This window comes from Devosia oryzisoli, from assembly GCF_014837245.1.
Taxonomy (GTDB): Bacteria; Pseudomonadota; Alphaproteobacteria; order Rhizobiales; family Devosiaceae; genus Devosia; species Devosia oryzisoli.
In genome coordinates this window covers 1-115,343 of the sequence record NZ_JACYFU010000002.1, presented here as the reverse complement: position 1 = coordinate 115,343, position 115,343 = coordinate 1, and the positions used below count along the sequence as shown (strand labels likewise).

The window sequence follows — 115,343 nt, the reverse complement described above, 5'->3', positions numbered from 1 at the left end:
GCGGCGGATGAAGGTGTTGAGGATCAACCCCACCATCAACACGTCCTCGAAGTTGTAGATGTCTTCGAGCAGGCCCGGCGCATGCGGCCAGCCGCTGTTGCCATCGAGGATCTCACGATCCTTCTTGTTGGAATGGTACCAGACGTTCCATTCGTCGAAGGAGATGTAGATGTCCTTCTTCGAGCGCTTCTTGTGCTTGACCTGCCGGATGGTCGAGGCGACCGTCTCGATGTAGCGGTCGAGCTTGTGGCTGAGGCCCAGATAGTTGGGCGTGTTGTCGTCGCGGTTGGCGAAGTACATGTGGAGCGAAATGTAATCCACATGGTCATAGGTGTGCTCGAGCACGATGCGCTCCCAATCGGGGAAGCTGGGCATGTCCGAGTGGGAAGAGCCACAGACGATCAACTCGAGCGACTTGTCGAACATGCGCATGGCGCGCGCCGTGTTGGCGGCCAGCTTGCCATATTCGTCGGCATCCTTGTGGCCGACCTGCCAGGGGCCGTCCATCTCGTTGCCGAGGCACCAGAGCTTGACGTTCCAGGGCTCCTTGCGGCCGTTCTTGATGCGCAGGTCGGACCAGTACGAGCCACCGGGATGGTTGACGTATTCGAGGAAGTTGCGGGCCTCGTCGACGCCGCGTGATCCCAGGTTCACCGCCAGCATCATCTCGGTGCCGACGCTGGCGCACCAGTCGGCGAACTCGTGGATGCCGACCGCATTGCTTTCCGAGGTGTGCCAGGCCAGGTCGAGCCGGGTGGGGCGCTCCTCGCGCGGCCCGATGCCGTCTTCCCAGTTGTAGGCCGACACGAAATTGCCGCCCGGGTAGCGCACCACCGGAATGTCGAGGTCCTTGACGAGCTTCATCACGTCGCCGCGCATGCCGTTCTCGTCGGCGCTCGGATGGTCGGGCTCGTAGATGCCCTCGTAGATGGCTCGGCCCAGATGCTCGAGAAATGCCCCATAGACACGATCGTCGATTTTCGAGATCGTGTAGTCCTTGTTTGCGATGACGGTAGCCTTCACTCCATCCTCCCCTATACCCGTTTTTCTGATTTATATCAGCTAAGGTGTTCTATAAGAGGAGCGGGGTCGGGTGCAAGGGCAATCTTGCGGGAACAGTCTGCGCCCGCTCAGCGCGCCGTCTGCAGGCGCAGCACGATATCCTGGTCGTAATTGCCGAAGCCGCGCCCGAAGATATTGATGCCGCCCGGGTGCTTGGCCTCCGGCTTCACCGCGATGCGCAGGCGAATGGAGTGGTGGTTGGCCAGGTCAAGATCGCTGAGAGAAACGGGCGAAATCTTCATTCCGTCCACATAGGTCCCATCGGCAGTGACGCGCCAGCTCTTGAGCTGACCGTACTGGCTGCCCTTGAGCTTCCACCAGTGCGGGGTATAGACGCCGCGCTTGTCGCCATAGTCGCCGGCCGACATCCAGGTACCGATCTCGGTGCCGTTGACCGAAAGGGTGATGTCGCTCGGCCAGTCTGCTGAAGTGCCTGGGACTTCGGAGCTGAGTTCGAGCGAAAATTCCATGCTTTCAATAGTGTTCTGCGCGAGTTTGGCGTTGTTCGGGAACTGGTATTCAAGAAATCCGCGCGTGAACCAGATCAACCCAGCCTTCATCCGGTCGGGGTCGAGAAAGGTGTTCGGCACGTCGAGCAGCCCGATGATGCCTTCGGTGGAGCAAAGCCCGCAGGGCGCCGACACCTCGCAGCTGGTGTAGAGCCCCAAGGGCATGGCCACCTTGATGACGTTGTCCCCCAGCGGGGCGATGGCTTCCTTGAACATCACCAGCACCTCGTCAAAGGTGGAGTGGCAAATCTTCTGGTTGCCCTTGCGCGCCTTCTGCGTCTCGGTGCGGATCAGCCCCGCCGTTTCCAAAATTTGGATGTTGGTGGAGACGGTCGATTGCGGCAGGTCCAGCCGCTCGGCCAACTCGTTTCCGTTCAGCGGCCCTTCGGCGTGCAGCGCCTTGAGGATGCGTACGCGGATGGGCGAGGCGAGGCCCTTGAGCACCTCGATGTTTTCTTCGGGGTCAACGACCAGAAAGTTGCGGCTCATGGAAAATCTTGGGCTTTGAAAGACTGCACTTGTGTATCAGGAACAATGAACCAATCAAGCCGATACACTGGTCTTCTTCGCTTTGACGGATGGACTAAAAGGTCGGCAGGGTGAGCCGGGACGGGCGTGCGCGTTTCAGGCCCGTGGCGGTGAGGGCGAGAACCTCGTTGGGCGAGAGGGAGAGCGGTACGCTGGCTGCGGGCGTTTCGAGCGTGCCGGTCATGGTGGTCGCGCTCATTCCGGTCAGGGAGCGGATTTGCCCCTGGCGGTCGGTGGTGACGCGGACGCCGTTGGGCACGCTGAACAGCCACTCGGCGCCCCCGAAGGCGTGGGCCGTCTCGCCATCATTGATCCACTCGAAGCGCTGACCGTCCACGGCGCGGCGATAGCCGGTCGCGTGCGCCTTGTCGCGATGGTCGATCTGGATGGGGACGAGCGCCGTGAACCACAGCGTCTCATCCGCACGCGGCAGGATGCCCGAGAGGCGCTCGACGAAATCGAGAAGGCAAAGGATCGAGGGAGAGTAGACCTCGGTGAAGCCCGCCTCGCCGGTGAAGGGGTTGAGCGTCTGGGCGAACCGGCTGGCGCGAAAGAGTGCCGACAGGATCGGCTGCATCATCCAGGTCAGTTCGACATGGCGTCCGTGCTGCTCGAAGGCATGGGGTGCGCGGATGAGGCTGAGAAAATTCGTCGGGCCGCACCAGGAATTGTAGTCAAAAGCCGGGTCGAAGCGCGGATCGTCGAGCGCCAGCGAGGTGAAGGGGTATTTGGCGAAGAACTTGCCGGTGTTGAGCAGGTAGCGTTCGAGCGCCGTCGCAAAGAACGCCTCGTCGCCAATTTCACAGGCCAGCACGCGCAGGAGAACGTCGGACTGCACGCGCAGGAGCCGTCCATGCGGGTCGCGGTCGTAGAAGAAATGATCTTCGGCATCGAAGCACTGGGCAAAGAGCGCTTCCTCGCTTGCGGCGGCCCTGGCCTGCCAGACGGTGGCGTCCTCGCCCAACTCCCCGGCCATGAGGGCCAGATATTGCCGCTGGCAGGCGACGTTGGCCGTGAGGTCCGGGGCAACCAGCGGCAGGAGCGAATTGTCGGTGCGATAGCGCTTCGGATCATTGCCCGCTGGCGAGTCGGGGATGTGCCAGAAACGGGCGGAAAGATCGTGTCCGGTGTCGTAGGTGCAAAAGGCCTCGACGCCCCCGGTGCCCCGCGTATCACGCCAGCGGGCGAGCCAGGCATCGTTACGGGCCATGGCGTCATAGAGCCGCTTCAGCCAGGCGCGATCCCTGCCGGTGCCGGCATAGTGGGTCCAGACGGAGCGAGCGAGGGGGGTGACGGTCTGGATCTGCGAAAAAGCCGGGCCGTCCTGGGTGAGCTTGTAGGGGAAGAGGCCATCCTCGCGCTGATGCCGGGCGAAGGCGGCAAAGGTGTCGGCGGCGACCTGCGGGACGAAGCGGCTGAGGAGTTCAGCGTTGATCGTGCCGGTGCTTTCGAGTCAGCAGCCGTGGTAGATGCCGCCTTCGTTGAGGATGGGCTGCGCGCCCGCCGTCGGCTTGATGCAGGCCATCAACTCGCGCACGGCGTCGCGGTGCCGCTGTTCCATCGCCGGATCGGCGGCCACGAAGGCAACGCCGCTCTGGGCGAAGGCGGCCAGGGCCTCTCCTGCGGGACCATCGAGGCTGACGCCCTCAGTGGGATCGGCGTCGTGCAGCCTCTCGCGCAGACGCAGAGCCTGTTCGGAAACCTTCGCCGCTGCCGCCATGTTTCCGTCTCCCGCAAGCTCAAGTACTGTTGCTACCATACAAGATTCGGAGCACTGCGCAGGCCGAGTATGGGGTTGTAGCCTGGGTTGTGCGACTAACGCCTAACTTCCCTCGGGTCGCGTGACCTGCTCTGGAAGGGGGTTGGAACGAAAAATAACGACGGGAGAAACCAGATGTCCGACGACAAGGCGCAGAGCCTGAAGGACGCCGCCCTGCATTTCCACGAGTTTCCGCGCCCCGGAAAGCTCGAAGTGGTGGCGACCAAGCCCCTCGCGAACACGCGCGATCTCTCGCTCGCCTATTCGCCGGGGGTGGCCACGCCCTGCGAGGAAATCGCGGCCAATCCGCTCGACGTCTATCGCTATACTTCAAAGGGCAATCTGGTCGCGGTGATTTCGAACGGCACCGCGGTGCTGGGGCTGGGCAATATCGGCGCCCTGGCGTCCAAGCCGGTGATGGAGGGCAAGTCGGTTCTGTTCAAGAAGTTCGCCGGCATCGACTCGATCGACATCGAGGTCAACGAACAGGACCCCAAGCGCTTCATCGAGATCGTCGCGCCGCTCGAGCCGACCTTCGGCGGCATCAACCTTGAAGACATCAAGGCGCCCGAGTGCTTCGAGATCGAGGAGACGCTGCGCGAGCGCATGAACATTCCGGTGTTTCATGACGACCAGCACGGCACCGCCATCATCGTGGCCGCAGCCGTGCTCAACGCCATGCGGCTGGTCGGCAAGGATATCGGCAAGGTCAAGATCTGCACCTCGGGGGCAGGGGCGGCGGCGATCGCCTGCATGAACATGTTGATCGCGGTCGGCGCCAAGCGGGAAAACATCTGGATTGCCGACAGCAAGGGTCTCGTGACCAAGAAGCGCGACAATTCGGTGGACCGCTGGCGCGGCGCCTTTGCGCAGGACACCGACAAGACCGAACTCAGCGAGGTCATGGCCGGCGCCGACATCTATGTCGGGCTCTCCAAGGCCGGGGCGCTCAAGCCCGAAATGATGAAGGAGATGGCGCCCAATCCGCTGATCCTGGCGCTCTCCAACCCCATCCCCGAAATCATGCCCGAACTGGCGAGGGAAACCCGGCCCGATGCGATGGTCTGCACGGGGCGCTCGGACTATCCGAACCAGGTCAACAACGTTCTCTGTTTCCCCTTCCTTTTCCGGGGAGCGCTCGACTGCGGGGCGACCATCATCAACGAGGAGATGAAGGCGGCCGCCGCCCGGGCCATTGCCCAGCTGGCGCATGAGCCGGGGCTGGAAGCGACTGCGCATGGCGTGCCGGCCATCTTCGGGCCGGACTATCTCATTCCCAATCCCTTCGACCAGCGGCTGATCCTGCGCATCGCGCCGGCCGTGGCCAAGGCGGCCATGGACTCGGGCGTGGCGCAGCGGCCGATTGCCGATTTCGATGCCTATCGCGACCAGCTACGGCGATTCGTGTTCCGCTCGGGGCTGGTGATGAAGCCGATGATCGAGCGGGCGCAGAGCGCGGGCAAGAAGATCGCCTTTGCCGATGGCGAGGACGAGCGCGTGCTGCGTGCGGCTCAGGTGATGCTCGAAGATGGCATCGGCAAGCCGCTGCTGATCGGGCGCCCGTCGGTGATTGACTCACGGCTCGAGCGCTTTGGGCTAACCATCCGGCAGGGAAAGGATTTCGAGGTCATCAACCCCGAGGACGATCCGCGCTATCGCGACTATGTGGCGCTGTTTCATTCGCTGGTTGGCCGCAAGGGCGTGACGCCCGACACGGCCCGCACCATCGTGCGCACCAACACCACCGTCATTGGCGCGCTGGCGGTGCGCCGAGGCGAGGCGGATGCGCTGATCTGCGGCCTGCAGGGGCGCTACATCAAGCACGCGCGCGATATTCATTCGATCATCGGGCTGGCGCCGAACGCAAGCCAGCTTTCGGCGCTCTCGATGCTGCTGCTCAATCGCGGCGTGTTTTTCCTCGCCGATACCTACGTCAACATCGACCCGACGGCCGAAGAACTGGTCGCCATCACCCTGCAGGCGCGCGACCATCTCAAGCGCTTCAATATCGACGCCAAGGCGGCGCTGCTGAGCTATTCGAACTTCGGCTCGCGCGAAGGGGCGACGAGCGAGAAAATGCGGCAGGTGTACGAGGCTCTCCAGGCGGTGGCGCCGGACCTGATGGTCGACGGCGAGATGCAGGGGGATCTGGCGCTCAACGAGGGACTGCGCGAGCGCTATATCCCCGACTCGGTCCTGAAGGGCGAAGCGAACCTCCTGATCTTCCCCAATCTGGAAGCGGCAAACCTTTCCATGACGCTGCTCAAGGAGCTCAACAACGGTCTCCATATCGGCCCGATCCTGATGGGGACTCGGCAGCCGGCGCATATCCTGGCCCCCACGGTCACCTCGCGCGGGATCGTCAACATGGCCGCCATCGCTGCGACCGAAGCGGCGGGGTAGGGCGCTAGTTCCCCTCTCCCGGCGGACGTGTTGCCGTCATTGCCGGACGCGTTTCGGCAATCCATCTCGCGGAGCGATGGACCACCGGGACAAGCCCGGTGGTGACGAGAACCTGGAACCGGGAGAGGGCGATCCCGCTGAGGGGGCGGAAGACTTTCGCCTCCATCCGTGCCAGTCTGGGCGCCGCTCCGCACAAAGCCGAATCTCCCATGCCGCACCGTTCCGTTGCCGAAATCACCGACCTTGCCGACCGCGTTCTCGCCAAAGCGGGCGTCCCTGCGGAACACGCGGCGCTGCAGCGCGACCTGCTGCTCGATGCGGAGATGCGCGGCATCGCTTCGCACGGCCTGCTGCGCCTGCCGCGGCTGGTGGAACGCATCGCCAATGGCGTGTGTGATCCGCTGACCAAGGGCGTGCAGGATTGGACCGCGCCGGGGGTGCTGAAGGTCGACGGCCGGCAGGGCCTGGGGCCGGTAGTGGCGCAGGCGGCGCTCGATGCGCTGGCCGAGCGCGCAGCAACGCAGGGCGTGGCCATCGCTGCCATCGCCAATGCCCAGCATATCGGCATGCTCGGCTTCTATGCCGACCGCGTCGCCGAGGCGGGCAAGACGCTGATCGCCTTTTCCACCAGCGAGGCGCTGGTGCATCCCTGGGGCGGCCGTCGGGCGATGATCGGCACCAACCCCATCGCCATCGGCATGCCGACCGGTGATGGCATCTTCATGATGGATACGGCCACCTCGGTGATCTCGATGGGCGAGGTGCACGACCACGCCAATCGCGGCGCGTCGCTGCCGCCGGGCCTCGTGCTCGACGCCGAGGGCAACCCGACGACGGACGCGACCAGGGGCCGGGATGGCGCCATCGCGCCCTTCGGCGGCGCCAAGGGCTATGCACTGGGCCTGGCCTTCGAGCTGCTGCTGACGGCGCTCGCCGGATCGGCCATCGGCCGGGACGTCAAGGGAACGCTGGATTCGACAATGCCGGCGAACAAGGCGGACCTCTTCATCCTCATCGATACCGAATTGGCACCCGTCTCGGCATTTCTGGAGCTGTTGCGCGCCGAGGCGCCGGCCGAGGGGTTTGACGGCGTGCGCATCCCCGGTGAACGCGGTCGCGCGTTAAAGCAAAAGGCGATGGACGAGGGCCTGACGATCGCGGACACCGTCTGGCAGCGACTGCTGGACCTCGCACGCTAGGGCGGCGAGGGTTTCCTCGCACCGGCGTTTGCGCCATGCTCGCAAGCCAAAATCGAAAGGGAGACCAACCATGAGCTTTCGCGCCCTGTTGAGCCAGCGCAGCGATGACGGGACCATCACCTTGAGCGTCGAGACCCTTGAGGACGCCCAGCTGCCGGAAGGGGACGTGACGGTCGACATCGACTGGGCCGGGCTCAACTACAAGGATGGGCTTTGCCTCACGGGGCAGGGAGGCCTTGTGCGCACATTCCCCCATATCGCCGGCATCGACTTTGCGGGCACGGTGCGCGAGAGCAGCGACAGCCGCTACGGCGCCGGCGACAGGGTGGTGCTGACCGGCTGGCGCGTCGGCGAGACGCATTGGGGCGGTTACGCGGAGCGGGCGCGGGTGAAGGCGGACTGGCTGGTGCCGCTGCCGGAGGGAATGTCGACGCGGGACGCCATGGTGATCGGCACGGCGGGACTGACCGCCATGCTCGCCATCGACCGGCTGGAAGCGCTCGGCATTTCGCCACAGAGCGGCGAGGTACTGGTGACCGGTGCGGCCGGTGGCGTGGGGTCTGTCGCCATCGCGCTGCTGGCGAGGCTGGGCTACAGCGCCACCGCCCTCTCCGGGCGGCCTGAACATGCGGACATGCTGCGCGCGCTGGGTGCGCACGCGGTGCTGGAGCGGGGAGAGTTCCTATCGCAACCGGACAAGCCGCTGGAAACGGCAAGCTATGCCGCCGCCATCGACTGCGTCGGCGGCAACGTGTTGGGCAAGCTGTTGCGGCAGATCCGCTATGGTGGGGCCGTCGCGGCGCTGGGCAACGCGGCCGGAATTAGCCTCGACACAAATGTCCTGCCGTTCATCCTGCGCGGCGTGACGCTGGCCGGCATCGACAGTGTCATGCAGCCCTATGCGGCGCGGGTAGCGGCCTGGTCGCGCCTCGCCGAACACTTCGATTTCGCGGCCTATGCCGGAAATGTGGAGGAGGTCGGGCTTGCGGACCTGCCGGATCGGGCGGCGCGGATCTTGAAGGGACAGGTCAAGGGTCGCGTTCTCGTCGACCCGCGGCGCTGACGAACGTGGTATCGCTTTCCCCTTCGACCAGTTCGAGCGGCAGGACGCGATGCACAAGGCCCATCGGATAGTGCTCGGCATAGTCGGGCATGCTGGCCAAAAGCGCTTCGGCGAGCATGACGCCGACGGAGCGCAGGGAGATGCGATAGCTGGTGAGGGTGGGCGAGAGGAAGCGCGAGAGCGATGACTCGCGAAAGCCCACCACCGCCACGTCCCGGCCCGGACGGACGCCCGCCTCGTTGAGCCGCCTGTAAAGGCCGATGGCCATCAGCTCGTAGATCAGCAGCACCGCCGTCGGGCGGTTGTCCATGCTGAGCAATTCATGGCCCGCCTGATAGCCGCCTTCCTCCGAGGAGGCGACGCGCAACACCAGTTCGGGATCGAAGGCGATGCCGTGCCGGGCCAGCGCCTGCTTGTAGCCTTCGAGATAGACGAACCCGAGATTGACGTCGTTGCTCGGGACGGCAACCGCGATCCGCCGATGCCCCGCCGCGACCATCCGGTCGGTGGCCTGGCCGGCGACACCGGCAAAGTCGAGATCGAGCCACGGGTACGTGCCCGGGGTGCTGGAGCGGCCGAGCGCGACAAAGGGAATGCCGGCGCGGTTGAGGAGCTCGATGCGGCTGTCCTTGCGCCGGGTGGCCGAAACGATGAGCCCGTCCACCATGCGCCGCGCCATGATGCGCCGGACATGCTCGGTAGGGTCGTCATCGCGCGGGCAGGGGAGCACCACGAGATCGAGATGGTGCCGGCTCAACACGTCCTGCACGCCGGAGAAGACGCCGAGAAAGAACGTGTCGCCATGGCCGGTCGTGCCGACCTCGCCCTCGTAGATGAAGCCGATGGCGTTGGTGTTGCCCTTGCGCAGGGAGCGGCCGGCCTGGTTGGGCACGTACCCCATGGCGGCGGCGGCCTCCATCACGCGCGCCCGCGTCTCCTGGCTGACGTCGGATTTTCCGTTGAGCGCGCGCGACACCGTGCCGATCGAAATGTTCAGATCCTGCGCCAGACGCTTGATACCCTTCACGCTTTCGCTCCTCCGCGCATGCGGTTTTCCACTCCTCCAGAAACGTTTACGGAGCCCATTGACAGAGCGGAATTGCACCGCTTATCGTCGTAAACGTTTACGGGACCTGCCCGTGCGAGACCGCAGAAGACGGCAAGCATGAGGCAAAGTCCAGAGGGAGGATCATCGTGGTTTTCACGGCAGTGCTCGCCGGTTGCGGCAGCATGTCCAAGGGCTGGCTGACGGCCATCACCGAGCATCCCTTGCTCAAGGGCCGGGTGCGCATGGTGGGCATGGTGGACATCGACCGTGCCACGGCGGAAGCCCGCGCCGCCGAATTCGATCTCGCCGATGCCGTCATCGGCACCGATCTCGACGTGGTTCTAACCGAGACGAAGCCCGATCTCCTGTTCGACGTGGTTATTCCCGCCGCCCGCGCTGGCGTGGTCCAGATCGGCCTCGCCCAAGGCTGTCATGTGCTGAGCGAAAAGCCGATGGCGGGCAATCTGGATGAGGCGCGCCGGCTCATCGCGGCAGCCGAAGCGGCGGGCAGGGTGCACGCCATCATCCAGAACCGGCGCTTCATTCCCGGCGTGCGGCGCATCCGGCGGCTGATCGAAAGCGGCGCGCTGGGCGAGATCACCAGCCTCAACTGCGACTTCTTCATCGGCGCCCATTTCGGCGGCTTCCGGGAGGACATGGACCACGTGCTCCTGCTCGACATGGCCATCCACACGCTCGATGCCGCGCGCTTCATGGCCGGGACGGCGCCGAAGGCCGTCTATTGCCTCGAAACCAATCCGCGCGGCTCGTGGTACCGACACGGGGCGGCGGCGAACGCCATATTCGAGTTCGCGGACGATATCGTCTTCAACTATCGCGGCTCCTGGTGTGCCGAGGGCGCCAATACCAGTTGGGAAAGCGCCTGGCGCATCACCGGCACCAAGGGCACGCTGGTCTGGGACGGCGCCGAGCGCTTCGAGGCGCGCGTGGTCTCGGGAGATACCGGCTTTTTCCGCGACCTGGTGGAGATCGATGTGCCGCCGCCCGCCAACGAGAGCCGGACGCATGGCCACGCCAGCGTCATTGCCGAATTCCTCGATGCACTTGAGGCGGGCCGGGCGCCAGAAACCGCCAGCACCGACAATATCAAGAGCCTGGCCATGGTGTTCGCCGCGATCGAGAGCGCGCGCACCGGCCAGCGCGTCACCATTACTTCGTGAAGGACCTGCCCATGAGCGACCCCGCCAAATCCATCCGCATCGGCACGATGATCCAGGCCACGGCGGGCAAGGCGCCGGAAAACATCGCCGCCATCGCCGACCTGGGCTTTGAAAGTTTCGAGCCCTTCTTCTGGCAGACCACAAACGGGCAGGACCTGGCGGAACTGGGCAAGCGCTGCAAGGACGCCATCGGCGCGCGCGACATCACCATCTCCACTCTCGGCATGTTCGGCAATCCGCTGGAGGACCAGGAGATGGACCGCCAGACCCTGCAGGGCTGGAAGGATTGCATCGACAATGCGCACCATTTCGGCGCCACCTGCGTCGCCGGCTTTACCGGACGCATCCGGAACAAGCCGCTGACCGATAGCCTGCCGCAGTACAGGAACGTCTGGTCGGAGCTGGCCAAGCGCGCCGCCGACAAGGGCGTGAGGATCGCGTTCGAGAACTGTGCCATGGATGGCAACTGGCAGACCGGCGACTGGAACATCGCGCACAATCCCGATGCCTGGGAGCTGATGTTCAACGAGACGCCGGACGACAATATCGGGCTCGAATGGGAGCCCTGCCACCAGATGGTCTATTTCATCGACCCGCTGCCGCAGATCCGCAAATGGGCGCACAAATTCTTCCACGTGCACGGCAAGGACGCCACCATCCGCTGGGAGGTGATCCGCGAGCACGGCATCTTCGGCAAGGAAAAGTTCGTCTTCATGCGCACGCCCGGTTTCGGCGACAGCAACTGGGTCGACATCATCTCCGAACTGCGTCTGGCCGGGTGGAGCGGCTCGATCGACATCGAAGGCTGGCACGATCCGGTCTATCGCGATGCGCTCGAGATGACCGGGCAGGTGCGCGCCCTCGATTACCTCAAGGAGTGCCGCGGTGGTTCCTATGTGGACGTGGGGCGGTGATGGGATCGCGCTTGACGAAAACTGAGAAACCGTTTTATCAAACATGAGAAAAGGGTTTTCCTTTGAGGTACGCTGACGTGGCCAAGGCAGAGCGCATCCGCATCTACGATGTCGCCCGCGTCGCTGGCGTCAGCGTGGCGACGGCCTCCAAGGCTCTCAACGATACCGGGCGCATGACCGAGGCAACCCGGACGCGCGTCAAGCAGACGGCGGCGGCGCTCGGCTTTCGGCCCAACGCCATGGCGCGGGCGCTGACCAAGCATCGTAGCTTTACCGTGGGTCTCCTCACCAACGACACCTATGGCCGCTTCACCCTGCCGGTGATGGCGGGGGTATCCGAAGCCCTGGTCGACCAGGGCGTGTCGGTGTTCCTGTGCGGCATCGAGGACGATGCGGCGCTGGGCAAGGTGCATGTCGACGCCATGCTCGACAAGCAAGTGGACGGCATCATCGCCACCGGCAAGCGCATCGACCGGCGCCTGCCCGTCGATCTCAGCGGCCTGCCCATGCCGGTGGTCTATGCCTTCACCGAAGGCCCCGAGGACGCCATCACCCTGGTCAGCGACGATGCGCAGGGCGCGCGCGAAGCGGTGGAGTGGCTGGTGCAGGCGGGGCGGAAGAACATCGTTCATGTCACGGGGCCGGAGACTTTCGTGTCGGTTGGTGAACGGGCCAGGGCCTTCCGCGCCGTAGTGGGCGAAGCGGGCAGGGTGCTGCACGGCCCGTGGTCGGAAGCCTGGGGGCACGAGGCGGTCGGGCGGCTCTGGAGTGAGGCCGGAGACAAGCCCGACGCGGTCTTTTGCGGCAACGACCAGATCGCCCGCGGCGTGGTCGATGCCCTGCGCGAGCGCGGCATTGTGGTGCCGGATCAAGTCTCGGTCGTCGGGTTCGACAATTGGGAGATCGTGTCGGCCGCAACGCGCCCGCCGCTCACCAGCGTCGACATGAATCTCAAGGAACTCGGCCGCGAGGCCGGACGCCTGATCCTGGAGCTTGCCGAAGGCAAGCCGGTCGAGCCGGGTGTCCGCCAGCTGCCGTGCAAGCTCGTGGTGCGCCAGTCCTGCGGCGGCGTTCGGCGGTCGTCCGATCAGCAGGGAGGCGTGCTCGAGGAAGTCTGAAACCGCCGCCGCAGGTGTTGCGACCACCTGCGACGGCTTGGCGGACCGCAACGGGAAGAGGAAACCCGTCGCGGCCAGGAGAGCGGCCAGGGGCCGCAAAGGGAGGAAAAGCAATGAAATTCTCAAAAGTCAAACTGCTGGCCGGGGTGGCGTTCGCCGCCATGGCGATCGCCGGGCCGAGTGTTGCCCAGGAGCCGGTGACGATCACCGTCTGGTCGATCGATGGCGCCAACCAGGCTGGCCCTTCGGACACCTTCTCGAAAGAGTTCAACGAGCAAAGTACCGACATCAAGGTTGAATATCGGACGCTCAAATTCGACGAAATCGTCAACGAGACGCTGCGCGCCTACGCCACGGGCAGCGCCCCGGACATCGTGAGCCTCGACAACCCCGACTTTGCCCTGTTCAGCTCCCGCGGCGCGTTTCTCGACATCACCGACATGGTCAAGAACAGCGACGTCATAAATGCGGATGCCTATTTCGAGGGACCGTTGAACTCGGTCACCTGGGACGGCAAGCTTTACGGCGTTCCCAAATACACCGACACCATCGGCTTGTTCTACAACAAGGATATGCTTGAGGAGGCCGGCATCGCCGAGCCGCCCCAGACCTGGGAAGAGTTCGAGGCCGCCGCCCGCAAGATGGCCAAGCCCGACCAGGGCATCTACGGCGCGACCCTCTCGGCTCGCGGCAATGAGGAAGGCACGTTCCAGTTCCTGCCGGTGATCCAGATGTCCGGCGGCAGCTACAAGGACGTCAATACCGAGGGCGCGCGCGAGTGGCTCTCCATGGTCAAGGGCATGATCGACGACGGCGTCATGAGCCAGGACGTGCTCTCGCTCGGCCAATTTGACTCCACGGGGACCTTCAACTCCGGCAATGCTGCCATGGCCATCTCCGGCCCCTGGGAGATCGAGCGCATGGTCAAGGATGCGGACTTCGACTGGGGCGTGACCCTGCTGCCGACCTTCAAGGAGGGCGACGAGCGTTCCTCTGCCCTTGGTGGCTTCAACCTCGGCATAATGTCGACGACCAAACACCCGGAAGAAGCTTTCAAGGTTTTGGAGTACTTCGTCAGCCAGGATGACCGGCTCTTTCCCGAATTTGGTTACCTGCCCGCCCGTGGCGACATCGAGCTCCCCGAAACCGGCGTCGAAAAGAAGGATGCTGCCCTGAAGGTGTTCCAGGAGCAGCTGAAGTACGCCAAGCCACGCGGCCCCTCGCCGGTGTGGCAGAAAGTGTCCAAGGCCATCTTCGACGCCGAACAGGCAGCACTTACCGGGCAGATGACGCCCGACGAGGCGCTGAGCCAGGCTCAGAGCACGATCGACAGCGTGGTCCAGGACTGATCCTGACTAAGCTCTCTCCGGCGGTGTGAACCCCGCCGGAGATTTGTTCTTTGCGCGCTCTCACAATCGGGGAAGGGGATCGACCATGCGCCGCATCCTATCGAGCATCACCGACGGCAAGGGGTTCGACATCCTGCTGGTCAGCCTGACGATGATCTTCCTGATCGTGATGGCCGGATTGCCGCTCCTCTACAATGTCCTGATGAGTTTCCAGCAGGTCGACATGTTCAACCTGGGGACATTCTCGCGCCCCTTCATCGGACTGGAAAACTACCAAGACGTCATCAGCCAGCCCGAGTTCGGCCTGGTCATGAAGAACACGGCGATCTTCGTGTTCGGCTCGATTATCGGGCAGTTCTGCTTTGGCTTTGCGCTCGCCATCTTCTTCATGGCGAAGTTCCCCTTCGCCTCCACGATCCGCGGCCTGTTTCTTGTCTCGTGGGTCATGCCCGGTCTCGTCGTTGGGGCCCTCTGGGGCTTTATCCTTGCCGGTGACTATGGCGTGCTCAATGCCATCCTGCAGGCGCTTGGCGTCACCAACGGGACCATGTTCTGGAAATCCGATCCCAATCTGTCGATCTGGGCCGTCACCATCGCCAATATCTGGCTTGGCCTCGCCTTCAACATGATGCTGCTGTCGGTCGGGCTGGCCGGTATTCCCGGCGATCTCTACGAGGCCGCCGAGCTCGACGGCGCCAATGGCTGGCAGCGCTTCTCCACCATTACCCTGCCGATGATGCGGGCGACGATCGGCGCGGTGCTCGCGCTGGGCCTGATCTACACGCTGCAGCAGTTCGACCTGTTCCCGGCCATCACCGAGGGCGGGCCCGCCAACTCCTCCAGTGTCGCCCAGTATTGGGCGTGGCAGTGGTCCTTCAAGCTCTTCGATTTTGCAAAGGGCGCAACGGTGTCCGTCATGATGCTGATCTTCGTTTTGATCGCCTCGATCGTCTATGTCTGGTCCACGCGCCATGAGGTGCGCGGATGAGCCGCGTCCCCGTTCCCAAGCTGCTGTTCGTGCTCGCCATCGCTCTGGCGGCGATCTACCTCTTCCCGCTCTACTGGATGTACGTCACCAGCCTCAAAGGTCAGTCGGAGATCTTCGCCAACCCGCCGACCTTCTGGCCGCGCAATCCCGACCCCTCCATCTACCCCGAGACCTGGGCCCGGCGGAACATGTCCGTGTTCCTGTGGAATTCAGTTGTCATCGGCTCGGGCGTAACCGCGCTCACCGTACTGCTCGGCACCGGTTGCGCCTATGTGCTGGCGCGCTATCGCAGCGTCTGGATCGATATCGGGCTCTTCGCGATCCTGATGCTCCAGGTGCTTCCGGCCTCGGTGATGATCACCCCGCTCTATGTAGGCTTCAACCAGCTCGGATTGCTTAACTACCCGCGAACCGCGGTTATCCTGGCGGCGAGTGCCAAGGCGATCCCATTCTATATCGTGCTGGTGCGCGCCACCTTCATGAACGTGCCGCGCGAACTCGAGGAGGCCGCGCTCGTCGATGGCAACTCCCGCTGGGGGGCATTCTTCTTCATCGTCCTGCCGCTGGCGCGCAACGGCATCCTGGTGCTGGCCATCCTCACCTTCATGCAGGCCTTCGGCGAGTACATCTACTCCAAGTCCATCATCACGACCCAGGCCTATCAACCGGCCAGCGTCGGCTTGTCGGGCTTCCTCGGCCCCAATTCCACCGACTGGAACGGAATCATGGCCTATGCCGCGATCTACGTGACCCCGATCGTCGCGATCTTCGTCATCCTTCAGCGCCGCATCGTTGCCGGCCTCACCTCCGGAGCCCTCAAGTGACAGCGCAAATCGAACTGAGCAATGTCGACAAGCACTATGGCGCCTTCCACGCGCTCAAGAACATCAACCTGACCATCGATAAGGGCAGCTTCGTTGCGCTGGTCGGGCCTTCGGGCTGTGGCAAGTCCACCCTGTTGCGCTCCATCGCCGGGTTGGAGACGATCAGCTCCGGCACGCTCAGCATTGCCGGGCAAACCATGAACAACGTGCCGCCCCGCAAGCGCGACGTTGCCATGGTCTTCCAGAGCTATGCGCTTTACCCGCATATGTCGGTTGAAAAGAACCTCTCCTATTCGCTCCGCCTCAAGGGCACGCCGCGCGCCGAAGCCCGGGCCAGGGCGGAAGAGGTTGCCGCCACCACGGGCCTATCCGACCTCCTCCATCGCTATCCGCGCCAGCTCTCGGGCGGCCAGCGGCAGCGCGTCGCGATGGGCCGCGCCATCATTCGCAACCCCAAGGCCTTCCTCTTCGACGAGCCGCTGTCCAACCTCGACGCGGCGCTGCGCGTGCAGATGCGCAAGGAGATCCGCGGGCTGCACGACCGGCTGGGCGCGACGTCGGTCTATGTGACGCACGACCAGATCGAGGCCATGACCATGGCCGACCATGTGGTGGTGATGCGTGCTGGCGTCATCGAACAGCAGGGCAGCCCGCTCGAGCTCTACGACACGCCGGCAACGCGTTTCGTTGCTGGCTTCATCGGCTCGCCGGCGATGAACTTCGTGCCCGGTACCATCGCAGCCGATGGGCGCTCGGTGCAACTCGATCTTCCAGACACCCAGCCCTTGCCGATGTCGCGGCCGCAGCAGGCGGGGCGCAGGGTGACTGTCGGCTTGCGTCCAGAGCATCTCGAAATCGTCGATCCGGCGCGGGCGCAGTTGAACCTGCCGGTGGCGGCGGTCGAATCTACCGGTTCGCTCACCTATCTCAGCACCGCTGGAGAGCCCGAGGTGACCGTGGTGCTGACCGGCCGGAGCAATATGCGGAGCGGCGACCGGGTCGGGCTCAGCATTGCGCCTGACAAGGTTCACCTGTTCGACGTGGAGACGGAGCGGGCGATCTAGCGGCGGGCGTCAAGCAGGGCCTGCGCGATATCCACGAACCCCAGACCGGCCGGACGCCCGGAAATCCAGCGCGGCTTGTGCGGCAGGTCATTGAGAATCGGCAGGATATTGGCAACGCCGAACGAGTTGCGGATGTAGCCGAACATCGGCGCGTCATTGCGCGAGTCGCCCACGAAGGCGGTGGCCTCGGGCACCTCGCTCTGGTCCATGCCCATGCTCTTGAGCAGGCGGGCGCTCATCGCCTTCTTGTTGTAGTCGCCGATCCAGCTGTTGATGTGGATGGAGCTGATGGCTACCGTTGCTCCGATGGCGCGGATCTTGTCGGCCAGGGCGTCGACCGAGGCGCGCGCACCGCCGGCAATGTCCACCGCCACGTCGGCGAGGCGAAAACCCTGGTCGTGCGCGATGGGGAACTGGCCATCGAGCAGGTCGCGAACCGCCGCCAGATGCACGCGCTGCCGTTCCTTTTGCAGCGCTTCGTCTTCCCAGAACTCGGTTTCGAGCCGGCCATTGCGCCAGCGCATGGCAAAGGCGCCGCTTTCGCCGATCACCGCCGCCACGGGCCAGACGCGCACGATGTGCTCGCACCAGCCGGCCGACCCGCCGGTCACCGGGACGATGGAGATGCCCGCGTCCGCCAGGCTCCACAGTGCCTGATAGGTTTGGGGCAGCAGCCGCCCCTCGGTGGTCAGCGTGTCGTCGATGTCGGTGAACAACATCTCGACCTTTTCGAGGTCGCGGGGCAGGGGGGCTGGGCCATGATAGGTCACGCCGCCACCCCGTCGCACAACACCACATCCGTGCCGGCCTCGTCGAGCGCCCGGCGAACGGCGGGGTCATCGGGCAGGCGATCGGTTACCAGGCACGCGATGCGCGAAAACGGCACCACGCGCACGGAAGCGTCGCGCGTCCACTTGCTGACATCGGCGACGAGGAAATGCGAGCGCGCGTTCTCGAGAAGCGTCGTCGTCATCTGCGCCTCGCTGTGGCTGTAGTCGAGGACGCCCTTTTGCGGATGCAGCGCACCCGCGCCGACCACGGCGTAATTGGCATAGAACTTCTCGAAAAATCGCAAGGCGTCCGACCCCACCACGTCCCGGTCGTTGTGCCGCAACAGGCCACCGCTCACATGCACTTCGACCTGGGGCGCTTCGCTGAGGGTCAGCGCGACGTCGATATTGTTGGTGACGACCCGCAATCCCTGATGCTCCCGCAGCGCTGCAGCGACGAATTGCACGGTGCTGCCGATGCCCATGAAAATGGTGGAGCCGGGCTCGATGGCCGCGGCCACATGGCTTGCGATCCGCTGCTTGGCACCGCTGTTGAGGGTGGCGCGGGCGTTGACGGAGATGTTGCGCCCCTCGACCGGTAGGTCCACACCGCCGTGGAAGCGCCGCGCAAAGCCGAGGTCGCACAGGGCATTGATGTCGCGCCGGATGGTCTGCGTCGTCAGGCCGTACCGCTCCGCAAGATGCTCGATATATTGAGCGCCTTCCGTCTCGATCAGGGCGAGAATGTCGCGTTGCCGGCTCGAGAGCATGTCCTGTCCCGCACCTGTGCTAGCCGAGGAAAAGTTTCGGGTTGTCGGTGATGACGCCGGTCAGCCCTGCGTCCCAGAAGGAAACGAGCTGCACCGGATCGTTGCAGGTCCAGGCGCGCACCTTGGTGCCCTTCTTGGTGGTCTCCTCCAGAAGGCCGATGGAGAGCGCCTTGAAGTGCATATGGATGGTCTTGGCGGGAATGGCGGCCAGCTGAGCCTCCCAATCCTCCGGCGGGCGTCCCCAGAGCATGGCCATTTCGAGATCCGGCTCGAGGGCGTGCATTGCCCTGAGACAGTCCGGATCAAAGCTCGAGATCATGATGTTCGTACCGGCAGCCCGCTTGCCGATAGCGTGCTGCACGGCCTCGACCAGCTGGTCGAGCGATTTGTGGTGCGGGTGCTGCTTGATTTCGACATTGGCGGAAAGGCCGAGCTGCCCGAGCTCGGCGATCACCTCGTCCAGAGTCGGCAGCTTCTCGCCGGCGAACTGGCTGCCGAACCACGACCCGGCGTCCAGCCGATCCACCTCGGCCCGCGTCAGCGCTCCGAGATTGCCGGTTCCCGACGTGGTGCGGTCGACGCTGTCGTCGTGGATGACCACCAGCGTGTCGTCGCCGAGCAGAGCGACGTCGAGCTCCACCCATTTCGCACCCTGTTCGGCCGCCGCGCGAAACGCCGCGAGGGTGTTTTCGGGTGCGATGGCTGAGGCGCCGCGGTGCGCCTGGACCTCGTCCCGGCTGGGGCCGGTGATGTGCGAACTGGTCATGATGAGCTTCTTGCGTGGAAAGGTTGGCCGAGCCAGTAAGTCGGTTCTGTTACGGATTTGCGACAGCGTCGGTGCGCCGGCCTGTCTCTTTGCTGAACGGGTGCATCTGGGCGTGTTCGGCATGCACGGTGACCGCCGCGCCTTCGGCGATGTCGGGACGGCCCGGCACGCTGAGGATGACGGTCTGGCCGTTGCCCAGCATGACGTGGAGGTGACTTTCCCCGCCGATCGGCTCGAGCAGTTCCACGGTGCCGGGCAGCGCCACATGGGCGCCGGCGGGGGCGTCGAGGGTGAGCTCGTCGGGGCGGATGCCGACGATGTCGGTGCCGCGCGGAAGGGGCAGGCTCTGCCCGGCCGAGGCCAGCCCCTCGACGGAAATGAGGTTCATCGGCGGCGAGCCGATGAAGCCGGCCACGAACAGCGTCGCAGGGCGGTCATAGACTTCCACGGGGGTGCCGATCTGCTCGACCAGGCCCCCATTCATCACCACCAGCCGGTCGGCCAGGGTCATGGCTTCGAGCTGGTCGTGCGTCACGTAAAGGCTGGTGGTCTTGAGGCGGCGCTGCAGCTTGCGGATCTCCACCCGCATCTGCACGCGCAGCTTGGCATCGAGGTTGGAAAGCGGCTCATCGAACAGGAACGCAGCCGGTTCGCGCACGATGGCGCGGCCCATGGCGACGCGCTGGCGCTGGCCGCCCGAGAGCTGGCGCGGCTTGCGGTCCAGCATCGGCCCGATTTCGAGGATGTCGGCGGCCTCGCGCACGCGGCGGTCGATCTCCTCGCGCGGCGTGCCGCGGTTCTTGAGGCCATATTCGAGGTTCTGCCGCACGCTCATATGGGGGTAGAGCGCGTAGTTCTGGAACACCATGGCGATATCGCGCTCGGCCGGCTCGGCCCTGACCACGTCGCGGCCGCCGATTTCGATCCGGCCCGAGGTCACCGATTCAAGGCCCGCCACCATGCGCAGGAGGGTGGACTTGCCGCAGCCCGAAGGACCCACCAGGACGATCAGCTCGCCATCGGCCACGGAGAGATTGATGCCTTTGACGGCCGGCACGGGACCATAGTTCTTCTTGAGGTCGACCAGGTTGATGGTGGCCATGGCTTATTTCTCCGTTTCGACCAGGCCTTTGACGAACAGGCGCTGCATGAAGATGACGACGAGGACGGGGGGCAGCATGGCCAGCATGACGGCAGCCATGACGAGGTGCCACTGCGGCTCCCCATCGGCGGTGGCCGCGAGGCGCTTGATGCCCATGACGACGGTGTAATAGCGGCTGTCGGTGGTGACGAGCAGCGGCCAGAGATACTGCACCCAGCCGTAGATGAAGAGGATCACGAACAGGGCGGCGATGTTGGTGCGCGAGAGCGGCAGGAGGATATCGCGGAAGAACTTGAGCGGGCCGGCGCCATCGACGCGGGCGGCCTCCATCAGTTCGTCCGGAATGGTGAGGAAGAACTGGCGGAAGAGGAAGGTGGCCGTCGCCGAGGCGATGAGCGGAAGAGTGAGGCCGACATAGGAATTGAGGAGCCCCAGATCTGCGACCACCTTGAAGGTGGGGATGATGCGGACCTCGACCGGCAGCATCAGCGTGATGAAGATGATCCAGAACGCCAGCAGCCGGAACGGGAACTTGAAGAACACGATCGCATAGGCCGAGAGCAGCGAGATGATGATCTTGCCCACCGCAATGCAGATGGCGATGATCAGCGAGTTGGTCAGCATGATCCAGAGCGGGGGCGCGCCGGCGGTGGAGATGCCCACCGTCAGCATATGCCAGTAGTTTTCGACGAGGTTCGGTCCAGGCAGCAGCGGCACAAGTCCGCTGAGAAACTCTCCGTCGGCATGCGTCGAGGCGACGAAGGCCAGGTACACCGGGAACACGACGATCAGGACGCCGGCGATCAGCACCAGATGGGTGAGGAAGCTCAGGAAGGGGCGGTTTTCGACCATTTGTGTTGCCTCCTCAGTACTGCACGCGCCGCTCGACGAAGCGGAACTGGACGGCTGTAAGGGCGATGACGATCAGCATGAGAACGACGGATTGGGCGGCCGAGGAGCCGATGTTGAGCCCCAGGAACCCATCGGCATAGACCTTGTAGACCAGGATGTTGGTCGCCTGCGCCGGGCCGCCCGAGGTCGTGGCATCGATGATGCCGAAAGTGTCGAACATGGCGTAGTTGATGTTGACGATGAGGAGGAAGAATGTCGTCGGCGACAGCAGCGGGAAAACAATCGTCCAGAACCGCTTGAAGGGACCGGCACCATCGATCGCGGCCGCCTCGGTGAGCGATTGCGGCACCGACTGGAGGCCGGCCACGAAGAACAGGAAGTTGTATGAAATCTGCTTCCAGCTGGCCGCCATGATGACCAGCAGCATGGCATCGGTGCCATCGATGCGATGGTTCCAGTCGATGCCGAGGCCGCGCATGAGATAGGGGGCAATGCCAATGCTGGGGTTGAACATGAACCACCAGAGGATGCCCACCACCACCGGCGCCACCGCATAGGGCCAGACCAGCAGCGTGGTGTAGAGCCGGTTGGTGCGCAGCACGCGGTTGACCGCGACCGCCAGCAACAGCGACAGGCTCATGGACAGGAGCGTGACCGAGATGGCGAAAAGCGCCGTCTTGCCTACGGAATTGAGATAGGTCGCCTCGGAAAACAGGCGCGTATAGTTTTCGAACCAGATGAAGGTGGTCCTGAAGCCGAACGGATCTTCCCGCTCGAAGGAGGACTTCACCGCCTGGGCCGCGGGCCAGATGAAGAAGATCAGCGTCACCGCCAGCTGCGGCGTGAGCAGCAGGTAGGGCAGGAGCTTGTTGGGGAAAATGGTCCGCTTGGTTTGCATGGGCCGAAATCACTCCCGTCGGTCCGAGCTGCAACTGCCGCTGGGCATGTCATGCCAGCGGGGTGGATCGCCCCGGCCGTGCAGCCGGGACGATCCGGGGAGGATCAGCTATTGGCGGCTTCGAAGTCGCGCAGGATCTGATTGCCGCGTTCGACGGCTGCGTCGAGCGCTTCCTTGGCCGTCTTGTTGCCGGCCAGCAGGGCTTCGAATTCCTCGTCGATCACCGTGCGGACCTGCGTCAGGTTACCGAAGCGAACGCCCTTGGAATTGGCTGTCGGCGTGCCACGGGTGATCTGCTTGATGGCGACGTCGGAGCCCGGGTTCTCTTCGTAGTAGCCCTGCTCCTGGCCCAGTTCGTAGGCCGCGTTGGTGACCGGCAGGTAGCCGGTGAACTGATGCCAGCCGGCCTGGACTTCAGGAGAAGACAGGTAGGTGAAGAACTGTGCCACACCCTTGTAGACTTCCGGGTCCTTGCCATTGAGCACCCAGAGCGTCGCGCCGCCGATGATCGAGTTCTTCGGGTCGGTCGTCACGTCGTCATAGTAGGGCAGGGGCGCAAAGCCCACTTCGAAGTCCTTGGCGTTGTTGATGACGCCGGCCCGCGATGCGGAGGAGTTCATGTAGATGGCGCATTCGCCCGAGTAGAACTTCGGCGGAGCGTCGGCGCCGCCCACGGGGCCACCATATTCGAACAGGCCTTCGTCAGCCCACTTCTTGAGGTTTTCCCAGTGCTTGGTCTGCACATCGCCGTTGAAGACGAATTCGGTGCCGAGGCCACCAAAGCCGTTCTCGAGCGTGCCGTAGGGCTGGTCGTGGATCGCCGAGAGGTTCTCGAGCTGCACCCAGCTCACCCAGCCGGTGGTGAAGCCGCACGGAGCCGCGCCCGATTCCATGATCTTGCGGCTCATTTCCTCGAGCTCGGCCCAGGTCTTGGGCGGGGTCTCAGGGTCGAGGCCAGCTTTCTCGAACACGTCCTTGTTGTAGTACATGATCGGGGTGGACGAGTTGAACGGCATCGACAGGATGTTGCCGTCCGTGTCGGAATAGTAGCCCGTCACGGGTGCGAGGAACCCTGACGGATCCCACGGCTCGCCGTTTTCTTCCATCAGCTGATAGACGGGTTTGACGGCGCCCTTGGCGGCCATCATGGTGCCGGTGCCAACTTCGAACACCTGCACGATGGCGGGCTGCTCATTGGCGCGGAAGGCGGCGATGGCGGCTGTCAGCGTCTCGGGATAGCTGCCCTTGTAGGTCGGGACGACCTTGAATTCGGACTGGCTCTCGTTGAAGCCGTTGGCGATTTCCTCGAGCTTCTTGCCGAGCTCGGCATCCATGGCGTGCCACCACGAGATTTCCGTCTGGGCCAGCGCCGGTGTGGCGGCCATGATGACGGCGAGGCCTGCAGACAGGCACAATGCTTTCTTGAACATGCTCACTCCCTTGTTTGCCGGAACCTCCCCGTCCCGGATTTCTCCCAAGTCGTAGCAGCCGTAGGAGCCAATGCAACCAAAAATGTTCATTTGAACATGGCCGCTGGGGAAAACAACGTCGCGCCCGCCTGTACAGGGCCTTGAAAGTTCTACAAAATCGCAGCAACCGGTATGCGAAAGAAAACTTCTCCACACCGTGCACACGTGTGCGATTGCATGTGGAGCGCTCATGTGAACATCATGGGCAAAGCGGGCGGTCGCGCGCCCCGAGCGAGGAAGAGGAATGTACTTCATCATCGTCCAACTGGTGGCTGCCATCGTGCTGCTGCTCTGGGCCGTGCGGATGGTGCGCACAGCGGTTGAGCGGGCCTATGCCGCCCCGCTCAAGCGTATGCTCGCTCATGCCGAAAAGAGTCGCCTCGGGGCCGCCGGCGTCGGCACGGTGATGGCGATCGCCCTGCAGAGTTCCACCGCCGTCGCGGCGCTCGCCTCCAGCTTCGCGGCAGGGGGCCTGATGGCGGGGACAACGGGTCTGGCGCTGATGCTGGGCGCCTATTTCGGCTCCGCCCTCGTCGCCAGCGTGCTGTCCTTCGACCTTTCCCTGTTCACCGCCCCGCTGATCATCGCGGGGGGCCTGCTGTTCCTGCGCGGCAACTCACGGCAGACCAAGCAGCTGGGGCGCATGATTCTGGGCATCGCCTTCGTGCTCCTCTCTCTCGAAATGGTGTCGGAAGCGACTGCGCCGTGGCGCGACAGCGACGTTCTGGCTTCCGTTATTGGGTATCTGCGCGGTGACCTGTGGACGAGCTTCCTCGTGGCGACCGTCATCACCTGGGCAAGCTATTCCTCGGTGGCGAGCGTGCTGGTCATCATCACCTTCGGCACGGCGGGCCTGATTCCCTTCGAGATCGCGGCGGCGTTCGTGCTCGGAGCCAATCTGGGCGGCACGCTGATCGCTTTCGGCATGACCCGGGGGTCCGACGTGCGCGCCCGCCGGATCGCCATCGGCGCACTGGTGTTCCGGGGTGGCGCGGCCATTCTCTGCCTCGTCCTGTTCCAACTGTTCCAGCTGCACCAGCTGGGCTTGCCGGGAACGGTGGGACAGCAGGCGAGCCTGCTCCATATCGTGTTCAACCTTGGCGTGATGATCCTGGGACTGCCCCTGACGCGCCTTGTCGCCAACCTCGCCGATCGCTTCGTGCAGGATGCGCCCGACAGAGGCGACATCAATGTCGCGCGGCTGCGCACGCCCGCGCTTAGCGGCCAGCGCCACCCCAGCGCCGATTCGGCTCTTGCCAGTGCCACGCGCGAATTGTTGCGCATGAGCGAAATGGTTGAGGTGATGCTGCAGCCGGTGATGGAAATCTTCCAGAGCGGCGACAAGGCCGCCATCCGTCGCGTCAAGTCGCTCGAGCCCGAAGTCGACCAGGCCAACCGCGACATCAAGCTCTTTCTCACCAAGCTCGATTACGATGCCATGGATCCCGTCCAGATGCGCCGTGCCGCCGATCTCACCAGCTTTGCGATGGGCCTCGAGCAAGCCGGAGACATCGTCACCCGGCAGCTGCTGCGCATCGCGGACCAGAAGCTCGAACGGCGCCTCGTGTTCTCGCCGCAGGGCTGGCAGGAGCTGACCGATCTGCATGCGCGCGTGCTCTCGAACATGCAATTGGCGCTCAACGTGCTGGTCTCGGAAGATACGGAATCGGCCCGGCAGCTGATCGCGGAAAAGGAAGAGATCGGCGCCCAGGAACGGCGCAGCGTGGACCTGCACTTCCAGCGCCTGCGCACCGGCAATGCCAATAGTTTTGAGACCAGCGACCTGCATCTCGAAGCGATCCACGCCCTGCGGCGCATCAACTCGCTGCTGAGCGGCATCGCCTATTCGATCCTCAGCGACAATGGCGAACTGCGACGCTCGAAGCTGGTCAACGCCGATCGATAGAGCGTAGCCGTAACGAGGCCCGGGATACAACTGCCCTGGGTCACCAGGGCTTCGCGGTGCGACGCGCACAGCGTGCCCCACGACCTCGCCCTTCGACGGGCTCAGGGTGAGGTCGACGGGCTCAGGGTGAGGTCTGCTGGGGCAGTGAGACTGGCCGGATGGTCAGTCCCGCGGGTCCTTGCGCGGCACGTCCTTGAGTTGGTCCATCAGGAAGGCGTGGGTGGCCGGGTTGGCGACGATCAGCGTGCCGGTGCGCTCGTAAACTTCCGGGCCGCGGCCCCACCAGTCGGTGACGATGCCGCCCGCCTCTTCCACCAAGAGAATGCCGGCGGCGGTGTCGACGAACCCGGTCTCCTCGAAGTACCCGGTCAGCCGTCCGCAGGCGACATAGGCGCAGCTATTGGCCGCGCTCCCGACGATGCGCACGGCACCGATCGGCGCGCGGATGGCGTCGAGGCGCTGATAGGCGCCGGGGTAGAGCGAGAGGCCGGGGACGGGCAGGCCCGTGCCGACCATCATCAGACCCACATCGGTGGAGCGGCTGACATGGAGGTGCTCGCCGTTGAGATAGGCGCCTTCGCCCTTGATGGCGGTGAACATCTCGTCGCTGACGGGATTGTAGATGAGCCCGCACAGCGTCTCGCGGCCGCGGCGCAGCGCGATGGTGATGGTGTAGTGGTGGCCGTTGATGAAGTTGGTGGTGCCGTCGATCGGGTCCACGAGGAAGCGATAATCGCGGTTCTCGCCCTCGACGGGGTCGAACTCCTCGCCGGTCAGGCTCCAGCCGGTATAGCGCGAGAGCAGGTGCTTGCGGATCAGCTGCTCGGATTCGCGGTCTGCGTCGGAGACGAAATCGCCCGGGCCCTTGACCCCGATCTCGAGCTCGCGGAAGCGCTTGAAGTGTTCGAGGGTGAGGGCGCCCGCCTGCCGCGCGGCGTCCACCATGTCGTCGAGAATGGCTGAGATGTCTTGGGTCATTGTGCGAGGGCCGCGTAGAGCCCCTCCGGGTCGTCGGTTGTAATCTGGTCGACTTTGAGAGCCAGCAGGCGCTGCACCTGCCCGATGCTCTCCGGCGTCACCTCACGGATCGTCCAGGCATCGATGCGCCGGCCGTCCCTGTGGAAGGGGGCGACAAGGTCGTGGCCTGCGTCTTCGGCAGCCAGCACGATCTGGTAGTTGAGATAGATCAGCTCGGCATCCGGGGCAGTCTTCAGCGCCTCGGTGGCGAAGCGGGCAAAATCGCCGGTACGCTTGAGCTGGTCCAGAGAGTCCCCGTAACAGGGATCATAACCGGTCCGCAGGCCGGGCGTGGCCTTGGCCAGGCGGTCCACCGCCACGGCGTCACCGCCCGACAGGATCATGTTGCGGGCAACCGGCGCGACGCTCCGGGCGAAATGGGCGACTGAGGCCTCGTCGATGCTCGTCGCGTCTTCCTTGAGGTCGAGCTGCAGCAGGGCGTCCGGATGGGCCGGATCGCGGCCAAGAAGCGTGCAGAGATCTTCGAGCAGCATCACCATTTCGGCAAGAGGCTGGCCATCGTTGCCGCGCAGGTGCAACTGCCGCAGCGCGGCAGCAGAGGTCTCCCGCACCGACCCGGCGCCAGTCGTCTCGCGCTCGAGCGAGAAATCATGGAGGACGGCAAAGCCGTCGTCGGCGTGGCGCACCAGATCAACCTCGACGCTGGCGCCCAGGCGCATCGCCTCAAGGACGCGCCCGCCGGTGAATACCGGGTCGGACGCCTTGCGGCGCGCCCGATGCCATTTGAGCCAGGTGCGGTGGCCGTCGCGTTCGATGAACAGGGGGTCGTTCACGTCTGGCTCCGGTAGACTTGCATCTTGTCCCTGAAGGCGGCGATGGCGGTGGGGTTGAGATCAACGCCCTGGCCGGCCTTGAAGAGGTCGGGATGGGAAACCATCGACTTGATGCGCTCCCCATCGGGCAGGTCGAGATCAACGAGGCCATGGGTGCCGTAATCGGTCACGCGATGGACCCGCGCCATGCCCGGTTCGGCCGCGACGAGATCGAGCGATTCCGGGCGGATTGCCAGTATCGCCGGGCCATCGGCAATGGGCAGCGGCACGCGGAGGCTGTCGCGGATGAAGACGCCGTTGGAGACGGTGCCCTCGATCAGGTTCATGGTGCCGATGAAGCCGGCGACAAATGGGGTCTTGGGATCGCGGTAGACCACGTCGGGGCGGTCGATCTGTTCGGTGCGTCCGTCGCGCATGACAACGATGCGGTCGGCCATCGATAAGGCCTCGTCCTGCCCGTGCGTCACGAAGAGCGTCGTGATCTTGAGGCGCTGCTGGATGTCGCGCACCTCCTCGCGCAGGCGTTCGCGCAGGTGCTGGTCGAGGCTGGCGAAGGGCTCGTCGAGGAGGAGGATCTTGGGTTCGAGGACGAGCGAACGGGCCAGGGCCACGCGCTGCTGCTGGCCGCCCGAAAGCTGGTGGGTCAGGCGGTTGCCGTAGCCGGCGAGGCCGACCAGTTCGAGCACGGCCTCCACCTTGCGCTTGATCTCGTCGGCCGGCAGGCGGCGCAGTTTGAGGCCGAAGGCCAGGTTCTTGAAGACGTTCATGTGCGTCCAGAGCGCGTGGCTCTGGAACACCATGCCGGTGGGGCGCTTCTCGGGCGAGAGATGGGTGATTTCCTCGCCATCGATGGTGATGACCCCGCCCGATGGGCGCTCGAAGCCACCCACCATGCGCAGCAGCGTCGACTTGCCCGAGCCCGATGGGCCGAGCAGGCAAACCAGTTCGCCATCGGCGACATCGAGCGAGAACTTGTCGACGGCAACGGTGTTGCCGGCAAACACTTTGGAAACGTCGGTAATCTTGAGAACGGACATGGACTTGGTCTCTAGCCCCCGAAGCCGCGGGCGAAGGCGCCTCCGCCGATCACGCGGCGGGCGAACATCAGGGCGATGAAGGATGGCACCCAGAGCATGACGGATAGGACCGCGCCATACTGGATGACCATCTGGTTGTTGATGAAGCTGATCATGAGCACCGGCATGGTGCGGATCCCCGGGGCGCCGATGAGCCAGGCGCCTTCGGTTTCGTAGAAGGTGCCCACGAAGCTCAGCAGCACGGCGGCAAAGATGGTCGGCGCGGCCTGGGGCAGGGTGATCGACCAGAAGACCCGGAAGGGTCCCGCGCCCACGTCGCGCGCCGCCTCTTCCATGCGCCGGTCGACGCCCTGGAACGCGGCCACCGGAATCCAGATCATGAACATCAGCGTGCCAACGAGCTGGATCAGCACGACGCCCCAGAAGGTGCCGATGAGGTTGAGCTGCAGGAAGATCGCGGCGATGGCGATAAGGAGCCCGAACTTGGGGAAGGCGTGCCCGGCCAGGAACGAGAAGAAGAGGATGTTCCGCCCCGGAAAGCTCATGCGCGCAAAGGCATAGGCCGCCGGAAGGCAAATCACCGCCGAGAGCAGCGTCACTACGGTGCTGAGCTGCAGGCTCAGCGTCAGCGCCGACCACACGTCGGCCCGGCCCAGGGTCTGGTTCCAGAACCGCAGGCCGAATTGCTGCGGCACGACATTGGGGTAGCGCCACACCTCGGTGAAGGCCCAGGTGCCGACAACCAGCAGGGGCAGCACGATGACGATCGTCAGGACGATGGCAAAGCCGATGCCGGTGGCATCGAGGCGCGGCCGGGAAGGGGCAAGTGCAGTCATTGTCACTTCCCCTGGTTGCGCGCGACCGAGCGCACGTAGAACAGGCCGAAGACGATGCAGAACCCGAAGGTGATGACGGCCTGCGTGATCGCCCCGATGGGGTCGTTCACCTCGCGGAAGGTGCGTTGCATGAAGGGGCCCATCATTTCCGGCGAGGCCGGTCCCAAAAGATAGGGGAGGGTGAAGGACGAGAAGATGCCCAGGATCGAGAACGACAACGCGACCAGGATGGAATTGGTGATGCGCGGCAGGATGATGTGCCAGAACACCTGGTAGCGCTTGGCGCCCACGTCGCGCGCCGCCTCGATGGACTGGTTGGACACGCCACCCAGGCCCGAGAGCAGAATGAGAATGGTCAGCGGGATATTGTCCCACACGAGGCCGATGACCGGACCCCACGGCGTGAGGTAGGGTGTGCGGATTTTGGGCAAGCCGACCGAATTGAGCAGGATGTCCGCCATGCCATTCGGCCCCAGGACGCGGATGAACGCGTAGGCCAGGATGATCGAGGGCACGAACATCGGAAAGATCGCCAGCGCCTGCACATAGGCGGGCAGCCGGCCCGCGGAGAACCGCAGGTAGAGCGCGATGGGCAGGCAGATGACGAGAAGGAACAGGGCACACATGCCCGTGGTCCAGAGGGTCACCGCCAGATTGTCGACGCTGTACTGATCCGAAAAGAACTTCACATAGCTGGCGATCGTGAACCCGACATCGCCGTTGGCATCGGCGCGCCAGAGCGTCCGGCCGATGGCATTGATGATGGGCCAGATGATCAGCCAGGCGATCAGAAAGACAGGGATGGCGACAAGCAGGAGGCCAACTGGCCTCCTGCGTTCGCTCGTTTCGAGCAATGGCCTTTGGGCCGTTACGACAGTATCGGTCACGAGTTGCGGTCGACGTTCGGAGCCACGTTGCGATACCAGCCATCGTTGATGGCCGCTTCCCAATCCCCGCTCGGGAAGGTCGGGATGGTCTTGGGCACGATGTCCGCGAACTTTTCCTGCAGTTCGGGGGAGATGTACTCCCAGCTCACGCCCGGGAAGCCACCCAGCTCGGTGAGGATCGCGGTCTGGATTTCCTCGGAGAGGATGAAGTCCGCCAGCTTGAGCGAGGCGTCGCGGTTGGTGCCGGTCTCGATGACGATGGAGCGGGTGAAGCCGCCGGCCAGCGCCAGGTCCTGGAGCTGCACGAGGCCGGTCGTCTCGGGCAGGACGCCCTGGTCGATGGCCTGCAGCACCTGGTCGGACCAGACGGGGGTCATGGTGACGACGCCCTGCGAGAGCAGCTGGATCGACTGGGTGTTGCCCGAAGAGTAGGCACCGTTGTCATAGAGCGAGGGCGCGATGTCCTTGAGGATTTCCCAGGTCTTGCCGAGCGCTTCCTCGCCGAACTCTGGCGTGTAGTTGTCGACGGTGAACTTGGACGGATCAAGGCCATTGGCCTGGTGAATGGCACGGCGCACGAAGTTGCCGCCCGAACCGCCCTTGTCGACGCGGTTGTAGACGAACTGGCCCGGATTGGCCTTGATCCAGGCGACGAGGTCGTCCCAGGTCTTGGGCGCGTCCTTGGGGTCGAGCTTGGTGGTGTCATAGGCGAGCAGCACCTGCGACCCGCGATAGGGCAGGGAATAATCGCTCTCGATGGCGAGCGGGTTGACCTTGTCGTAGTTGGAGAGGCCCGCTTCCTTGATGTTGGTGTAGACGCCGGCTTCGATGGCGCCGGGGGGCAGGAGGGCATTGCCCGATTCGAAGAAGTCGGCCTGCGGATCGGCACCGCTCTGCTTGGCGGCGATGGCCCGCTCGCCGATGGCGATGATGCCGGCGCCGTCACCGGCGTCCACCAGGTTGATGGTGATGCCCGGGTTGGCGGCTTCGAACTTCGGCTTCACGGTGTTGGCCCAGAAGTCGAGAATGTTGCTGTCCGAGCTGGTGTACCAGTCGATGACGCCTTCGGCGGCAAAGGACATGCGGGGCAGGAGGGCCATGCCAGCCACCGTACCCGCAGCAGAGATTATAAAGTCGCGACGTTTCATATCAGTCTCCCATCATGGCGATCCTTGTGGATCACCGCGCTTTTCATGCCGAGTGCGGAGGCGGCGTCGGGTCTTGCGACCGCACGGCGAGCCTTGATCGGCATCGGCTCGCCCGCCTCATGGGCCTCCTCCCTGCGCGACACGGCCGGGAGGACACACCCAATCTTGCTGTCGGGTGGTGTCGCGCCGCTGGTCGCCATCGCTGCAACAAGACAACACCGGTTGACGCTTGCACACAAGTGCATTCGCCAAAAAAATCGTCTGCCTTGTTAGTTTCCGTGCATAACGGTTTGATGACAGTGCCTGTCATGCACGCGTGTGCAAGCGTTTCAGTCGGTTTTTACGCCGGGTCGGACCGAACGCCGCCAGATCGGAATCGGCTCGAACAGCTTGCGATCGCTGCTCGCGCCTTCGGAGTCGTTGAGCAGATCGACCACATGCGTGGCCATCGCTTCGAGCGGCTGTGCAAAGGTGGTCAATTGGTAGGCGCGCCAGTCGGCCTGCTCGATGTCGTCGAACCCGACGACGCACAAATCCTCGGGAATGCGCAGACCAAACTCGTCGCGCGCCACGTCCATGAAGCCGAGCGCGAGCAGATCGGTGACGCAGAAGACGCCATCCGGGCCGTTGGACCGGCCGAACAGCCGGCGCGCCGCATCGGCCCCCGATTCGTAGGTCGTGGGACCGGCCATGGTGACGGTGACGTTGAGGCCCTGCGCCCGGGCGATGTCCACGAAGACGCGTTCGCGCTCGACGAGGCTTGCGGTTTGGGCGTTGGAGGTGACCAGGCCTAGCCGCTTGCAGCCGGCCCGTTGCAGAAGGAAGAGGGCCTCGCGCCCGGCCAGTGAATTGTCGACGGCCAGAGTGCTCGACCCCTTGAGCCGGTCGTCGCGGTTGATCAGCACCACCTGTTGCCCGTTGGCTAGGCACGCCTCGATCAGCGAGGCTGAAGGCGTGCCGGAAAGCACGACCGTGGCGTCGGCGCGATAGTTCAAGGTCTGCCGCAGCGCCTTGGAAACGCTTTCGGTGTCGGTTTCGGTGTTGATCACCATGGTGATCCAGCCCGAGGCCTGCAGCTGGCGGGTCATGATGTCGACCATGCGCGCGCGGATCGGCGTCGTCATGTTGGAGACGACGAGGCACACGATGTTGCTGCGCTCGCGCAGGCCGCGCGCCAGATGGTTGACGTGGTAGCCGAGCGCTCCGGCGGCATCGAGCACCTTGCGGCGGGTTTCCTCCGAAACGCTGGCCCCGTCGGTGAAGGTGCGCGACACGGCCGACCGGGAAACGCCCGCGCGCTCGGCCACCATGCGGGCACTGACGAAACTGCGCGTTTTCACTGCGATCACTCCCAAGGCCCAAGGCGGGGCGCAATCATGTCGCGCCACCCTCGCGCTCATCGTGCCGCCCTGCACTGCGCGGCTCCAGCACGCTTTTACTGGAAGCGCGCCTTGTGGTCGAGATCAGGCAGAGGGGGAGGCGGCTGAGACGATCTGTGCGGGATTGCTTCAGGTCATGTATGAGGAAGGCATGACTGAACGTACTTTGCGCATCCTAGCCTGGCTCACCATCCTCGCACTGGCCTTCGCGACGCTGTCTCCCATCGGGTTGCGGCCGCGCAGCCCGATGCCGGTCGACCTCGAACGATCCGCGGCGTACCTCGTCGTCGGCTTCCTGTTTGCGCTGGGCTATCCGCGCCAAATCTGGGCAGCGGTGGTCATCGTGCTCGTGGCCGTGTTCGGGCTTGAGGGCCTTCAGCACATCCGGCCCGACCGGCATGGAGAGTGGCACGATGCCGTGGTCAAGGCAGCCGGGGCAATGGTGGGCCTCGGTGTCGGCTGGCTGGTCGCGCAGGCGCTTGTACGTCTTGTGCCGCGGCGTCAACCCTGACGCAGTCCTGACGGAGACCCCTCTGCGAGGGGGCGCGATTTGCGGCTGTTTCGTGTCATGCGCCAAGCGCATTTCAGCCTCACGGATGGTCACGTTGACCGCATCTTCCAGGCCCTCTCCACTTACCCGCGCGCCGGCCATGGGTCGGTTTCGCGTCCGGCAAAGGAGATGTAACCCCGGTGAAGGTGCTTTACCTCGTCCACAATCTTGCCGACCCGGCGGTGGCCCGGCGGGTGGCGATGCTGCGCATGGGCGGGGCCGAGGTGGACCTCGTCGGTTTTCGACGCGCCGATGCTTCGCTGCCGGACCTGAAGCTGGCGAACGTGGTGGAGTTGGGCGTGACGCACGACGCCCGGATGCTGCACCGCCTCCTCGCGACGCTGCAGGCCCGCAGCGGCGCGCCGGTGTGGGCCCGCCAGCTGCCGCGACCCGACGTCATCGTCGCCCGCAACCTCGAAATGCTGGCCATCGCCAACCGCCTGCGGACAGTTTGGGACGAGGCGCCGGCGCTGGCCTATGAATGCCTCGACCTGCACCGGCTGATCCTGCGCCAGGACCGCGTGGGCCGCGCCTTGCGCGCCGTCGAGCGGCGCTTGATGGCGCCCGTGCGCCTGCTGCTCACGAGCTCTCCTGCCTTCCTCACCCAGCACTTCGACGCGCAGGACGCGCCGCCCGCACTGCTGGTCGAGAACAAGGTGTTTGCGCCGGGGCATGGGGAGGTGGGGCGCAATCCGGCCCTCGATGGTCATTTCGAGCCGCTGCGGATCGGCTGGTTCGGCGCGCTGCGCTGCGAGAAATCGCTGGTGGCCCTGTCGCGCCTGTCGAGCGCGCTAGGAGGAAAAGTGGAGGTCGAGCTGCGGGGGCGGCCGGCCCTGACGGCTTTCCGCGATTTCCACGCCGGCGTACAGAGCGCACCGCACCTCCATTTCGGCGGCGGCTATCGCTATCCCGATGATCTCCCGGGCCTCTACTCCAGCGTCCATTTCGTCTGGGCGATCGACTTTTTCGAGGAAGGGCAGAATTCGGCCTGGCTCCTGCCCAACCGGCTCTATGAGGGGTGTCTCAACGGCGCCATTCCCGTCGCGCTGGCAGGAACCGAGACGGCCGCATTCATCGAACGGCTGGGCATCGGGATCGTCCTCGAGGACATCGCGCCGCACACCCTGCTCGACGTGTTCGGAAACCTCACAGGCGAGCGCGTGCGCGCCATGGCGGAGGCCGTCGCGGCCATCAATCCGTCCCGCTTCCGCTGCGAGGCCGCCGAATGCGGGGCACTGGCCGGGCGCCTTGGCGCAATTGCGGGAGTGCCCGCGGACCTGGAGGTCGCAGCATGAGCGCGCGTGTCCTGATCGTGGTGCCGACCCTCAATGAAAACAGGCACATCGGCGCCTTGCTGGATCTGCTGCTGGTGGAAGCCGTGGCCCTCGACGCGACGATCGCGGTGGTCGATGGCGGTAGCACGGACGGCACCATCGACACCGTCAAGGCCATTGCGGCCGAGAACCAGCGCGTGGTGTATCTCCATAACCCGCGCCGCATCCAGTCTGCTGCCATCAACCAGGCCGTTGCCCTGCTGGGCGCGGAAGTGGACTACCTGATCCGCATCGATGCGCATGGCAGTTACCCTCCCGATTACTGCCGGACGCTGATGGCCGAGGCCGAAGAGCGGCAGGCAGGGAGCGTCGTCGTGCCGATGAAGACGGTTGGCCTCGCGCTGTTCCAGCGCGCGGTGGCCACGGCGCAGAACTCGCCGGTGGGGACGGGGGGATCAGCGCATCGGACCGGCAAGATGGCCGGCCCCGTCGACCACGGCCACCATGCCCTTATGCGCGTCTCTGCGTTCCGTGCCGTGGGCGGCTATGACGAAACCTTCCGCTTCAACGAGGATGCAGAACTGGACTATCGCCTGCGCCAGGCGGGGAACCTCATCTGGCTCACCGACCGGACGGGCATGACCTATTATCCGCGCGCCACCATGCGCGGCCTGTTCCGGCAATATTTCGGCTATGGCGGGGGCAGGGCCCGCAACATCCTCAAGCATCGCATGCGGCCGCGCCTGCGCCAGATGGTGCCGCTGGCGATCCTGCCCGTGGTGCTGCTGGCGGCCCTCTCGGTCTGGCACTGGGTTTTTCTGCTACCGCTCTTGGCGTGGGGCCTCGGGTGCATCGCGCTCGGTATGCACGCCGCCAGGAAACATTACCCGCAGCACGGCATGCCCATGCGCCTCTCGCCGCTCGTGGGATGGGCGGCCATGATCATGCACTTCGCCTGGTCGTCCGGCTTCTGGCTGCACCTGCTGCAGCAGCCGTTCCGGAGCGGAAGGGCATAAGGACGACATGGCCAGCATCGACATCTGCGTCTGCACCTTTCGACGCCCGTTTCTCGCCGAAACCCTGCGCTCCATCGCACGCCTCGACCGCGGCGGGCACGGCGTGCGCGTGATCGTCGCCGACAATGACGAGCAGCCCTCGGCGCGCAAGCTGGTGGCCGACATCGCGCAGGAGCTTCCGGTCCCGGTGCGGTATGTGCACGCGCCGGCCGCCAATATCTGCATCGCCCGCAACGCCTGCCTCGATGCGGTCGACGCGGACTATGTCGCCTTCGTGGACGATGACGAAGTGGTCTCTGCCGGATGGCTCATGGCCCTGTTGCACACGGCCGGGCCTGATGGTCCCGACGCGGTGCTGGGGCCGGTGCGGGCCAATTACCGGGCCGATGCGCCAGACTGGATGGTGCGGGGAGATTTCCACTCCACCTTTCCGGTCTTCGTCGATGGCACCATACGCACCGGCTATACCTGCAATGTGCTGATCCGCTGGCGCGCCCCGTTCCGCAGCCTGCGCTTCGATCTGCGCCTCGGGCGCACCGGGGGCGAAGACACCGACTTCTTCTACCGCTTGCGCGCCCTGGGGGGCAGCATCGGCTACGCGCCGGGCGCCTGGGTGGACGAGCCGGTTTCTGCCGAGCGCGCCACCATGGCGTGGCTGGTGCGGCGCCGGCTGCGCTTTGGCCAGACACACGGCATGCTGCTCACCGGCTCGCCGCTCAAGAGCTTGCCGGTTGTGGCCGCGAAGGCGGCCTATTGCTGCCTCATGACCGGGCTAACCCTGTTCTCGCCGGTGCAGCGGCGCCGGAACTGGCTGCGCGCCATGCTCCATATGGGCGTGGCGGGGGGCATCCTGCGCATCCGGCAGGCCGAGCACTACGGCCAGACCAACGGCTGAGCCGCAACCCTTCCAACAGAACGGCGGAGCAAATTCATGCTTGAAAAGAATGGTTTTTCCGAAGGGCTGGCGCCGCAGCCTTCGGATATGAAGACCATCGACCTCGACCGCATCTTTTCGCTCCTGCGGCGGCAGGCGCTGGTGCTCGGCCTTTGCGTGGGCGTGATGCTCGTGCTGGCCACGGTCTACCTGACCCTGGCGCCCCGCAGCTACGTCTCCGCCGGACAAATCCTGATCGACCGCAATCTCGAGCAGGTAACCGGAGAGGCCCAGACGCCCACCAGCGCGACGGACCTCGAGGCGCAGGTGCTCAACCAGATCGAGGTGCTCCGCTCGAGCCGCGTCGCTAAGACGGTGGCCGAGGCGGAAAACCTGATGACGGACCAGGATTTCCTCAATCCGCCCCCGTCCTTTTCCCAGCGCGTCAAATCGATCCTCGGGCTTGGCGGAGCGCCTTCGACCGAGCGCAAGCAAGCGTCGCTGGAGGATGTGGTGGGCATGTTGCGCTCGCACGTCCAGGTGGATCGCATGGGCCGCAGCTCGATCATCCGCGTCGGCTACGAAGCGCCCACGCCCGAACTCGCCCAGCGCATCGCCAACGCCTACGGCAAGGCCCTGCTGCAGGACCAGCTCAACGCCGAACTCGAAGCGACCAGTGCCGCGGCCGATTGGCTGCAGCAGCGCCTCGCGGAGATCGGGGAGAGCCAGCGACAGGCCATCCTGGCGATCCAGAACTACCGCGAGGAGACCGGACTGACGGTGGGGCAGGATCGCTCACTGACCAACCAGCGGATCGAAACGCTCTCCACCCAGCTGGCCGAGGCACAGGCAGAGACCGCACGCCTGCGGGCACTTTCATCGCAGTTGCAGAACGTGGTGGCGGCAGGACCGGACGGCGCCTCGACCTATGTGGCGCTGCTCGGCAGCTCCCTGACCGATCCGAGCGAGATCGAGAGCCTGCGCAACCAGGTCGCGACCCTCAACAGCCGCATGGCGCAGATCGAGGCCGCCTATGGGCCGGACCATCCGCAACTGGCTGCGCTGAAAGGCGAGAAATCGGCCCTCGACGGCCACATCTTCGCGCTGCTGCAGAATCTGAACGCGCAGTACCGCACGCAACTCGATATTGCCCAGCAGCAGGAGGCCGCGCTTCGTGCCGACATCGACGCTGAAGGGCGTAGTGCGGGCGATATCAGCCAGGAACAGGTGCGGCTCAACGAATTGCAGCAGCGCTCTGACGCGCTCGGCGCACTCTACAACAGCTACCTCACGCGCTATGAGGAGGCCGTGCAGCGCCAGAGCTTCCCCATTCCCTCCGTGCGGATCGTGACCGACGCCGTGCTGCCGGATAATCCCTCGAGCCCGCGCACGGTCGTGATCCTGGCTGCCGCGATCATAGCGGGCGCCTTTGCGGGCGTTGTGCTTGGTGCGCTGAACGAGATGCGCGACCGCGGCTTCCGCACTGGCACGCAGGTGCGCAAGCAACTGGGGCTCCGCTTCCTCGGCTACGTGCCCAAGCTCCAGATCGATGCCAAGGCCGCGCCGGCCGAACAGCAACGGACGGTGCGGGCCCTGGTCCAGGGCGCGCTCGGGTCCCGCATCGGCCGCCGCTGGGGCGCCCCGTTCATCGAGGTTCTCAAGACGACGCGCATGGTCGCACAACCTATCGCCGACCGGGGCACGGCAGTCCTCGGCATTCTTTCGGTGCTCCCGGGGGAGGGCAAATCCACCTTCGCCCATTCCCTGGCCGAAATGCTGACGGCCAGCGGGGCGCGCGTCCTGCTGATCGACGCCGATAGCGGCGGGGATCGACTGGGGACGGCGTCGCGCATCTTGCCCTCGCAACAGGGCGAGTGGCGGCGCGTGGCCGTGACCGATCATGAAACGGGCCTTGTAACACTGTCGGCCTCCGCGCCCGAAGCAGGCGGCGGGGACCTCTCCAGCCTCACCATGCAAAAGGTGCTGGCCGAGGCCCGCGGGCAGTTTGACCACGTCATCGTCGATTTGCCGCCGCTGGGGCCGGTCATCGACGCTCTGGCCCTGCTGCCCTTCACCGATGGGGCCGTGCTGGTGGCCGAATGGGGCAGGACGCCGCGGCGCCTGCTGCGCTCCGTGCTCGAGCGCGAGCCGGAGCTGGCCGACTACGTGATCGGCGTGGCGCTGAACAAGGTCGATCTCGGGACGCTGCCCCGGTTCACCGATATCGAAGGGCTGGAAAGGTTCGCCTACCGCACCGACAATCGCGCTGCTCCGGCGGTGGAAACGGCGCCCCGCTAAGGGGCGCCGTCGGCTTACTCGGCGGCGATCCGGAGGCCGTCGATCAGCGGTGTGTGCAGCCCCATCTTGGCGAGGGCTGCCAGAAAATCTTCCCCAATGTCCGGGCGATCGAGAGCGTAGGCCACGTTGGCGGCGAGAAAGCCAATCTTGGAGCCGCAATCGAAGCTCTGCCCCTCATACTTCACGCCAGCGAAGGCCTGGCGCTGCATCAGGGTCTGCATGGCGTCGGTGAGCTGGATTTCCCCGCCCGCTCCACGCGGCTGGTCCGCGAGCAGATCGAAGATTTCCGGCTGCAGGATGTAGCGTCCCGAAATGATGAGGTTCGAGGGTGCGTCCTCGGGCTTGGGCTTTTCGACCATGCCGGTGATCGGAAAGCCGCTATCCTTGCCCTCTCCGCGCGCGACGACGCCATATGAGGACACTTCCTTGTAAGGCACCTCTTCGACGGCGATGACATTGCCGCCGGTCTGCTCGTAGGTGTCCATCATCTGCGAGAGCACGCCGCGAGGGCCGTTGAACAGCATGTCCGGGAGCAGCAGCGCGAAGGGTTCGTCGCCGATGATCTCGCGGGCACACCACACGGCGTGGCCAAGGCCCAGGGGCTCCTGCTGGCGTGTGAAGCTGGTGCGGCCGGCAGAGGGGAGGTCGTTGCGCAATTCGGCGAGCGCCGCCAGCTTGCCGCGCGCCTCCAGCGTCGTTTCCAATTCGAACTGGCGGTCGAAGTGATCTTCGATCACGCCCTTGTTGCGGCCGGTCACGAACACGAAGTGGGTGATTCCCGCATCGCGTGCTTCGTCTACGGCGTACTGGATCAGCGGACGATCGACGACCGTCAGCATCTCCTTGGGCACGGCCTTGGTTGCGGGCAGGAAGCGCGTTCCCAACCCGGCGACCGGAAAAACGGCTGTTTTGACGCGTTTTACCACGGCTTTCTCCTTTTGAGCGTAAGACACGGGTGGAATTGGACCACGCGCGGCCGCAGCGGGCCACCCCAAACCCGGGCTTTGTGCCGCATGGCTCGGATGCACATTTGCCGCTGCCTCGCGCTGCCACGCCGCTGCCGCATTTGCCCGGCCGGGCAGGGACCAATGGTCAATACGCAGACGTGATACGACAGCAATTGTGCAGGGTTGTATTTACGCGCCGCCGGTAGTGTCTTTGGCGGGAACTGGTTTGGCCGCCTGCGTAAGGCGCGCCGCGACGTCGAGACGGGGGGAAAGCAACGTGGACAGCAAGCGTTCTGAGGAAACACCTGCGCGCAAACTCCCCCTTGCAGCGCGGGAACGCGGGCCTCTTCCGTGGCCCTGGGGCTTAGTTGCGGTTGGTGTTCTGGCGCTGGGGTGGGTGGGCATTTACCTCCTCTGGAACGGGCTGGTGCTGCTGTTTAACTTATGACACTTGCTTCGGGCCTGATGGCCGCCGACAGCGCGACTTGCCCTCTACTTTCGAAGCATTGCGCAGCTATTTGAGCGCGATGTATCGTTTCAGCTCAGCTTCGCCGCCCAACTGATTTGCGCCGATCGGTTCGACGCAATGGGGTCATTTTGTGATCTCGCCCTGCATGACTGCCATGCAGGAGAGGCGTTGCCACCTATTAACCCTCATGTTTGCCTGACACACGCCGACGACCTCTCGCTCTTGCCGAGGGGGGATAGCTGTAGCGGCGTCTCCGGGCAGAATGCGCGGAGTGCATCTGAAGACTTCAAAAGGCGACACATTGGCATGGGCGCTTGCCGCCCTGCGACGTCTTGTGTGCGCCCTAGGGATGGGCGCTGCCCGTCTTCGACACAGACGAAACTGCGTGAGAGAACACCATGTCGATCATCAACGTCGGACTCGGTTCATCCAACACATCAACCACCATGGGCACCCCGCGCGGCCACTCGACCAAGCGGGCCTTCGATGTGTGTGCCGCCTCGGCCCTGCTGCTGGTGGCGCTGCCCGCCATGTTCTTCATCGCCCTCATCATGTTTTCGACCGACCGGGGGCCGATCCTGTTCGGCCACACCCGGGTGGGCTTGAATGGCCGGCCATTCCGCTGCCTCAAGTTCCGCTCGATGGTGGTGGATTCCCAGGAAGCGCTGCGGCGCCATCTCGAGAAATTCCCCCAGGCCCGCGCCGAGTGGGAGGCCACGCAGAAACTGCGGGAGGACCCGCGGATCACGCGCCTGGGGCGGTTTCTGCGCATCACCAGCCTCGATGAGCTGCCGCAGCTGTTCAACGTCATCCGGGGCGAGATGAGCCTCGTGGGTCCGCGCCCGATCGTCGAGGACGAAGTGCGGCGCTACGCCGACAAGATCGAGCACTACGCCGCCGTGCGGCCCGGCATCACCGGCCTCTGGCAGGTCAGCGGACGCAGCGATGTCGACTACGACCAGCGCGTCCAGCTCGATTGCCGCTATGTCCGCGAATGGTCGTTCGCGGGGGACATCCTGATCCTGCTCAAGACCGTCAAGGTCGTCCTCCTGCGCACCGGCAGCCGATAGGAGACACCCCATGTCGATCCTTTCCATCCGCCCCAAGGCGTTCCGCTCCCGCAACCCCGGCCGGGATGCGGAAACCGATGCGGTTCGAGCCGAGACCATCCGCAACGCCATCATCATGGCCCTGTCCGACGTCCGGCGCGAGCGGGACGGCCTGGTGCAGCGCATGGAGATGCACCACGCGCGCGCGGCCAGCATCCTCGACCATTCCGGTGACTATGGCAGCCGCACCCGCGAGGACGAAACAGCCATCCGTTCTTCCGAGAGCGGTGCCGTCAATGCGCGGCGCCGCCTGTCGGAGCTGGATGCGCAGATCGAAAAGTTCGGTCGCCTCCTGGCTGAACTGGACGGAACGACGGCCGAGGTGCGCGGCCTGACCGGCGCCTGACATGGCCAGCGCCCAGTCCAACACCGACAAGGCGCCCCTGGTCTCGGTGCTGATGGCCAATTTCGAGTCAGCGGACAAGATCGTCCCCGCGCTGCGGTCCGTCCTGCGCCAGACCATGACGGACCTCGAGATCATCGTCAGCGACGATGGCTCGCGGGACCACAGTGTTGCCCATGTCGAGCGCCTGATGGCCCAGGATCATCGCGTTCGTCTTCTCATCAACGGCGCCAATGGCGGTCCGGCGGCGTGCCGCAACCGGGCGCTGGAGGCGGCGCGCGGAGAGTGGGTCGCGGTCGTGGATTCGGACGACATCATCCACCCCGAACGCTTCGAGCGGCTCCTGGCGGCGGCCCGCCGGGGCGGCGCCGATATCGTCGCTGACGACATGATCCTCTTTTACGAGGACGGGACGCCGCCGAGCCTGATGCTGGGGGAGGCGGTCGAGGCTGCGTTCGCGGTCTCGGCGGAGCGCTGGATCCGGGCCGGAAGCGACGGAACCCCCGCGCTGGGCTACCTCAAGCCGCTCATGCGCAGGGACCGCGTGGCTGACACTCGCTACGACGAGGCACTGCGCATCGGCGAGGATTACGATTTCGTGCTGCGCCTGCTGCTCGATGGCGCCCGGATGCTGGTGGTGCCCGAGCCGTTCTATCTCTATCGGCGCCACTCCGGCTCCGTTTCCCACCGCCTCTCGGTGACGCACATGGAGGCGATGGTGGCGCGCCAGCATGCCATGGTCGCCGCGCATGAGCCGCTGACGCCTGCCTTGCGCGCGGCCTTCGATGCGCGGCTGCGGGACCTTAACGCCGGGCTTGCCTATGAACGCCTCGTCGAGGCCGTGAAGGGTCGCCGGCCGGCCAACGCGCTGGCGCTGCTGCTGGCCAATCCGGCGCATGCCGCGCGGCTTTGGACATCGTTCAAGGAGGGGAGGGGGCGGCGCGAACCGGAGCCGCAGCGGGTCGTCTCGCCACTTCTGCTGCTCGGATCGGGCGAAACGCCCGGCGTGACCAATGCGGTGCCGGACTATCTGCCGATGGAAGCGGACTGGACTGCCGCGCCATCGCGCGCCTTCTGGCGCGACCTCGCCGCCCAGCGCGGCATCGGGGCGGTGCGGTGCATGCCGCTCGATCGCGCCGGCTGGTACGCGTCCGGTTTCATTCCCGAAGCCGAAGTGGCGATGCCCGAACTCGCCGGGGCCACACCATGACCGGACGCGGCGCGACGCTGACCGTCAATGTTGCAGCGCTCCTGACGTTCGGGGCCTTCGCGGCGCTGGTGCTCAACGCGATGCTCGGCTCGCTGGCGGCGCTCGCCTTCATCGGCTGCGCTGGCGCCTTGATGGTCAGCAATGTGCCGATGAGCATCGACAGCGTGCGGCGCTGGTGGCCCATCCTGCTGCTGCCGGCCTATTGCCTGCTCAGCGCGCTGTGGTCCTATTATCCCAGCAACTCGCTGCGCTACGGGCTGCAACTGACCTTCACGATGGTCTTTGCCCTGGTGATGGTTGGGCGGGTTTCCGCGGCCACGCTGATGCGCGTGATGTTCATCGTCTATGGCATCGGCGTCGTCGCCAGCATCGGCATGGGCCGCGTCAGCGGGGGAGGTGCCTGGCTTGGCATCTTTGGCAGCAAGAACGCCTTTGGCGCCCATATGGCCGTCTTCATGCTGATTGCTGTGGCCGTGGCGGCCGATCGGGAGTCGCCGCCGCTGCTGCGCCTTTCGGCGCTGGTGGGAGCCGCGATCTCGGGGCCACTTCTCGTGCTGGCGCAGTCGGCCGGTGCCATCATGATGGTCGCGCCGTGCCTTTGCGTACTGCTGCTGGTGCTGCTGAGCAGGCGCTTGCTGGGGACGCACAAGATTTTCCTCCTGGCCCTGCTGGGGATCGCCGTGGCGGCGCTCGCGCTCATCGTCCTCGTGGCTGGCGATACGCTGCTGGCCGAGGTGCTCGAGGAGTCGGGCAAGGACCCGACGCTGACCGGACGCACCGATCTATGGGCGACGGGCCTGAGCTTTATTGCCGAGCGGCCATTGCAGGGGCTGGGATACCGTTCGTTCTGGGTCGTCGGCTTCGCTCCCGCCGAAGAACTCTGGTCGATGTTCGACGTCCCCTCGGGGGCCGGCTTCAACTTCCACAACACCTATATTTCCAACGCTGTCGAGATCGGCCTGATCGGCCTCGCCATGCAGATCGTCCTCATCTATGGCGGCGCGCTCGGCATGGCGGCCCTCACCTTCGTTCGACCCACGGCGCCCAATGCCCTGCTGCTGGCGCTGCAGCTATTGCTGATCCTGCGCAGCTTTATCGAGGTCGAGGTGTTCTACGAGTTCTCCATCCGCTCGATCCTGTGCACCGCCACCGTCGCCTATGCGGCACGCGGGCTGCTGGCGCTTCGGCACCAGCCCGCGCCGCGCCACCATCATTCTCCCGGAGGTTTACTGAGCCATGCCAGACATCCTGCCCGGTCTCGTCCACTTTAGGACCCCGACCTACAAGCGCCCCGCGGCGCTGCGGCGCGCGCTCGGGTCCATGATCGCGCAGAACTGGCCGCATTGGGTCTGCGACGTCTACGATGACGACCCCGATGAGGCCGGCCGCGCGGTCGTGTCCGATTTGGGCGATGTGCGCATCCGCTATGTCGCCAACAAGCCGCAGCTTTTTGCCTCGCGTAACATCGATCACTGCTTCACGGCGGATAACCCGCATGGCGCGGAGTATTTCTGCGTCGTCGAGGACGATAATTTGATCCAGCCCGACTTCGTAACCGCCAATGTCGAGCTCATGCGGCGTCACCAGGTCGAGATTGTGCTGCGCAACCAGGTCATCGAGCACGCCAGCGGCACCGACCGGGCGTGCGTCGGGAACGTGGGTGTTCTCGATGACCTGTTCACCGAGGGCCTGTATGCCCCCGATGAATTCCGGCTCTCCATCCTTGCGGGGATTGGCGTGTCCAATGGCGGCCTGTTCTGGTCCTGTCGCGCGCGCTCGCCGCTCGAAATCCAGTACGCCTGCACGGCGACGCTGCAGGAATATCTGCGCACCTACTCCATCATGGAGCCCATCTACGTGGCCATGGAGCCGCTGGCGATCTGGGCGGAGAACGCCGAGCAGACGACGCGGAACGACGAATTGACTGCCGGTTATCTGCGCCGCGAGCTGGATCTGAAGCGCGCCGTACAGGCTCTGCGCCAGCGGGTGTGGAATGAGGCATCCGAGGAGCAGCGGCGACGCTTTCTGACCGATAGGCGCTTCACCACGCCGGTGCATTTGCGCGTGGTGCACACGGCAAAGGCCCTTATCCCGCAGTCGCTGGCCGGGCACGTGCCGCCGCTCGAGGCGGCGCGGCTGCGCATGCGGGGCGTGCTCATCCGCACCCTGGGGCGCATTACGCCGGACTTCCGCCAGTTCGTGCGCTCGCGAGACCGGTTGCGGCAAAGCATCGGCGCTGCATGACATTGGTCGCAGACACAACCGGGCCCAAGCTCGATCACGTCAGGACCGGGCGGGCATCGGCGGCCCTCAAGGGCACCATCTGGTCCCTCGTCAGCAGCTTCACGCCTGCGGCGGTGGGCTTTCTCGTCTTTCTCGCCACGTCGCGGGCGCTAACGCCGGCCGAGTTCGGCATCGTGGCCTATGCTGCCAGTATCGCCACTATCGGCCTTGCCATTTCCCCGGCCGGGTTCCGGGAGGCGCTGATCCAGCACAAGGCCATTGCGCCGGTCCACCTCGACACGGTGTTCTGGCTCTCCATGGTGTCGGGGCTGGTGATTTACGGCGGCCTCTGCGCCAGTGCGCCATTCGTGGCGGCCCAATCCGGCGAGACGCTGCTGCTCGCCCTCATCCCGTTCATTTCGGCGCGCGTGATTTTCGACATGGCGGCTGCCGTGCCAAACGCGCTGCTTGTGCGCACCATGTCGTTCCGCATGCTGGCGTTCCGCACGTCGCTCGCCTCGCTTGCCGCGGCCGGGATTTGCCTGGGCCTGCTGTGGCTCGGCTTCGGCGTCTGGGCGCTGGCCGCTTCGCAACTGGCGGCATCGGCCGCCACCTGCATCGGGGCCATGGTGGCCTCGGGCTGGCGTCCGTCGCTGCGTTTCGAGCGGGCAGCGCTGTCCGATCTGCGGACCTTTGGCCTTTTTTCCACGGGCACGCACTTCATCACCACCCTCAGCATCGACCAGTTGCTGATCGGCATCACGCTCGGGCCGGCCGGCCTCGGCATCTACAGTTTTGGCCGCCGCATCTTCCAGATCCTGACCGATCTGATGAGCGGCGCGCTCAACCTGGTCTCCTATTCGCTCCTCTCCTCGATGCAGGACGAGAAGGCCAAGCTGCGGCAGGCCTTTTTGTTCGGAACGTTCGCCTCGTCCATCATCGCCTTTCCGGCCTTTACCGGGCTCGCGCTGATCGCGCCCGACTTCGTGCCCTTCGTCTTTGGCGACCACTGGGTCGAGGCGGTGCCGGTGGTGCAGGCCTTCTGTGCGCTGGGGCTGCTGACGGCGGTAGGCGTGCTGCAATCGTCGCTGGTCCGCAGCCAGGGACAGGCCGACATCTGGTTCTACTATCTGCTCGGCAAGCAGGTGATCACGGTGCTCTATGTCTGGCTGTTCAGCGGCTGGGGCGTCGAGGCGCTGACTACCGCCATCGTGGTCCAGAACTATGTCATGTGGCTGCCCACCGTGTTCATGGTGGCCCGGCTGCTGGGCCTCTCCATGGCCGGATACCTCGCCAGCTTCGCGCTGCCAATCTTTGCAACGATGCTGATGCTGGTGGCGGGGACCTTCATCCAGCAGCAACTCGCCGACGCACCCACCATGCTGCGGCTTGGGGCAACAATCGGCGGTTCGGCGCTCGTGTATGGCGCGGCCGTGCTGGTGCTGGGGCGGCGCCGGCTGATGGAAATCGGCCGGCTGGTCCGCCGGCGGGGCGGCTAGGCGGCCTCAGCCGACGAGCGAGGCGTACATCACCAGATAGTCCGCCGCGGCGCGCTGGAGGCTGAGGCGTTCGTTCATGTAGCTCTTGGGATCGTACGTTTCGCGCCGCGCCATGAAGGTGCCGAGCGCCTCGTCGAACCCGGCGATGGCGAAGGTCTCGCCGCACCGCGCGTCGAAATAGGGCACGCTGCTGACCCGCAGATTGGGCGCGTAGCGGCGCAGGTTGGGGTCGACAAGTTCGCCCTCGTCCCAGGCCAGTACGGGAATGCCCGCCGCCATGGCCTCCTGGTAGGCGATGCCCTGCGTTTCGTGTTCGCACACGAAAAGCAGCGCGCGCGCCTCGGCCAGGGAGGCGCGATAATTCTTCTGGATATGGCCGCCATAGCGCAAGACGCGATAGGTGAGCCCCGCCCGATCGAGCGAGGATGTGATGCGGTCAAGCACCGCCGGAACCTGCGTCTCCCGATGCCAGCGGATCTTGTCGTAGATGACGAAGTCGATGGTTTTTTCGCGCGGCGCCCAATTCCAATCCGAAATGTCGACGCCGACGGGAAAGGCGCGCAGCTTATCGCCGCAGGCTTGCCGGTTGAACGCGCAGGCCCAGTCGCAGGGCTGGATCAGGATGCGCATGGTCTCGCGCTGCGCAACTTTGGCAGCTTCTTCCGGCAGGCCGATATCGCCGTGGCCGAAGACGACCGGATTGGGTAGCGGCACGGCCGAGAGAGCGCTGGGATAACCGGCAAGCCCGATGGGGTAGGTGGGCCGCTTGCGGGCCGCCGCGAAGTCGTTGACGCGGACGTCGCACCCGGCGGCCTTGAGGCTCGCCTGGAGCGAGAGGAAGGCGGTGTAAAAGCCCGTGCGCACCTGCTTGCGCCGGGCCGAGCGATAGATGTATCGCGCCGCACGATGCGCCTGCGACTGCAGTGCCCCGGCAAATCCATCCCGCGCCCGCCGCTCATAGCCATCGTAGAACAACAGGACCAGGGGGCCCCGGTCCGTCATCTCGAGTTTCTGGATGGGCAGCGCGGTGAGGTCGTTCATGGGCAGGGCCTCTAGCTGACGGCCACGCGCGAGCGGACGAAGGCGTCCACTGCGGTCATGGCGCGGTCGGTGGCGTCGATGATCCGGCTCTCCTCGCTCAGTTGCGGCTCCATTTGGGAGAGGCGCTGCAGGTGCCGTGCGGCGCGGTGCGCGAAATAGGTGTTCGGCAGCGTGGCGAGCGGCGAAGCGGCCAGGCGGCCGGTCTTGCCACGCATGCCGCCGCGGCCGGTGGCGCGGATATAGGCTTCGAGCACGTTGCTCGGCGCCAGCTCCTGCATCCTGAGATCGATCCCCAAGGCCGAGGACCAGTCGAGCCACTTCATGTGGTGGCCCCAGAAGATGGGCTTGGCGCTGATCCAGGGCGTGCGCAGCGCGTCGGCCACGATGGCGCCGTGCATGGCTTCGGTGATCAGCAGGCGCGCGCCCTTGATCTGCGCCAGGACCGTGTCGTTCGGCTTGGTGGCATCGATGAGCGTGATGCCTGCCAGCCGGCAGACCTCTGCCCAATTGCCCCGCTCCAGGCTCTCGTAATGCGGCATGAAGGCGACCCCGATATTGGGCGCCGGGGCCGGCAGGTTCATGGCCCGGAGCAGGATGGCGCTGTCGCAGATGGCAAGGTCTGGGGAGATATTGAGCGTCTCGGCCGTCTTCGGCCCGCGCACGAAGCGGATGTCCCAGCTGCCGTCATGCACATCGGGCAGGCCCATATAGCCGGCATAGCCCGAGCCCATGACGAACTTGCGCGCATGCGCCGGCATCTGGGTCCCGATGATCGAGCCGATGCCGACGAAGAGTTCGCTCTCGTCCTCATCGAGGAAGCCCTTTGGCAGCAAGGCGGGCCACACGTCGAGGTTCAGCTCGTCACCGAAATTGGGCACCTTGCCCCGGAAGTAAACCAGCTTCATTCACTCGTCTCCGCTCTGCTGACAGACGATGGATTGTTCGAAGGTGCAGGCCTGCCCGAGCGGGGTGAACGCGACCCAGTCGACGTTCATGGCGATCGGCTCCGTCACCGGCGTGAAGGGCCCCATCCATTCGGTGAGGGTGTCGGACCCCCAGAGGCTGAAGAAGATGCGCTGGTCGTGGCTGGGGATCGTGGCCGGGTTGTCCATCGTGCGGGCCAGCTTGCCGTCGATATAGAAGCGCAGCCGGTCCGGCTCCCAGGTGAAGGCATAGGTGATGAAATCGCTGTCGGCGGGGCGGGGAAGCTCCAGTGACTGGCCGCTGCCCACCTTTCCGTCGCCGCTCTTGCCGTTGACGAACGTCGTCGTATCGACGTGGCTCGTGTCCTTGAGCAGCACCTCGAAGTCGATCTCGTCGTGCGGCTGTCCCTGCTGCGGCCCGATATAGGTGAAGAACGCCGCATTGAGGCCGGAGCCTTTCGGCGTCTTGAGGCGCGCCTCGTAGGTGCCGTAACCGTAGGCCTTGCGCGTCTGGATTTCGCCACAGCGATACTGGCGGTCAACCTTCGGCTTGGGCGCAAAGCCGACGCGCAAGGCGCTGTTGGCGACCGTGACCTGATCGGCCGACCAGGTGCAGTTCTGGTGGGCTCCATTGCTCCAGCCGTCCGAAATATACCAGCGAGACTGGTCCAGCCGGTCGAACGTGTCGAAGAAGGCTTCCTGCGCCTGAAGGGGCGAGACGCAGGCGGCGAGGGCGGCAGATGCCAAGAGAAGGGCGCTGTGTTTCACGGAAGTCTTCCTCAGTTTGCCAGTTGCAGGTGCGCGACGACGACATCACCGGCCTGCACAGCTGTGCTGAGGTCGGCCGCCACTTCGTCTTCACCGCGGATGATGGTGTAGGAATAGGTGGGAGCGCTATCGCCGGGGACGGCGGCGCCGGTATAGAGCGCGGCCTCCTGCACCAGTCCGCGTTGCGTGTCGATCTTGAGCTCAAGGGCGCCGATCTGGCCGTCGACCGTCTGGCGCTCGAGGTTGAGATCGGTGATGCGCTGGTCGTTGAGCTGCGCCCGCTCGCGCTCGGCGGCCGCAATGTCCTGCTGCGCCTGCAGGGTGGCCGTTTCGGTGTCGAGCAGCCGCGCCTCAAGATCGGCGACATTGGTCTGGAGTGAGGCGACGCGGGAGGCCAGCGCCAGGCCGTTGTCGGACAGCGTGGTGATCTTGTCGAGCTGTTCGCGCGCCGTCTGCAACTGCGCTTCGGTGTTCTTGCGCTTCTGCTCGAAGGCCTCGATCTGTGACTTGAGAAGAGCCACCTCATCGGACAGCGACGACGCCTGCGCCTCGGCCTGCCGCGTCCGGGCGTTGAGGATGGCGCGTTCGGCTTCGACCAGTTCGGGCGTTTCGGCGTGGCCTTTCAGCTCGGGCGGAATTTCGATGTCTGTGTTGCCGGCAATCTCGGCGTCGAGGCGCGCCCGTCGGATCAGGAGACGGGCGTATTCGTCCTCCGATACGTCGAGGTTTCCGGTGGTGGTCAGCATCTCCCGCTCTGGGCGCGCGCCGGCCTCGGCCCCGCGTCGCTCGCCGCCCGCCAGGGCGATGGCCTTGACGACCGTGAGGCCGGGCGCGAACGGATATTCGCCGGGGGTGCTCACGTCGCCCGACACGTAGATCGGGCCGTACTCGGCGATTTCAATCGACACGATCGGGGCGGCCGGAAGGCCCAGCGTCTGCTTGAGGGCTGCCGCCAAGGCAGCGGACACGTCGGCGCTGGTCTCGCCAGCCGCGGGAAGCGGCCCGACCATGGGGAAGTTCACCATGCCGTCGGCGCCCACGACGTAGTCCCCCCCGAGCGCTGTCCACTCGGTGAACTCGGTTTCCGCGGCCTTCCACTGCACGACCTTGACGGTCAGCTTGTCCGAGACCCCCAGCACGTAAGGCGCCGCCGCCATGCTCGGGACAGAGCAGAGGATGGCGGCGAGAAAAGCCAGGATCGTCAGGACACCCTTGGGCGAGGTGGCCGCGGCACGGAGCATGAGCTCCTCCTTGCTGTTGTTCGTCACGCGAGGATGGTTGAGGCAGAACGTGCCCGCAATGGGGCGGCCGGCTGGGTCGTCAGCGGCATTGGCTGCCCAGGGCGCAGTCAATCCTTTGAAGGCGCTTCGCTTTTGCGGCCGGAAATTGACTTTGCCGGTGAGGTCACGGCTGTCATGCGCGTGGCGGCCAGCTGCGACTTGGACGGCGCGTATCCCAGGGAGTCCAGCCGCCTTTTCTGCTGAGAGGAGAGGGCGGCCCAGACGGCGATGCGATCGTCCTGCGCGAGGGCCCCGAACTCGTCCTGATGCACCGCGCTGCGCGTTTGCACCTCGAAGATCTTGGGATCGATGGCGAGGCCGCTTGCCCCCAGAGCATTGAAGAGGAGGGCCGCCCGCTCCGGCGAAAGCTGGAGATTGCGATCGAAATAGACGGCGATCTCTTCGAGGGCCGGATTGTCCGACAGGGCCTGGACGGTCCGGATCACGTCCTGGCAGGTGCGCTGCTTGAGCCGGGCGGTCAGGCCGTGGAGGTGATTGCGGGCCTCGCGCAGCGCCAGGGCCTCCCCTTCTAGGACGCCTGTGACCTCGTAGCGCCCGACGCAACGCTGGCAAACCCAGAGCCGGGCGGCCTCGCGCATTACCTCGTATGTGTGGCGCTGCTCCCCTTGTCCGCAGAAATCGCAGCTGCTGGAGAAAGAGACGTCGTCCCGGATCTCCCAGGTGTAGGACCACTCGCGCGGATCGCCGACACAATCGCTGAGGGTATAGCGCGGGCGGGAGTGGGGCATGCTGCGGGGACTCACTTCTTGAAAGGCGATTCGATCACGAGGACGTCATCAATCAAGCAAAGCAGGCGACTCGGTGGCGGCGCCGCAACCAGCAGGGCGGGCCCACAGAAACAGCCGGCGAGATAGCCTGCGATGGAGTTCAGGAACCAAGGGCCATACCAGCGACTTCCTGCTCACAAGACGGTGGGGCTGGATTATGGATTTTGGTTGGGGGGCGCTGTCGGACGGCGCCGCAGGTTGGACGTTTTCGGCATGGTCGCCGGATGCGGAGAAAATTGAAATTGAACTCGAGGGTCAGCGAAGAGCTCTCGATCGAACAGACGGCGGATGGTGGCAGCTCCGCTTCGATGCCGAGGCTGGCAGCCGCTACAGGCTGGTGGTGGACGGCAATGTCATGGTCGACCCGGCCAGCCGCCTCCAGGCCGGCGACGTGCACGGGCCGTCCGTCCTCCATGACCATGCCAGCTACCAGTGGACGTCGCCCTGGCACGGGCGCCCCTGGGAAGAAGCGGTCATTTACGAGCTTCACATTGGCACCTTCACGCCGGAAGGCACCTTCGCGGCCGCCGCGGACAAGCTCGGCGAACTGGCGCGGCTAGGCATCACCGCGATCGAAGTGATGCCGGTCGGTCAGTGGTCGGGCGAGCGCGGCTGGGGATACGATGGCGTTCTGCCCTTCGCGCCGCATCCGGCCTATGGCAGCCCTGACGATTTCAAGCGCTTCGTGGAACGGGCCCAGGCGCTGGGCATGATGGTGGTGCTGGACCTCGTGATGAACCATTTCGGGCCCGACGGCGCCTACATCCACGCCGCCTCGCCGCATTTCTTCAACCCCGAGCGGCACACGCCGTGGGGCGCATCGATCGATTTTTCGCAGCCGGCGGTACAGGCCTTCTGGATCCAGTGCGCCTCCATGTGGCTCACGCACTATCGCCTGGACGGCCTACGGCTGGACGCCATTCACGAAGTCTCGGGGCCGGGCGCCGACGAGTTCATCGACCGCTTCTCCCGCACCCTGCGTGCCCTGCCTCTCGGCCGTCCGATCCACCTCATCGCCGAGGACGAACGCAACGAGCCGCAGCAGCGTGAGGCGGGGTACTACGAGGCCAATTGGAACGACGACTTCCATCACGCTATCCACGCGGAACTGACCGGAGAGTCCCACCACTACTATGTCAGCTATTCGGTGAACCCTATCGACGATTTGCGCCTGGCGCTGGAGCGCGGGCAGATCGAGGAGGGGCAGCATCGCGAGGGGCGCAAGAAGGCGCGCGGCAAGCCCAGCGGGCATCTTGAACCCACCGCCTTCGTCAATGCCGTGCAGACGCACGATCAGGTGGGTAACCGGGCCTATGGCGACCGGCTCATCACCATTGCCCCCACCCATGGGGTGGAGGTGGCGTTCGGCCTGCTGCTCGCCGCGCCCTTCATTCCCATGATCTTCATGGGCGAGGAGCGCGGGGAGACCAACCCCTTCCTCTACTTCGCCGACTTCCATGATGAGCTGGGTCGCCTGGTCCGGGAAGGGCGCTCGGCCGAGTTCGAGGAGATCGACAAGCACGGCGAGGAAGTTCCGGACCCGATCGCCCGGGAAACCTTCGAGGCTTCCAAGCTGGGCTGGAAGACGGATGAGAGGGCCAGGCACTGGCTTGACCTCACCCAGCGCTGCCTCCACTTCCGGCACCAGCACATCGTGCCCCTGCTCAAATCGAAGCGCGTCGGGTCGGCACAGGCGCGACAGCTTGGACACAAGGGCATCGAGGTGCAGTGGCATTTCGTCGACGGAACCGTCGACCTCGTGCTGAATTTCGGTGAGGTCGCCCAAGGCGCTCGACATCTCAAGGCGCCACAACTGACCATCAACGATATCGCGCGCGACAATTACGCGCTGGCGATCGAGGTACACCCCAAGTGAAATCGTCACCGCCCGTCGCAACCTATCGAATCCAGCTTCGGGAGGGGGTCAACTTCGCGCATGTCGAACGTCATCTCGATTACCTTGCACATCTGGGCGTGTCGCATCTTTATCTCTCGCCGATCTTCACGGCCGGCCAGGGCTCGACGCACGGCTACGATGTCGTGGACCCCACCGAGATCGAGCCCGGGCTTGGCGGGCGAACCGGCTTCGAGCGGCTGGCTAGGGCAGCGCACGATAAGGGTCTCGGCATCATTCTCGACATCGTGCCGAACCACACCGCGTTCACCCTCGACAATCCCTGGCTGCGCGACGTGCTGCGCGACGGCCGCAGCAGTCCGTTCGCCCGCTATTTCGACATCGACTGGGAGGCCGGGCCGCTGGTGCTGCCGTGGTTGCCGGAGACGTTCGCGACCATGCTGGCGGCGGGCAAGCTCAGGGTCGAGGGCGACGATTTTGTCGCCGGCGACCTGCGTGTGCCCCTGGCTCCAGGTTCAGGGACGGGAGCCCCGGAAGCGGTGCACGAGCGGCAGCACTGGCGGCTGCACCATTGGGAACTGGAACGGGACGGCATCACGCATCGCCGGTTCTTCAACGTGACGAGCCTGATCGGCATGCGTGTCGAAGACCCCGAGGTTTTCGCCGCGACGCACAGCCTGATCTTCGATCTGGTGCGGCAGGGCCTGGTGGACGGGTTGCGGGTCGATCACATCGATGGCCTGGCTGACCCGAAGGCCTATCTCGACCAGCTTGCGGCAGAACTACCCGACACGCCCGTCTGGATCGAAAAGATCCTGGTGGGCGAGGAGACGCTGGCCCAGGGCTGGAAGACCGTCGGCACCACGGGCTACGAGGCGGCCCGCATGATCGCTCGGCTGTTGACCTCGGAAACTGGCATTGGCGAACTCGACCAGGCGTGGCAGGCCTATTGCGGCCCGCAGCCCTCTTTCGAGGTGACGCTGCGCCAGAGCAAGGCGGATGTACTGGGCAACGAACTGTCGGCCGAAGTCCACCAGCTCGTGGGGCTGGCGCGCGCCGCGCTTGCCGGGGACGGGGCAGTGGAACCGGGGCCGGAGGGCCTGCGCGAGGCCATCGTCGTGCTGCTCACCGAAATGAGCCGCTATCGCACCTATATCGACGCGAACGGCGCTGGCCCGGACGATCGGCAGATCATCGACACCATCGTCGGGAACAGCCGGACCGCTGTCCGGTCGCACCGGGTTCTCGAAGCGCTGGCAAGGCACCTGGTCATGCCGCAGACGGCCGATGACAGGCGCCTGGTCGTACGCCTCCAGCAGGTGTCGGGCGCGCTACTCGCCAAGGCGCAGGAGGACACCGCCGGGTTCCGCTGGACCCGGTTTCTTGCCGCCAATGAGGTGGGCGCCGAACCGGCCGAACCGACCGTAACCGACCGCGAGGCCAACGCGTTTCTGGCCGCGCGCACGCCCTGGGACATGACGCTGACCTCGACGCACGACACCAAGCGCTCCGAGGACAGCCGCATGCGCCTCGTGGCCCTCAGCCATCACCCCCGCGCCTTTGCCAGCCTCGTGGCAGCGCATGACCACTTGGCGCCTCCGACGCTGCCGCGGCTCTGGCGGTGGTATGTGATGCAGTCGGTTCTGGCGCTCTGGGGCGAGCCGCCCGACACGCTAACCCAAAGGCTCACGGAGCACCTGCAAAAGGCAATGCGGGAGGCAAAGCTCACCAGCTTCTGGACCAGGCCCGACGAGCCTCTGGAAACAGCGGCCAGCCAGTTCGCTGCAGCGCTGTGCGATGCCTGGGAGGCCTCGCTGCCGGCCGAAGTCACCAAGCTGCTTTCGACCGGCGACGCGCTAGGCCTCGCGCAACAGGCGCTCAAATGTCTGCTGCCCGGGTTCCCCGACATTTATCGCGGTAGCGAAGGCGCCTTCTATGCGCTGACCGATCCCGACAACCGGCTGCCCATCGACTGGACCGCTCTTGGCGGGTTGGCCGCGGGGCAGGGGTTCGGGGCAGAGAAGGCAGAGCTGACACGGGTGCTGCTCGATCTGCGCCGCTCCCACCCCCCCTTCTTCCAGCAGGCGACCGCCAGAATCACGCACGCGGACGGAAGCTGCCGTCTGGAGCGCTCGCATGACGGGCGCACGCTTGTCCTCAGTTTCGGCGAGGACGGGCCACGGTCTGCGAGGCCTCTGTGGGTGTCGAGGGCGCACCCGGTCGTCATTCACTGGATGGAGTAAGTCTGCGTCTCGACGGGTCTTTGCGGCTGGTGCTAGACAACGGGCGGCAGCACGCGAACCTTGCCGTGCTGCTCGGATCGTCCTCCGCGATCTCCCCGGCCAGACCATTCCAACGGATCCGCTTCCATGCGCCTTGAAAAACTCGACCATCTGCTCTCGCGTCTGCGCGCCCGGATCTTTACGCCCATCCCGGCTGAGCTGCCCCTGCGCTTTCGCCGCGGTTTGCCTGGGGAACGCGCCGAGATCGTCGGGCAGGACCCTGCCACCTGGCAGTCTGTCGATCCGGAGCTCGTCTGGGGCGAGCCGGAGAGCTATTTCTGGTTCGCGACCCGCTTCACCCTCCCGGAGGTCGCTGCCGGCCAGCGCGTCTATCTCAAGGTCGATGCCCAGTTCGGCAACACCCGTGGCCGCTCCGACCCGCAATGCCTGGTGCGCGTCAACGGCAGCATTGCCCAGGGCGTCGACGGCAATCACCAGGAACTGCTGCTGACCGAAAAGGGGCGACCGGGAGAGACGTTCGATATCCTCCTCGAAGCCGGCACCATCGAGGACCGCCGCCAGCATGGCATGGCCATGTCGCTGTTGGCGCACCATCCGCTGGTCGAGAAAATCTTCTACGACCTCAGCGTGCCGCTCGCCGTCGCCCGCATGCTGTCCGTTGATGATCCGCGCCGCCATTTCGTGCTTACTCGCATCGACAAGGCGCTGAAGCTGGTCGATTTCCGCCCGGGCAACGAGCAGCGCTTCGAAGCCTCCCTCAAGGCTGCCGAGAGGGTGGCCGACGAAATCTATGCCGTTGAGGATTTCGAGGAAAAGCCGGTCATCACCGTCACCGGTCACACCCATATCGACGTCGCCTGGCTCTGGCGCATCCGCGAGACGCGGCAGAAAATGGCGCGCTCGATGTCCACCGCGCTTGCGCTGATGGAGCAGTATCCCGACTACCGCTTCATGTATAATCAGGGCGTCCTGCTCGATTATCTCTCCAAGGACTATCCCGAGATTTTCGAGCGCCTCAAGACGCAGGTGGAGGCCGGCCGCTTCGAGATCGAGGGTGCGCTCTGGCTCGAGCCGGACGCCAACATCACCAATGGCGAAAGCTTCGTGCGCCATATCCTGCACGGCATCGCCTACCACGAGCAGACCTTCGGCGTGACCCCGCGCATCTTCTGGCTGCCCGACACCTTCGGCTACTCGGCCGCACTGCCCCAGTTGATGAAACTTTCCGACGTCGAGGTGTTCGTCACCCACAAGCTGAGCTGGAACGACACCAACCGCATGCCTAACGAGACCTTCCACTGGCAGGGCATCGATGGCAGCACGGTGGCGGCCTATTACCTCACGACCCAGGACTATGATGCCAGCGGCATCGGCACGACCTACTGCCCGGACCTCAAGCCCACCCACGTCATGGGCACCTGGCGCCGCCATAGCCAGCAGGCGCTGAACAAGGAACTGTTCCTGGTCTATGGCCATGGCGATGGCGGCGGCGGCCCGACGCGCGAAATGCTCGAAAACATCCGCCGCATGGAGCGCGGCATCCCTGGCTGCCCCGCGGTGCGCCACGAGCATATGTGGCCCTTCTTCGAACGCCTGCTCAAGCGCATGGCGGACAGGCCCGACGATTTCCCCACCTGGGTGGGCGAGCTCTACCTCGAATATCACCGCGGCACGCTGACCTCGGTGGCCAAGAACAAGCGCAACAACCGCCTGGCCGAACAGGAACTGCGCGAGCTCGAGGCGCTGGCGGTGCTGGCTCAATATCGGGCCGGAAGCGCGTATCCGGCCGAAGAGCTGCACGCGCTCTGGCGCATCGTGCTGCTCAACCAGTTCCACGACATCCTGCCCGGCTCCTCCATCGGTGCGGTGTTCGACGACAGCGACCGCGACTATGCCGATTTCTTCGCCCGCGCGGTCCGGCTGCGCGCAGAGTTGATGGGCAAGCTGGCGCCGCAGGGCCAGTACGGCCTCTTCAACGTGCTTGGCCGCGCCCGCGACGGGCTGTTGGAAATCGAAGCTGAGAGCGCTCGGCAAGTGACGCTGGACGGGAAGGTCGTCGCCACCCAGACCATTCACCTCGCCGATGGAACGACGCGACAGGCCGCGCCCGTTAAGGAACTCGCGGCCATGGCGGTGACGCCGGTTTCGCTCGAAGCCGGCCCGGCCGCCGAAGGCGTGAGTGAACTCAAGGTAACCCGCGAAAGCCTTGAGAACGATGTTCTTTCCGTGCGTTTCGACGAGGCTGGGCGCATCGCCTCGCTGTTCGACAAACGGCGCGGCCGCGAACTCATCAAGCCGGGCCAGGCGGCAAACCGCTTCCAGGCCTATCGCGACATGCCGGTGGAATACGACGCCTGGGACATCGACGAGAGTTTTGAGGACCAGGTGTGGGAGATCGACGAGCTGGTTTCGGCTGAGGTGGTCGAAACCGGCCCCTATCGCGCCGCGATCCGCTTCGAGTGGCGCTATGAACACTCGACCCTGGTACAGGTCATCGCGCTCGAGGCCGGCAGCGACCAGCTCGACTTCGACACCTTCATCGATTGGCGCGAGCACGACACCTTGGTCAAGACGGCGTTCCCCCTCGATCTTCTCGTGCAGGAGAGCACGGCAGAAATCCAGTTCGGCCACGTGCGGCGCGCCTCCCACCGCAACACCTCGTGGGACCAGGCCCGGTTCGAGACCGTGATGCACCGCTGGGTGGACGTCTCCGAGCCCGATTTCGGTGTCGCGCTGCTCAATGACAGCAAATACGGCTACGATCTGCGCGGCAGCACGCTGCGCCTGACGGTGCTGAAATCCCCCACCTATCCCTGGCCCGAGGCCGATCAGGGCGAACACCGGTTCCGCTATGGCCTCTTGGTCCACCAGGGCCTCACCGCCAGCGACGTGCCGGGCAGGGCGGAGGCCTACAACCTACCGCTGCGGTTGCTGCCGGGCGCAGCCGGCGAGGCTATTGCCGCGCCGCTGTTCCGCCTCGAGGGTGAAGGCATTACGCTCGAAGCCGTCAAGCGCAGCGAAGCGGGCGACGGCACAATTCTGCGGCTCTGGGAGACGCATGGACGGGCAGCGCACGCCGCGCTCCACCTGCCGGACACCGTCCAACAGGCGCAGATCGTCAACCTGCTCGAGCGCAACGGCGTCGAAGTCGCCATCGAGAACGGCGCCGTCCGGCTGGACTTCGCGCCATTCCAGATCGTTACCTTGGAACTCACCTAAGCGGCCTCGCGCCGCCCCTACGCCTGCCAGTGATCCGGGTCGAGCAGACGGTCCTTGGCCCAGGCCTCGATCAGCGCGCCAGCGATGGCGCCGTGGCGCGGCGGCGCGATGGTCTCGTGCTGCCCGGCCAGCAGCTTGAGCACCTCGTCCCGGTCCACCCAGCGCGCGTCGGCCAGCTCGGTGGGATCGATGGTGATTTCCTCGCTGATCGCTTCGCCGTGACACCCGAACATCAGGGACATCGGGAAAGGCCAGGGTTGGCACGCGACATAGCGCACGCGCTCGACCCTGATGCCGCTTTCCTCCAGCACTTCCCGCCGGACCGCGCTTTCCACCGTCTCGCCGGGCTCCACAAAGCCTGCGAGCAATGAATACATGCCCTCGGGCCAGTTCGGGCTGCGGCCCAGCAGCAGCCGGTCCCCATGCGTTATGGCCATGATGACCACGGGGTCGGTGCGCGGAAAATGCTGGGCGGCGCAATTGGGGCACTTGCGCACCCATCCCGAGGTTTCCACCGAAGTGGCGTGACCGCAATTGGCGCAGAACCGGTGGCTTCCATGCCAGCCGAGAAGCGCCCGCGCGGTGGCGATGGTTTCCCCCTGCACCGGGGTAAGGCCTGGCATCAGGCCACGCACTTCGGCAAATCCCGCATCGGGCCAAGCCGGGTGCATCTGCTGGCTCTGGTCCACGAACTGGCCGATGGTCGCGGCATCCTCGTGCGGCGTCCACAGCGCCAGATCGGCGGCAAAAAGCGGCACCCCCTCGGCAAGGCCGACAAACAGCGGGGGCTCCCGAACATCCTTGAGCGCCGGATCGCCGAGCGCGATCAGGGCTGGATGACCGTCCCGGTCGGCGAGGAGCTTCCCGCGCCAGAAGACCAGCGTGCGAGCCGCAGGGTCGATGCGCGTCGTCTCGTCCGCGCGAAGCTGCGCCGCCCGCTCGAGCGCGCCAGAAGTAAAGGAGAAGTTGCGATGCACGATGTCCAACCGATTGCCATGTGCCCGCCTGGGCGGCGAGACCTCAAGTCCTTATCGGCTTCCGGCCGGGCGCTGTCGAGTAGCGGAACCGGGATGAGGGCGCGAACCCTTGGCTGCGCCGTACCTCAGGCGGGTAACCTGCCTTCCGAAGCTCCCGCGCCGCCGCCCTCCGCGTTCCCGATGCTGCCCGTTCCACCCGATGCCTGAACCGAGAGGGTGCCGGCCCGCACGCCGGCGGCGAGGCAGCGTTCGGCCGGGGCGCCGTCGAGCCAGGCATGAAGGAACCCGGCATTGAACGCGTCGCCGGCTCCGGTGGTATCGACCACGTCGACGGGCGCACTGGGCAGGTGCAGCGTCTTGCCGTCGGCGGCGAGCATGGCGCCGTCGCTGCCCAGTTTCAGGGCAACCACCGGGAAATGTCGGGCCAGCTGCTCGAGCGCCGCGCCGGGATGGCTCGATCCGGTCAGCGCTTCCGCCTCCTCCCGATTGGGAAGAAAAATGTCCACTCCGGCCGAGCGGCGGAAGAAATCAGGGTCGCGGATCAGGGCGTCGTCCCAGCTGGGATCAAGCGAAACCGTCAGGCCCTGCCGCTTGGCCGCGGCCACGGCGTCGTCCATCTCATGCAGTGTCGCATATTCGGCAATGTGGAGATGAGCCGCCTCGCTCCAGGCCAGCGCGCGCTCGAAAGTCTCTGGTCGCGCATGGCCGGCGCGGCGCGAGAGGAAGGCGCGGTCGTCTTCGTGGACCATGACTACGGTCAACTGCGGTCCGGCCGTCTCATGGCGGTCGAGGAACCGCAGATCGATACCCAGATCATCGATGGCGTGCTGCAGGCTCCGGGACAGGTCGTCGGTGCCGAAACGGGCGACGAGCGCGGCGGGGCGGCCGAGCGCCGACATGTGGGCAGCGGTGATCAGGGCGCCGCCCCCGGGCGTGAGGGTGAACTCCTGCGCGAACATTTCGCGGCCCAGCTGGGGCATGGCATCGAGCCCGCGAAACACCATGTCGCAATAGACGCGGCCCAGGCTCAATACGGCCCCGCCGCGGATTGGAGAAGAACTCATGCCCGGCCCAAGGCCTTTTCCGTATCTGCATCGAACAGATAGAGCGAACCGGGGCCGGCCTTGATGGAGACCGTGCTGCCCAACGCCGGAACGACTCGGCCCGGCGCGGTCGCGATCACCTGCGTGTCGCCGAGCATGACGTGGACCAGCGTTTCAGCACCGAGCGGCTCGACCGCCTCCACGACCCCCTGGCTGTTGAGGCCGGCCCCGCCGGGCTCCTCCGTCACGACGAGATCGTGCGGGCGGATGCCCACCAGAATTTTTCCTTCATGCGCGGGCAGGGCGAGGCCGGAAAGCTCCGCACCGGAAACAGAGAGTGCCCCGGCACTGGCCGACCCTGCGATGATGTTCATGGACGGGCTGCCGATGAAGCGGGCCGTGAAGACGTCCATGGGGTTTTCATAAAGATCGGTGGGCGTCCCGACCTGGAGAATATGGCCGTCCCGCATGACGACGATCTTGTCGGCCATGGTCATGGCCTCGATCTGGTCGTGCGTCACATAGACGATGGTGGTACCCAGGCGCCGATGCAGGCTCTTTATCTCCATGCGCATCTGGCTGCGCAATTGCGCATCGAGATTGGACAGCGGCTCGTCAAAGAGGAACGCGACCGGGTCCCGGACCATGGCGCGGCCGATGGCGACACGCTGGCGCTGGCCACCCGAAAGGGCTGCCGGTCGACGATCGAGCAGCTGTTCCAGCCCCAGGATTTTGCCGGTTTCGGCAATCCGCTTCTGCTTTTCGACCTTGGACAGCCCCGAGGTGTAGAGGCCGAAACCGATGTTCTGCCCCACGGTCATGTGAGGGTAGATGGCGTAGTTCTGGAACACCATCGCGATGTTGCGCTGCTTGGGTTCGCGCTGGTTCACCACCTGGTCGCCGATCAGCAGCCGGCCGCCGGAGATGTCCTCAAGCCCCGCGATCATGCGCAAGGTGGTCGACTTGCCGCAGCCCGAGGGGCCGACGAAAACCACGAACTCTCCATCCTCTATGCTGAGGTCGATGCCGTGCACGGCGCGGATCTTGCCATAGTCTTTGACAAGCCCCTGCAGTTCGATCCGGGCCATTACGCGGCTCCCTTCAATGCGTCGAAACGCTCTTTGAGCATTTGTGCCGCGTCCCTCTGGCGACGCAGCAGGTCATCGTGTCGCGCGGCGAGCCCGGCGGCGTGCTGCCTGTAGCCGTCGATGGCGGCTGACAGCGGTTCGGGCGCCGGACCGCCGAAGCGGGTTCGTACCGCAACGAAATAGTCGGGTGAGACGATCTCGGCGAATGCCGCCCGGTCCAGCGCGCTGTCCCGGCCGGTCGCCGACCTGAACGCCTCGGTGAACGGGCCGAAGCCGTCGTTCACGAGATCGCCCTCCATGGCCACCACGGCCCTGGCGACAGCCGCTGCGATCTCGTGTCCCTCGCGGAAGGAAAGTCCTTCGCGCCGGACGAGGCTGTCGGCCAGTTCGGTAATGGTGATGCAGGAGCGGCTGATATTGGCGCGCACGCGGTCAGTGTTGATGCGGATTTGTCCCACCAGCGCTGCCAGCAGGTCCAGCACCCTATAGGCACTGGCAAAGGCGCCATACCCCAGCGCCTGCGTCTCGCCTTCGCTGTCGTTCATGTCGGTGAACGGCGTGTTGTGCATCACCGTCAGCATGGCGTGGGCGCGCCCCACGGTCTGGCTGGCCAGATGGCGCAAGTGCTCGATCGGCACCGGATTGCGCTTCTGCGGCATGATCGAGGAAATCTGCACGAGGCTGTTGGGCACATAGATCTGGCCCACCTCGAAGCTGGTCCAGACCTGGAAATCCTGGATCGGCCGCCCGAGATGGAGGAACATCAATTCAATCGCCGAGTAGGTCGCGGTGATGTAGTCCACGCCAGCGATGCAGGAGTAGGAGTTCTCGAGCGGCGCGGCAAAGCCGAGGAGTTCGGCCACGCGGGCGCGGTTGGTCGGAAAGCCGGTCGTGGTGATCGCCGCGGCGCCCATGGGCGACAGATCGACGATGCGATAGGCCTCGAACAGGCGCTCGATGTCGCGGCCGACACACTCGATGATCGCAGCGAGATAATGGCCGAAGGTCGTCGGCTGGGCGGGCTGGCCGTGGGTATAGGCGACGATGAGGGTGGATTTCTCCCGCTCCGCCGCCGCAATCAGCGCCCCGTGGAGCGCCAGGGCCTTCTCGATCAGGACGTTGAGCCGGTCGCGCAGGCCGAGCTTGAACAGCGTGTGGTCAATATCGTTGCGCGAGCGGGCAGTGTGAAGACGTCCGGCCAGATCAGGGCCCAAGCGCTTCTTGAGTTCCCTTTCGATGAGGAAGAAAAAGTCTTCCACCTCACCGGTGTAGACCAGCGCGGAGGGGTCGATTTCGGCGTCGATGCTGTCCAGCGCCCGGGCAATCTCGGCCGCCTGGGTGGCGTCGAGGATGCCGGTTTCCGCCAGCATGACCAGGTGCGCCCGGTCGATGGCCCGGAAGCCCTCGACATGGTGTTGCTTGGCGCCATCGAAAAGCGGCGCCAGGACCGTCTCTTTGTAGGTGGGGTCCGGAAAGACCGAGGTGTCGGAAAGGCGGGGGTCGGACATGTTCAGCCCTTGAGACCGGCAAGCATGACGCCGCGCACGATGAAGCGCTGCAGCACCAGGAAGACGATGAGGGTCGGGATGGTGCCGATGGCAGCCCCCGTCATGATCAGCTCCCACTGGATCGACGCCTCGGCCGAAAAGCTCGAGATGCCCACGGGCAGGGTGTAGAGCTCCTTGGAGGTGGTGACGATCAGCGGCCAGAAGAAGGCGGTCCAGTTGCCGAGGAAGGTGAAGATGGCCAGGGCCGAGATGGCCGGCACCACCATGGGCATGGCGATCTTCCACCAGATGGTGAACTCGTTGAGTCCATCCACGCGCGCCGCCTCGAGGAAGTCGTCCGGCACGCCCTCGAAGAACTGCTTCATCAGGAACGTGCCGAAGGCCGTCATCATGCCCGGAAACATGATGCCCCAATAGGAATTGAGCCAACCGAACTGGCTCGACATCAAGTACCAGGGGATCACCAGCATCTCGGTGGGGATCATCAGTGTCGACAGGATGGCGAGGAAGATGAAGTAGCGCCCGCGGAACCTGAACTTGGCGAGGGTGTAGCCCACCAGGCTGTCGAAGAAGACGTTGGACGCCGTCACCGTCAGCGCGATGAAGGTGGAGTTGAAGAACCACTGCATGAAGCGGCCATCGCCCAGCACCTTGACGTAGTTGTCGAGCGTTGGCGCGGCCGGGATCAGGCGCAGGTCGTAGACCTGGCCCGACGTCTTGAGCGAGGTCGAGAACATGTAGAGCAGCGGCGTGACCATGATGAGCCCGCCGATGAGCAGCAGGGTCCAGGCGATGATGCGGCCGGGGCGGATGTTGCGGCTGTTGGCCGCCAGCTCGGTGGACGAGGGGGTGGTGGCGGTCATTTCTTTTCCCTCAGCACATAGAGCTGGAGCAGGGAGACGATGAGCAGGATGGTGAACAGCACCACCGTCTGCGCTGCCGCATAGCCCATCTGATAGGACGAGAACGCGGTCTGGTAGATCATGAGCACCAGCGGCTTGGTGGAATTGAGCGGACCCCCGGGATCGTTGGTGGTCATGTTGTAGACCTGGTCGAAGATGCGCAGGAACCCGATCGAGGAGAACACCACGAGGAACACGGTGGTCGGCTTGAGCAGCGGTATGGTGATCTTGCGCAGGATCGCCCATTCGCCCAGCCCGTCGATGCGCGCCGCCTCGTAGAAGGTGTTGGGGATGGCGCGCAGGCCCGCCATGAAGATGATGATCTGGAACCCGAGGCCCGCCCAGATGGCGGGCACGAGGACGGAGATGAGCGCCTGATCGACCGACCGCAGGAACGGTTGCTGCGGCAGACCCATCCAGCCGAGGATCCCGTTCAGAACGCCGATGGGCACGGGCTGATAGAACCAGCGCCACACCCAGCCCATGGCAGCGGCGGTGGTGAGGAAGGGCAGGAAGTAGAGCGCCCGAATGAACCCGTGCAGGACCCGCACGCGGTCAAGGTAGAAGGCGATGACGAAGGAGATGAGGAGGCTCACCGGCGTGCCGATGATGAGATAGAGGAAGGTGTTCTGGAACACTTTCCAGAAGATCGGGTCGGCGAACATCTTCTGGTAGTTGCCCAGGCCGATGAACTGGGCGGGCCGCAGCAGGTCCCAGTTGGTCAGCGAGAGCCAGAAGGCCTGAAACGTCGGGTAGAAGCGGATGACCGCGTAAAACACCACCGGCAGGGCCAGGAAGGTCCAGGCCCAGATGACGCGCTTGGTGCCGATGCTGAGCCGGTCCCAAAACCGGTCCGGAGCCGGCAGCGGAGTTGCGTTCGCGGTCGCCATGATTGCTCCTGCGCGTTTCCGGGTCTCGTCGTCACCCGGCACGAGGCGCTGCAGGCGGCCGTCCGGCGAACCGGCGACCGCCTGCAACAGGATTGGACTTACTGGCGGCCGGAGTCGATGATCGCCTGCTCGGCCTTTGCAGCCTGATCCAGCGACTCCTCGACCGACTGGCCTTCGAGCAGGACGCGATTGACCATGTCGATCGCGGTCTGGCGCTGGCCGGCTTCATCGTAGAACTGCGTCGTGTGCGCGTATTCGAGGCCCTTGAGGAACGGCGACAGGATCGGGTCGGCCAGGTTCTCTTCGGTCAGCGCGACGTCGCGGCGGGCCGGAAGTTCGCCCACCACGTCGAGCCAGATCTGCATCGCCTCGGGCGAGGTGATGTAGGTCAGGAACTTCTGGGCAGCCTCGAGTTCTTCACCCTGCGCGGTCGCCCCAATGGCGTTGGCGAAATAGCTCGAATAGTTCGAGCGCATGCCGTTCGCGTCGGCCGGCAGTTCCACGACACCCCATTCGAAGGGGTTGTCCGCAAAGGCGCCGAGGCGGAACGTGCCGTCGATGGTCATCGCGGCCATGCCGGCGCGGAAGGCGGCCTGACCCTCGTCCATGAAGCCGGCGAGGCCGACCTTATGCTCGGTCTGCAAGCCGGTATAGAACTTGAGGGCAGCAGCGCCGGCCTCGTCGTTGTAGGCCACGTTGCCTTCTGCGTCATAGGGCTCGCCGCCGTTCTGGCGCACCAGCACTTCACGCCACCAGTGGTGATCCTGCCCACCCATGTCCAGCGTAATGCCGGCCCTGGTGATATTGCCGCCGCCGTCGCGCTGCGTGGTGGCTTCGGCAGCCGCAAGCAGTTCCTCGAGGTTCTGTGGCGGCTCGATGCCGGCTTCTTCGAAGATGGCCTTGTTGTAGAACAGGGCCAGCGACCGGACGGCCGTGGGCAGACCATAATAGTCATCGCCGCGCTTCATGGCCGAGACGATCGGGAAGAAGTCCTTCTCGATCTCTTCGTGCGGGAAAACGGCCGGATCGAGCGGCTGGATAAGGCCGCCATTCACGAACTGATCGGTCCAGCCGTAAAAGAGCTGCAGCACGTCCGGACCTTGTCCCGCGACCTTGGCCGCGACGACGCGGGTCTGATAGTCGGCATAGGGGAAGGTGGTCTGCTTGACGGTGATGTCCGGATTGGCCTTCTCGAAATTGGCGATCAGCTGGTCCATCGCCTTGACGCGGCTGTCGAACACATATTGCCAGTATTCGATTTCCACCGCCTGGGCGGAGCCCACGGCCAGGAAGCTGACGCCAGCGGCCAGCAAGGCGAGTTTGCCCTTGGTTGTCATTCTCAGTTCCTCCATGCGACCGCCCGGTTTCAGCGATCTCTCCAGCAGCGTAGGACGGTTGACCGCCCTGCTATCCCTCAGCGTCGATGAGAAGCCGGTCGCTTGTCAATAAAATAATCTACTTGAGTTATTGTTACCCCGTCCTATCGTAGGGGGAGGGAAGGGGACGGGTGTGAACGGCCGAGACAATTCCGATCTGCGCCGGCGTGTCGCCATAGGGTCCAACCCTGAGCGCAACCGGGCGCACAACCGCCGCGTGGTGCTCGAGGTCATCCGGACCAGCGGGCAACTCGGGCGCACCGAGATCGCACGTCGGGCCCACATCTCGCCGCAGGCCGTTGCCAATATCGTGGAGGACCTGCTTGCTGAGGGCCTGCTCATCCAACTGGGGCGGCTCCGCTCCGGACGCGGCCAGCCACCTCTGCAGTTTGCGGTCAATCCCGACGGACCGCTCACGGCTGGGGTCGAGATCGCTGCCGACCATGTGGTGACGGCGCTGCTCGATCTTTCGGGCGGGGTGCGGGGGCAGTCGATCGTGCCGCTTACGGACGCCGGGCCGGACGTGGTGCCGGGGCTGGTGGCCGAAGAAGTCTCGCGCCTGCAAAAGGGTCTGGGCACCGACCGCAGCACGCTCTTGGGCATCGGGGTGGTCATGCCTGGCCCGTTCGAGATCGCCGGCATGAGTTCGGTCGGGCCCGCCACCCTGCCGGGCTGGACCGGAACCGATCCCACGGCGCTGTTTTCCGCAGCGACCGGCGAGCACGTCGTCGTCGACAACGATGCCACCGCCGCCATCGTGGGTGAGCGCCTTTACGGGGCAGGGCGGCAGCTGAGCAATTTCTGCTACCTCTATTTTGGCGTCGGACTCGGGCTGGGCGTGATCCAGGATGGCCGGCCCGTGCGCGGCGCGTTCGGCAATGCCGGCGAGATCGGGCATATCGGCCTCGTGCCGCGCCATGGCACAGGCCGCTACGGTCCTGCCGGCGCGCTCGAACGCTTCGTCTCCGTCTTCGCCCTGCGCGAACGCCTTGCCATGGCGGGCACCTACGTCGCCACCGTCGAGGACATCCAGCGGCTGCACGATGCCGGCGACCAAACCCTTCTCGCCTGGATCGAGATGGCAGCCGATTTCCTCGCCCCGACCGTCGCGATGCTGGAGAACATCTTCGACCCCGAAACGGTGGTCTTCGGTGGGGGCCTTCCCGATTCGGTGCTGGAAGCGGTCATCGCCGCCCTCGACCCGTTGCCGGTTTCCGTCGCCACGCGCTCGACCCGTTCGCTGCCGCGCGTCATCCGCGGCCAGACGGGCCAACTGACTGCCGCACTGGGTGCGGCGGCGCTGCCGCTGCTTGACACAGTTTCACCCCATCTCAGCGTGGCTGACGCGACCAGCTGAGCTGCCAGAACCGGACCCCACCATGCTTGCTGATAGAGATCGTCTGCGCCGCCGCGCCGCTGTACCCCACCTGATCCGCCTTCATCGCGCCCTCGGCAGGCTCCGCTCGACCGTGACCGTGATGAACACCGGGGCTCACCCGGATGACGAGCACAACGACATGCTCGCCGTGCTGCGCCACCAGCATGGGGCCCGCATCGTCATTGCCTGTTCGACGCGCGGCGAAGGGGGGCAGAATACTTTGGGACCCGAGCGCCAGGCGGCGCTCGGGGTTCTGCGCTCGCGCGAGATGGAGGAGGCGGCGCGCGTCCTCGACGCCGACATCGCATGGCTGGGCCACGGCCCGGATGACCCGGTGCATGATTTCGGCTTCTCCAAATCCGGAGAAGACACCCTCGCCCGCTGGGGGAGGGCGCTGACCCTAGAGCGGCTGGTGCGCGCTTATCGCCAGTTCCGGCCTGACATCGTCATCCCCACTTTCCTCGACGTCCCCGGCCAGCACGGCCATCACCGCGCCATGACGCAGGCGGCGCAAGGCGCCATCGCGCTGGCCGCTGACCCCGACTACCGCACCGATGATCTCCCGCCCTGGCAGGTCGCCAAGTTCTACCTGCCCGCCTGGTCCGGCGGCGGCGCCACCTATGACGATGAAGTGCCACCCCCGCCCGCCACCACCACCATTGAGGCGATAGGCGTTGACGCCGCCACGGGGCTGAGCTTTGAGCGGCTGGGCGAGGTGTCGCGGGCCAACCACGCCAGCCAGAACATGGGGTTCTGGCGCTATCCGCCCGCGACCACTTGGCCGTTGCATCTCGTCAACGGGGCGCCGGAGCCAGATATCTTCCAAGGCCTTCCGGGACGGCTCGCGGATTTGGGCGGTGCCCCGGCGCTGGCAGAGGCCGACGCCGGCATTGACGAGGCATTGGCCCGCTTCCCCGATGGCGACGCAGTCCGTCGAGCGCTTTTCCGGGCGCGCTCGGCGCTGCAGGACGCAAGTCCGAATGTCGACCCCTGGCACACCCATCGCCTGGCCCGCAAGGTCCGCGAACTCGACGTGGCCATCGGCCTTGCTGCAGGGATCGATGTCGATGTGGCGTTGTCGAGTGATCGCCTAGCCCCCGGCGGCAGCGTCGATCTCGTGGTCGAGGCGGCGTTCGGCAACGCCGATAGCATCAGCGTGGCGGCGCGTACCGGCACCGGACTATCCGCACCGGGGGCGACGAGCATCGCGCCGGGGATAACGCGCATTCCTTTGCAGGCATCGGCGGACGCGGAGGCGACCAACGGCTTCCTGCCCGACTGGCAAAGCCTTGGCGGCAACGGGCTTGTGTCCATTGACGTGATGGCAACGGTCGACGGATCGACGATCCAGTTCTCGCTCGACCCCGAGGAGCCGTTGCAGATCGATCCCCTGCAAAGTGTTTCCGTCGTACCCGAAGCGATCATCGTGCCGCTTGGCCAGACGGAAAGTCATGCAATCAGGGTCAAGGGTGTGGCCGCCCGGCAGCTGCAGATCCCACCCGTGGAGGGTCTGGCCGTCGAGGCTGGAGCAGATGGTCTGGTGGTGACCCCGACCGCCGATCTGCCTCCGGGCCGCCATAGCCTGAAGCTGATGCTGGATGGCGCTCCAGCCCATTCCAGCACGCCGATCGCTTACCCGCACATCGGGCGCACGCGGCTCGTCCGTCCGCAGCAGATCGATGTTCTGGCCCTGGATCTTGCCGTGCCCACAACGCGCGTCGGCTATATAGGCGGCGGTGCGGACCGCGTCGGGCTCTGGCTCGGTCGCATGGGGGTCGCGCTGGAGCACCTCGATGCCGAGGCTCTCGCTGGTGATCTCGCCCATCTCGACACCATTGTCGTCGGTCTCTTCGCCTTCGGCACGCGCCCTGATCTCCAGGCGGCAACGCCGCGGTTGCATGAGTGGGTGGCGAAGGGTGGGCATCTGGTCACGTTCTACCACCGGCCCAGTGACGGCTGGCGGCCCGAGGCGACGCCGCCACGCCGGCTGGTCATCGGCAGCCCCTCGCTGCGCTGGCGGGTGACCGATCCGGCGGCGCCGGTAACGCTGCTGGCGCCGGATCACAAACTGCTCACGGGCCCGAACCGCATCGCCGATGCCGACTTCGCGCAGTGGGACAAGGAGCGCGGGCTCTATTTCGCCTCGAGTTGGGACAAGGCCTATGTGCCCCTGCTCAGCATGAGCGATGCGGGCGAAGCGCCGCTGGTGGGCTCGCTCCTTTCAGCCGAGATCGGACGAGGGCGTCACACGCACACCAGTCTCGTGCTGCACCACCAGATGGACAGGCTGGTGCCCGGGGCGTTCCGGCTGATGGCCAATCTGCTCCAGCCGGCCTGAGACTGTGCAGAGTCGTCAGGCGCTGTAGCGCGCCCGTGCCGTGCTGCGGTCGATCGTGTAGCTGGGGGCGACGCGCGCGGCATCGGCCGGAAGGCTCTGTACGGCCTCCAGGATCAGCTCCACTTCCGCTTCGGACATGGTCCAGCTCAGGTTGAGCCGGGTCCAGCCGGGCTTTTCCACCTCGTTGCCGGAGAGGATGCCATCGCGCATCCGGGCGGAGCGGTCCTCGTCAATGTCCAGCAGGCGGTGGCCGTAGGGGCCGGCACAGGAGCAGCCGCCACGCGCCTGGATGCCATGGAGATCGCTGAGCAGCCGGGTGACGAGCTGCGGATGAACCGTCTCGCCATCCTCGCTGGTGACCGTGAAGGAAAAGATGGGGAGGCGCTTGGCTTCCGGATGGCCGAGCAAGGTTAGCCCCTTGGTGTGCTGCCAGGCGTCGAACCCGCGTCGTGCCAACGCTGCGTTGCGCTGCTGGATCGTTTCGGCTCCCACCGCCGCCTTGACCGCAAACGCCAGGCCGGCCCGGATATCGCCGATGACGTTGGGCGTCCCCGCCTCCTCGCGGGCCACCGGATCGTCGCTGTAGACGACATCCCAGGGAGAGACAAACCGCACGGTGCCACCGCCCGGGGCGCTCGGCTTCTGGCGGCGAATGCACGATTTACGCAGCGCCAGGACGCCCGAGGCGCCGGGACCGCCGACGAATTTGTGCGGCGAGAGGACGATGGCGTCCTTCGCGGCCGCCCCGGTCCCCATGTCGATGCGCACGTATGGAGCGGCACAGGCATAGTCCCACACCGCGAGCGCATCATGCCTCTTGAGGAGCTGCGTGACGCTGTCCGTATCGGTCAGGATGCCGGTGGTGTTGGACGCCGCCGAGAAGGCGCCGATGACCCGCCCGCTGCGCGAACGAAGCGTCGCCTCCAGCCAGTCCAGGTCCGGTCCCCCTTCGGCGGCTTCGGGCACCTCGATGACCTGCGCCCCGCTCTCGCGCCAGGGGAGGATGTTGGAGTGATGCTCATAGGGCCCGATCAGCACCGTGGTATCGGGGCCAACGTCCAGCAGGGCCACGAGCTTGTTGAGCCCCGCGGTGGCGCCGTTACCGGCAAAGATCAGCGCGACATCTTCGCCCGCGCCCATCTCTTGCTTGATCAGCGCGCGCGCCTGGCGCCGCAGGTCGCTCATCACCGCCCCGCAATGGGAGCCCTCGGTGTGGGTGTTCGAATACCAGGGCAGGACGTGCGTCGCGATGAAGGCTTCCACCTGCTGCAGCGGCCGCCCCGACGCCACGAAATCGGCATAGATCATGGGGTGCGGGCCGAACGGGCCAGGGACTGCCTGGCCCTTGCCGATGATGTTGCCTGCAATGGCGGCGAGGAGATCGCCGCCCGCATGTTCGCCCAGCACCTCTGCCAAGACTGCCACGATCGCCATCCGGGATAATGTTGCTCTGTCCGCCACGATGGCGCAAAATGTTTGCGCAATCAATATCCAACTGAGCAATTTCTCCCACGAATGGGGCGTCCTGCAGATTCCCTGCCGTGCAAGTCCCTCAGTTGACGGTAAAGCCGCGCACGAATGGATCGCGATCGTCGAGGAAGATGGTGTTGTATCCGGTGATCCAGGCCTGGCCGGCAATCGAGGGGATGATGGCGTTCAACTCGCCCACCCGGGCCTGGGCTTCCACCTTGCCCTTGAAGAGGCTGCCAATGATGCTTTCGTGGACGAAGGTGTCGCCCACGCCCAGCTTCCCCTTCGCGGCCATCTGGGCAAGGCGGGCGGAGGTGCCGGTGCCGCACGGGGAGCGGTCGATGGCCTTTTCGCCATAGAACACGGCGTTCCGCCCATCGGCAGCAGCGTTTTTGGGAGCACCGGTCCACATGATGTGCCGCAGCCCGTTGATCGTGGGGTATTCGGGATGCTGGAACGTGTACTTCTCGTTGATGAGCTTGCGCGCCAGCGGCGACAATTGCTGGATTTCGAAGGCGCTGAACTGGGCCATGTCTGCAAAGCCCGGCTGCGGTTCGAAGATGGCGTAGAAGTTCCCGCCATAGGCGACATCGAAGCGGAGCGGCCCCACCCCCGGCAGGTCGATCTCGAGATCGGTGGCGTAAAGGAAGGACGGCACGTTGGTGATCTTGACTTCGGTGACGTGACCGGCCTCGTCCATGACGTAGTCCGCCTCGATCACCCCGGCAGGGACCTCGAGCCGCAATTTGTTGGGGACCTTCGGCGTCACCAGCCCTTCCTCGATCATCACCGTGACGGTGCCGATGGTGCCGTGCCCGCACATGGGCAGGCAGCCTGAGGTTTCAATGAACAGGATCGAGGCGTCGACGTCCTCGCGCAGCGCTGGGTAGAGGATGGACCCGCTCATCACGTCATGGCCGCGAGGCTCGAACATCAGCCCCGTGCGGATCCAGTCATATTCCGCCAGGAAGTGCTCCCGCCGGGCGTTCATCGTCTCGCCCTTGAGGTCGGGACCGCCGCCGGCAACGACACGGACCGGATTGCCGCAGGTGTGCGCGTCGATGCAGAAGAAGGATTTCTTGGCCATGATGACAAGCTCTACTGGAAGCGGGAAATGCTGAAGGGGGCCAGCGCTGAGTCGGCCGCGGCCGCGTCGACGAGGCTCGCGACGTGGCGCGCGGTCACGGCGCTTAGGGTCAGCCCCAGATGGCCGTGGCCGAACGCAAAGATGATGCGGTCGTCCTTGGGATGCCGGCCGATGACGGGCAGCGAGTCGGGCGTCGAGGGGCGCCGTCCCATCCATTGCTGCCCGCCTTCGGGGAGGCTCGGGATATAGCGGCGCATCTTGGTGCGCATCGCGCGCGCCCGGTCGAAATTGGGCGGCGTGTCCGGCTTGGCGAGTTCGACGGCGCCGCCCACGCGCAGCCCATCCACCAGGGGCGTGGCGACGAAGCCGTGATCGGCGAAACCCACGGGCATGGGCAAGTTCCAGTCGAGGTCGGTAAAGGTGGTGTTGTAGCCGCGCTCCGTCTCCAGCAGCACTTTCAGCCCCAGGCGGCGCACCAGTTCGCGCGACCACACGCCTGCGGCCACGATGGCCTTGTCGAACATGTCCCGCGGCCCGGCTTCCGTGACGACGGCGATGCCGCCCTCGCTCGGCTCCAGCCGGCTGACGGCGCCATGCTCGATGCGGCCGCGCTGGCGCACATGAGCCTGGTAGTGCCGCAATACGGTCAGGGGGTTCGAGACGGCCCAGTAGCCGGGTTGATAGATCGCGCCAGCAAATTGCCCCTCGATGGCCGGCACCAGGTCTCGCGCCCTGGCGCGATCGACTTTCTCGTAGTCGAAGCCGAGCGCGGCTTTGACCAGCTCGCTTTCCCGCACCGCTCCGGCCAGGCTTTGCGCCGTATCGTGCAGCGCCAGATAGCCGGTCTGGCGCAGATGACCGTGCAAATCCGCCTTGCGGGCGAGGTCCTCGTGATCGGCGAGCGCCGAGCGCATCAGGAACGTCAGCGCCTGTCGCACCTTCTGGCCGTGCGCCGGCGTGGCCGAGGCCAGGAACGCCAGGAGCCATGGCGTGAGGGCCGGCAAATCGCTCCAGCGGATGGTCAGCGGCCCCAGCGGATCGAGCAGCCATTTTGGAACGGCGGTCAGGATGCCGGGGCTGGCGAGCGGGCCGATTTCGGGCAGGGCGATCAGCGAGGCGTTGCCCGACGAGGTCGGCAGGCCGTCCGGGTCGCGATCGAACACGGTGACGTCGTGCCCGGCGTCGATCAGCCAGGTGGCGATGGCCGATCCGACAATGCCTGCCCCGACAATCGCTATTCTGGTCATTTTTCGGCGTCCATTCCTTGCGTGGTCATCAGAGCGCCAGCAGCATTTCGTGCTCGTCGCGGGTGAGCGAGATGCCATTGAGCTGGGCGCGGCGCCGGTTGGCGTAGCGGCGATCGCCGGGCAGGCGCTCCTGCCCAGCCGCCCGCAACTTGGTCAGAAGCTGCTCGACACGGCTCCTGAACGGCGCCGAAGCACCCCGCTCGGGATCAAGAACGATGATGGTCTGGCCGGTTTTCGGCGTCAGCGCGCCCTCATGCTCGCTCCAGTCGACCTCGAACGAAAATTGGCCGCCGGTCAACCCTGCACAGAGAATCTCGACCATGAGGGCGATGGACGAGCCCTTGTGACCGCCGAAGGGCAAGAGGGCGCCGCCATCGAGGACTGCCTGCGGGTCGGTGGTCGGGTTGCCATACCTGTCGAGGCCCGCCCCGGCGGGCAAGGCGTGGCCCTCCCGCGCAGCGATCTGGACGTCGCCATTGGCCAGCGCACTCGAAGCCTGATCAAACACCAGCGGGTCATCGGCCTCTCTGGGCGTGGCGAAGGCGATGGGGTTGGTGCCATAGACCGGTTTCGTCCCGCCATGCGGCACCACGGTCGCCATCGAGTTGACGACGCTGAGGGCAATCAACCCATCGCGGGCGAAGGGCTCCACGTCGGGCCAGAGGGCGCCGAAATGGTGCGAGTTGCGAATGGCAATCGCCGCGATGCCACACGTTTTCGCCTTCTCCAGCAGCAGCGCCCGGCCGGCGGCCAGGGCCGGCTGGGTAAAGCCGTTCCTGGCGTCGACGCGGACCAGCCCCGGCGACACATCGTCCACGCTGGGAACGGCTTTGCCGTCGAGCCAGCCGCTCTTGAGCGTCGAGACAATGGCTGGCAACCGGAAAACGCCGTGGCTCTTCGCTCCGTCCTGTTCGGCAATTGCGTAGTTATGGGCAATGCAGGCGGCGACATCCGCGCTGCAACCATGGCGCAACAGGATCTCTTCGAGCAGGCGCTGGAGCGCGGCAAGACTGAGCGTCACCGTGTCTGTCATTGGCTGATCTTGGGCCAGGTGTCCGAGAGCTTGTACCCCAGCGGCCAGGGGTCGGTCGGGTCGAGCATTTCCTGCCGCGTGCCGGTGATCCAGGCGCGACCGGTGATCGAGGGGATGATGGCCGGCCGGTCGCCAATGGTGGTCACGTCTTCCAGCCGGCAGTGGAATTCCGAGCCGATGATGGAGCGCCCGATGAATTTTTCGCCCTTGGCGAGCATACCCCGGGCATGCAGCACGGCCATGCGGGCCGAGCACCCGGTGCCGGTAGGAGAGCGGTCCAGCTTGCCCGGCTGGATAACGACGGCGTTGCTGCCGGTCTTGACGCCGTCCTCCTCGACCAGCGGCGCCGCGAACTGGCAGAAGGAAATATGGTTCCAGTCCGCATTGGTCGGGTGCACGAAGCCGAGCTGTTCATTGGCCGCCCGCGTGATCCGCACGCCCGCTTCGGCAATGTCCCGCGCTTCGTCGGGGGCTATGGCAAAGCCCGCCGCCTGCGCATCCACGATGACGAAGCTGTCCCCGCCATAGGCAATGTCCACGGTCAGTGTGCCCATGGAGGGCACCTCGAGCGGGACACCCAGCCGGTCGACGAAGGAGGGCACGTTGCGCACGGTTATGGCCTCGGCCTTGCCGCCCGAACAGCGCGCCGTCACCTCCACCAGCCCGCCCGGCGCCTCGAGCACCATGTGGGTCTCGGGCTCCACCATGGGCACGATGCCGGTATCGAGCAGCACCGTGGCCACGCAGATCGAGTTCGACCCCGACATCGGCGGCGTGTCCTCGGGCTCCATGATGATCCAGGCGGCAACGGCGCGCTTGTCCTTGGGCGGGACGAGCAGGTTCACGTGCCGGAAGACGCCACCGCGCGGCTCATTGAGGACGAATTGGCGAAGCTGCTGGTCCCGGGCGATGAAGCGCGATTGCTCCCAGAGCGTGTCGCCCGGCGGCGGCAGAACGCCCCCCACGATGACGTCGCCGACTTCGCCCTCTGCGTGGCAGGAGACGATGTTGATGCTGCGAAGCGAACGCATGGCCTAGCCGATCACCATGGCCGGTTCGCCAAAACTGTCCACCAGCGGCGTCACGCCAAGGCCCGGCCGATCCGTGGTGGTCATGAAGCCCTGCTCGCGGCGCGGGGCGCCCTCGGCCAGCGGCCGGGTGACGTAGGAGTTGAAGTCCGTGGCGGAGAAGCAGAATTCTTCTGGGGTCGAGCGCGCCAGGTGCGCAATGGATGCGGTGACAATGTCGCCGCCCCAGGTGTCCTCGATGGTCATGGGAATGCCGCTGGCGACGCAGACGTCACGCATCAGCCGGGCCTTGGTCAGCCCCCCGACCTTGGAAATCTTGAGGTTGATGTTGTCCATCGCGTCATCGGCAATGGCTCGCAAGAGCGTGTCGATGCCGTCGATGTTCTCGTCCAGGATGAAGGGCCGCGCCGTGCGCCGCCGGATCGAGACGCTCTCGCGATAGCTGGCGCAGGGTTGCTCGATATAGACGTCGAGGTCCTTTACCGCGGCCACCACGCGGGCGGCTTCGTGCTGCGTCCAGCCGGTATTGGCATCGGCGACGAGAATATCGGTCGGCTCGAGTACCTCGCGGCAAGCCCGGATACGGCTGATATCATCATCGGCATTGCCGCCGACCTTGAGCTGGAACTTGGTGTAGCCCTCGGCGCGATATCCGGCGACCTTGCCGGCCATCGTTTCTGGCGCCTCCTGCGAGATGGCGCGATAAAGCGCGACTTTCGGCTGCGCCGCCCCGCCGAGTAAGAGGTGCAGCGGCTGTTCGGTCTTCTTGCCCAGAATGTCCCAGCAGGCGATGTCGAGCGGGGACTTGGCATAGAAGTGCCCGCGCAGGACGGCGTCCATGTGGCGGTTGATGTCTCCCAGATTGGTCGGATCACGCCCCAGTAGTTTTGGTCCAAGCTCCGCAATGCCGGCTCTGACGCCCGCGGGATAGGAGGGCAGATAGGCCGATCCGAGCGGACAGCACTCGGCATAGCCGGTAATGCCTTCGTCCGTCTCGATGGCGACAACCGTCGAGTCGAAGACGTCGACGTAATTGCCGTTGGACCAGGAATAGCGCCCCTCGCGCAGAGGCAGGTCGACCTGCCACACCTTTATCCGGGTAATCTTCATGGGGTGCCGCCTTAATAGGAATACGCGTTTTGCCGGGTTGGACCTCAGGTCCCGAGATAGGCCTGCACGATCGAGGGGTCGTCGCGCAGCCTGGCTGCCTCGCCCTGCATCCGCAGCGATCCGCTTTCGAGGACATAGGCGAAATGCGCCAGCTTGAGGGCGAGGCGGGCGTTCTGCTCGACCAGCAGAATGGTCGTGCCGGCCTCGTTCAGCCGCTTGATGATCTTGAAGGTTTCCAGCACCAGCTTGGGCGCGAGCCCCATCGAGGGTTCATCGAGCAGCAGCAGCTTGGGGCCGTGCATGAGCGCGCGACCGATGGCAAGCATCTGCTGTTCACCGCCCGAGAGCAGCGAGCCATCCTGATGCTGCCGGTTCTTGAGGATCGGGAACAGCCCGAACACCTCGTCCATGCGCTGCCGCCGCAGATTGGCATCGTGCACGGTAAAGGCGCCCAGCTCGAGGTTTTCCCGGACGCTTAGGCCGCGCAAGATGTGGCGCCCTTCCGGAACGTGCACCAGCCCCATGCGCGCAATCTCATGCGCGGGCAGGGTGGTGATGTCCTGGCCGTCGAACGTGACCGATCCGGCGCTGGCTCTGACAAGGCCGGAAATCGTCTTGAGCGTCGTTGTCTTGCCCGCGCCGTTCGCGCCGAGCAGGGTGACGATCTGCCCCCGCTCGACCTCGAGATCAATACCGTTGAGGGCGTTGATCTTTCCGTAGGCGGCGGCGAGGCCTTTCACCTGCAGAATGCTGGAGGAGGGAGCCTTGTCACTCATCAAGGAAAGCCTCCCCGTCGTCGCGCCCGAGATAGGCTTCGATCACCGTGTGGTCGGACTGGATCTGCTTGGGCGTGCCCTCTGCGATGATCTCGCCGTGATCCAGCACGCTGATGTTTTCCGAGATCTGCATGACCAGGCCCATGTCATGCTCGATCAGCAACACCGCAATTCCCATCTCGTCGCGTATGCGGCGGATGAGCTGGACCAGATCGTGCTTTTCCGTGGGGTTGAGGCCCGCCGCCGGCTCGTCCAGCAACAGCAGCTTGGGTTCGGTTGCAAGCGCGCGGGCGATCTCCACACGCCTCTGGTGCCCATAGGCCAGTGTCGTGGCAATGCGCCCCTGTTCGGCCCACACGCCGACGAACTCCAGGTGCTGCCTTGCTCTGGCACGAATTTCTTCTTCTTCCCGCCTTTGCGCGGGCGTCCGCAAAATGGCCGCAAAGGCGCCGGCACTGGTGCGGCAATGGGCTCCGGACATCACGTTTTCCAGCACCGTCATCTCGCGAAAGAGGCGGACGTTCTGGAAGGTGCGGGCGATGCCGGCCTTGGTCACCTGATGCGGCTTGAGCTTGAGCAGTTCGGTTCCATCGAAGCGGATGGAACCCTGCTGCGGCTTGTAGAAGCCGGTGATGGAGTTGAACAGCGAGGTCTTGCCAGCCCCGTTGGGGCCGATCAGGCTGGTGACAGACCGCTCGGCAACATTGAACGAGACCTCGTTGAGCACGGTGTTGCCGGCAAAGGTCAGCGTGACGGCGGAGAGCGAGAGCAGGGCCATTCTATCGCCTCCGCGAGGGCCAGATGCCCTCCGGCCGGAACAGCATGACGAGCAACAGGCCCGCTGCGAACACGAGGAGCCGCAGTTCCCCGACGTCGCGGAGCAGCTCGGGCGCGAGGATGACGATGAACGCGCCAAGAATGACCCCGGGAACCTTGCCCATCCCGCCCAGGATCACCGCCATCAGGATCAGCACCGATTGCTGGAAGGAGAAACTTTCCGGCGAGATCGCCCCCAGGTTGACGGCGAAGAACGCGCCGGCGATGGAGCCATAGATGGCGCCGATCACATAGGCGGCCAGCTTCACCTTGACGCGGTCGATGCCCATCGCCTCGGCGGCATCTTCGTCGTGCCGGACATAGAGCCAGGCGCGGCCGAGGCGACTGTCGGCAAGGCGCAGGGACGCGATGACGGCAAGGATCGCCAGCACGCAGAACACGTAGTAGAAATCGAGCGTGCTCTGCATGCGCCAGCCGAAGATCCATGGCCGCTCGATGCCCGAAATGCCGCTCGCGCCACCGGTGATATCGAGGTTGCGCGCGGAGAAGCGCACGATCTCGCCGAAGCCGAGCGTGACGATAGCCAGATAGTCGGACCGCAGGCGAAGGGTCGGGCTGCCGATGATGACACCAGCGACGGCGGCGGCGAGCACGGCTATGGGCAAGGTCAGCCAGAAATCGAGGCCATAGACGTGATGCACGATGCCGATCGTATAGGCGCCCACGGCAAAGAAGGCCGCATAGCCCAGATCGAGGAGGCCGGCATATCCGACCACAACGTTGAGCCCCAGCGCCAGAACCACGTAGAGCAGGGCGTTGGTGAGGATGACCGTGGCATACGGCCCGAACAGGTAAGGCGCGACCACGAGCAGGATCAGCACGACGGCCAGCGCAGGCCAGCGGAAGCCTGGTCGATCCCAGAGCCCTTGTAGTCGCCCCATCGGCGAATTGATCGGCGAGCGCTCTATCACATCCGCTCCTGTTCTGATCGTCCGAGCAGACCGGTGGGTTTGAACACCAGAACCAGGATCAGGATGGAGAAGGAGAAAACGTCCTTCCAGGCGCTGCCGATGCCGGGAATCTGGGTGCCAAAGGACTCCAGCAACCCAAGGATGAGTCCCCCGAGCATGGCGCCCGGGATGGAGCCGATGCCCCCGATCACGGCCGCGGTGAAGGCCTTGAGGCCGATCAGGAAGCCCATGAAGTACCACAGCGATCCATAATAGGCGCCGGCCATGGTGCCGGCCGCGGCCGCCAGGCCCGAGCCGAGAAAGAAGGTGACGGCGATGACGCGGTTCACGTCGATCCCCATCAGGCGGCACATGTCCTTGTCGATCGAGACGGCGCGCATCGCCCGGCCATACTGGGTCCGGGAGATGAACAGCTCCAGCGACAGCATCAGGACGCCCGCTGTGCCGACGAGAATGAACTGATTGTAGGAGATGAACAAATTGCCCAGATTCACGCCGCCAAAGCCCAGATCGGCGCCGAACGGGACGTAGCGGCCGCCGGTCAGCCCCAGAACCGCGTTCTGCAGCACCAGCGACACCGCCAGCGCCGTGATCAGGATCGACAGCCGGGGCGCCGACAGCATGGGCTGGTAGGCGATCTTCTGGATCAGGACGCCGAGGAAGCCGACGCCGATCATGGCCAGCACCATCGATACCGCGACGCCGGACCAGCCCGATCCTAGCGTCCCTGAAACCAGGGACAGCACGATGAAGCCGGCGAAGCCGCCCACCATGTAGACTTCGCCATGGGCGAAGTTGAGCAACTTAACGACGCCGAAGACCATGGTGTAGCCCAGGGCGACCAGGGCGTAGAACGAGCCGAGCACCAGGCCGTTGACGAGCTGCTGCAAGACTATGTCGGTCAGAGCCATGCTGGTGTGAAATCCTCGAGTAGGGGATGGCGGAGCACCGGGGGCGCTCCGCCGACCGACATTGGCTTACTCGGCCAGCGCCCAGGCGCCGCCCTTGCCTTCGAGGACGATGAAGTTCGAACGGGCCAGCGTGTTCTCTTCGGTGAAGGAGATGTCGCCGGCCAGGCCATCGGTGAAATTGGCCTTCTTGAGCGCTTCGACGATGGCTGCCGCATCCGTGGAGCCCGCCTCTTCGATGGCGGCGGCCAGGAGCTTGGTGCCGTCATAGGTCAGCGGCGCATAGGGCCCGGGCGCATTGCCGAACTTGGCCGTGTAGCTGTCGACGAAGCTCTTGGCGTTCGGCAGGAACTCGGCGGTGGGGTTCGAGAACGCGATGACGCCTTCGGCGGCCGAGCCGGCAATGTTGAAGAGCTCGGGGGAGTTCGAGCCGTCGCCCACGGCGATCAGGCCCTGATACCCGGCCTGGCGCAGCTGGCGGATCAGCAGGCCGCCATCGGCGTAGTAGGCGGTCCAGAACACCGCATCCGGATTGGCCGAGCGGATGGCGGTGACGACGGCAGAATAGTCCTGCTCGCCCTTGTTCACCGTTTCGGTGGTGGCGACCGTCTTGCCGCTTTCTTCCCAGCGCTGCTTCGTCAGGTTCGCCAGGTCCTGCGAGTAGGCGTCGCCCTGGTCGACGATGGCGAGGGTGTTGATGTTCTTGCTGTTGAAGAACTCCAGCGCCTTGGCCACCTGGTCGTTGCCGGTGGAGTTGATCATGAAGGCGTTCCCGCTATTGGCGGGGATCAGCTGGGTCGAGTTGGCGGCCGTGATGACGAACGGGATATTGGCATCGGCGAAAATCTTGAGGGTGGGTAGCGTTGCGCCCGAACAATAGCCCCCGACCACGCCGACCACGCCACTCGAAGCCAGCTTGCTGGCGGCATTGACGGACTGCTGCGGATCGCAGGCATCGTCGCCCACGATCGTGCTGACCTGCTGGCCCAGAATGCCGCCGGCCGCGTTGATCTCTTCGACGGCCAGTTCGGCCGCGTTCGCCATGTCCTGGCCATAGGTTGCTTCAGAGCCGGAGGTGGGGACCAGCAGACCGATGGTCATGCCGTCCTGAGCCATGGCCGGGCCGCTCAACGAGCCGGCCAGAAGCAGCCCGGCCGCGACCTTCTGCAGTAGGTGAGTCATTATGCACTTCCTTCCCTGTTCATCTCTGAGAGACAATTTTGCAACTTCCGACGCTTCCTCCAGCGTCCGTCGGTGCTTTTTATGGTGACAGCTAATCACCCATTCCTTCGCCTGTCGATAGCACGCGGTCTAAAATATACACTTTGTATCCACGAACGGTCAGCCGGCGCGGCGCGCGCCCAGCGCTGATATGGTCTGTTCGATGATGGTCCGGACGGTGGCGCGTTCATCGCCCTCGAGAGGCAGGCGCGGCGCGCGCAACCACTCGGGGGCCCCATAGACCAGATGTTCGGCGAACTTAATGTACTGCACCAGCTTGACCGAGGTATCGAGATGGAACGCCGGCGTCATGATGCGGTAGAGCGCCCGCGCCTCGGCAAACTTGCCGGCTTCACAGAGATCGAAAAGCGCGACGCATTCTGCCGGCCAGGCATTGGTCATCCCCGAAACCCAGCCCGTTGCTCCCAACGCAACGCTTTCGAGAATCAGGTCGTCGACCCCGCAGAACACCTTGTAGCGGTCGCCCACGGCGTTGAAGATGTCGGTCACGCGGCGGATGTCGCCGGTTTCCTCCTTGATCGCAACGAGGGTGGACACGTCCGAAAGACGCTCGAGCAGCGCCGGCGTGACATCGACCCCGTAGGCGATCGGGTTGTTGTAGATCATGATCGGCAGGTCGGTCGCACCGGCCAGCGAGCGGTACCAGTGCTCGGTCTCGCGCGGGTCGGTCTTGTAGCCGATGGAGGGGAATGCCATGAACCCCTGCGCGCCCCAGGCGGCATAGCGCTTGGCCGCGGCGCCTGCGTCCTGCGTCGTCACTTCCGCCAGGCCCGTGAGCACCGGAACACGACCGGCCGCCGTTTCGCAGGCCGTCTTCACCACGGCCTCCTTTTCCGCAAGGCTCATGCACGGGTTTTCGCCGAGCATGGGCAGCACGATGATGCCGCTCACGCCATTGGCGATGAGGCGCTCATAGGAGGCGCGACAGGCCTCGAGGTCGAGCTCCCCCGATTGGGTCAGCTTTGTCGTCGTGGCCGGAAACACACCAGTCCAGGTCATAGCTCGCGCTCCAAATACAATTTGTCCACAATGTGGAGGCAAAGCCGCGCGGCTGTCCAGTGGCCGCGAACCTCCATTGAGGTCACCTTCGCTCGAAATGCAGCGGAATGCCTGTCACGGTCGGGCGGTCGATGTAGCTCTGGATCTGGCGCACGATCTGCGCCGCATGGGCCGCCGCCAGGCAATCGGCCTCGTCGGCGTCACCCGCTTCGATGGCCCGGACGATTTCCTCGTGTTCATCGACAAAGCGCCGCGGCAGCTTGTCGTCGAAGGAGCGGTAGTAGAGCCGCAGGATGCGGCGCCCTTCGTCCAAGAGCCGGCTGAACAGCAGGTTGAAATAGGGGTTTCCGCCGGCATCCGCGATGGCCATGTGGAAGTCGCGATTGGTCTCGATCATCCCGAGCGCATCCTGGCTCGCCACCGCTGCGGCATAGCGCCGGGCCTGCTCGCGGATGACCGGCAGGTCGCGATCCCGCCGGTGCACCGCGGCCGATCGTGTGGTCACACGGTACATCAGCGTCAGCGCTTCGAAATAGACCGGCAGGTGTTCGAAATCGATTGTCGCAACCACCGTGTTGCGATTGGGCAGGGTGCGCGCCAGGCCGTCCGCCACCAGCCGCACCAACGCTTCCCGAATGGGCGTGCGCGACATCTCGAAGCGTTCGGAGAGACTGGCCTCGTCGAGCGGGCTGCCCGGCTCGAGGGTGAGTTCGAGGATGGCCTGGCGCAGGGTCTCGTAGACCGTGCGCGCACCCTGGCCGCGCGAGCGCGGCTTGCCCGCGCTCGCCTCTTCGGTTTCCCTGTCCTCTGCTGCTTCCGTCATCGCTCCCTCGCCCTGACGATGCGCTTGTCCGCTTGAGCCGGCCCCGGCCTAGGCCTTGTAGCTCTGCACGGCGCCCGGAAGCGTGCTCCACTTGGCGTACCAGGCCCGGAACTGCTCGAACTGCAGCTTGGCCCAGGCGCGCTGGCTGGGTGACAGCTCGTCCGTCGCATTGAAATGCAGCGCATACGCCTGCTCGCCCTGAAGTTCGAGCATGTACTTGTAGTAGAGCACGAGGTCGCTGCCCTCGTCCCAGGTGGAAAGCACCTCGAGCGCTTCCCCCAGCTCACGCGCCCGGACCCGCGCGTCGACATCGCCCGCAGCGGCCGCCTTGGACAGCGCCACCAGGTGCAGCACCTCGCGGGGCAGGGCATTGCCGATGCCGGTGATCGTGCCGGCGGCGCCGCATTTGACATAGCCGTGGTAGACGCCCGTATCGACGCCCGCCATCAGCACCACGCTGTCATCGGTGCTGGTGATGTGCTCGGCCGCATAGGTCATGGCATCGGCCCCACCGAACTCCTTGAAGCCGATGAGGTTCGGGTGCTTGGCCCGCAGCGCGAAGAAGAGGTCAGCCTTGGTCTGGAAGCCGTAATAGGGGCTGTTGTAGATCACCGCCGGAATGTCCGGCGCGGCCGAGAGGATCGCCTCGAAGTGAAAGCGCTGCGCCGTGGGCGAGTTGCCGCGCGAGAGCACGCGCGGAATGACCATGAGCCCGGCCGCGCCCACCGCCTGGGCATGGGTGGCATGGGCCACGGCCGAGGCCGAATTGACGGCCCCGGTGCCCACGATCACTGGAACGCCGGCCTTGACGAGCCGCTCCACACCTTCCTGGCGCTGCGCATCGGTCAGCAGCGGCCAGTCTCCCATCGACCCGCAATAGACCACCGCCGACATCCCGGCCGCGATCAACTCCTGGGCCTTGCGCACCAGCTCGTCAAAATCCGGCGTCCGCTCCGGCGTGCAGGGCGTCATAAGGGCGGGAATGACCCCGGTGAAAATCTTGGTGTCCATGAAACCTGTCCTCGCTTGCCCAGCGCATCAAAGGGGTGGGCATGGAAATCAGGTTTGTATTCTAACTGTCGACAAGAGAGGGAGCAAGGGGAATTGGGGGAGGCTGGTGTGCGGGAATCAAAGAGGAGCGTGGAACTTCCACCCTCACAAGTACAGCCAAGCGTGGCTGGTCTGCAGAGAAAATGACGGCAAAGCTTGCTTTATCGGAGGCATCCGCCAGGTGAGCGGCCGCAGGCTTTAGGCAGCGCATGCTGGAAAACCCTTTGAATAACTTGCGTCAGAGCTTTTGGTGCATCCGCATGTAAGGCAGCACCAATTTTGGTAGGTTTTCCAGCTGCGGCCCGACTATCGCGATGTACTCGTTTTTTGCGTGCAGAACCGGTGCTGCGGGGTCCTCGCTCTTCTTCGCCTCTATGTCTACCGCCATGATAACCCGTTGCAGGGCGTTCAGTGTTGGCATCGTGGTTGCGAGGATTTCACCGCCAAAAAGAAAGCGGCTCTCGTCGCTAAGTCTGCTCTGGGCCAGATACGCGTCAACGATATTCTGCCGAGTGTTCGACAAGGGCTTCATCAACTGCTCTTTATAATCGACGTACCAAGCAAATCTGCGGTCAAACAGATCCAGGACTAGTTTTTCCCTGGCCACGCGCCACTGACGGTATGCGACGACACCCACGGCCATTGCGGCACTCGCAGTCACCACTGCAGCGCCTGCTGGCGCCAGCGCGGAAAACCATAGCACCCACTCTGGTAGCGCCGGCGACGGAGTTGCCAAATGAAGCTTCCTTGTGTCACGCCCATATCCCGTGGCGCCGCCGTACGATAGCGGACGGCGCAGGATTCTCAATGACTGGGCTGGTCGCGACATGACGCGCCATGGCGCATTGTCGAAATGGCAAAACTGCCCTGGAATCCTGCATTCCACGTAAGAGCATGTTCTCACCGCAAGTCACTGGAATTGGGAGAAAAACGTCCTCCCACACCCGAGTGGTTATCTGCGGGCCAGGTTCACAGGGAGAGTAGCAAGCCACAGCTTGAGCCGTTCATATGCGACTTAAGCGCCCCCACCCGCATGGCACCGAGCCATCAGCGCGACGACCGGGGACTGGCCGATCATCTCACCGGAACAAGGCCGTCGCCAGCCGGCTCAACTCTCCGCGGTCGTCGCGGTAGCGGGGTCGGTGGCTTCCACGGTCAGACGCCACAGAACGCCGCTGGGTCGAAACTCGAAGTTCACCTGGCCCTCGATTGCCCGCTTGACCATATCGACCATGACCACATGGCCGAAGCCCTTGCGCTCTGGCAGGGTCAGCGTTGACGGCAGGTTTTCATCCCATTCCAGAACCCAGTTCGCATCGGACGCACCACTCCAGGCGATGCGCAGTTGTCCTTCGGGATGCGCAAGCGCACCATGTTTAAGGCTATTGGTGGCCAGTTCGTGCATGGCCATGCCGATCACCTGGGCATGCCGAGGCGAGACAAGGATGGGTGGCCCATCAATGGTCACCCGAAGATCTTCGTCGGCCCCAATCGTGCGCAACTGGCCGATGACGAGATCAGCGAGATGAACGGACGACCAGTCCTGCGCGACCAGCAGGTCGTTGCTGGCGGCCAGGCCGCTCAAGCGCGCTGCAAACGTATCCAGGAATGTCTCGGGCAAGGATGATCGGGCCGTGTTTCGGGCGATGGCCTGGACCACGGCAAGCAGATTCTTGGTGCGGTGATTGATTTCTCCCAACAAATAGCGGGACTGCTCCTCCGCGGCCCGCTGGTCGGTGACATCGATGTTGACCCCGGCCATCCCCAGGAAGCGGCCGGCCTTGTCGAAGCGCGGATTTGCCTGGGTGCGCATGATGCGGAACGCACCATCGGCACGCCGATACCGCGCTTCCACGGAGAACGGGGTGTGATCGCGCATCGCTTGGACGAACGGGGCTTGCAAGGTCTCGATGTCGTCGGGATGGAGTGTCGACGACCAAACAAACGCGTCCAGGTTCTCCGGGTCCACGCCCCAGAATTTCCGCAGTGCCTCGTTCAAAAACAGGCAGCGCCCGTTTTCGTCGCCCATCCACAGCATGGCAGGCGTCGTCTCGGCAACAGCAATTGCCAGATCATCATCATTCATTGGTCGGATCTGCTCGTCGCTGGACTGACCAAGGTTAGATCACACTGTCTGCCGGTACGGCAAGCTTGCCCTGCCTAACCACCCGGGGCGCCCAAAAGGTCAACGGGTTGCAAGCCGGGGCCCGTTCCGCGGTCGGTCGGCCCGTTAACCGCGAGCTAAATTCCTCGCCCTATCTTGGCGATCGATGGCCCTGTGGCGGAGCGTTACGCACGGGATTGCAACTCCCGGCACCCCTGGTTCGATTCCAGGGCAGGGCCTCCATGCTCCTGGGAGGTCGAGATGACGATAAACAAGGTGGCACATGGCGGCTTCGCGCTGGTTGGCGCAGCCTCGGCGCACCGGCGCGAGCATTCGCTGACGTATCGGCCAGCGTAGGACAGGTCTTGCCGTGTTTACCCAGCAGCACCTGACCGCCATCCTCTCCTCCCTGCCGGACCCCGCCTTCATCTTGACGCGTAGCGGCCGCTACGCGGCCGTGTTCGGCGGCAAGGACACGAGGCACTATCACGACAGCAGTGGCCTTGCAGGGCGCAGCATGTTCGAGGTGATGGCGGAGGAAAAGGCGGCCTGGTTTGCCAGCCAGATCGCCGAAGCGCTCAACAGCCAGTTGCTCCACATTGTCGAATATGAGCTCAGCGGCCGCGACGTGAAAGGCGCTGGCGACGGCCCCGCCCATTCCCGCCCCATCTGGTTCGAAGGGCGCGTCCAGGCGCTGCCGTTCGAGGTCGACGGCGAAGAGGCCGTGGTCTGGATCGCCAGCAACATCACAGAAAAGAACGCAGTGCAGTAAGAGCTGCGGCTGTTGAGTGAAACCGACGCGCTGACGGGCCTTTACAATCGCCGCAAGCTTCTCGAAACGCTCGACGAGCGCCATGCCGCGTTTGCCCAGCAGAAGGCGCAGACTGCGGTGGTCGTTTTCGACGTCGACGACTTCAAGCGCCTCAACGACGAGTTGGGCCACCACGCCGGCGACGCGGCCCTGGTGGAGATCGCGCGGCTCTGCCGCGAGAACCTACGCAAAAGCGACGTGGTCGCGCGCCTCGGCGGCGACGAATTCGTCATCGTCATGCCCGGCACCGATGTCAGTGATGCCCTCGACATTGCCGAGCGGCTGAGGACACAGGTGCCGGTAACGCTGCGCGACACGGTGAGATACGCCTCGACGATCAGCTGCGGTGTCAGCGCGTTCGCGGTGCCCGACCGCCTCGCCAGCGATATCCTGACCCGAGCCGATGCCGGCCTTTACCGGTCCAAGCGCGCGGGGCGGAACCAGGTGTCCTCTGTCTGAGGGGCCACGGGAACAGGGCCGCGCAGAGTCCCCCATTTCGCACCGATGGCACCGGCCTCCGTCGGGGTGAAGAACCGCCATAAACACCGCCAAGCGCCGCGGCAATCAGGATGTAGATCGCCCAAGGCCGGAAGATTGCCTTGAGGGCCGAGACGTTTCGTTTGCAAATCGGAGAAAGCGGCGCGGTCTGGGTGTCCGAAATGCAGCGCTCAGATGCGGTCCGAGGCGTGCCAAATTTCGTCGTGCACCCTAAGATGTCACCTACCGTGCCTGTTCCTTGCGCAGACGACTCTCGCGGAGCAGGCCAGCTTCTTCGAGAATGGGATTCGCCACGGAAATCAGATGCGCGTTGATGCGCTTGAGATCGCGCAGCAAATCGAGGTGGAGGGCGCTGGTCTGGAGGGTGTCGGGGTGCTTGTCCTTGAGGCGGCTCATGTGGCTACGGGTCGAACTGCGCTCGAGCCCACGGATCACCAGTTTGCTCTCCATCAGCCTGCGCGCCAAGGTAGGGTCCTGGCTGAGGAATACGCCTTGCGCCAGTTGCAGATTGTCGATGGTTTCGAGGAACATCTCCTCGATCTCCCCCGAGCCTTCGGTTGAAAAGCGGAGATTGCTCTCGATCTTCTTCATCGCCATGCGCGACAGACTACGTTCTATGATGTCCCCTACGTGTTCGAGGTTGATGGCGTAGTCGAGGGTAGCTGTAAATTTCTGCTTCGTCGGCCCGTCCAATCCAGATTGGTCGAGCTGAGCCAGGTAGAGTTTGATGGCGTTCTCCAGACGGTCGACTTGATCGTCCAGCGCATAGACGCTCTGGCACAGCGACTCATCGTTCCTGCGCAGGCCGTTGAGCGTATTTTCCAGCATGGAGCCAACGATGTCGCCCACCCGCAAGGTTTCGCGCGCTGCGGCAGCGAGGGCGGCGGGGGGATCGGAGAGCGCCGCCTCGTCGAGGTGGCGCGGGCCTTCGGCCACGGGACCCGACTTATCGGGGGTGAGGCGGGCGATCAGCCGGGTCACCGGGACGATGAGGGGCAGAAATATCACCGCGAGGACGATATTGAACGCGAGGTGCGCGCTGACAGCCAATTGCATCCGCAGTATTTCGGGAGCCTGCTTGATCGGTCCGATCCGCCAGGGCAACGGCGGCAGGTTAAACGGGACTTATCGTTGGTGCAAAGTTGATGAACGGCTGCAATGCGAACCACAGCAGACTGCTAAAGCCAAAAAGGGTAAGAAACAACAAACCCAAAGTTACCCAGCGGGGGAATAATTGCTGTGGCCCCATATTGATCTGTTTCCCTAGCCCAGATTTGGAACGCGCCGACAGCCTAAAGGAATTTTTGGCTGGGGAACCTGGATTCCCTTAAGAGCAATCCGTTACCTTAAGTTATTGTTTTCGCTACGGAAATTTTGACACCACCACGTCGGGGTGAAATCTGAGTGGAAGTTTTCACACAAGGTCTAAGCTAGTCAACGCTCAACTTCCAATCATCGTGCCTTGCGACGAAATCCGTAGATTGACATTGTAAACGATGCTGTCGCCGACGCCTGACGCGTACAATGTTCTGACTAATATGGGCCGGTTGGGGGCCGTAAGTGGACTGACAGCTCATGGTCAGCGGTCTTCCTAAGCAGACGTTCGGCACGCAGGATCGGCCGAGAGCTAGTCAGACCTAAAGATCATCGTCGAAGTCGAGATCGACGATTTGGCGCCTCTCATCATAGATTTTGTGCAGTTGCACACGACCGAGGATGTCACGCCGGGAATTGGCAAACTCGAGCTTGCCGACTGTGGCGAAGCCCCGCCCGACGGCTGCAGTAAGGCTCTTAAGCGTGCTTTCGTCTAAATCTTCCTATGCGCCCGCCGCATCCAATTCCTCTGCCATGCGTGAGATCAGGCCCATGACGAAGGACAGTCCTGAGGGATGAATGTAGCGATCAGTTCGCGCGCCTGCGGGCACATTTTGGCAGTTTTGGATTTGTCATCCGGTCACCACCCAGCGCGCGCTCTATTTCGTTCAGCGGTTTCCCGGAGCAGGAACTAACGCGTTGAGCACCGCCACGTTGAAGCGATGGCGCCAGAGTGATCGTTGCGACGCCAACGCTAGCACAGGGCTTGAACCTGCCTGCCCATTTGGCGGTCTTGGCTGGAGACAAGCGAGCTGGCGAAAATCAGGGCGAGCGCGAAGACCTTGAAGGTCACGAACTGCTGAATGCCGCAGCAAGGGCCGGCCGAGCCGGCCACCTTGCCAATGGCGTTGTCATCCTTATTCCCGAACCTATAATCAAGTTTGCACCTGGGGCCGCACTGAGTGACCAGTTGAAAAAAGCTCAAGTCAGTTCTTCCGGAGGACGACCGTTGCGTGACGATATCCCATCCGTTGGGCGAAGGAGTCACGGTGACATACGGGCGGTGCGCGAATCCGGAGCTCATGGCTGAAATCGTACGAGCACTTTCGACGGAACGCCTATGGATTTTAAGTCAGGGCGAGCAGGTTTCTTTTCCCCCACACCTATCCGGAAGTGCCCCACGGACTTCACAACTCGGGTGGGGAAGTTGGCGGGGAACTTAATCAGGCCGCAGGGGCTGGCTCTGCTGCCGGAGCTTCTGCCGGTGCGGCAGCCAGGCTATCCTCGTACGCCTTGATTACCTTTTGCGACGCGAAGCTCTGCAGGGCCTTGAGGGGTTCGGCACGCATCTTGACCTTCAGCTCGTCGATGCCGGCACGGGTTACGTAACGCCGCCTGATTTTGGTATCGAACTCGTGGTACGGCATCTCCATAAGCCCGAACCCCTCGAGCAGTGGCTTGATGCCCGATGTCGGCAGGGAAACGTCGTTGCCGAAAAGCTCCCTGACGAGCGGCAGCAGCGTTTCCGCGACCTCACTCGGCAAGTTCTTGTCTGCGTCCTCCATCGGCGCGTGCACTACCTCGCCAAGGGAGACCTTGCCGACTACCAAATACGCCGGCGAGCTTTCGTCCGTGCTCTCGGTGAAGCGCCCGTGATCGATGAAATTCATCGACTTGGCCGTTTCCTTAGAGACGTAGAGGTTTGTAGCCTTCGCCGGATCCCCGAAGCTTGTTGCATCTACGACGCCGACCTTCTCGTACCCGACACGCTCCACCGCCTTGAGCGTCTCCATGATGATCCGCAGGCGTCGCTCCTCGCGCTCGTCGAGCAGGGCCCTGAATTCAGTATATAGGATTGGGCTGGTCTGGGCCGAGTATCGATAATAGACAGTCGCCTCCCGGATGACGACGTCCTGGCGGGGGTTCCCGCCCTGGGCATCATGCGTCAACTTGCTCTGCGTCTTTTGGCAGATGACAGGTCGATCGACACCCGGCTGCACACAGAATGCCAGCAGCGTAAGGCCACCGACTTCATACGACCTGCTCTCGAACGGGATCTCGGGGGAGAAGTCAGCCTTGAGCCGGGTAGTAATCTCCGCTTCGTCCATGAAGCCAGCGGGGTCGGTGCCGACTATCAGCCTCGGCCTGTCAGAAACGCCGAAGATGATGGTTCCGCCGAGCGCGTTGGCGAAGGCTGCCATGGTGCGTTCGTACGATGCAAGTTGGCCCCTAACAAAACTCTCCTTGAACTCGAGCTTGCGGCTCTCGCGGCTCTTGACCTTCAGCGTGGCGACGTCGAAGTCGATCAGGTCCGACAGATTATCCGGTAGTCCCATGCAGTTGCCCCCAACCCCGCACCAAATGTGGCAGCGGTTCGTCAAGCCGGCAAGCCTCAGAACAGAACCTAGGAGCCACCTCGTTCCCGAGCCCGCCGGAACGCAGCCAGCCGCAAAGCACGCTCTTGGGGTTGGGGACGGGTGGCGAGGAAATCAGCGAGGATGTTCCGTGTCATCCGCAGCGCGATGAAGAACGTATCGGCGAGGTGGAAATAGGCGTGCTCAGGACGTTGGGCATCAACCCCAGATAGATTGAAGAAGGCGCCCATACTAAGGTGCACCAGCTTCGATCGGATGTTCTCACCGTCCAGATGGACGAATGCGGACGTATCCTCGTAGGCTTTGGTGACCCATTCATATTCTGCCGACAGCCTCTCATGCAGGATCTTATCGGCTAGCTTGGTGCCGTCACGTGCCCGGAGTTGGCCGTACTTTTTGCCTTCCATGAGGTGGTCGCCGGCAGCTTCCACGTCGGCGACGAGGGTCAGACCGAACATTCGCATGGCGGTTTCGATCTGCATGCGGACGATCGCGGATGCCGCTATGGTGTTTCGCTGCTCTACCAAGGAGCAAAATGCATGGGCGTTCGACGTGGACTTCGTCACCGCGGCCAGCGAGTACCACTCCACCTGTTCGAGAATACTCCCGACCGGGGCATACGTGTCATCCGGCAGCCGCTCGATCTCCAATGCCATCGCTCTGATCCTGGCCAGCCGCGACGTCAGGTCAGGTACGTCGTCCAGGAAGATTTCCTTGGTCTCGACCGGCATGCGTTAGCACCAGAACTCGTCGCCATTCGGCCAGCGCCTGGCCAGCCCTTCGCTTATGAGGATATCTCCGACGTCCGTTCCGCCGATGCGAATGGTCGCCAGGGTCCTTCCATAGCGGTCGGTGTTGTGGGCCTCGACCGTGAAAGGGTTATCGTTGAGCAGCTGCAGCAGCCGCGCGCTGGCCCGTTTCGCCAGCGCCACCTCGGCTTGGCCGCCGCAGATATCGTTGTAAGGCTCCGGGGTGTCGTAGCTCTCGAGCCGCAGGTTCACGCCTTGCAGCCAGATCGTGTCGCCGTCGACCACGCAGGTGGTGCGGTCGCGCCCGCACATGCTGAAGTTGACGCGCCACTCCTGGGCTTGAACCGGCAGCATTCCGAGCAGCGCGATGGCTGCAGCGATAATCGGTAGTCTCATGTCTCCTCCAGAGCTGCCTTCTTGTTGCAGCGGAAGGGCGTGCAGACAACTTTATTTGCACATAAGCGGTCCGCCGGCGGGCAGATCCTACTTACAATGGCCAAGCCGACCGCCCAGCGCAGCGTCCGTAGCAACCGGCATCCCGCCGGCACCGACACCGTCCGCCGGTTCGCGGACGGCCCGGCCCGTTCGACGCAGCCCGTGCAGCACACCGTCCGTGCCGACAACGTCGACATCGAGGCAACCGGTGCAACGTTCTCGACCGAAGCGGACCGGCCGCTTTCAGGAACGAGGAGCGGCGGAGTGAATGGCCGGAATGGGGCGCAAAGGCGAAAGCTCCCTCGACGGTCAACTGCGCTTTTTTCTTGGCTGCTGTTTAGCTCGGATGCGAAGTGCGCGTCCTTCGGGGTGATCGAGCTCAAACGCCTCAGTTTGCCGTACGAGATCGCTAAGCTTGCGGAACCCAAAAGTTCGCGGGTCGAAGTCGGGGGCTAAATTTGCAAGCTGATTGCCTACTGCGCCGAGCGGCACCCAGCCGTCTTCGGTGTCCATCTGCTCAATAACCCGCATCAAGATTGGTACTGCATCCGTAGGCAACTGAAGTGGCGCAGCTTTTGCGCTCGAGTCCTCCACGTTCGCCGGTGCCTCGGGCAACAGGTTTTCGGTGTAGACGAACCGGCGACAAGCCTGCCGAAAACTTTCCGGCGTCTTCTGCTCGCCGAACCCAAACACATCAATGCCCTGCTCTCGGATGCGAGCAGCAAGCCGCGTGAAGTCACTGTCCGATGACACCAGGCAGAAACCGTCAAATCTCCCGCTGTGCAGGAGGTCCATAGCGTCGATCACCAACGTGATGTCGGAGGCATTCTTCCCAGTTGTGTAAGCGAACTGCTGTTGGGGAATAATCGCGTGCTTCGACAACACGTCAGCCCACGCCTTCGAACGCGAGCTGGAAAAGTCTCCATAGATGCGCCGGACACTCGCCTCGCCGATTTTGGCTATTTCCTCGAACAGGCCATCGGCAATTCGGGCAGAGGCATTGTCGGCATCGATTAGGACGGCGAGCCGGGGGGAGCGAGTGTCTGGCATGAGCAAATCCGTTGGCAACCATTCAACATGGCACCTCCGAGGGACAAGCAGTCAAGACCGATTGGCGCTCTAACTAAGCGTCTGCTCTTGGCAAGTCGTTGCCTGCTCCTCCATGGCCGGAATGGGGCGCATTCCCGATCGGCTGCTCACGACCCCATTCCGGTCGTTGGCCGCGCCTTTTCAGCTGACTCAAAGCGGACCTCGAAAGGTTAGCGGCTTCTTAACGTCAATGCCGCAATCTCCTCTCATGTCGTTTCGCAAACTGACATCGCTGATCCTGATGGTGCTGGTTCTCGCCAGCGTCATGTTGGCCGCGCCGGTCTCGGCCAATGCCGCGCATGTCTTGTCATCGGCCACGATGATCGAGGACCTGGAGAGCCACGGCGATTCCCACGCTGGCGATGTTTCCGACGCACACGACTCCATAGAGCATGCCCATGACGTGCCCTGCGGGTTACCGATCTGGGCCCTCTCAACGCCCGATCTGCCGCAGTCCTTCCTGGTCAGTCTCCTCGACACGTTCACCGAGCGAGCGCCCCCGGGCCTCGAGCGCCCACCCAGACAGGTCCTGTGATCCGACGCGCCTTGACCGGCGCCGTTTCAACGCATCACGGATAACCCTTATGTCCCTGCATCTTTCGCGGGCGGGTCGGCCATCATGGCTGATCGGCAGTCTCGCACTCTTGGCTCTGCTCGCCTTGACCGGCGCTGCCAATGCTCATGGCGTCGACACAAGCGACGCCGGCTATATCGCCGAAATCACCGGCTGGAACCTGCTGCCCTATGTCTATCTCGGGGCCAAGCACATGATCACCGGCTACGATCACATCCTGTTCCTGCTAGGGGTGATCTTCTTTCTCTACCGGATGGAGCATATCGGCATTTACGTGTCGCTCTTCGCCATCGGCCATTCCACCACCATGGTGCTTGGCGTCTACTTCAACTGAGCCATCAGCTCCTATTTCATCGATGCCATTATCGGGCTCTCGGTGGTCTACAAGGCCCTCGACAATATTGGTGCCTTCCAGCGCTGGCTGGGCTTCCAGCCCAATACCAAGGTGGCGACGCTGATCTTCGGCCTGTTTCACGGCCTCGGCCTCGCCACCAAGGTGCTCGAATACAACATGTCCTAAGATGGACTCCTGCCCAATCTCATCGCCTTCAATGTCGGGGTCGAAATCGGGCAATTGGTGGCGCTCGCGACAATCCTCATCGTCATGGGCTTTTGGCGCCGCACGCGCTCGTTCTGGACCCTCGCCTATTCCGCCAATGTCGCCATGATGTGCGCCGGCTTCGTGCTGTTCGGTTACCAGCTCGTCGGCCTCGTGGTCGTCCCGTAAGGACCTTTCGCCATGTACAACACAGACTTCCCCAACAAGGCCGACCTGCCCACCATGGAAAAACTCGTCCGCTCGACCATCATCGCCAGCGTAAGCGCCGTGGCCATCCTGGTCACGGTAGTCCTCCCGTCCGAGTACGGACTGGATGTCACCGGCTTCGGCCGGCTCACCGGGCTGACGACGATGGGCGAGATCAAGATGCAGCTCGCCCAGGAGGCTGCGGATGAAGAACGGCTGAGTGCGCAGATGCGCGCCGGCCTCGGCCCCGACACCGCATTCACCCCCGCGACCAGTGCCAGTTCGGCTGAACTGCAACAATTGGCGCAGCGCGTTGCTGCCCTCGAGCAGTTGCTTGTTCCGGCGCAACCGGCATCAGTGGCGACCGCTCCGCTCCCCACGACAACGGCCCCGGTCGAAGCCGTCGAACCGGTAGCCGCCGCCCCGCAATGGCGCGATGAAGTCACATTCACCCTGACCCCGATGGAAGGGACCGAATACAAGCTGGTCATGGCAGCCGGTTCGGTCGCCACCTATGAATTCGTGGTCGACGGCGGCGTCATCAATTTCGATGCACATGGCGAGGGCGAAGGCCAGTCGCTGACCTATGAGGAAGGCCGGGGGGTTGCCTCCGACAGCGGCCAGCTCGTTCCACCGATTTCAGGAACGCATGGCTGGTTCTTCCGCAATCGGGGTGACCAGGACGTGACGGTGACGCTGCGCACCGGTGGCGATTATCAGGAGCTTCGAAAGCTCATTTGACGAGCAAGGGGGCGAAATTCGCCCCCTTGACTCATCCCCCCAGGGGGATACGCTGGCCGCATGAATGAACATGTCCATGCCTCCCATCCCGATATTGTCAAGCGCCTCAAGCGCGCCGGCGGTCACCTCAACTCGGTCATCGCCATGATCGAGAGCGGCAAGCCTTGCCTCGATATCGCCCAGCAATTGCATGCCGTTGAAAAGGCCATCACCCAGGCCAAAAAGGCGCTGATCCACGATCATCTCGATCATTGCCTCGAAGACGCTGTCGGAACGCTGGACGATGACAGTCGCTCCACGATCGACCAGTTCCGCGACATCGCCCGGTATCTCTGACATGCTCTCCATCCTCGCCAATCGCACCTATCGTCACCTGTTCACGGCACAGATCGTGGCGCTGGTCGGCACCGGGCTGGCCACTGTGGCTCTGGGGCTGCTGGCTTTCAGCCTGGCCGGCGACGATGCGGGCGCGGTGCTCGGCACGGCCCTGGCCATCAAGATGGTCGCCTATGTGACCGTGGCGCCGGTGGCCTCTGCCTTTGCCGAGCGTCTGCCGCGGCGGGCGATGCTGGTCAGCCTCGATCTGGTCCGGGCGGCCATCGCCGTACTGCTCCCGTTCGTGACCGAGATCTGGCAGGTCTACATCCTCATCTTCGTCCTGCAGTCGGCATCAGCGGCCTTCACGCCGACCTTCCAGGCCACCATCCCGGACATCCTCCCGGACGAGCGGGATTATACCCGGGCGCTATCGCTATCGCGCTTGGCCTATGATCTGGAAAGCGTCGCCAGTCCCTTGCTCGCGGCCGCCTTGCTGACAGTCATGTCTTTCAACAACCTGTTTGTCGGCACCGTCATCGGCTTCATAGTATCGGCGCTTCTGGTCGTGTCGGTGGTATTGCCCAGCCCAAAGCCGGTTGCCCCCCGCGGTATCTACGACCGTACGACGCGCGGCATGCGCATCTACCTCAAGACACCCCGATTGCGCGGCCTTCTGGCGATGACCTTCGCCGTCTCAGCCGCCGGGGCCATGGTCATCGTCAACACGGTCGTTCTTGTGCAATCGCGTTTCGGCCTCGACCAGCAGTCCACGGCCTTCGCGCTCGCCGCGTTCGGCGGTGGCTCCATGCTGGCGGCATTCGCGCTGCCCCGGTTGCTGGATCGATATGCCGACCGGCCCGTGATGTTGTCCGGCGCCGGCATTCTGGTGCTGACGATGTTGGCGGGGAGCCTCTTGCCGTCCTATGGCGTGCTGCTGGCCCTGTGGTTCGTCATCGGTATCGGCTATTCCGCGACCCAGACGCCGTCTGGCCGGCTGATCCGGCGCTCGTCTCATCCCGAAGACCGGCCCGCCCTTTTTGCGGCACAGTTCGCCTTGTCGCATGCCATCTGGCTAATCACCTATCCGCTGGCCGGCTGGCTCGGCGCGACGGCCGGATTGCCCATAACCTTTATCGTTATGGGTGCTTTCGCCACACTTGGTATGGCCGCTGCGCTGTGGCTGTGGCCCGCCGCTGACCCGGTCGAGCTGGAACATGTCCACGCCAACCTCCCTGCCGACCATCCGCATCTACAAGGTTCACGGCATGTGCAGGCAGGGCACAGCCACAGCCATGCTTTTGTCATCGACAGCGATCACGTGATGTGGCCGTACGCTGCGCGTTAAGCCGTCTGGATTGGCTCGATCCTGATCAGAAGCGGACAGTCCGAAACCCTTCACCTTGTATGCCGTCTGCAAGTTATCAACTTTTGCCTGAAAGCTGCCATTTCCTCCGCGGCCAGACATGAGTGTCATGCACGCCGATGATGATGGCCGCGATGGCGTCGCCGGGGATGCCGAACACGAGCGAGGGGATGAACCCGCCGCTGACTGCAGCATTGTTGGCCGCGCCTGCGGCCGCCAGGTTGGCCTTCAGCCCATGCCGCCGGGCAACTTCGCTCACTGTCGCCCCCGGCCGCAACGTCTCGGCGACAATCCGCGCCTTCACCTCATCGGGCCACTGCCGATTGCGACGCCGCCTCCCGCCATTTGTGAGAACCTCCATTGCAGCGTCCATGGAGAAACTCCCGCTCTGAAATCAACCAGTGCGCAATCCCATGGCCGACACGAGCATGGAAGGTGGGGGTAGGACACCGCTTACGGAAGAGGCACTGCTGCAAGAAATGCTCGGAGCTTCGGCTAGCCGCCTAGTCGACGAACTCGAAGAAAGGGAGCCTGAGCATGACTGACATGCCTCAGCTCGGCCTGGGGCCGACTTGTCGTGGGTGTAGCTCGGGTAATCGCCATATCAACCTTTTGAAATCCCGTTCCACTTCCGCAGGCTCGGTGCCTCGCGGCCTCATCTCGCTGGCAACACTGAAGTGGATTTGCGCTTCAGCGGCGGACTGCGCATCCTGGCGATCGTGGACACCTTCTCGCGGTTCTCGCTCGCGGTTGATCCCAGGTTCAGCTATCGTGGGGAGGCAATGGTTCTGGCGCTGGAAAGGGTCTGTCGCTAGGTCGGCTATCCCCAATCAATCCGTGTCGATCAAGGCGCCGAGTTCATCTCGCGCGACCTCGACCTATGGGCTTACCAGAAGGGCGTCGTGCTCGACTTCAGCCGACCGCCGCGACTGGCGTCCCCGCGGCTCAGAGCTGCCGCTCAAGTTGAGATGCCTAGCTCAAACCGCGTCCACTGATCCGCAGAACCAATCCGAAGGCGTGTCCAACCCGCTCCGGGATGGTGAGGTGGAGGCCGGTCTCATCTCGAGAGAAGGGGATCGTTGCTTCGGATCCTATGACTTCCACGTGCTCAACTTGCCCAGTGCCGGTTGCGGAGTTATCGGCGAGCGAGGAGATGCTGAGGGGACCTGACTTTGGGCCCAGTGTCGCGGCGTAGACCGTGTTGTCTTTGGTAGTGAAACGGACGTCATCGCCAGAGAAGGGGCTAACGGAGGATTCACCAAAGAGGCCTTCGGGAAGAGTTGTGGGGCCTTCGCCTGAGACGCGCCAAGGACGCGAGCCAAAAATCGCTTCCCCATGCCGTGCATTCCAGTCGCCGATCTCCTCGACAATGCGCCGTTCCTCGGCATCGATGGTGCCGTCGCCCCTGATCGGCACGCTGAGCAGCAGGTTGCCGTTCTTGGCGACGACGTCGCATAACCTGTGGACGACCGAAGCAGCTGATTTGTACTGCTTGTTCTCGAAGATATCTCGCCGATAGTGCCAGTCGCCGATGCAGGTATCGGTCTGCCAGGGGTGGGGGATGATCTCGGAGCGAAAACCGCGTTCGACGTCTTCCACCAGGGCCCCGGCGCGCTCGCCGGGCAGGAGCTTGGTGTTGAGCACCACCTTCATGCGCCCGCCATTCCAGCCCAGGGACGCATTGTAGAAGTGGGCGGCCATGTCGAGACCGGCCTGACCCAGGGGCAGGTCGTGATTGTCGAAATAGAGCAGGTCCGGCCTGTACCTGTCGACCAGGTCACGGCAGCGGCGGTACCAGCTTTCGGCGAAGGCTCGATTGGCCTCCGGCGGCGCCTCGTCCCAGATGCCATCGTGGGCTTCGTGCCATTGTTCCGCGCTTTTCGCGTCGGTTATGCCGTCGGGCAGGGGCATGACCGCGCCGCCATAGAGGTCCTGCGGGTCGAGGCCTTCCCAGAAGGTGCCGGCCCCATCTTCTTTCGTCAGTTTTGACGCGTCATAGCGTTCGCCGGCGCGATTGCCTTCCGGATCATAGCCATAGGCGGGCTGCCACCAGTGCCAGACATGGGCACCGTGGTTGGAGGCCCCGAATTTGAGCCCGCGAGCACGGGTCTTCTCAGCCCAGATGCCGACGATGTCGCGCATCGGTCCCATGCGAGTCGAATTCCAGCCATGCCAGCGCGAGGCATAATTGTCGAAATTGTCGTGGTGATTGGCCATGGCCACGAAATACTTCGCCCCCGCCTTCACATAGAGATCGAGCAGGTCGTCGGGGTCCCAGTTTTCGGCCTTCCAGTCACCGATCACGTCGATAAAGCCGGCATCGGCGGGATGGCCGTATGTCTTGCGGTGATAATCGGATTGCCAATGGCCCTGCACGTACATGTGCCGCGCGTACCAGTCGCCAGCTTCGGGCTGGCACTGAGGACCCCAATGCGCCCAGACTCCGAACTTGGCGTCGCGAAACCAGTCGGGCGGACGGTACTGGCTCTTGAGGGAGTTCCAATTGGGTTCGAAGGGCCCGGGTGCGATCGGTTCGGCACGATAGTGAGGCATGACGGATCGTCGCGGCGTCAAGGCGTCGAGCGCACGACAATGGCAGGTTTGGCCGTGAGCTGCGCGGTGCGCTGCTCCTCCTCAGCCGACCTAGTCCAGCTCAGGGTCAAATCTTGCCTGCCCGGGCCGGCAAGGACGAGCCGTGTGCCGTCATCCTTGAGATCAAGCCGCAGTGCGGCGGCCTGAGTGGCGAACTTATCGAGATCCTGGCCTTCGGCGGTGATCACGGCCCAGCCCTGCTCGCGGCCAAACTGGCGGTATTCGAGGCCTGCACCCGGGCCGGTCACGATGGCGTGCAACGGGGACGTCGCCTTGTAGGCCACCATGGCCGTGCCGGCCCGCAGGACGAGGGTGTCGCCGCGCACGATATGCTCGACGCCGCTGTTGGAAGCGTAAATGTGGGTGAAGTCGAGCCGGGCATCGGTGTTGAGGCGATAAAGGACGAGGGCGGTGCCGCCTTCCTGCAGGACGCGCGGCAGATTGCCGTTGCCGGCCCAGTAGGACGGTCGCTGGTGGCCCCACGGATCGTCCTCGCCGGGATGGTTGATCCAGCTGCGGGCCATTGGATGGGTCGCAAAGCGCAGGTCGATGACGTGCTGCTGATGTCCGTAGCCGCCGGCGCGGGCGCCGCTATTGGTGGACAGCTGAATGGTCTCAGTCTTGTGCAGCGTGAGCAACGCGGCCGGGCCATAGCCTTGCCGGTATTGCGCTGAGATGGTTTGGCCAGCGCCCGGCTGGGCGTAGTGCTGGAGGTCCGCCGGCGGTTCGTAGCGGCCGGCCGCAAAGAGGGGCAGGGAGGCGACACCGCTGTTGAGCCAGCCTTTGCCGAAGGCGACGGCGGCGAAGGGGGCGAGTTCGGTCAGGGGACCGGCGCGCAGTTCCTTGTCATAGGCGCGACCCATTGAGCCGGCCGGTACGGCGTTGAGGGTATGGAGCGAGAGCATGGTGAAGATGCGATCGCAGAGGCCCTCGGCGCGCGAGGCGATGGGCTCGGGCGCGAGTTCGGCGAGGGCGAGCAAGCCGATGAAATCGACGGGATAATAGGCCGATGAATTCCACTCGGCGAGACCGTCTTCCTCGACGGCGTCGAACCAGAGGTTTAGGCGCTCCGTGGCGATTACGGCCTGCTCGCGACCGGTGCGGCCGGAGGCGGAGAAGGTTGCGTTGGGCCAGGCGAGGCCGGCGAGAAGTTGGGAGACGTGGAAGCAGAGCGCGTGGTTTTCACTCCAGAACCACATGACGTCATTGCCGGGCTCATCCACCCAATACCGGAACCCCTGAAGGACCTGCTCGAGCCGCGTCCGCAGATCCCGAGGGAAGCCGACAGCATGGCGGTGATAGGCCCAGAGAAGGGGGACGGCAACAAAGTCGGCGCAGTCCCGTCGTTCCTCGAGCGACGTGAGCGTGTCCTCGAGGATGGGGCGAATGCGCGGGTCGTCGTTATGGCCGGTTTCGAAAAGCGCGACGACCGTACCCATGCGGTGTTCGCCGTGGCGAGCCGCGTGATCGAGGGCGACGCGCTTGCGGGCGGCGAGGTCGCCGGGGATAAACTGAGGCTCGAGGGCGTGGAGGACGGCGCAGCCGATGACACGCTCGACGCGGGATTTGCCGATGCAAAAAATCAGAGGGACATTATAGTAGCCATCGTCCAGTTCGCTGGCATGGCAGACAAACACCTCGGTGGCGCCGGCTCTGAGGGTTATCCTGCGTCTGAGCGCGCTGGCATGGGTGTGCGATGTGCTGGCGAAACTGACCTCGATTTCGACATCCATCGCTGACGGCGTATCGAAGAGGAGAACCACGTCCTCATCTGCACTCGCACTCATCACTTCGCCGCGGCAACGGACCTGGGCGGCAAGGGCCTTGAGGGAACCCGCCTGTTCACCGATCTCGGCGCCGGGGAGGAAAATGTCGAGCTGGACCTTGTCGATCAGGCTGAGCTCGAAGAACCAGTTGGTGTCGCGTTCGGCGATCTCCTCGGTCAGGATAATGACTTCGCTGCCAGTGGCCTTGATCGGCAGGTGGACAACAGTATCGTGCGACTCGTTGCGCGTGAAAGGTTCGAAACGAGCTGCAAGTTCGCCCTCGACCCAGATATGGATGCCGCCGCAGGTGGTGAGGCGGAAGGAGCAGTAGCGATCTTCGGGCGCGGCAATTCGCGTTCTGCACCAGCGGTTGAGGCGGGTAGGGCGGTATCGGAACTGGGTGAATTCGACGCGGCGATTGCTGCCGGGGAGGTTTAGGCTTTCGACTTCCCAGTCGGTCTTTAAGGAAACGGTGCGAGTTGCCACGTCGCGCCAGGTGGCGACGCGACAAGGAAGATCGCCGACGTCAACGAACCCGTTGATATAATGATAGTTTTGCGAATCTCGCGCTGGAGCGGGTGTGCCGGGATAATAGATTGCAGTCGTGGGAGAGAGCTCCCAGGCGGTCACGCTGTCACCGCGGGAAATGGTCAGCAATGGCACGGACATAGTTAGCCTATCGTTAGCATTACGTTAGCGTTGGGCGAAGGGAGCGCGGTGTTTGGTCAGCACTTCGAGCCTTTCCAGGAGGCCGGGCAGTTCCGCCGGGGCCTCGATGCGATAGTTGGGCACTTCGGAAGCATCGGCGGGGACGTGGGTGCGCAGGGTCGACCACGCCATGAAAACCGACGTGATACCGAGCGCATTGGCGCCGCAGATGTCGCGCGAGAGATTGTTGCCGACCATGACGGTGCGCCAGGCATCGTCCCGAGTGAGGCCAGCGGCGGCGAGCGCGGCGTCGAACATGCGGGCATCGGGTTTGTGGACGCCGACATCCTCGGAGATGATGTGGGCGTCGAAGTGATCCCAGAGACCGTGATGGGTCAGCATGTTGACGAAGGTCTGGCGCGGACCATCGGCAACGAGGATCAACCTGTGACCAGCGGCTTTCAGACTATCCATCATCTCCTTGGCGCCGGGGATGAGGTCGGCGCGGATGACGACTTCGCTACCCGGTAGTTTGACCTCGGTGCGCTCGTCGATGAGAGTATCGCCGCAATCGAGAAAAATGGCGGCAAAGTGGGACTGGTCGGTTTCGAGGTCGGTCATGATTTCAGTAACGCGCTGCGGGATGGTGGCTTCGAGTTCCGGCCAGGGGAGGAGAAGCCTCGGGGTCGCTGAGGCCAGGTAGGTGTGGCTGGGCACAAAAGCATCGGCGGCCATCTTGAGGCGGGCGAGGCGGTGGCGTCTTGGGGTGGTGATGTAATCGCCGCGTTGGGCGAAGAGATTGCCGAGATGCACGCCTTCGACGCCAGCGAGTGAACCGCAGAGGCTGGCCAGCTTTTGACGGTCGGCAGCGGTCATATGGCCGGGCTGGGCCCAATGGGCGTGCTTGCCGGCTTCGACGTAAAGGATCGGGTGGGTCGCATCCATCTCCGGAAGGCCGGGGCCGATGTCCATGGGCTTGCGGCCACCATGGGCGGACGCTTCGACGCGGATGACCTGGCCGGTTTCCCCGACATGCACCCAGACATGCTCGAGGTCATAGAGGTGACCGATGTCCCAATCGTAATAAATGGCGTATTCAAGCGTCAGGGTGCCGGCGGGATCGATCTCGAACTTGCTTGAGGGCGAGTGGCCCGGGCTGCGGAAGACGGTATAGCCCAGGGCGTGGGGGAAATAGGGCTCGGCGCTGTCAAAGCGCAGATGTGGCGCATAAAGCGCCGCAAGATCGGCATCGACCGGCAACAAGTTTTCTGTCACGCGACTGCCCCGACAAGAGACAGCTCTTCGGCAAAGTGGCAGCGCACCTGCCGACCGCCTTCAACCGTCCGCAGGGCAGGCACTTCGGCGCTGCACTTCGCCTGGGCATAGGGGCAACGGGGATGAAAGGCGCAGCCGGCCGGTGGATTGGCCGCATTGGCGATCTCGCCCTTGAGCGGCACTCGCTTCCGGATGCGATTGCCGCGCGGGTCGGGCTGCGGCACGGCGGCCATCAGCGCTTCGGTATAGGGATGGAGCGGCTTGGCGAACAACTGCTCGGTCGGCGCCACTTCCATCAACCGTCCCAGATACATCACGCCGACCCGGTCTGAGATGTGCTCCACCATGCCCAGATCGTGGGTGATGAAGAGATAGGTGAGGCCGAATTTCTCCTGAAGGTCCTGCAGCAGGTTGATGTTCTGCGCTGCCACCGACACGTCGAGCGCCGACACCGCCTCGTCAGCCGCAATGAAGCTGGGGTTGAGTGCCAAGGCCCGGGCAATGCCGATGCGCTGGCGCTGTCCGCCCGAGAAAGCGTGCGGATAGCGGTTGATGAATTCGGGGCGAAGGCCGACCACCTGCAGGAGTTCGGCCACCCGGTCGCGAATTTCGCCCTGGCTGCCGGCGCCGTGGATGATCATCGGCTCGCCCACCAGCTCAAGCAGCGTCATGCGCGGATTGAGCGAGGAGTAGGGATCCTGGAAGATCATCTGCATCTCCCGCCGCACGGCACGCATTTCCCGATCCGAAAGCTGCGAGAGATCGATGGTGGAGCCGTCTGACTGGCGGAAAAGGATTTGTCCGTCGGTCAAGGAATAGGCGCGCAGCATCAGCCGGGCGACAGTGGATTTCCCGGAACCGGATTCGCCCACCAGACCGAGAGTCTCGCCCTTCCTGATGTCGAGCGACACATCGTCGATGGCTTTGACCTGTCCCACTTCGCGCCGCAGCCAGCCGGCATGCACGGGGAAATACTTTTTGAGGTTGCGCACCGAGATCAGGACGTCATCGGGCAGCGCTGAAGTTTGCATCGATGCCTCAGACATGAGCCGGCTCCTGCACGAACTGGTCGGCGATATGGCAGCGCGACATCTGGTTGCCGAAGCGCTTTTCAGGCGGCGTTTTGACATCGCAGAGTCCGGCGATCGCGTGGCTGCAGCGCGGATTGAAGGAGCAGCCGGGCGGCACGCTGAAGGGGTCGGGCACCATGCCGGGAATGGTCGGCAGGCGCCGCCCCTGATCGACGCCGAGGCGCGGAATCGAGCGCAGCAGTGCCTGCGTGTATGGGTGCTTGGGCGCATAGAAGATGTCGTCGACGGTAGCCGTCTCGACGATCTTGCCCAGGTACATCACCGAGACGCGGTCTGCGATGTCGGCCACCACGCCAAAATTGTGGGTGATGAAGATGATCGCCATCCCCAGCTCGGACTGCAGCGATTTCAGCAGGTCAAGGATCTGGGCTTCGGTCGTCACGTCCAGCGCCGTCGTCGGCTCGTCGGCAATCAGCAGGCTCGGGTCGCACGAAATGGCGAGCGCAATCATGGCGCGCTGGCGCATGCCGCCCGAAAGCTGGTGCGGATAGGCGTCGACGAGTTCCCTGGGACGGGGCAATTGCACCTTGGCGAGCAGGTCGATGGCCCTCTCGCGCGCCGCTGCCTTGCCCAGCTTCTTGTGCAGTTGCACCGTGCGCATGATCTGCATGCCGATGGTGTGCACCGGCGACAGGGCCGTCATCGGCTCCTGGAAGATCATCCCGATATGATTGCCGCGCACCTGCCGAATGGCCCGGCTGTTGCGCGAAAGGGACGACAACTCGTACTCCTCGCCGGTGCGTGGCCTGAAGCTGATCCGCCCACCGGGCTCCACAGCCTTTTTGGGCAAGAGGCGCATGATGGAGCGGGCAGTGATCGATTTGCCAGAGCCGCTTTCGCCGACAATGCCGAGCACTTCGCCCTTGTTGACGTGGTAGGACACGCCGTTGACGGCCTTCACGAGGCCTTCGCGCATCGGAAAGTGGACCTGCACGTCGTCGAGTTCGAGCAACCGCTCGGCGGGCATGGAGGATGGGCTCATGGGTCTATTGTCCATAGGGGTCGGCCGCGTCGCGCAGGCCATCACCGAGGAAATTGAAGGCGAGGACGGTGAGAACCACCGCAGCGCCCGGCGCAAGCAGCCAGGGGGCCATGGAAATGGAGCGCAGGTTCTGCGCGTCCTGCAGCAGCACACCCCAGCTGACCACCGGCGGCCGAAGGCCGAGGCCGAGGAAGCTGAGCGCGGTTTCGCCCAGGATCATGTCGGGCACGGCCAGGGTCAGCGCCGCGATGATGTAGGAGGTCATCGAGGGCAACATATGCTTGGTGATGATGCGGTATTCCGAGGCGCCAGCGAGCCGTGCGGCGAGCACATAGTCCTCGTTGCGGATGGCGAAGAACTGTCCGCGGACCACGCGCGCCAGGTGCGTCCAGCCGATCAGTGCCAGGATCAGCGTGATCAGCACGTAGACGAACAGCGGGTCCCAGGCGATGGGGAGCGCCGCAGCGAGACCCATCCAGAGCGGAATGGTGGGGATGGAGCGGATGAACTCCATCAATCGCTGGATCGAACTGTCGATCCAGCCGCCGAAATACCCGGAGATCGAGCCCAGCGTCAGGCCCAGCACGAAGGCGAAGGCCACGCCGACGAGCCCGGCCGAGAGGCTGACCCGGGCGCCGTGCATAAGGCGCGAGAACACGTCCCGCCCCAGATCATCGGTGCCGATCAGGTTGATCTGGTTGCGCCGATCGTCGATGCCGAAAAGGTGGATGTTGGACTTGAACAGTCCGAAGAAATTGTAGTCGTCCCCGGCATAAAAGAGCTGGATGGGCAGCACCTTCTCGAGATCGTCCTCGAAATGCACTCGGGCGGTTTCGGGGTCGCGTTCGCGCTTGAGGCCATAGACGAACGGGCCCACGAACTGGCCCTCGTGAAACAGGTGTATGCCCGTGGGAGGAGCGAGCGTGCGCAGCCGCTGGACCTCGAACGGATCGTAGGGCGCCACCATGTCCGCGAAGATGGCCGCGACGATGATGATGCCGAGGAACCAGAGCGAGATGACGGCGAGCGTGTGCTTGGTAAAGCGGCGCCACACCAGTTGCCACGGCTTGGCGGTATAAAGATCTTCCTGACGGGCGGCCGACTGAGGCGCAGCGGCCGGGAGGGTCTGGTCGGTCATGGATGGTGCCTCACGCGTACCGGATGCGCGGATCGAACCACGCCAGGAGGATGTCGGAGATCAGCGTGCCGATAACGGTGAAGACGCTGAGAACGAGGATGAAGCTGCCGGCCAGATACATGTCTTGCATCTTGAGGGCCTGCAGCAGCAGCGGGCCCGTCGTGGGCAGGTTGAGCACCACGGCCGTGATGATGTCCCCCGAAAAGAGTGCCGGCAGCGCCCAGCCGACCGTTGAGATGAACGGGTTGAGCGCGACGCGGACCGGATAGCTCCAGACCACCCGGCTTTCGCTCAGGCCCTGCGCATAGGCCGTTTCGACATAGGGCTTGCCCAGTTCGTCGAGCATGTTGGCGCGCATGACGCGGATCAGCCCGGCCGCGCCCCCTGTCGCCAGCACCACCAGCGGGATCCAGATGTGCTGTAGAAGGTCGATGACCTTGGCCACGCTCCAGGGCGCCGACTGGAACTGGGGCGAGAACAGGCCGCCCACGTTGAGGTTGAGATAGACGAAGCTGATCCAGAGCAGGATGAGCGCGAGCAGGAAATCGGGAATGCCCTTTCCGAGGAACCCGAACACCGTGAACACGTAATCGAGCACGGAATATTGCCGGGTCGCCGAGTAGACACCGACGGGAATGGCGATGATCCAGGTGAAGACGAGGCTCAGCGTGGAAATGGCGAGCGTGATCGCCAGCCGATCCCAGATGAGGCTCGAGACCGGCGCGTTCCACTGCAGCGAATAGCCGAAATCGCCGTGCAGCACGATGTTGCTGATCCAGCGCCAGTATTGGACGACCAGCGGATCGTTGAGCCCATATTGGGCGCGCATCGCCGCTTCCTGCGCCTCGGTGATGTATTCGCCCTGGTGCCGCAGCTCGGCAGCATAGGCGGTGATGTAGTCGCCCGGCGGCAGCTGGATGATGACGAAGGCGATGAACGAAATGAAGATCAGCGTCGGGATGGCCAGGAGGGCCCGCCGAAGGATGAAGGCGATCATGCTGGTATTCCTCCCCCCAACCCGGTTGATCCGGCCGGAGACACGTCAGAACCCGGAGCCACACGACGGGCGGCTCCGGGCAGGGCTTGGTGGACTATTCCTGACCGAGCCAGAACTGCTGCGTGCGCGCGATGCCCACGCCGCGGAAGATGTCGTCCTGAACGAGGTCCTCTTGAACGTTGTGCATGTCGTTCGCCACGATGGTGACCACGGTACCGCCGCCATAGACGCCGATGATGTAGCCGGCGTTGACGAAGTCTGAGATCATCTCGTTGACGGCGGCATCCGCGTCTTCGAGATTCTTGGCCTGGGATGCTTCGTCCCAAGCGTCGAACATGGCAAGGACAGGGCTGCCTTCAGGCGGCTCCATGCCGCTCTCGCCTTCGGTCTGGTACCACTTGAAGTACTCGTTGCCGAAGGACTGGCTGCCCAGCATGAGGCGCGGATCCGCCGGCACGTAGGTGAGCCGGTCGAAGGCCATCCATTGCAGCTGGAAGTCATTGTTGTCGCGATTGTTGTCCCACTGCGTGCGATCGATGATCCGCGGCAACAGCTCGATCCCGACATCGGCGAACATATCGGCGAGAATTTCCAGCGTCTTGGCGTGGGCCGCGTCGTTGGCTTCGATGGTCAGCGTCAGGCGCTGCCCGTCGGGCCGCAGGCGGAACCCTTCGCCATCGCGTTCGGACAGGCCGGCCGCGTCGAGCAGGCTGTCGGCTTCGTCCGGATCATATTCGGCCCAGTGCGTCGCCAGCTCTTCCTTGTAGTAGGGAGAACCTTGAACCGGCGCCGTCTGCACCGGGAACGCCAGGCCTGACTGCGTCAACTCGATGATTGCCTCGCGATCGACGGCAACGGACAGGGCATGGCGGAAGTCCGGGTTCTGGAAGAGGGTGCGCAGCACCTCGTCCGTCACCGTCTGGTTGGGCACGATGGACCAGACATTGGCGTCGCGGCCAGCAACCACGTGGTAGTTCCCGCGGTCCTCGTTCTCCTTGTAGAAGGTGTAGTTGTCGAGCGTCATGCCGCGGGCCTGCATGTCGATCTGCCCCTGGGCAACCATAAGGTTCAGGGTTTCCGGGTCCTGGTAGAGCCGGTGATCGATCCGATCGATATAGGGAAGCTGGTTCCCCTCCTGGTCGACCGCATAATAGTAGGGGTTGCGCACCATGGTCACGGTTTCCGCCGGGGCCGGCGTTTCGATCTTCCAGGCCGTCAGCACGGGCAGATCGGGATTGGCCCACCAGGCGGTCGCGGCGCCCTTGGAACCCCAGAGATCGGTCCACTTGGCGACGTTGAACTTCTTGGCGCCCGCAGCCAGTTCTTCGTCACTGGCGTAGTGATTGTTGTACTGGCTCAGATAGTGCTTGGGGAACACGAAGCTCGGGCGGTCGAGGCTCGGCTCGCCGGTGGAATCCTTGGCCAGGATCTGCAGGAAATAGACATAGGGCTGCGCGAACTTGACTGTGAACGTGCGCTCGTCCTGGATCTCGACTTCCATCGGCTTGCCACCGGGCGCGAAGGTGGGATCGATATTGGGCACGATGTCGGTGTTGAGGAACACGTCCTTGTACCAGAACTCCACGTCCTCGGTCGTCACCGGCTCGCCATCGGACCACTTGAGGCCATCGAGCAGGGTGAAGGTGAATTCCGTCGAAGTGTCGTTGACCGAGTAGCTCTCGATATAGCCGGGCTTGAGGACGGCCTCGCCATTGGCGTCGGCAGACCATTTGAGCACGCGCTCTTCCATGAGCTTGGTCGGCCCCCAGCGATCGCCGGGGCCGCTATAGGCGCGGTGCCAGGTGCCGCCATACTGGCCCACCTCGATCGCCTCGACCACCGTCGGGTTGGCTGGCAGGCGCTCGTCGACAGGCGGCAAGCTGCCCGCGTCCACCATTTCCTTGAGCATCGGCGATTCCTGGAATGCCCAGGCCGACACCGTCAACGCCGCCGTTGAAACGGCTGCCAGCGCTATGCGCGCAACCCACTTTCTGGTCTTCATCTCTCTCCCCTTTTCAGCCTCTGCCATGCTCCCGCATGTCGGCAACTGCGTAAAACTCCGGTAACGTACGCCAAAAATATTTTCATTAACGTCCGCTCCTCCTCGGCAGGCTGCAAGTTCTGCGGCATCTTTATCCCAGAATTCGCTTGATTTCAGCCTGTACTCCAGCATCCTTGCTTTCATCAACGGCCGAAGCAATACGAAAAGATTTTCACGATCGATGATTTGTGTGTGCCAGAGGGTATTTTTGACGGAGCTAGTATGGAAGATTCTCTGGTGCATCAACGCTCTAGGGTGGCGCGGCTTTCAGGTGGAACAGGCATTCGGCCGCAGAATAAAAATTCACAGCCTGGTTACTTACGCCCCCTCGTTGAGTGCCTGATGGCCTGTGATGGCATCCAGCGGCCGGCCCTGGCCCGCAAGCTGGGGCTGTCGCGCCAAGCCACATCGGACCTTCTGGCGGGTCTTGAAACGCGGGGGCTGGTGGAGGTCAGCGGGAGCCTGAAAGGTGTCCCGGGGCGCTCCGACCTGCTTTATGCCCTGCGAGACCGTGCCGCCGTCGGGCTGGGCGTCGATGTGGGCGGGACCAAGGTGGCCGCGGCCCTTCTCGATTTGCGGGGCAGGGTTTTGGCAGAACGCGCCGAACCCACCGACCGCGGCGGGCCGCCGCGCCTGATCGCCCAGATCAGTGCGCTCGCAGACACTCTTTGCCGGGATGCCGGCGTTCCCCGCTTTCACCTGCGCCAGGCGGTGGTGGGCATTCCGGCGGCGGTCGATCCGCAGGACGGGCGGCTGACGCTGGCCGGCAATCTTCCGGGCATAGAAGGACTATCCTTTCGCGATCCGCTTCAGGCAAGCATGGGCGCAACGGTGCGACTGGAAAACGACGTCAACCTCGCCTTGGTCGCCGAGATGGCGCATGGCACGGCCTGCAACTGTGGAAACGTCCTGTTCGTGGGCCTGGGGACGGGCATCGGCGGCGCCCTGGCGGTTGAGGGGCGTCTCGTGCGCGGCGCCTTTGGCGGTGGCGGCGAACTCGGCTACCTGCCTCTCTGGGGCCTCCAGGCAAAAGGTCTTGCCCCGCTCGAGCGGCGCGTGGGCGAAGCAGGAATCCGCGATCATTACGTCTCCCTGGGCGGCGAAACCGAGCACTCGGTGCGGGACATCTTCGACGCTGCGACAGCAGGTCATCCTGCAGCCGCCGCCGCTCTCAATGAAGCGGCGCGTTTCGTGGCGCAGGGGGTCGTGTCGGCGCTGGCTCTGCTCGACATGGAGATGGTGGTCTTTGGCGGCAGCATCGGCGCGCGCACCGAGTTCATCGACAGGGTGCGCGTGCATGTCGAGACGAGTTGGATGCGGCCGGTGGCGGTCGTGCGCAGCAGCGCCGGCAGCCGCGCCGGCCTGCTGGGAGCCGTGGAGACCGCGCACCAGTCCTTGCTCGATGAACTCTTCGGCCCGCTGCCCGCGGGCTGAGGCTCAGGTGAGTACGCGAACGCTCTTGCGCACCGTCAGCCGGCAACCCAGCTCCAGCCGGTGCGCCGGGGGCTGCGCGGCAGCATTGACGATGCGCTGCTCGAGCAGGTGCAGTGCCGACAGGCCGATATGGTCGAGCGGCACGCTGACCGTGGTGAGGCTGGGAGACACGAATTCACCCAGCGCAACGCCGTCGAACCCGACGATCGAGAGATCCCTTGGCATGGAAAAGCCATCCTGCTGCAGGGCCGTCATGACGCCCAGCGCCAAATTGTCGGCGGCGCAGAAGACCGCGGTGATGCCGCCCAGTCCCTGGTGCTTGTCGACCCAGCGCCGGATCGCTTCGGCCCCCATCTCCGGCAAATAGCCCGCAGCGTGGTGAATATAGGCTGTTTCGAGCGAGAGGCCGTTGGCGCGGAAGGCGTCGAGAAAACCGTCGCGCCGGCGACGGATCGTGCTTCTACCTTCCCATGTCAGGTGCAGGATGTTGCGATGGCCCTGCGAGATCAACCAGTTGGTGGCATAGCGGGCGGCGAACCGGTTGCCAGGCGTCACGCTGTCGATCTGCATTTCCTGGTCTTCGCCGTTCATCAGCACGGCGGGGATGCCGGACTGCGCGATCTCCGCCAAAAGGTCGGGCCGGTCCTCGTTGAGCAGCAGGATGCCATCCACATCCTGCGCCCGCGCTTCGGCAACCAGCTGCGCGGCATCGACAACGGGATTGTCCACTTCCAGCGGCACCACGCGGATGGAGCGGCGTTCGCACTCGCGCATCAGCGTGCTGAGCAGCGTCCAGGAGAAGAGGTTGTATTGGCTGTGCGGCAGCGTATCGCTGGGCACGGCAAGCAGGATGCTGCGGATGACCGCGATTGCCGCCTTTTCACGGCGCTTGGCGAGATAGCCGAGGTCGCTGGCAGCGTCGAGCACGCGCGCCCGCACTTCCGCCGAGATCGGCGCGGTGCCGTTGAGCACATGCGAGACGGTGGAAACGGAGACGTCTGCCGCTCCGGCGACGTCCTTAATCCCCACTTTTCCCGCGCCTCGCGCCATCGATTCTCGCACAGTCCCCGAACCAGTCCCCTCGGTCCGCCGCGGGTCGACCCACAGCCAGCCCTGTTCCGGCACGCATTTTATATCGTGGGCAGAACGCCTTTGGTCAATCGAGGAACCGACGCGTATTTGCGATCCCGGCCGGAGTCCGGCCGCCTTTGCTCTCGAATCATCATACCCTGACGGCGAGATGGGCCGCATATCGCCAGACCCTCTCGCGCAACTGAGTGATCCAAATGCCTCGTATCGCCAAGCTGAACCGCAAGCTCGCCCTCTTAAGCGAGCGCGCAAGGTCTTTTCGATTTTCACCCCGGCGTTGCGGTGAACAATGACGGTTTCACCCCAGCAATCCGGCATCTGGCTCAAGGGCGATTGGCACATGCATTCCTGCCACTCGACCGACAGCACGAACAACACGCCCTCTCGGATCATCCGTTTTGCGGAGCGTATGGGTTTTGACTATCTGGCGATCACGGATCACGACGTGCATGTGCAGGGTGCCGTGGCGCAGCACACTTGGGTTGATCCCGAATACAGGTCGGATCTTGTTCTGCTGTTCTATGGCGCCGAACTCACGGCGCCGCGGGGGCACGTCAATATTTTGGCGGCCGAACCCTATGACCACCAGCGTGTTTTCGATGCGCGCAATGCGCGGGACTGGAACCTTCTGAAGCTCAAGCAAGAGCTTGGCATCCACTGGTCGGCCAATCATCCGAACCATAAGAACCACTACGGTTTTTCCTTCGACCTCGCGGATTCGGTCGAAATCTGGAACACTAGCGTCTGGCCCAAGAACGTGGCTAGCGTGCGCATCTGGGACGACCAGTTGCTGTCCGGACGCATGATCGGGGCGCGCGGTGGCAGCGATAATCACCATGGCATGCCGGACGACCCGGCGCTGATCGGCCCGCTGACCAGAGAAGCAACAGGCAATTATGTGGGCACGCCCACGACCTGGGTTTTTGCGGCCGAGCGGTCGAAGGCGGCGCTTCTGCAGGCGCTGAAACACGGCAGAGCCTCCATCAGCTCCAATCCGTACAATCCGCGCGTGGAACTGGTCGCCGATTGCGATGGCGATGGACGGTTCGAGACGACGATGGGTGACAATGTCATGCCCTCCGGCGGTCCGGTGACGTTTGAAGTCCGCTTGTCGGAGGGCGGGATCCCCCGGGCGAATTATGAGGTGCGGATCATCAGGAACCGCAGCGAATTCGCCACCATTTTCACCGATGCAGTGACGCGCACGGCGCGTTTCGTCGACAGTCCACATGCTGACGAATGGACCTATTATCGCGTGGAGGTGATGGGGCCGCAGGCGCCTTACCCCGAAGTGCCCAATTCGATGGCGTTGAGCCAGAACATGGTGGCGCTGTCCAACCCGATCTATTTCAACTTCGATCCGTCGTTTTAGCTTGAATAAGTCGGGTGGGCACTGAATATCCGGTCGGGCCTCTCCTATCAGGAACGGCTCTCGGGCTCGCAGGCCATCCTGCTCTATGGCGTCTCGATCCTCGTCGTCTTCCTCTGCCTTGCCGCGCTCTATGAGAGCTGGCTGATCCCGATCTCAGTCATTTTGGCCGTTCCCGTCGGCGTCGCCGGCGCCCTGCTTGCAGCCTACCTCTTCGGGCAGAGCAATGACGTCTACTTCAAGGTGGGCCTCCTCACCACAATGGGTCTCGCGGCAAAGAATGCGATCCTCATCGTAGAGTTCGCACGCGAACTGCGGGACCAGGGGCGGACGGTGCTTGAGGCTATCCTTGAAGCCGCTCGCCTCCGTATTCGTCCGATCGTCATGACCTCGCTTGCCTTCCTGCTCGGCGTCCTGCCGCTGGCCACCGCCACCGGTGCCGGTTCGGGAGCGCAAAACTCAATCGGCATCGGGGTTATGGGCGGCACACTAGCCGGCACTCTGCTCGGCATCTTCTTCGTTCCGGTCTTCTTCACCCTCATCCTGCGACGCAGGAAGGAGACCTGAACGCGGGCTGGGACGGTTGAGCGTACCGTCTCGGCCCAACCTTATCAGTGACAAAGAATTACGTCTGTTTCTCCGCTAAACTGTCTCTAAGCCGACGTTCCGCTTCCCACCCCGAGGTTGCCGGTCAACAATCGACCCCATTGCGGTCGTAGGCCTAGAAAGATTGCTTGCCAAAACCCGACATTCTCCTTCGAGCGGCCACAGCTTCCTTGCCAGCGAAGGCCACTTAAGCAAGATGGAAACAGCATCCTACGTCACGACCTCAAGGGGTTCGGTCCTCGCTCCATGACCATATTCAACACGCCACGTCCAAATGTAATCGAGAGCAGCGAGGGCTATCGCGTGGAAGTTCTTGGCAGAACTGGTGTTCAGTATACAGAGGGTCAGAAATCCATGCAGATCGACTCTGAGGTATTGGCGGGACCAAGTGGCCTTGTCATTTACACCAATACGATCTCGGCTTGGGATGCCCCAAATCACGTCGTGCGAATTGAGGATTTGGATCGTGCACGGATCATTGGGAACATAAGGGCTGCTTTTAAGTTTCGAGGCTACGATATCGAGGTTATTTAGCGGCCCGTCCTCGGGCCTACTCAGGTTGCCCTCAGGGGGACTTCCTCAATGCAGAGGACTTCAGGCGGTCGACCA

General features: G+C 64.3%; 99 protein-coding genes, 1 tRNA gene and 5 pseudogenes (1 of these 105 running past the window's edge). 40 read left to right on the top strand and 65 right to left on the bottom strand.

The features are described from left to right. The 4 genes from arfA to IC608_RS07180 form a co-directional block, all read right to left on the bottom strand. Positions 1-1,023 carry the 5' portion of an arabinosylfuranosidase ArfA gene (gene arfA, locus IC608_RS07195; RefSeq protein WP_191774032.1) on the bottom strand. Its footprint begins 492 nt before the window's first position, so 1,023 of the gene's 1,515 nt are visible here — the first part of the coding sequence; it begins with the start codon at positions 1,021-1,023; its stop codon lies off the left edge, out of view. A gap of 107 nt (positions 1,024-1,130) precedes the next feature. After that, positions 1,131-2,060, bottom strand: coding sequence for an ArsR/SmtB family transcription factor (locus IC608_RS07190; RefSeq protein ID WP_191774030.1), 930 nt, complete (start codon positions 2,058-2,060; stop codon positions 1,131-1,133). A gap of 94 nt (positions 2,061-2,154) precedes the next feature. Then, complete coding sequence (locus IC608_RS07185; protein WP_428055133.1) at positions 2,155-3,534, bottom strand: MGH1-like glycoside hydrolase domain-containing protein; 1,380 nt, start codon at positions 3,532-3,534, stop codon at positions 2,155-2,157. A gap of 18 nt (positions 3,535-3,552) precedes the next feature. Beyond that, entirely contained in the window at positions 3,553-3,819 is a 267-nt protein-coding gene (locus tag IC608_RS07180; RefSeq protein ID WP_191774026.1) for a hypothetical protein, read from the bottom strand. Positions 3,820-3,993: 174 nt separating this feature from the next. On the opposite strand from IC608_RS07180, the gene IC608_RS07175 reads away from it, so the two are divergent. The 3 genes from IC608_RS07175 to IC608_RS07165 all read left to right on the top strand — a co-directional run bounded on the left by IC608_RS07175 (position 3,994) and on the right by IC608_RS07165 (position 8,523). Further along, the gene (locus tag IC608_RS07175; RefSeq protein WP_191774024.1) at positions 3,994-6,261 is read left to right on the top strand and encodes an NADP-dependent malic enzyme; all 2,268 of its coding nucleotides are present in this window, start codon (positions 3,994-3,996) and stop codon (positions 6,259-6,261) included. Between the two features lie 209 nt (positions 6,262-6,470). Continuing rightward, positions 6,471-7,460, top strand: coding sequence for an Ldh family oxidoreductase (locus tag IC608_RS07170; RefSeq protein ID WP_191774022.1), 990 nt, complete (start codon positions 6,471-6,473; stop codon positions 7,458-7,460). 70 nt (positions 7,461-7,530) lie between these two features. Then, positions 7,531-8,523 carry an MDR family oxidoreductase gene (locus IC608_RS07165; protein WP_191774020.1) on the top strand — a complete coding sequence of 331 codons (993 nt, stop codon included), beginning with the start codon at positions 7,531-7,533 and terminating at the stop codon, positions 8,521-8,523. Here IC608_RS07165 and IC608_RS07160 read toward each other — a convergent pair. Next, entirely contained in the window at positions 8,489-9,550 is a 1,062-nt protein-coding gene (locus IC608_RS07160) for a substrate-binding domain-containing protein (RefSeq protein WP_191774019.1), read from the bottom strand. The two genes, IC608_RS07165 and IC608_RS07160, sit on opposite strands and share 35 nt — an antisense overlap. A 167-nt stretch (positions 9,551-9,717) precedes the next feature. Between IC608_RS07160 and IC608_RS07155 the strand changes: the two genes are divergently transcribed. The 7 genes from IC608_RS07155 to IC608_RS07125 all read left to right on the top strand — a co-directional run bounded on the left by IC608_RS07155 (position 9,718) and on the right by IC608_RS07125 (position 17,009). Then, on the top strand, positions 9,718-10,752 hold the full coding sequence (locus IC608_RS07155) for a Gfo/Idh/MocA family protein (protein ID WP_191774017.1): 1,035 nt from the start codon (positions 9,718-9,720) through the stop codon (positions 10,750-10,752). A gap of 11 nt (positions 10,753-10,763) precedes the next feature. Then, the gene (locus tag IC608_RS07150) at positions 10,764-11,666 is read left to right on the top strand and encodes a sugar phosphate isomerase/epimerase family protein (protein ID WP_191774014.1); all 903 of its coding nucleotides are present in this window, start codon (positions 10,764-10,766) and stop codon (positions 11,664-11,666) included. A gap of 62 nt (positions 11,667-11,728) precedes the next feature. Then, positions 11,729-12,784 (top strand): LacI family DNA-binding transcriptional regulator, encoded by a 1,056-nt coding sequence (locus IC608_RS07145; RefSeq protein ID WP_191774012.1) that lies wholly within the window; start codon positions 11,729-11,731, stop codon positions 12,782-12,784. A gap of 113 nt (positions 12,785-12,897) precedes the next feature. Beyond that, on the top strand, positions 12,898-14,133 hold the full coding sequence (locus tag IC608_RS07140) for an ABC transporter substrate-binding protein (protein WP_191774010.1): 1,236 nt from the start codon (positions 12,898-12,900) through the stop codon (positions 14,131-14,133). A gap of 85 nt (positions 14,134-14,218) precedes the next feature. Beyond that, positions 14,219-15,121: a carbohydrate ABC transporter permease gene (locus IC608_RS07135; RefSeq protein ID WP_191774008.1), complete on the top strand. Its 903-nt coding sequence runs from the start codon at positions 14,219-14,221 to the stop codon at positions 15,119-15,121. After that, positions 15,118-15,945, top strand: a complete 828-nt coding sequence (locus tag IC608_RS07130) for a carbohydrate ABC transporter permease (protein WP_191774006.1) — start codon at positions 15,118-15,120, stop codon at positions 15,943-15,945. Before IC608_RS07135 ends, IC608_RS07130 begins: the two co-directional genes overlap by 4 nt. Further along, complete coding sequence (locus IC608_RS07125) at positions 15,942-17,009, top strand: sn-glycerol-3-phosphate ABC transporter ATP-binding protein UgpC (RefSeq protein WP_191774004.1); 1,068 nt, start codon at positions 15,942-15,944, stop codon at positions 17,007-17,009. Before IC608_RS07130 ends, IC608_RS07125 begins: the two co-directional genes overlap by 4 nt. Here the strand turns inward: IC608_RS07125 and IC608_RS07120 are convergent. From IC608_RS07120 to ugpB, 7 genes are all read right to left on the bottom strand, one after another. Further along, positions 17,006-17,779: an HAD-IIB family hydrolase gene (locus IC608_RS07120; RefSeq protein ID WP_191774002.1), complete on the bottom strand. Its 774-nt coding sequence runs from the start codon at positions 17,777-17,779 to the stop codon at positions 17,006-17,008. The genes IC608_RS07125 and IC608_RS07120 overlap by 4 nt on opposite strands. Beyond that, a complete protein-coding gene (locus IC608_RS07115; RefSeq protein WP_191774001.1) occupies positions 17,776-18,549 on the bottom strand; it encodes a DeoR/GlpR family DNA-binding transcription regulator in 774 nt (257 codons plus the stop codon). The genes IC608_RS07120 and IC608_RS07115 overlap by 4 nt, the downstream gene beginning before the upstream one ends. A gap of 19 nt (positions 18,550-18,568) precedes the next feature. Next, positions 18,569-19,315 carry a glycerophosphoryl diester phosphodiesterase gene (locus tag IC608_RS07110; RefSeq protein ID WP_191773999.1) on the bottom strand — a complete coding sequence of 249 codons (747 nt, stop codon included), beginning with the start codon at positions 19,313-19,315 and terminating at the stop codon, positions 18,569-18,571. 49 nt (positions 19,316-19,364) lie between these two features. Further along, entirely contained in the window at positions 19,365-20,417 is a 1,053-nt protein-coding gene (locus IC608_RS07105) for a sn-glycerol-3-phosphate import ATP-binding protein UgpC (RefSeq protein WP_191773997.1), read from the bottom strand. A 3-nt stretch (positions 20,418-20,420) separates the two neighbouring features. Further along, positions 20,421-21,269: a sn-glycerol-3-phosphate ABC transporter permease UgpE gene (gene ugpE / locus IC608_RS07100; protein ID WP_191773995.1), complete on the bottom strand. Its 849-nt coding sequence runs from the start codon at positions 21,267-21,269 to the stop codon at positions 20,421-20,423. 13 nt (positions 21,270-21,282) lie between these two features. Beyond that, positions 21,283-22,167, bottom strand: coding sequence for a sn-glycerol-3-phosphate ABC transporter permease UgpA (ugpA, locus tag IC608_RS07095; protein WP_191773993.1), 885 nt, complete (start codon positions 22,165-22,167; stop codon positions 21,283-21,285). A 104-nt stretch (positions 22,168-22,271) separates the two neighbouring features. After that, on the bottom strand, positions 22,272-23,597 hold the full coding sequence (gene ugpB / locus IC608_RS07090) for a sn-glycerol-3-phosphate ABC transporter substrate-binding protein UgpB (RefSeq protein WP_191773991.1): 1,326 nt from the start codon (positions 23,595-23,597) through the stop codon (positions 22,272-22,274). A 283-nt stretch (positions 23,598-23,880) separates the two neighbouring features. Between ugpB and IC608_RS07085 the strand changes: the two are divergent. Continuing rightward, positions 23,881-25,143: pseudogene (locus IC608_RS07085) on the top strand (Na/Pi cotransporter family protein); the annotation flags it as partial. A 561-nt stretch (positions 25,144-25,704) separates the two neighbouring features. Here IC608_RS07085 and IC608_RS07080 read toward each other — a convergent pair. The 7 genes from IC608_RS07080 to IC608_RS07050 form a co-directional block, all read right to left on the bottom strand. Next, a complete protein-coding gene (locus IC608_RS07080; protein ID WP_191773987.1) occupies positions 25,705-26,520 on the bottom strand; it encodes an inositol monophosphatase family protein in 816 nt (271 codons plus the stop codon). Then, complete coding sequence (locus IC608_RS07075) at positions 26,517-27,353, bottom strand: glycerophosphodiester phosphodiesterase family protein (protein ID WP_191773985.1); 837 nt, start codon at positions 27,351-27,353, stop codon at positions 26,517-26,519. The genes IC608_RS07080 and IC608_RS07075 overlap by 4 nt, the downstream gene beginning before the upstream one ends. Further along, positions 27,350-28,390, bottom strand: a complete 1,041-nt coding sequence (locus tag IC608_RS07070) for an ABC transporter ATP-binding protein (protein WP_191773983.1) — start codon at positions 28,388-28,390, stop codon at positions 27,350-27,352. The genes IC608_RS07075 and IC608_RS07070 overlap by 4 nt, the downstream gene beginning before the upstream one ends. An 11-nt stretch (positions 28,391-28,401) precedes the next feature. Further along, positions 28,402-29,226 (bottom strand): ABC transporter permease, encoded by an 825-nt coding sequence (locus IC608_RS07065; protein ID WP_191773981.1) that lies wholly within the window; start codon positions 29,224-29,226, stop codon positions 28,402-28,404. A 2-nt stretch (positions 29,227-29,228) separates the two neighbouring features. Further along, complete coding sequence (locus tag IC608_RS07060) at positions 29,229-30,113, bottom strand: ABC transporter permease (RefSeq protein ID WP_191773979.1); 885 nt, start codon at positions 30,111-30,113, stop codon at positions 29,229-29,231. After that, positions 30,110-31,261, bottom strand: coding sequence for an extracellular solute-binding protein (locus IC608_RS07055; protein WP_191773977.1), 1,152 nt, complete (start codon positions 31,259-31,261; stop codon positions 30,110-30,112). Before IC608_RS07055 ends, IC608_RS07060 begins: the two co-directional genes overlap by 4 nt. 329 nt (positions 31,262-31,590) lie before the next feature. Beyond that, positions 31,591-32,601 carry a LacI family DNA-binding transcriptional regulator gene (locus tag IC608_RS07050; RefSeq protein ID WP_345890863.1) on the bottom strand — a complete coding sequence of 337 codons (1,011 nt, stop codon included), beginning with the start codon at positions 32,599-32,601 and terminating at the stop codon, positions 31,591-31,593. 190 nt (positions 32,602-32,791) lie between these two features. Between IC608_RS07050 and IC608_RS07045 the strand changes: the two genes are divergently transcribed. From IC608_RS07045 to IC608_RS07025, 5 genes are all read left to right on the top strand, one after another. Further along, positions 32,792-33,151, top strand: coding sequence for a VanZ family protein (locus IC608_RS07045; RefSeq protein WP_191773973.1), 360 nt, complete (start codon positions 32,792-32,794; stop codon positions 33,149-33,151). A 179-nt stretch (positions 33,152-33,330) separates the two neighbouring features. Beyond that, positions 33,331-34,485, top strand: coding sequence for a glycosyl transferase family 1 (locus IC608_RS07040; protein ID WP_191773971.1), 1,155 nt, complete (start codon positions 33,331-33,333; stop codon positions 34,483-34,485). Then, positions 34,482-35,480 (top strand): glycosyltransferase family 2 protein, encoded by a 999-nt coding sequence (locus IC608_RS07035; RefSeq protein WP_191773969.1) that lies wholly within the window; start codon positions 34,482-34,484, stop codon positions 35,478-35,480. The genes IC608_RS07040 and IC608_RS07035 overlap by 4 nt, the downstream gene beginning before the upstream one ends. A gap of 7 nt (positions 35,481-35,487) precedes the next feature. Further along, the gene (locus tag IC608_RS07030) at positions 35,488-36,375 is read left to right on the top strand and encodes a glycosyltransferase family 2 protein (RefSeq protein WP_191773967.1); all 888 of its coding nucleotides are present in this window, start codon (positions 35,488-35,490) and stop codon (positions 36,373-36,375) included. A gap of 36 nt (positions 36,376-36,411) precedes the next feature. Beyond that, a complete protein-coding gene (locus IC608_RS07025; RefSeq protein ID WP_191773965.1) occupies positions 36,412-38,652 on the top strand; it encodes a Wzz/FepE/Etk N-terminal domain-containing protein in 2,241 nt (746 codons plus the stop codon). Positions 38,653-38,666: 14 nt separating this feature from the next. On the opposite strand, the gene galU is transcribed toward IC608_RS07025, so the two are convergent. Then, positions 38,667-39,578: a UTP--glucose-1-phosphate uridylyltransferase GalU gene (gene galU / locus IC608_RS07020; protein ID WP_191773963.1), complete on the bottom strand. Its 912-nt coding sequence runs from the start codon at positions 39,576-39,578 to the stop codon at positions 38,667-38,669. Positions 39,579-40,466: 888 nt separating this feature from the next. Here galU and IC608_RS07015 point away from each other — a divergent pair. Genes IC608_RS07015 through IC608_RS06990 form a run of 6 tightly spaced genes read left to right on the top strand, consistent with a single transcriptional unit; the run spans position 40,467 to position 46,452 of the window. Beyond that, complete coding sequence (locus IC608_RS07015) at positions 40,467-41,138, top strand: sugar transferase (RefSeq protein ID WP_191773961.1); 672 nt, start codon at positions 40,467-40,469, stop codon at positions 41,136-41,138. 10 nt (positions 41,139-41,148) lie between these two features. Beyond that, on the top strand, positions 41,149-41,523 hold the full coding sequence (locus IC608_RS07010; RefSeq protein ID WP_191773959.1) for a hypothetical protein: 375 nt from the start codon (positions 41,149-41,151) through the stop codon (positions 41,521-41,523). Position 41,524: 1 nt separating this feature from the next. After that, positions 41,525-42,730, top strand: a complete 1,206-nt coding sequence (locus IC608_RS07005) for a glycosyltransferase family 2 protein (protein WP_191773957.1) — start codon at positions 41,525-41,527, stop codon at positions 42,728-42,730. Further along, entirely contained in the window at positions 42,727-44,001 is a 1,275-nt protein-coding gene (locus IC608_RS07000; protein ID WP_191773955.1) for an O-antigen ligase family protein, read from the top strand. The genes IC608_RS07005 and IC608_RS07000 overlap by 4 nt, the downstream gene beginning before the upstream one ends. Then, positions 43,967-44,974 (top strand): glycosyltransferase, encoded by a 1,008-nt coding sequence (locus tag IC608_RS06995; protein ID WP_191773953.1) that lies wholly within the window; start codon positions 43,967-43,969, stop codon positions 44,972-44,974. Before IC608_RS07000 ends, IC608_RS06995 begins: the two co-directional genes overlap by 35 nt. Then, entirely contained in the window at positions 44,971-46,452 is a 1,482-nt protein-coding gene (locus tag IC608_RS06990; protein ID WP_191773951.1) for a lipopolysaccharide biosynthesis protein, read from the top strand. The genes IC608_RS06995 and IC608_RS06990 overlap by 4 nt, the downstream gene beginning before the upstream one ends. Before the next feature lie 6 nt (positions 46,453-46,458). Here the strand turns inward: IC608_RS06990 and IC608_RS06985 are convergent, their stop codons facing one another. The 5 genes from IC608_RS06985 to IC608_RS06965 all read right to left on the bottom strand — a co-directional run bounded on the left by IC608_RS06985 (position 46,459) and on the right by IC608_RS06965 (position 51,213). After that, positions 46,459-47,493 (bottom strand): glycosyltransferase, encoded by a 1,035-nt coding sequence (locus tag IC608_RS06985; protein WP_191773949.1) that lies wholly within the window; start codon positions 47,491-47,493, stop codon positions 46,459-46,461. Between the two features lie 11 nt (positions 47,494-47,504). Next, positions 47,505-48,398, bottom strand: coding sequence for a glycosyltransferase family protein (locus tag IC608_RS06980; RefSeq protein WP_191773948.1), 894 nt, complete (start codon positions 48,396-48,398; stop codon positions 47,505-47,507). Next, complete coding sequence (gene exoK / locus IC608_RS06975; RefSeq protein ID WP_345890861.1) at positions 48,399-49,184, bottom strand: endo-1,3-1,4-beta-glycanase ExoK; 786 nt, start codon at positions 49,182-49,184, stop codon at positions 48,399-48,401. It abuts the gene before it with no gap. 11 nt (positions 49,185-49,195) lie between these two features. Further along, positions 49,196-50,425: a polysaccharide biosynthesis/export family protein gene (locus IC608_RS06970; RefSeq protein ID WP_191773947.1), complete on the bottom strand. Its 1,230-nt coding sequence runs from the start codon at positions 50,423-50,425 to the stop codon at positions 49,196-49,198. Between the two features lie 107 nt (positions 50,426-50,532). After that, entirely contained in the window at positions 50,533-51,213 is a 681-nt protein-coding gene (locus IC608_RS06965; protein WP_191773946.1) for a hypothetical protein, read from the bottom strand. A gap of 196 nt (positions 51,214-51,409) precedes the next feature. Here IC608_RS06965 and treZ point away from each other — a divergent pair, with 196 nt between their 5' ends. The 3 genes from treZ (at position 51,410) to IC608_RS06950 (ending at position 58,569) form a co-directional block, all read left to right on the top strand. Next, positions 51,410-53,128 (top strand): malto-oligosyltrehalose trehalohydrolase, encoded by a 1,719-nt coding sequence (gene treZ, locus IC608_RS06960; protein WP_191773945.1) that lies wholly within the window; start codon positions 51,410-51,412, stop codon positions 53,126-53,128. Next, positions 53,125-55,350, top strand: a complete 2,226-nt coding sequence (gene treY / locus IC608_RS06955; RefSeq protein ID WP_191773944.1) for a malto-oligosyltrehalose synthase — start codon at positions 53,125-53,127, stop codon at positions 55,348-55,350. Before treZ ends, treY begins: the two co-directional genes overlap by 4 nt. Before the next feature lie 126 nt (positions 55,351-55,476). Beyond that, positions 55,477-58,569 carry an alpha-mannosidase gene (locus IC608_RS06950; RefSeq protein WP_191773943.1) on the top strand — a complete coding sequence of 1,031 codons (3,093 nt, stop codon included), beginning with the start codon at positions 55,477-55,479 and terminating at the stop codon, positions 58,567-58,569. A 17-nt stretch (positions 58,570-58,586) separates the two neighbouring features. Here IC608_RS06950 and nudC read toward each other — a convergent pair whose 3' ends face one another. From nudC to IC608_RS06915, 7 genes are all read right to left on the bottom strand, one after another. After that, positions 58,587-59,546, bottom strand: coding sequence for an NAD(+) diphosphatase (gene nudC / locus IC608_RS06945; protein ID WP_345890882.1), 960 nt, complete (start codon positions 59,544-59,546; stop codon positions 58,587-58,589). 125 nt (positions 59,547-59,671) lie between these two features. After that, positions 59,672-60,610: a carbohydrate kinase family protein gene (locus tag IC608_RS06940; RefSeq protein ID WP_191773942.1), complete on the bottom strand. Its 939-nt coding sequence runs from the start codon at positions 60,608-60,610 to the stop codon at positions 59,672-59,674. Then, complete coding sequence (locus IC608_RS06935; protein ID WP_191773941.1) at positions 60,607-61,677, bottom strand: ABC transporter ATP-binding protein; 1,071 nt, start codon at positions 61,675-61,677, stop codon at positions 60,607-60,609. The genes IC608_RS06940 and IC608_RS06935 overlap by 4 nt, the downstream gene beginning before the upstream one ends. Further along, positions 61,677-63,185 (bottom strand): argininosuccinate lyase, encoded by a 1,509-nt coding sequence (argH, locus tag IC608_RS06930; protein ID WP_191773940.1) that lies wholly within the window; start codon positions 63,183-63,185, stop codon positions 61,677-61,679. Before argH ends, IC608_RS06935 begins: the two co-directional genes overlap by 1 nt. Before the next feature lie 2 nt (positions 63,186-63,187). Beyond that, positions 63,188-64,048 (bottom strand): carbohydrate ABC transporter permease, encoded by an 861-nt coding sequence (locus IC608_RS06925; RefSeq protein ID WP_191773938.1) that lies wholly within the window; start codon positions 64,046-64,048, stop codon positions 63,188-63,190. Beyond that, on the bottom strand, positions 64,045-64,977 hold the full coding sequence (locus tag IC608_RS06920) for a carbohydrate ABC transporter permease (RefSeq protein ID WP_191773936.1): 933 nt from the start codon (positions 64,975-64,977) through the stop codon (positions 64,045-64,047). The genes IC608_RS06925 and IC608_RS06920 overlap by 4 nt, the downstream gene beginning before the upstream one ends. Positions 64,978-65,075: 98 nt before the next feature. Continuing rightward, the gene (locus IC608_RS06915) at positions 65,076-66,314 is read right to left on the bottom strand and encodes a sugar ABC transporter substrate-binding protein (protein ID WP_210316269.1); all 1,239 of its coding nucleotides are present in this window, start codon (positions 66,312-66,314) and stop codon (positions 65,076-65,078) included. A 172-nt stretch (positions 66,315-66,486) separates the two neighbouring features. On the opposite strand from IC608_RS06915, the gene IC608_RS06910 reads away from it, so the two are divergent. Both IC608_RS06910 and IC608_RS06905 read left to right on the top strand, forming a co-directional pair. Then, positions 66,487-67,710: an ROK family transcriptional regulator gene (locus tag IC608_RS06910; RefSeq protein ID WP_345890860.1), complete on the top strand. Its 1,224-nt coding sequence runs from the start codon at positions 66,487-66,489 to the stop codon at positions 67,708-67,710. Positions 67,711-67,732: 22 nt separating this feature from the next. Next, entirely contained in the window at positions 67,733-70,069 is a 2,337-nt protein-coding gene (locus IC608_RS06905; protein ID WP_191773932.1) for a PIG-L family deacetylase, read from the top strand. 15 nt (positions 70,070-70,084) lie between these two features. On the opposite strand, the gene IC608_RS06900 is transcribed toward IC608_RS06905, so the two are convergent. The 16 genes from IC608_RS06900 to IC608_RS06825 form a co-directional block, all read right to left on the bottom strand. Next, a complete protein-coding gene (locus IC608_RS06900; protein ID WP_191773930.1) occupies positions 70,085-71,503 on the bottom strand; it encodes an aminotransferase class V-fold PLP-dependent enzyme in 1,419 nt (472 codons plus the stop codon). A 118-nt stretch (positions 71,504-71,621) separates the two neighbouring features. Then, positions 71,622-72,626 (bottom strand): 4-hydroxyproline epimerase, encoded by a 1,005-nt coding sequence (locus tag IC608_RS06895; protein WP_191773911.1) that lies wholly within the window; start codon positions 72,624-72,626, stop codon positions 71,622-71,624. An 11-nt stretch (positions 72,627-72,637) separates the two neighbouring features. Further along, the gene (locus IC608_RS06890) at positions 72,638-73,873 is read right to left on the bottom strand and encodes an NAD(P)/FAD-dependent oxidoreductase (protein WP_191773910.1); all 1,236 of its coding nucleotides are present in this window, start codon (positions 73,871-73,873) and stop codon (positions 72,638-72,640) included. Between the two features lie 28 nt (positions 73,874-73,901). Further along, on the bottom strand, positions 73,902-74,906 hold the full coding sequence (locus IC608_RS06885; RefSeq protein WP_191773908.1) for an Ldh family oxidoreductase: 1,005 nt from the start codon (positions 74,904-74,906) through the stop codon (positions 73,902-73,904). Beyond that, positions 74,903-75,937, bottom strand: a complete 1,035-nt coding sequence (locus IC608_RS06880) for a trans-3-hydroxy-L-proline dehydratase (RefSeq protein ID WP_191773907.1) — start codon at positions 75,935-75,937, stop codon at positions 74,903-74,905. Before IC608_RS06880 ends, IC608_RS06885 begins: the two co-directional genes overlap by 4 nt. Positions 75,938-75,940: 3 nt before the next feature. After that, positions 75,941-77,044: a cis-3-hydroxy-L-proline dehydratase gene (locus tag IC608_RS06875; protein ID WP_191773905.1), complete on the bottom strand. Its 1,104-nt coding sequence runs from the start codon at positions 77,042-77,044 to the stop codon at positions 75,941-75,943. 44 nt (positions 77,045-77,088) lie between these two features. Next, positions 77,089-77,820, bottom strand: a complete 732-nt coding sequence (locus IC608_RS06870; protein ID WP_191773903.1) for an ABC transporter ATP-binding protein — start codon at positions 77,818-77,820, stop codon at positions 77,089-77,091. Continuing rightward, the gene (locus tag IC608_RS06865; protein ID WP_191773900.1) at positions 77,813-78,598 is read right to left on the bottom strand and encodes an ABC transporter ATP-binding protein; all 786 of its coding nucleotides are present in this window, start codon (positions 78,596-78,598) and stop codon (positions 77,813-77,815) included. The genes IC608_RS06870 and IC608_RS06865 overlap by 8 nt, the downstream gene beginning before the upstream one ends. Position 78,599: 1 nt before the next feature. Continuing rightward, a complete protein-coding gene (locus IC608_RS06860) occupies positions 78,600-79,568 on the bottom strand; it encodes a branched-chain amino acid ABC transporter permease (RefSeq protein ID WP_345890858.1) in 969 nt (322 codons plus the stop codon). Next, complete coding sequence (locus IC608_RS06855) at positions 79,565-80,479, bottom strand: branched-chain amino acid ABC transporter permease (protein WP_191773898.1); 915 nt, start codon at positions 80,477-80,479, stop codon at positions 79,565-79,567. Before IC608_RS06855 ends, IC608_RS06860 begins: the two co-directional genes overlap by 4 nt. Positions 80,480-80,545: 66 nt before the next feature. Continuing rightward, positions 80,546-81,658 carry a branched-chain amino acid ABC transporter substrate-binding protein gene (locus tag IC608_RS06850; protein ID WP_191773896.1) on the bottom strand — a complete coding sequence of 371 codons (1,113 nt, stop codon included), beginning with the start codon at positions 81,656-81,658 and terminating at the stop codon, positions 80,546-80,548. A 159-nt stretch (positions 81,659-81,817) separates the two neighbouring features. Then, on the bottom strand, positions 81,818-82,717 hold the full coding sequence (locus IC608_RS06845; protein ID WP_191773894.1) for a dihydrodipicolinate synthase family protein: 900 nt from the start codon (positions 82,715-82,717) through the stop codon (positions 81,818-81,820). Between the two features lie 82 nt (positions 82,718-82,799). Next, positions 82,800-83,540, bottom strand: a complete 741-nt coding sequence (locus IC608_RS06840; RefSeq protein WP_191773892.1) for a GntR family transcriptional regulator — start codon at positions 83,538-83,540, stop codon at positions 82,800-82,802. Positions 83,541-83,588: 48 nt separating this feature from the next. Then, positions 83,589-84,551 (bottom strand): dihydrodipicolinate synthase family protein, encoded by a 963-nt coding sequence (locus IC608_RS06835; RefSeq protein WP_191773890.1) that lies wholly within the window; start codon positions 84,549-84,551, stop codon positions 83,589-83,591. A gap of 277 nt (positions 84,552-84,828) precedes the next feature. Continuing rightward, positions 84,829-85,326 carry a hypothetical protein gene (locus IC608_RS06830; RefSeq protein ID WP_191773888.1) on the bottom strand — a complete coding sequence of 166 codons (498 nt, stop codon included), beginning with the start codon at positions 85,324-85,326 and terminating at the stop codon, positions 84,829-84,831. A 372-nt stretch (positions 85,327-85,698) separates the two neighbouring features. After that, a complete protein-coding gene (locus tag IC608_RS06825; protein ID WP_191773886.1) occupies positions 85,699-86,676 on the bottom strand; it encodes a sensor histidine kinase in 978 nt (325 codons plus the stop codon). A 186-nt stretch (positions 86,677-86,862) separates the two neighbouring features. On the opposite strand from IC608_RS06825, the gene IC608_RS06820 reads away from it, so the two are divergent. From IC608_RS06820 to IC608_RS17940, 3 genes are all read left to right on the top strand, one after another. Continuing rightward, positions 86,863-86,937, top strand: a tRNA-Cys gene (locus tag IC608_RS06820). Positions 86,938-87,064: 127 nt separating this feature from the next. Next, positions 87,065-87,466, top strand: a complete 402-nt coding sequence (locus IC608_RS17945; RefSeq protein ID WP_210316268.1) for a nitrogen regulation protein NR(II) — start codon at positions 87,065-87,067, stop codon at positions 87,464-87,466. 12 nt (positions 87,467-87,478) lie between these two features. After that, positions 87,479-87,964 carry a GGDEF domain-containing protein gene (locus IC608_RS17940; protein WP_210316267.1) on the top strand — a complete coding sequence of 162 codons (486 nt, stop codon included), beginning with the start codon at positions 87,479-87,481 and terminating at the stop codon, positions 87,962-87,964. A gap of 261 nt (positions 87,965-88,225) precedes the next feature. On the opposite strand, the gene IC608_RS06810 is transcribed toward IC608_RS17940, so the two are convergent. From IC608_RS06810 to IC608_RS06785, 6 genes are all read right to left on the bottom strand, one after another. Next, positions 88,226-89,059, bottom strand: coding sequence for a Na/Pi cotransporter family protein (locus IC608_RS06810; RefSeq protein ID WP_191773885.1), 834 nt, complete (start codon positions 89,057-89,059; stop codon positions 88,226-88,228). A gap of 1,012 nt (positions 89,060-90,071) precedes the next feature. Next, positions 90,072-90,401: a hypothetical protein gene (locus IC608_RS06805; RefSeq protein WP_191773883.1), complete on the bottom strand. Its 330-nt coding sequence runs from the start codon at positions 90,399-90,401 to the stop codon at positions 90,072-90,074. A 139-nt stretch (positions 90,402-90,540) separates the two neighbouring features. After that, the gene (locus IC608_RS06800; RefSeq protein ID WP_191773881.1) at positions 90,541-91,653 is read right to left on the bottom strand and encodes an AlbA family DNA-binding domain-containing protein; all 1,113 of its coding nucleotides are present in this window, start codon (positions 91,651-91,653) and stop codon (positions 90,541-90,543) included. A 68-nt stretch (positions 91,654-91,721) separates the two neighbouring features. Further along, the gene (locus IC608_RS06795; protein WP_191773879.1) at positions 91,722-92,423 is read right to left on the bottom strand and encodes a hypothetical protein; all 702 of its coding nucleotides are present in this window, start codon (positions 92,421-92,423) and stop codon (positions 91,722-91,724) included. 3 nt (positions 92,424-92,426) lie between these two features. Further along, complete coding sequence (locus IC608_RS06790) at positions 92,427-92,837, bottom strand: thermonuclease family protein (protein WP_191773877.1); 411 nt, start codon at positions 92,835-92,837, stop codon at positions 92,427-92,429. Between the two features lie 348 nt (positions 92,838-93,185). Continuing rightward, positions 93,186-93,926 (bottom strand): NYN domain-containing protein, encoded by a 741-nt coding sequence (locus tag IC608_RS06785; protein ID WP_191773875.1) that lies wholly within the window; start codon positions 93,924-93,926, stop codon positions 93,186-93,188. Between the two features lie 247 nt (positions 93,927-94,173). Here IC608_RS06785 and IC608_RS06780 point away from each other — a divergent pair, with 247 nt between their 5' ends. From IC608_RS06780 to IC608_RS06760, 5 genes and pseudogenes are all read left to right on the top strand, one after another. Next, on the top strand, positions 94,174-94,500 hold the full coding sequence (locus IC608_RS06780; RefSeq protein WP_191773874.1) for a hypothetical protein: 327 nt from the start codon (positions 94,174-94,176) through the stop codon (positions 94,498-94,500). 49 nt (positions 94,501-94,549) lie between these two features. Continuing rightward, positions 94,550-95,266 (top strand): annotated as a pseudogene (locus IC608_RS06775) (HupE/UreJ family protein). Positions 95,267-95,278: 12 nt separating this feature from the next. Continuing rightward, positions 95,279-96,025, top strand: coding sequence for a hypothetical protein (locus IC608_RS06770; protein WP_191773872.1), 747 nt, complete (start codon positions 95,279-95,281; stop codon positions 96,023-96,025). 60 nt (positions 96,026-96,085) lie between these two features. Further along, entirely contained in the window at positions 96,086-96,361 is a 276-nt protein-coding gene (locus IC608_RS06765; RefSeq protein WP_191773870.1) for a metal-sensing transcriptional repressor, read from the top strand. 1 nt (position 96,362) lies between these two features. Beyond that, the gene (locus tag IC608_RS06760; RefSeq protein WP_191773868.1) at positions 96,363-97,688 is read left to right on the top strand and encodes an MFS transporter; all 1,326 of its coding nucleotides are present in this window, start codon (positions 96,363-96,365) and stop codon (positions 97,686-97,688) included. A 76-nt stretch (positions 97,689-97,764) separates the two neighbouring features. On the opposite strand, the gene IC608_RS18560 is transcribed toward IC608_RS06760, so the two are convergent. Both IC608_RS18560 and IC608_RS18060 read right to left on the bottom strand, forming a co-directional pair. Further along, the gene (locus IC608_RS18560; RefSeq protein WP_428055130.1) at positions 97,765-97,965 is read right to left on the bottom strand and encodes a tripartite tricarboxylate transporter permease; all 201 of its coding nucleotides are present in this window, start codon (positions 97,963-97,965) and stop codon (positions 97,765-97,767) included. Beyond that, positions 97,942-98,079 (bottom strand): annotated as a pseudogene (locus IC608_RS18060) (transposase); the annotation flags it as partial. The pseudogene IC608_RS18060 and the gene IC608_RS18560, both read right to left, overlap by 24 nt. Positions 98,080-98,407: 328 nt before the next feature. On the opposite strand from IC608_RS18060, the pseudogene IC608_RS18055 reads away from it, so the two are divergent. Next, a pseudogene (locus IC608_RS18055) lies at positions 98,408-98,629 on the top strand (integrase catalytic domain-containing protein); the annotation flags it as partial. Positions 98,630-98,678: 49 nt separating this feature from the next. On the opposite strand, the gene IC608_RS06750 reads toward IC608_RS18055, so the two are convergent. From IC608_RS06750 to IC608_RS06715, 8 genes are all read right to left on the bottom strand, one after another. Next, positions 98,679-100,259, bottom strand: coding sequence for an alpha-L-fucosidase (locus tag IC608_RS06750; protein WP_191773864.1), 1,581 nt, complete (start codon positions 100,257-100,259; stop codon positions 98,679-98,681). A 17-nt stretch (positions 100,260-100,276) separates the two neighbouring features. Beyond that, positions 100,277-102,733, bottom strand: coding sequence for a hypothetical protein (locus IC608_RS06745; RefSeq protein ID WP_191773862.1), 2,457 nt, complete (start codon positions 102,731-102,733; stop codon positions 100,277-100,279). Positions 102,734-102,757: 24 nt separating this feature from the next. Beyond that, positions 102,758-103,987, bottom strand: a complete 1,230-nt coding sequence (locus tag IC608_RS18440; RefSeq protein ID WP_210316266.1) for an HAD hydrolase-like protein — start codon at positions 103,985-103,987, stop codon at positions 102,758-102,760. Next, entirely contained in the window at positions 103,984-105,033 is a 1,050-nt protein-coding gene (locus IC608_RS06735; protein ID WP_191773860.1) for an ABC transporter ATP-binding protein, read from the bottom strand. The genes IC608_RS18440 and IC608_RS06735 overlap by 4 nt, the downstream gene beginning before the upstream one ends. After that, positions 105,026-106,060 (bottom strand): ABC transporter ATP-binding protein, encoded by a 1,035-nt coding sequence (locus IC608_RS06730; RefSeq protein ID WP_210316265.1) that lies wholly within the window; start codon positions 106,058-106,060, stop codon positions 105,026-105,028. Before IC608_RS06730 ends, IC608_RS06735 begins: the two co-directional genes overlap by 8 nt. Before the next feature lie 4 nt (positions 106,061-106,064). Then, positions 106,065-107,198, bottom strand: a complete 1,134-nt coding sequence (locus tag IC608_RS06725) for an ABC transporter permease (RefSeq protein WP_191773858.1) — start codon at positions 107,196-107,198, stop codon at positions 106,065-106,067. Between the two features lie 10 nt (positions 107,199-107,208). Continuing rightward, a complete protein-coding gene (locus IC608_RS06720) occupies positions 107,209-108,195 on the bottom strand; it encodes an ABC transporter permease (protein WP_191773856.1) in 987 nt (328 codons plus the stop codon). A 94-nt stretch (positions 108,196-108,289) separates the two neighbouring features. Continuing rightward, entirely contained in the window at positions 108,290-110,197 is a 1,908-nt protein-coding gene (locus IC608_RS06715) for an ABC transporter substrate-binding protein (protein WP_211200068.1), read from the bottom strand. Positions 110,198-110,578: 381 nt separating this feature from the next. On the opposite strand from IC608_RS06715, the gene IC608_RS06710 reads away from it, so the two are divergent. Then, positions 110,579-111,670 (top strand): ROK family transcriptional regulator, encoded by a 1,092-nt coding sequence (locus IC608_RS06710; RefSeq protein ID WP_191773854.1) that lies wholly within the window; start codon positions 110,579-110,581, stop codon positions 111,668-111,670. A 3-nt stretch (positions 111,671-111,673) separates the two neighbouring features. Here IC608_RS06710 and IC608_RS06705 read toward each other — a convergent pair whose 3' ends face one another. Next, on the bottom strand, positions 111,674-112,720 hold the full coding sequence (locus tag IC608_RS06705; RefSeq protein WP_191773852.1) for a LacI family DNA-binding transcriptional regulator: 1,047 nt from the start codon (positions 112,718-112,720) through the stop codon (positions 111,674-111,676). A 328-nt stretch (positions 112,721-113,048) separates the two neighbouring features. Here IC608_RS06705 and IC608_RS06700 point away from each other — a divergent pair, with 328 nt between their 5' ends. From IC608_RS06700 to IC608_RS18555, 3 genes and pseudogenes are all read left to right on the top strand, one after another. Then, positions 113,049-114,131 carry a CehA/McbA family metallohydrolase gene (locus tag IC608_RS06700; protein WP_191773850.1) on the top strand — a complete coding sequence of 361 codons (1,083 nt, stop codon included), beginning with the start codon at positions 113,049-113,051 and terminating at the stop codon, positions 114,129-114,131. Between the two features lie 36 nt (positions 114,132-114,167). Next, positions 114,168-114,695: pseudogene (locus IC608_RS06695) on the top strand (efflux RND transporter permease subunit); the annotation flags it as partial. Between the two features lie 285 nt (positions 114,696-114,980). Beyond that, positions 114,981-115,268: an Imm74 family immunity protein gene (locus IC608_RS18555; protein WP_191773848.1), complete on the top strand. Its 288-nt coding sequence runs from the start codon at positions 114,981-114,983 to the stop codon at positions 115,266-115,268. Positions 115,269-115,343: the final 75 nt, after the last annotated feature.

Excerpts from the sequence above, each read along its gene's own strand:
- IC608_RS07190 (WP_191774030.1), bottom strand. The coding sequence starts at position 2,060 with ATGAGCCGCAACTTTCTGGTCGTTGACCCCGAAGAAAACATCGAGGTG.
- IC608_RS07180 (WP_191774026.1), bottom strand. The coding sequence starts at position 3,819 with ATGGCGGCAGCGGCGAAGGTTTCCGAACAGGCTCTGCGTCTGCGCGAG.
- IC608_RS07175 (WP_191774024.1), top strand. The coding sequence starts at position 3,994 with ATGTCCGACGACAAGGCGCAGAGCCTGAAGGACGCCGCCCTGCATTTC.
- IC608_RS07170 (WP_191774022.1), top strand. The coding sequence starts at position 6,471 with ATGCCGCACCGTTCCGTTGCCGAAATCACCGACCTTGCCGACCGCGTT.
- IC608_RS07165 (WP_191774020.1), top strand. The coding sequence starts at position 7,531 with ATGAGCTTTCGCGCCCTGTTGAGCCAGCGCAGCGATGACGGGACCATC.
- IC608_RS07150 (WP_191774014.1), top strand. The coding sequence starts at position 10,764 with ATGAGCGACCCCGCCAAATCCATCCGCATCGGCACGATGATCCAGGCC.
- IC608_RS07140 (WP_191774010.1), top strand. The coding sequence starts at position 12,898 with ATGAAATTCTCAAAAGTCAAACTGCTGGCCGGGGTGGCGTTCGCCGCC.
- IC608_RS07135 (WP_191774008.1), top strand. The coding sequence starts at position 14,219 with ATGCGCCGCATCCTATCGAGCATCACCGACGGCAAGGGGTTCGACATC.
- IC608_RS07130 (WP_191774006.1), top strand. The coding sequence starts at position 15,118 with ATGAGCCGCGTCCCCGTTCCCAAGCTGCTGTTCGTGCTCGCCATCGCT.
- IC608_RS07115 (WP_191774001.1), bottom strand. The coding sequence starts at position 18,549 with ATGCTCTCGAGCCGGCAACGCGACATTCTCGCCCTGATCGAGACGGAA.
- IC608_RS07110 (WP_191773999.1), bottom strand. The coding sequence starts at position 19,315 with ATGACCAGTTCGCACATCACCGGCCCCAGCCGGGACGAGGTCCAGGCG.
- IC608_RS07105 (WP_191773997.1), bottom strand. The coding sequence starts at position 20,417 with ATGGCCACCATCAACCTGGTCGACCTCAAGAAGAACTATGGTCCCGTG.
- ugpE (WP_191773995.1), bottom strand. The coding sequence starts at position 21,269 with ATGGTCGAAAACCGCCCCTTCCTGAGCTTCCTCACCCATCTGGTGCTG.
- ugpA (WP_191773993.1), bottom strand. The coding sequence starts at position 22,167 with ATGCAAACCAAGCGGACCATTTTCCCCAACAAGCTCCTGCCCTACCTG.
- ugpB (WP_191773991.1), bottom strand. The coding sequence starts at position 23,597 with ATGTTCAAGAAAGCATTGTGCCTGTCTGCAGGCCTCGCCGTCATCATG.
- IC608_RS07080 (WP_191773987.1), bottom strand. The coding sequence starts at position 26,520 with ATGACCCAAGACATCTCAGCCATTCTCGACGACATGGTGGACGCCGCG.
- IC608_RS07070 (WP_191773983.1), bottom strand. The coding sequence starts at position 28,390 with ATGTCCGTTCTCAAGATTACCGACGTTTCCAAAGTGTTTGCCGGCAAC.
- IC608_RS07065 (WP_191773981.1), bottom strand. The coding sequence starts at position 29,226 with ATGACTGCACTTGCCCCTTCCCGGCCGCGCCTCGATGCCACCGGCATC.
- IC608_RS07055 (WP_191773977.1), bottom strand. The coding sequence starts at position 31,261 with ATGAAACGTCGCGACTTTATAATCTCTGCTGCGGGTACGGTGGCTGGC.
- IC608_RS07045 (WP_191773973.1), top strand. The coding sequence starts at position 32,792 with ATGACTGAACGTACTTTGCGCATCCTAGCCTGGCTCACCATCCTCGCA.
- IC608_RS07035 (WP_191773969.1), top strand. The coding sequence starts at position 34,482 with ATGAGCGCGCGTGTCCTGATCGTGGTGCCGACCCTCAATGAAAACAGG.
- IC608_RS07030 (WP_191773967.1), top strand. The coding sequence starts at position 35,488 with ATGGCCAGCATCGACATCTGCGTCTGCACCTTTCGACGCCCGTTTCTC.
- IC608_RS07025 (WP_191773965.1), top strand. The coding sequence starts at position 36,412 with ATGCTTGAAAAGAATGGTTTTTCCGAAGGGCTGGCGCCGCAGCCTTCG.
- IC608_RS07015 (WP_191773961.1), top strand. The coding sequence starts at position 40,467 with ATGTCGATCATCAACGTCGGACTCGGTTCATCCAACACATCAACCACC.
- IC608_RS07010 (WP_191773959.1), top strand. The coding sequence starts at position 41,149 with ATGTCGATCCTTTCCATCCGCCCCAAGGCGTTCCGCTCCCGCAACCCC.
- IC608_RS07005 (WP_191773957.1), top strand. The coding sequence starts at position 41,525 with ATGGCCAGCGCCCAGTCCAACACCGACAAGGCGCCCCTGGTCTCGGTG.
- IC608_RS07000 (WP_191773955.1), top strand. The coding sequence starts at position 42,727 with ATGACCGGACGCGGCGCGACGCTGACCGTCAATGTTGCAGCGCTCCTG.
- IC608_RS06995 (WP_191773953.1), top strand. The coding sequence starts at position 43,967 with ATGCCAGACATCCTGCCCGGTCTCGTCCACTTTAGGACCCCGACCTAC.
- IC608_RS06990 (WP_191773951.1), top strand. The coding sequence starts at position 44,971 with ATGACATTGGTCGCAGACACAACCGGGCCCAAGCTCGATCACGTCAGG.
- IC608_RS06985 (WP_191773949.1), bottom strand. The coding sequence starts at position 47,493 with ATGAACGACCTCACCGCGCTGCCCATCCAGAAACTCGAGATGACGGAC.
- IC608_RS06980 (WP_191773948.1), bottom strand. The coding sequence starts at position 48,398 with ATGAAGCTGGTTTACTTCCGGGGCAAGGTGCCCAATTTCGGTGACGAG.
- IC608_RS06970 (WP_191773947.1), bottom strand. The coding sequence starts at position 50,425 with ATGCTCCGTGCCGCGGCCACCTCGCCCAAGGGTGTCCTGACGATCCTG.
- IC608_RS06965 (WP_191773946.1), bottom strand. The coding sequence starts at position 51,213 with ATGCCCCACTCCCGCCCGCGCTATACCCTCAGCGATTGTGTCGGCGAT.
- treZ (WP_191773945.1), top strand. The coding sequence starts at position 51,410 with ATGGATTTTGGTTGGGGGGCGCTGTCGGACGGCGCCGCAGGTTGGACG.
- IC608_RS06950 (WP_191773943.1), top strand. The coding sequence starts at position 55,477 with ATGCGCCTTGAAAAACTCGACCATCTGCTCTCGCGTCTGCGCGCCCGG.
- IC608_RS06940 (WP_191773942.1), bottom strand. The coding sequence starts at position 60,610 with ATGAGTTCTTCTCCAATCCGCGGCGGGGCCGTATTGAGCCTGGGCCGC.
- IC608_RS06935 (WP_191773941.1), bottom strand. The coding sequence starts at position 61,677 with ATGGCCCGGATCGAACTGCAGGGGCTTGTCAAAGACTATGGCAAGATC.
- argH (WP_191773940.1), bottom strand. The coding sequence starts at position 63,185 with ATGTCCGACCCCCGCCTTTCCGACACCTCGGTCTTTCCGGACCCCACC.
- IC608_RS06925 (WP_191773938.1), bottom strand. The coding sequence starts at position 64,048 with ATGACCGCCACCACCCCCTCGTCCACCGAGCTGGCGGCCAACAGCCGC.
- IC608_RS06920 (WP_191773936.1), bottom strand. The coding sequence starts at position 64,977 with ATGGCGACCGCGAACGCAACTCCGCTGCCGGCTCCGGACCGGTTTTGG.
- IC608_RS06915 (WP_210316269.1), bottom strand. The coding sequence starts at position 66,314 with ATGACAACCAAGGGCAAACTCGCCTTGCTGGCCGCTGGCGTCAGCTTC.
- IC608_RS06905 (WP_191773932.1), top strand. The coding sequence starts at position 67,733 with ATGCTTGCTGATAGAGATCGTCTGCGCCGCCGCGCCGCTGTACCCCAC.
- IC608_RS06900 (WP_191773930.1), bottom strand. The coding sequence starts at position 71,503 with ATGGCGATCGTGGCAGTCTTGGCAGAGGTGCTGGGCGAACATGCGGGC.
- IC608_RS06895 (WP_191773911.1), bottom strand. The coding sequence starts at position 72,626 with ATGGCCAAGAAATCCTTCTTCTGCATCGACGCGCACACCTGCGGCAAT.
- IC608_RS06890 (WP_191773910.1), bottom strand. The coding sequence starts at position 73,873 with ATGACCAGAATAGCGATTGTCGGGGCAGGCATTGTCGGATCGGCCATC.
- IC608_RS06885 (WP_191773908.1), bottom strand. The coding sequence starts at position 74,906 with ATGACAGACACGGTGACGCTCAGTCTTGCCGCGCTCCAGCGCCTGCTC.
- IC608_RS06880 (WP_191773907.1), bottom strand. The coding sequence starts at position 75,937 with ATGCGTTCGCTTCGCAGCATCAACATCGTCTCCTGCCACGCAGAGGGC.
- IC608_RS06875 (WP_191773905.1), bottom strand. The coding sequence starts at position 77,044 with ATGAAGATTACCCGGATAAAGGTGTGGCAGGTCGACCTGCCTCTGCGC.
- IC608_RS06870 (WP_191773903.1), bottom strand. The coding sequence starts at position 77,820 with ATGAGTGACAAGGCTCCCTCCTCCAGCATTCTGCAGGTGAAAGGCCTC.
- IC608_RS06865 (WP_191773900.1), bottom strand. The coding sequence starts at position 78,598 with ATGGCCCTGCTCTCGCTCTCCGCCGTCACGCTGACCTTTGCCGGCAAC.
- IC608_RS06855 (WP_191773898.1), bottom strand. The coding sequence starts at position 80,479 with ATGGCTCTGACCGACATAGTCTTGCAGCAGCTCGTCAACGGCCTGGTG.
- IC608_RS06850 (WP_191773896.1), bottom strand. The coding sequence starts at position 81,658 with ATGACTCACCTACTGCAGAAGGTCGCGGCCGGGCTGCTTCTGGCCGGC.
- IC608_RS06845 (WP_191773894.1), bottom strand. The coding sequence starts at position 82,717 with ATGACCTGGACTGGTGTGTTTCCGGCCACGACGACAAAGCTGACCCAA.
- IC608_RS06840 (WP_191773892.1), bottom strand. The coding sequence starts at position 83,540 with ATGACGGAAGCAGCAGAGGACAGGGAAACCGAAGAGGCGAGCGCGGGC.
- IC608_RS06835 (WP_191773890.1), bottom strand. The coding sequence starts at position 84,551 with ATGGACACCAAGATTTTCACCGGGGTCATTCCCGCCCTTATGACGCCC.
- IC608_RS06825 (WP_191773886.1), bottom strand. The coding sequence starts at position 86,676 with ATGAATGATGATGATCTGGCAATTGCTGTTGCCGAGACGACGCCTGCC.
- IC608_RS06810 (WP_191773885.1), bottom strand. The coding sequence starts at position 89,059 with ATGCAATTGGCTGTCAGCGCGCACCTCGCGTTCAATATCGTCCTCGCG.
- IC608_RS06805 (WP_191773883.1), bottom strand. The coding sequence starts at position 90,401 with ATGAGCTCCGGATTCGCGCACCGCCCGTATGTCACCGTGACTCCTTCG.
- IC608_RS06800 (WP_191773881.1), bottom strand. The coding sequence starts at position 91,653 with ATGGGACTACCGGATAATCTGTCGGACCTGATCGACTTCGACGTCGCC.
- IC608_RS06795 (WP_191773879.1), bottom strand. The coding sequence starts at position 92,423 with ATGCCGGTCGAGACCAAGGAAATCTTCCTGGACGACGTACCTGACCTG.
- IC608_RS06790 (WP_191773877.1), bottom strand. The coding sequence starts at position 92,837 with ATGAGACTACCGATTATCGCTGCAGCCATCGCGCTGCTCGGAATGCTG.
- IC608_RS06785 (WP_191773875.1), bottom strand. The coding sequence starts at position 93,926 with ATGCCAGACACTCGCTCCCCCCGGCTCGCCGTCCTAATCGATGCCGAC.
- IC608_RS06780 (WP_191773874.1), top strand. The coding sequence starts at position 94,174 with ATGTCGTTTCGCAAACTGACATCGCTGATCCTGATGGTGCTGGTTCTC.
- IC608_RS06770 (WP_191773872.1), top strand. The coding sequence starts at position 95,279 with ATGTACAACACAGACTTCCCCAACAAGGCCGACCTGCCCACCATGGAA.
- IC608_RS06765 (WP_191773870.1), top strand. The coding sequence starts at position 96,086 with ATGAATGAACATGTCCATGCCTCCCATCCCGATATTGTCAAGCGCCTC.
- IC608_RS06760 (WP_191773868.1), top strand. The coding sequence starts at position 96,363 with ATGCTCTCCATCCTCGCCAATCGCACCTATCGTCACCTGTTCACGGCA.
- IC608_RS06750 (WP_191773864.1), bottom strand. The coding sequence starts at position 100,259 with ATGCCTCACTATCGTGCCGAACCGATCGCACCCGGGCCCTTCGAACCC.
- IC608_RS06745 (WP_191773862.1), bottom strand. The coding sequence starts at position 102,733 with ATGTCCGTGCCATTGCTGACCATTTCCCGCGGTGACAGCGTGACCGCC.
- IC608_RS06735 (WP_191773860.1), bottom strand. The coding sequence starts at position 105,033 with ATGTCTGAGGCATCGATGCAAACTTCAGCGCTGCCCGATGACGTCCTG.
- IC608_RS06730 (WP_210316265.1), bottom strand. The coding sequence starts at position 106,060 with ATGAGCCCATCCTCCATGCCCGCCGAGCGGTTGCTCGAACTCGACGAC.
- IC608_RS06725 (WP_191773858.1), bottom strand. The coding sequence starts at position 107,198 with ATGACCGACCAGACCCTCCCGGCCGCTGCGCCTCAGTCGGCCGCCCGT.
- IC608_RS06720 (WP_191773856.1), bottom strand. The coding sequence starts at position 108,195 with ATGATCGCCTTCATCCTTCGGCGGGCCCTCCTGGCCATCCCGACGCTG.
- IC608_RS06715 (WP_211200068.1), bottom strand. The coding sequence starts at position 110,197 with ATGAAGACCAGAAAGTGGGTTGCGCGCATAGCGCTGGCAGCCGTTTCA.
- IC608_RS06710 (WP_191773854.1), top strand. The coding sequence starts at position 110,579 with ATGGCCTGTGATGGCATCCAGCGGCCGGCCCTGGCCCGCAAGCTGGGG.
- IC608_RS06705 (WP_191773852.1), bottom strand. The coding sequence starts at position 112,720 with ATGGCGCGAGGCGCGGGAAAAGTGGGGATTAAGGACGTCGCCGGAGCG.
- IC608_RS06700 (WP_191773850.1), top strand. The coding sequence starts at position 113,049 with ATGACGGTTTCACCCCAGCAATCCGGCATCTGGCTCAAGGGCGATTGG.
- IC608_RS18555 (WP_191773848.1), top strand. The coding sequence starts at position 114,981 with ATGACCATATTCAACACGCCACGTCCAAATGTAATCGAGAGCAGCGAG.